Genomic DNA, 94,854 nt, shown 5'->3' with positions numbered 1-94,854 from the left:
ATAGCCAGAGGTTGAATTTTTTCATTAATTAGAATATCCTATTAATTCTTCTTTTTTTGAATTATAAATTCTGTATTCTAAATATTTAAAAGAGTCTCTTGGGACAACGGTTACCCATTTTTTGTATTTCATGAACCATTTCATCTGAATACTGTTGACACCTTTGGTAAGATATGCTTCAACAAACGGATGTACATGAAGGTAAAGCTTCCCTTTTTCCTTTTGCATAATGGTTCTGAGGGCGTCACCCATTCTTTCCACGATAACGATAGGAGCGACGATTTCTCCGTCTTTATTAGGGTTTTCTTCTTTGGTATCGATCTGTTTTTCCGGACGGTTTCTTTGTCTGGTGATCTGTATCAGCCCGAATTTGCTTGGAGGAAGTATTTTGTGACGAGCTTTGTCACGTTTCATTTCTTCTTTCAGATGTTCGTACAGATCTCTTCTGTGTTCGGGATTTGTCATGTCGATAAAATCGATTACAATGATCCCACCCATATCACGGAGACGCAACTGCCTTGCGATCTCTGTTGCTGCCATCTTATTTACATTTAAGGCATGTTCTTTATTTACGGCAGCTCCTGTTGTGATATTATTACCGGAGTTTACGTCGACTACGTGCAGCGCTTCGGTATGTTCTATGACAAGATAGGCGCCTTTTGAGCTTGGAATATTGACGTGTTTTCCAAAGCTTTGCTTGAGCTGTTTTTCAACGTTATAATATTCCAGAAGAGGAATATGAGCATTGTGAAAATGAACAATATTTTTTCTTTCCGGAGCAATTACTTCCAGGTAGTTTTTCATTTCATCAACCATTTGTTCATCATCACAGGTGATGCTTACAAAATCCTGGTTGAAATTGTCTCTCAAAATAGCTGAAGCTTTATCGTCTTCACTTAATACTCTGGACGGAACTTTATTTTTCTGAAGATTTTTAAATGTGGTTTCCCATTTCTGAATCAGCTGATTCATATCGTTGTGAAGATCTGCAACTTTTTTTCCTTCTGCTACAGTTCTTATAATGACTCCGAAACCTTCCGGTTTAATACTTTCTATGAGTGTTCTCAACCTTTCTTTTTCTTCAAAGCTTTTCACTTTTTTTTGAAACTGACACTTTATTGTCGAAAGGTATAAGCACCAGAAAGCGGCCTGTAAGCGAAATCTGAGTAGATATTCGCGGTCCTTTTGTAGAAATGGGCTCTTTGGTAATCTGCAGTAAAATGACGTCATCTTTTGCGATGACTTTGTCTACGGTTCCGTTTTTATCTATTTCGCGCTGTATTTCGAAATTTTTTAAGCTTGAAGTGCTTTGTGCTTTGGAAATAGTATCCTTCAAAAATTTTCTGTAGGTAAGATATTGTGGCCCAAGATCCTGATAATGGAGAAAGGCATCTTTTTCATAGCCAATATTTACAAATGCGGCATTCAGATTGGGAGCCAGCTTTTTTTACTTTTCCGATAAACAGATCTCCAACTATAAAGTCACTTTTGTCCTCTTGCTCATGAAGTTCACATAGTCTTCCGTCTTCCAGCAGTGCAATCTTTGTAAGATCATCCTCATGCGAAACTATTAGTTCTTTCTTCATTTTGATGTAAGATAAAAATTGTTAAGAAGGTAGAAAACAGATATATATATCATCATATAAATTTATCCTTAAGTTAAGAATTAGTACTGAATGAATAACAATTTTTTTGATAAAATATAAAATCCTTTCATTGCCATCTTAATAGTTACAAAACAAAATATAGTCGGTGAATTTTTAAAAATTTAAAATCACCAACTATATTGTATATTATAAATCTCAGGAATGAGATTATTTTTTCTTATGTCTGTTTGCTCTTCTTCTTTTCTTTCTTTTGTGAGTTGCAACCTTGTGTCTTTTTCTTTTCTTTCCGCTTGGCATAATTATAATTTTTTAGTAACTAGTTAATATTCAGTTATTATTTCGTTTTAACTTTTGTTTTTACTTTCTCCACAAAAGATTTTGATGGTTTGAAAGCAGGAATGTTGTGAGCAGGGATTACAATTGCAGTGTTCTTAGAGATGTTTCTTCCCGTTTTAGCCGCCCTTGTTTTAATGATAAAAGATCCAAAACCTCTCAAATAAACATTATCTCCATTATACATAGAAGTTCTGATTTCCTGCATAAAAGCTTCTACAACTTTCTGTGTTTCATTCTTTTCGGTTCCCAACTTATTTGAGATGGTGTTTACCAATTCTGCCTTTGTCATTTCCTTTTTAAATTTTAAATTTTAGGTGTGCAAATTTAGTTAAAAAAATTGAATATTAGCAAATTAGTGGCAAAATATTTTTCGTTAAGAGATTGAAAATTGAATGTTTAGTCTGTATTATGGAGTTATTAAATCAACATTACATACTGGAATTGTAATATCCGTTCTCTACGCAAAAGCGTATCAGGTGAAGTTTTGTTTTCAATCCGAGCTTTTCCGTGAGGCGATTGATGTAGGTATCTATGGTTCTTGTACTGAGATTCAGCTTTTCACCGATTTCCTTGTTGCTGAAGCCTTCGTAGCAGAATTTCATGAGCTGGATTTCCGTTGGAGAAAGTTCTTCCTGGCTTTTTTTCTGTCTGTCCATGTACTCCATTACCGCGAGCGGCTGCTGTTCCCATTGTTTTGTATAATTGCTGTAATCGAAAGTATCGGATGTGATTTTTCCTTTGATAATATCTTTGATGACGTTACTCTTTTTCTGACAGTAATAAACATTCGGTATTTTGGAAAGGATCTCTGCCATATCCTCCTGATAGGTCCCGGAATAGGTAATGATGGGGGTTTCAGTATTGCTTTTCCGTATGTATTTTATGGCTTCAAGCCCGCTAAGTACCGGCATGAATAGCTCTACAATAAAAACATCTTCCTGCCTTCTGTAATTTCTGCTGATCAGCTCATGACCATTGTTGCAGTCATTAAGAAGCATATAGAATGGGTTTTCGGTAAGCATTTTGATTAATATTTTTTTAAAATAAAAATCACTGTCTGCAATGGAAAACCGCACAGTATTGGTCAATAATTTGCTCACTTTAATATCGATTTGGTGTGTGATGATTAAAAAATCAGATCACTAAATTATGAAAATAAGATGAAAGTGAAAATTAATCTTAATTTAATTGAAAAAATAATATTACATCAACATAATATTTAAATTTTGTGAATAAATTATTTTTTTATAATTTCACATTCCAAACAAATCACATTATATGTCTTCGAACCGGGAGAAAAAACTAAACAAGGCAGACGTCAGGATAGGCATTTGGAAATTTGTTCTATCGTTCATCGTTTTATCAGGTGTTTCTTTCATCTGTGTATTTTTCTTTTTTAAAAGCTACGACATCCAAAGAGAAGGGATAAAGAATGAAGCGGACAAGTACCGGGATCTGCTTAGAAGAAGCACTGTCCTGAAAGATCATATCGAAAGTATATTTTACCGTATGGATCAGCTTGACATCAACAGGGTGCAAAATGATATTTTCCTGAGAAATGCAATCATGGAAGATGTCAGGAACGCGAGAGGGGCCATGGGGACAGACAGTGCGAATAATTTTAAGCACTATTCCATCCTGATGAAGCATATTGAGCCGATGCTGGCCTTAAAAAAACAGATCATTGACGTTTCTTATAAGGAGCAGGTAGCGCTGAGAAATCTCAACGAATGCAAAGGGAAAATAGGAATTATCAATAGTGAACTTAAGGTAGATCCTACCAGGAAATTTTCAGGAATGCGAAGAAGAAGATAAAACGAACACTATGCAAGCACAAGTTACCTTATCAAAAAAAGAAAGGCGTTACCAGTTTTTATATTTAATTCTGATGCTCTTTACGGCCCTTATTTTTATGGGAATCATTTTCTTAAGAGGTTTTCAGTCTCCTTTTTCGGATAACGATATCGTATCAGTCCAGATGCTGGAGGAAAAGGCGAAATTTGACCAGAAGCAAAAATTGTCTTATAAAGTACTGGACAGTACTTTTTCAATGATCAATAAGCTTACCGACGAAGCTCCGCAGCCTTTTGTGGAAAACAACATTATGTATGGGATCAATGATGTAGCCGGCTATTACCAGAACGGTGAAAATATCAATGACATCAGAAAAGAGGCATATCCGCAGATCGCGGAATTTTATAAAATGTATTTCAACGACAAAAAAATTATTTCAAGTAAAACTGAGAATATCAAAAACTTTGAAAAACAATTTGAAGAATGCTCAATCGGTTTTAAGGAAAAGAAAAGTCAGCTTTTCCAGCGCGAAACAGCTTTGAATTCAAGGTCTCAGTAAGCTTTTTACACTAAGGAAAATTATTACACAAACACAATACACACATCACACAATCATTAACTATGAATTACTTTCAGAAAAACAAGAAGAACATTATTATCGGTGTTATTGCAACATTGTTAATAGCGGCATTGGTTGCATTATGGCTGCAGAAGAAAGTGATACACTCTTCCGACGATATTGTCGGACTCGTCTATCCGTCTACCCTGAAAGAGGGAGATACGCTTTCATTCGAAGACAAAACACAGTTTGCCAAAACCAAAAGATGGAATTTCGGAGACGGAACCACCAGCGATAAAAGCAAGGGCATTCACTTTTACAACAAACCGGGATATTATCAGGTAACATTGATTATCGATAATAAATATTCCAAATCTTTTCCCATCATTGTTTCTTCAAGAACAGTTCCGAAAAAGGACAGTGTAAAAACGGTAACACTCATTGACGCCCCTTCTCAGGCCATGCAGTTCGAAAATGTGCAGTTCCGTGCCATTTCAGACGGTAAACAGTTTACCTGGAAATTCGGGGAAACCGGGAGAATTGATTCTAAAGACAAACTGGCGATCTATTCTTATCAGAAGCCCGGTGATTATGTGGTAAGTCTTATCACCGATGAAACAGCAGAACCGGTTCTTCACCAGATCAAAATTCTTCCTTACTATGATGCATTGGAAGATGAAGTAAGTGTAGAAGACACTTATGCCAAAATTGATAATGATTTTAAATATCATCTTCAGCAGATTGCCTACGGAAACAACTTCAACATGCATTACAATTATCTGTTGAGAACGTATCTCTGCAACAACGAAAATACAGTAGTGAAAGTAAACGACAGCAAAGTAAATAACTTTTACATGTATTGCGCAGGACTGCAGTTTGATAAGAATAATGTCATTCAGACCGTTAAAGTAAATTTTGATGATGCACAAAACTGCGTTACCAAAGTAGATATCAACCAAAGCAAATAATATCCGTCTCATTTCGGGATTCACACTCACACTATCATAAAATATTAATAAGGATGAAAAATAAACTTCCTCTAGCAGCATATTATATCGGAATTTCGGTATTGCTGACAGCCTGTCAGGTAAAATTACCGTCTAAAAGAACGCCCGAGCCGGCACATTACGGACAAGTTGATAATTCACCTGTCGTTAATGGTTTTCCGAAAAAAGCAGTTCCATGGATTGCTATTTCAGACCGATCCAGAAATACGGCCTATCTGGATAAAAGTGATGAAAAATCTTATAAAGAAGTTAAGTTTCTGGAACCGTTGATGGTTTTAAAGCACCGCGACGGTATGGTAAAGGTAGCAGAATACATTCCTGATGCTTTAATGAAAAAAAGTTTCATCTAAACAGGTGAAAACCTATGGTTGGATTCCGGAATCTGACCTCCTTTTGTGGAGCAACTCACTTAAAAGCGAAAAAACAGGTTTTCCGGTGAGAGTTGCCGTAGTACCAAGCAACAGCGAAGTCATCAGAAACTCCGAAAGATATTATAAAAATGATTCCATTATGGTGTTCAATTCACCGAGTCTTATCGAGCAGGCGAATGTGAAAATCCCGAACGGCCAGATGGTTTACGTTTACAAACAGGCAGAAAACAACAAAAGATTTCTCGTAGGGAAAAATCCGACTATTGATATCGACAGTATAGGAACAAGTCTTTACGGGTGGGTAAGTTCCAATGTTATTTCCAGCTGGGGTGAACGTTCTGCCGTCAAAATGAAAAATACTACAGGAATCACGGATACCACTTTAGGCATTCATGAAGGTGCTCCCGGAGGAAATGACTCTGAAAACAAAACGGCCATTTTGCTGACGGATGTTAACAAAAGAACACCACTCGAAAATATTTTCCCGGTGACTTTACCTTTAAATGAAACACCAGCTCCGGATTCTAAAACCAAATATTTTACGAATATTCTGGATTACAGCAAAAATTATGTTTTCAATGTTTTAGGTGAACCTATTGACTTTGAAAGATATAGAGAAATAACAGATAAGGATAAGAAAATAAACATTGTATTTACACTGGATATCAGCGCTCCGAATGCGCCGTATGCTCCCATTGTAAAATCCCTTTTGCAGGATTTACAGCTAAGGTTTGAAAAGCCTTCCTATTTTAATCAGGTGAAATATGGCGTAGTTTTGTATAAAAATAATCCGTGCGGTGATAATGTGGCGGTTTCTCCTCTGAATTCTGATTACAGCAAGATCACAACATTCATCGATCAGAAAACCAATGAGATGAACTGTGCAAGCAACAGCGGATATCAGCCGGTAAACGAAGGCCTGATGGCAGCAGGAAATCTGTTGTCTAATTTTCCGGACGAAACAAACATTGTGGTTACCGTAGGAACATCAGCAGCCCAGAATGGAAATATGTATGGGGTGATCAATTCTCTTACTCAGGCCCAGGCAAGAGTGATTATGTTCCAGACAAGCGCAAGATCATCAGATACATACAATGATTTTGTTTTGATGGCTGAAAACGTAGTAACGAATACGGCTAAAAATATTGCAGAGCTTAAAAAACAGAAAATCATCAATCAGAATGATGTTTTAACGAAAAATAATTTTAATCTTGTAGAAGGTGACGAAGGCTTTTTCTCATTGGATTATCCGAAGCAGAGTATGTCTCAGGGATTCGTTATTTTCCCTAAAAAAAGGAGACATTGCAACCCCGGGATATCTTAAAAAATCTGTAGACAGCCTGATATCGCAGGTTACCCTGGATAATATGACTTTAGATAAATCTTTAAACGATTATTTCCATTCATCGGTGGGAGCCGGAAGAACGGATGTTGATCTGAAATACAAATATATGTATCCGGGACTTACCAATCCTGTTCCTGCGGGCATTGCGGCGCAGCTCATCAATTATGGAAACCCGTTTTTGGTAAAAGGATATATTCCGAAAGATCTTAAAGATTATAAGCCCGGACTTGAAAAAGGAATTTTAATTTCTGAAACCGAATATGATAATTTAAAATTATTCTATACTGAAGTTTACCAGAAAACCGGTGCTGAGAGATCAGATTTCAGCCAGGCGAGGGCGGTAAGAGAATTTGTGAAACTTTTAAAAAAATACAATCCGACGCTACAGTTCCTGGATAAAGGTGAGCTATACAAAAAGCCGATGTCTTATGCGGTAGGAGTAAGCACAGGTTTTGATAATTCTGAAGAAGAGATGATGTCAAAATATATGCTGAAAGGCTGGAAAAAATCTAAAATTGTAACCAATGAAACGGCAAGAACTTACTTCCGTCACTACAAAGATTTAGCTGAGAGAATGCTTTCTCACAGAAATGATCCGGCGGTAAAAATTCAGCAGAACGGGCAGACTTTCTATTGGCTGAATGAATACTTTATGCCGACAATGCTACCCACCGAACAACCGGAATATACTAAACATTAACAACTTAATCATACGAAAAGCGGAATTAATTTCCGCTTTTTTTATTTTTTTAATGTAAATTTTTTATCTTTGATAGTATCCAAACCAAAATATTATGTCACAGCAATCATCTCCCCATGACGGCAAACACTTTGTCGTACAGAAAGGTAAAGCCCAGTGCAACCAGGGTGATCAGTTCCCTCAGTATAAAGTTACCTCTCATCAGCATCACTTCTGGAATGATTCAGACGGAAACGCAGATTTTCTGGCCGTTACCGAAGACGATCTTCAGTTCAATCCTTCCGGGCCCAGTTTTGGAAAGTGTAAATTAAAACCTTCTTCAGGCGGAAATTTACCCTGCTCTTATGCACCTTCCGGAAAATGGCAGAAAACCTATGAAAAGGTGAAAATATTAGGTAAAAAGATCGTTACAGAGGCCTCTGAGCTACAATGTACGGTAGGAGGAAAAATTACCATTAAAGATCACGGACAACGCGGACAAATGAGTAAACAAAATGTGAAAAGTGCTGATAGTAAAACATTGCGGCACATCAATCCGCTGGTAAATATACAGAACTACAAAGAAACTGTTCTGGAAAGTGAAATTGATGCGTACTAATTAATCTTAAAAACACTTTCTATGTCTAAAAAAGGAGTTTCAAAAATTTCAGGAAATCCTACCCCTACAGTAGGTGAAAAGACCACCTATATGGTTACAGACTGGTATCCTGCAACGCCGGCGGACGAAAGAAATCCTGCTGAAGTAATCTGGGAGCTTTTTAAGAAACGTGACAATGGAAGCTTTACAACGACTAATATCAAAAAGAAAGGTGACGGAAGTTTTACATTTGGTGAAGTGGCAGCTAAAAATACCTATCGCCTGGAAGCTTATCTTCATGAGCCTGAAGGGCAGGGGCCCACAACGCTTGATATTACACCACAACCTGCAGGAGTTCCACAGATCACGAAAGTTGATCTGAGGTATGTCGATGATTCTCCCGGAACTGTTTTCAGCTATACCGAAAAACTTGTAGCTAAAGCCCAATGTGTGAATCTTACGGGAAAGAAGTTGCTGTTTACCCTTTGGGAAGATGATGCTCCCGGCGAAGGACATAATGCCAACAATCAGTTTGTTGAAAGTCGTGAAGCTATAGTAGACAGAACGGGAACGGCTACTGCGGAATTTGTTTTAACGAAAGCTTTAATGCAGAAGGCTTCCCAGGGAGAAAGAGATCCGAAGGAATTAGAATTCTATGTGACGGTAGAATATTATAAAGATAAAAAACATGCTTCAGAAAACCGGGAAGTAAAAAATCCTGATTACAAACCGCCTGTGCCACAGTCAGACCCAAGTACGCCAAAGACGAAAACTCCAGCTGCTACTTCTACAGCTCCGCCAAAAGCAGCCGGTTCTCCTGCCGCCCAAAAACCTCAGTCTAAAAAGGAGGAAAAAGGGATCATGGATAAAGCGGCAGAATGGTGGGATGAGCTTTGGGACTGGGCAGAATCAAAAGGTACGGTAAAACCGGATAAGAAACCTACACCACAAAAACCGGAAGGAAAAACGACAAGCGTTGTAAAAAATGAAGATGCACAAAGTACCGATTGCGGCGAAAAATACTGCATCAAAAAAGGGGATAAAAATGAGGTTATCAGAGAGATCAATATCCGGTTGGCAGGATTCGGAGGAAATGTACCTACAGATGAGTTTACAGACCGCACCGAGAAAATGATAAAACAGTTTCAGAGAGACTATATGAAAGTTCCCGAAACCGGTAAAGTATGTGGAAATGTTTTAAGAGCAATCGACGAATTTTCTACAAATTTTGATCTGTCTGCTACTGTCTGGAACCAGCTTAGTTGTTCCTGTACGACCAAAGGCAAGGAAGTGACAAGTAAACTGAGAGGTATAAAAGAACTTAATAAATGTGATAAGTTCGGAGATAAAACAGGAGATAATACCGAACCTGAAAAGTCAAACCGTTATGAATATCCGGGGATTCACAGATCGCTTTTGTTTGGACTTAAGGCTGTTAAGTTTTATTTAAGCAAACAGGCAACATATAGTTTGGGGAAAATAAGCTCAGGCTACAGATGTCGGTTCAAAAATTTCAGAACGACCAATCATCAGGGGAAGGCAATTGATATTCAGTTTGATAAGGGAACATGGCAGATTCGTGGGCAGCTCTATAAAAATATTGCTGAGCTTAAAAAAATAAGAGAGGATATTTTTTATAAATATCTTAATGCAAAAACCAGCTGGACAGAAAAGAATAACTTTAGTTTAGAGCCTATTGGATTGAATACCGATAATTCATTGGTTGATTCCAATCATACTTATAGCTGGATACATATGGATGTAAGGGAGTTTGATAAGAAGTATCTTGATGATAAATATTTTGCCAAAAACTCATCCTCTCTGAATGGCAAAAGCATTATGCAGCTTGCTCTTGAAGCAGGATTTAGCAATACATGCAAATGTATTAAGAAATTTGAATCTCAGCAGAAAGATACAACTACATCGCCTGCTGCGGATTGCGATACGAAATTTAAGAAAGTAGCACCAATTATTCTTGCTCACGAAGGAGGATTTGTAGATCACCCTTCAGACAAAGGCGGAGCAACTAATAAAGGCATTACATTTGCTACATGGAAAAAATATGCAAAGGAAGACGTAGATGTAGAACCAACGCTGGAAAATTTAAAGACAATAACCGACGAACAGGCTACTACAATTTACCGCAAAAGATATTGGGAACCAAAAGGATTCTGTAAAGTGGAAGATGAAAGAGTAGGACTGATGGTGTATGACTGGACGATTACTTCAGGTGGTGCCGGAAAACAGGTACAGAGGCTGCTGAAGAATGAATTTGAACAGGATATTAAAGACGACGGAACAATAGGCTCCAAAACCATTGAAGCGATCAATAACGTTCATGATCAGGACAAGCTGCTCACAAGGATAGCCGAAATAAGAAAGCAATATTATACAGATCTCACTTTTACAAATGGTAAAAAGAACGATCAGGATGTTTTCCTTAAAGGCTGGCTGAACAGAGTAGATGATTGTCTGAATTTTAAACCTTAAGTAAGCATATGAGATTTTTAATATTAATTTTTTTACTGATTGTAAGTTGTAAAGAAAATAAGGCTAAAGCAACCGATACAAAATCTGTCATCAGTTCCCCTGCAGAAAACAACAATAATGCATCAGCACACAATTGGTCAGGCGAATGGATCTATCAGAAAAAACAGGCTAATGCAGATGTTCCCGAAGAGCAGTTTACCCTTACCATTATTCAGGAAGGAAATAGTATCAAAGCACAGTATTGTGCCATTGCCAACAGCGGTGGGAAAATAGACTGCGAAAGTGAGCAGAAATATAACGTAATAGGAAACATTAAAGATGATAAAATCGTCGGTGAGTTCTTCAGCTTTTTTGGCGCTCCATCAGACAAAGGCGAATTTGAAATCTCTTTAATTGATGATAAAATTCATTGGAAAGTAATCAAGGCTCCCAAAGGAACGTTTTATGCCCCGGATGACTGTGTACTTACCAAAAAAGAACATAATTACACCGCTACAAAACCTGTCAGCTCTTCCGGTAACGAAGCTGTAGATCTTTTGCCAGTAGACTATAAAGATCTTGAAAATCAGAATAAAATAAAATTCACAGATCATCCTGAAGACTGGCTAAAGAAGGCTTTTATGGATAAGTTTGATCTTACTGCCGATGCAAGTGCGAAAATCCTCTCAAAAGACGGCTATGATCTTTATATTGTAAATAATGTGGGCGGAGACAGCGAACTGATCTATTTAGTTTCTGCAAAAGGGAATGCAATGTTAAACGGAATAAATGTAGCAGACAGCAATGGCGACAGTGAAACAACAAAAACATTTTCTATAGATGCAAAGAATACGATTAATATCTTCAGCGAAACCGGAGGCAGGAGAAGCTTGATTGAAAAATATGCCTATAATCTTGGTAAATTTGAGAAAAAATAAAGTTTAAAACTATTTTAGAACTTTAAAGAGATTGTGCTGATGCATGGCTTTTTTAAATTTTATTATAATTAAAAATAAAAATATTTTTTGATAGAAATTTATGGTATTTTTGATTAATCAATCACATAAGAAGTAAACTTTTATGATTAAACAAAACTTTATCGGCCTATGCCTTTTCACAGGACTCACTGTCATTTCATGTAAGAAAAATGAGGCTAAACAGGAAAAGAATATTCAGGATTCATCAGCTGTTTCCGGCGTGATAAAACAGGATTCAAATCCGGCTTCGGAACAACAAAAGGCAATAATAGATTCTGCAGACACAGGCATCAATGATAATGATAAAGTAAACTCGGCAGTTTCTAAAAAAATAGTTGAAGGAACCTTTGTCGCTAATAACTGTGACGGTGGCAGGTTTTCAATTGAATTTAAAAATAACGACGGGAAGCCAACTTTTAAAATCTTTGATAAGAAGAAAATTATTGCTGCCGGCAATGTCTCTTCTGAAACCGATGAAAAAACGGGCGAAATAACAGGTCTTGTCATGGGGGAAATCGGCGGATTGTTTGATGGAGATAAAATTACCATTCAGAACTATGGAAATTCCATGAATGAATTTGATCATTTTACACAATGCGGCGATAAGTATTTGGAATTTACAAAAGAAAAATAATTTTCAAGACGCATTTTTCGCCTTCTTAAAATACCTTTATAAACATTTTTGTAAAATAATTTTTTACACTACATTAGGGTAAGTCAAAAATCGGAATATATGATCGTTCATTTTATACTTTCCGGAGAAACGCTGGAAAGCATATCTGAAGAAATTCAACTCGAAAATCCGGAATATCTTAAAGAATTTCACAATAAGCATTGTGCAAGAGAAGATTTTATTTACGATAATCTTATTCCACGGAAAAAACTACTGATTCCTGATATTGATAAAATTAGTGAGTACAACAGCCGGAACGATGCTTATTTCAAAAATCCCAGACTTAATCCTGTATTGCCTTTCAGGCCAGAAAATTTCAGCAAAATTTATGCTGTTACCAATAAAGAAATTGAAGAAAATCTGTTGGATAGGCAGCAAAATACTCTTACATACACCGTCTCTGTAAAATGGATCAGAAATGAAGATGACTCTCATATTTTTCACCTTTTTAAAAATAATTTTTCAGACGAACAGGGAAGCATGATGGCAGATCTGGCCTCAGAATCCGTCCGCTCGCTTAACCCCTTGGAGATAAAAACAGATCGTAAAGGGAATATCATCAATGTGAGCCTTACTCAGCATACAATGGATCAATTTAAAAAGATAAAAGAGCGCCTGAACGATCTTTTTCCTGATCAATACGCGAAAATTTATCTCGATGAATTTGAATTCGCCATTCTTAACAAAGAAATTTTTGCTGAAAGAATGAGGGAAGATGTCTTTATTAAAAACTATTTTGCTTCTTTACGGAATACATTTATCAATGGAAAATCGTATTTGCAGCAATCAATAGGAGAGGAAAATACACCTGTTGATCTCCAGCAGAAAATAGCAAATGCTGATTATGATGAAGAAATTATTCTGCTTCAAACTCCGATATCATCTGGCAGTGAGATGAGTTTTTCCGGAAAATACACCCTGAATACTCATACCGGAATGGTTAAAAATATCGATATTCAACACAGTATTTTCCAGTTCGGAGTTAAAAATTTCAGTTTTTTTACTCTTGCAGAATTGGTGTAAATCCTCATTAATAAAGGATTTTATAGTTTAAATATATTCAATGTCGTAAAACTACTACACGAAATCGTAGTATTACTACAAAAAGTCACATTTGCGTGTAAAAGTTTTTCTAAGAAATTTGTTGCCTATATCTTTGTAACACAATCACCGAATCACAAAATATTATTAACGATTAAAATTTACCATCATGGCAGCAAATTCAAGAGGAATTCTTAAATTCAATGGAGGCGAAGGTCAAAAATTATTAAAGCTGAACTACAGCGTGTCAAGATCTACTGACGTATCGGGCAGAGTAGCTTCAGATCCTTCCAACGCAATCATCAAAGTAACCGTAGAAGCAACTGAAAAATCAGATATTCTGGAAAGCTTACTGAACGGAAAATACAAACCTACAACAGGTGAAATCACTTTCAATAAATCTCACGAAGAAGGTACATTAATTACATTGAACTGGGAAAACGGTTATGTAATCCAGCACGAAGTAGACTTCGATGCCGTAGACGAAAACAGCATGCTGATCAGCTTTATCATCAGTGCTGAAACTATTGATTACGGTAATTCCAAGTTTCAAGGACTTTGGCCTTCAAGCTAGAAAAACTGAACGTAATTTAATATTCATAGGAAAAGACTGTCATCACGAGGCGGTCTTTTTTTACCATTATAACAACAAAATTTGCTATGCTTTAGATAATATTATTGAATGCTTAGCGAATTGATATTTTATCCTCTCAAAAAAAACGGATATATTAGTAAAAGGTAAAAGATTCAGATCATTATGGATTAATTTTTGCTGCACTTCAGCAAAACATAATTGGTGAGAATCTCACACCACAATAGAATATAAATTTGAAAAATACACAATGGGAGTACTAGTAACCAACGAAACCGTAAAACAGCTATTTCATATTGCTCAGTCTATCGCGCGAGAAAATTATAACGCAACTTTTGGCGGGCCACACATTCTTCAGGCATTAATGCATAAAGATATCGGTCTTTCAGATTTTCTGAAAAGCATTGATAAAGATCCGGGATATTTCTACGAGTGGGCAGACGTGCGAATTGAAGATTATCCCAAAACCACCCATCTTCCCGATGAGGTAAAAGAAGATGAATCGGTAGATACTATCGTTGAGGAGGCCGATGATATCCGTTTAAAGCTTGGTTTGGACGAAATCACGCCAATCTGCATCCTTACGGCTATTGTAAAGCCTCAGGTAGCTTTTTCGCTTCAGCAGCTGAAATCTCTACCTTTAAGAGAACATGAAATTTTCAATCTTTACAGAAAAGATACGCCTTACGAAAGCTTAGGAAACCAGGAATTTTCTTCCATTTTTTCAAACGGATCAGATTATTCCGATAATTCCTTTCCTTCCATTAAAAATTATTGTGTAGACCGAACGGCGCAGGCCAGAAAAGGCGAGTTGGAAAATATCATCGGTAGAGATAAAGAACTGAGAATGCTTGTGGAAATACTTTGCAGAAGAAGTAAGCCCAATGTGATTATCATCGGTGAACCGGGTGTAGGAAAAACAGCAATGGTAGAAGGCTTTGCTATTGAAATCACCAAAGGAAATGTTCCCGAAATGCTTAAAAACGGAACATTACTCGAACTGGACACAGGCGCTTTATTAGCCGGAACTTCTTACAAAGGCGAAATTGAAGATCGTCTTAAAAAAGTGATCAATGAATGCAAAAAAATAGAAAAAGCTATTCTTTTTATTGATGAAATTCATACGCTCTTAGATCCGAAAGGCAGTATCGGAAATGTTGCCAATTTATTGAAACCTGAGCTGGCAAGAGGCGAAATTACCGTAATCGGAGCAACCACACAGGAAGAATACAGAAAAATTATCGAGCCTGAACAGGCTTTCAACAGACGTTTTGAAGTACTTACCGTCAATGAACCGGACGAAAAAACCTGTGTTAAAATGATCGATGTTTTGCTCGAAGGTTACAAAAAGCATCACGGAATTGAAGTAGAAAAAACAGCACTTCCCGAATGTGTACGTCTCGCAAAAAGATATTCTAAAGGCAAAAAATTACCGGATGCGGCGATCGATTTATTAGACAGGACGATGGCAGCTATTAAAATGCTTGATGAGCTTTCAGAAAAAGAACTGGAAAGCTGGAAAAACAGATATGATGAAATTCTTAAAGAAGAATTTTTTGATGATAAAGATAAAGCTGATGAATTGATCTGGACCTACAATTTGCTTAGAGACAAGATAAGCCCGATTTTATGGGGATCTCTGAGCGAACAACCTCAGATTGACAATTCAATGCCAGTGGAGCAGATTCAGAAAACAATTGAAGATACTTATGCTGAACTTTTGGAGCATGCGGCGAAGAAAAGAGAAAAGGTTGACCGTCTGGAACTGGCGGCAGTAATGGCTGCTAAAACAAATATCCCGATAGGAAAAATTCAGGCGCAGGAAAAAGAAAAGCTTCTTAATATGGAATCTCTTCTAATGAACAGAGTTGTCGGGCAGGATCATGCGTTGAAAATTCTTTCTGATGCTATTGTTGAAAACCGAAGCGGACTGAATAAACCGGGACAGCCAATCGGGTCTTTCTTCCTTTTGGGACCAACCGGAACCGGAAAAACAGAGTTGGCAAAATCAATGGCGGAGCTTCTTTTCAATGATGAAAAAGCAATGGTTCGTTTCGATATGTCGGAATTTAAAGAAGAACATTCTGCAGCGCTTCTGTATGGCGCTCCTCCGGGATATGTCGGTTATGAAGAAGGAGGAATGCTGGTCAATAAAATCAGACAGCAGCCTTACACGGTGGTTTTATTTGATGAAATTGAAAAAGCACACCATTCGGTTTTTGATGTGTTTTTACAGATCATGGATGAAGGAAAAGTGCATGATAAACTTGGAAAAGAAGGAGATTTCAGCAATGCTTTGATATTATTTACGTCAAACATCGGAAGTGAAGAAATCGTAAAACAATTTGAAGAAGGTAAAATTCCGGAATCATCATCTTTAATGCAAATTATGTCGAATTCCGGAAGATTCAGACCGGAATTCCTGGCGAGAATTACAGAGATTATTCCTTTTGCTCCGATCACCGAATCTATTGCAGAAAGAATTTTTAATATTCAGTTAAAATCGCTTCACACATCACTGACAAGACTCGGAATTGCGCTTAAAATTTCTGATGAAGCGGTGAAAAACCTTGCATTAGGCGGCTTCAGCAGTAAATATGGAGCAAGACAGATCTCAGGAGTCATCAGATCTCAGCTCGCAAGGCCAATCTCCAAAATGATTGTTCGCGAGGAAGTAAAATCCGGGCAGACCATTCATGTAGACTGGAATACAGAAGAGGAAAAATTAAATTGGAAAGTGGAATAAATAAAACGATATACGTTAAATTTTTAATTTACGTTAATAATATATGAAACCAAATCTCAAAAATATTGTCCTGACAGGAATGTTGCTGTTGTGTTCACATTTGATGAATGCGCAGTTTCTTGCGGCTTCTGATACGTCAGAAAGCAGTGTGAGACGATATAAGAGTATTATCAGCGCCAATAAGGATATTGTTGATTTCATCGAATATTCTCTTGCAGAAAAAGGTTTGCCCAAACACCTCAGAAACCTGGCCTTAATTGAATCTCATTTTAACAGAAATATTACTTCGGGAGCAGGAGCGGTAGGTGTATGGCAGTTTATGACTTCACATGCCAATCAGTACGGACTCACCCAACAAAACCGGACCGATCTTTATAAAAGCACCAAAACAGCAGTAATCTCTCTGGCTAATTTATATAAAAAATACAATAACTGGGTGACGGTAGTAGCTGCCTACAATTGTGGCGAGGGAAATATTGCCAAAGCCATGGCGGCTGCCAATTCTTCTCAATACCATGTATTTTATAAATTTTTACCGGAAGAAACCATCAACCATGTCAAAAAATATCTGAATGCGTGCTATGCTACCGGAGAACTTCAAAATGTTTTAAGCAACTACAATTCTTCCAGAATGAATACCGTATTTTTCGTGAATGGGGGAAGCGGTAAAAATAATGAGTCACTCGCGGAAACGGATATCAATGCAGGATTTAATTTAAATGTCATTGCCGATGAGCTTGATGTAGATGTTGCCAAACTTCTATCCTGGAACCCTGGAATTTCACAGGAGCTTCAGGATAAAGGAGAAGGAATCCTGTATCTTCCGAAAGATCTTATGCCGGATTTTTTATTAAGGAAAAACAAAATTCTTTCAAGATCAATAAAAGAAAGTAATACGATTAACACCAAACAGTAAAGAACTTAGCGATAATGTTTAACCTATCCAAATCACAGGTCATATGAAAACAGAATCACCAAACATACCGAAAACCCCTTCATTCCGTCCTTCTCAGAATGCCGACGGAATTTCGGAAAATCATCATGCGGGAATCAACAGATTAGTAAAGCTTTCCCTCGTTATTGAAGGAAAAGTAATAAAATACTACAAGCATTTTAAGCTGACTCAAAGCGCGAGAAAACACCACGAATTCAGCGTAACGTTAGCACATGATGCATTGGGTGACCGCCAGACCCATACTCTCGAAGAAGCCAATAAGTTTTTGGGAAAACGTCTTACTGTTGTCATTTCTTACAAAGACATCGACAACAGCCCTGAAAGAACTTTTGTAGGAGTCATCACCGGGGTTGGGTTTAGTCAGGAAAGAATGAGCCTTGGCAATATTGTTTTAACGGGCTACAGTCCGACCATTTTATTGGATGGCGCGCCTCATATTCAGAGCTTTGGCGGAACATCACCTGTGAATATGGGAATTATTGCCAATGAAGTGATTAAACAGGGCATCGATACCGGTCGTTTTGATGTAAGGGTTGATACCAATGATTATTCACAAATTATTTACAGCAGCCAATACGACGAAACGCATTATAATTATCTTGCAAGAATGGCTGAAGCCTATGGCGAGCAGTTTTACTATGACGGAGAAGTTCTTCATTTCGGTAAACTGCCTCCTCAGAATAAACCCATTAAATTAACATACGGAAGCAGCGCAAACAATATTAAAGTTGAATTAAAAGCTGTTCATACAAAACCTCAGTTTTATGGTTATAACAGCAGTAAAAATGAGAAGTTAACTTCAGGAGACACACCAATCCAGCATGTGGGAGATTTAGCCAAAACGGCTTATGCACACAACGAAAAAATTTATAAAACTCCTGCGCTTCAGATTGCCCCGATTAAAGCAACCACCCATCTTGATGTAGAATATTCGCAGAAAAGTACATCGGGAAGTCAGGCTGTCAATGTATTTTCTTTATCAGGTAATACTACGGTGCCGTTTTTACATCCAGGCTGTGTAGTTGACGTTCAGATGCGTAAAATTGATACTAACGAATCTTCTTATTTCACCAGAATTATGGTGACGGAAGTTTCACATGAGGTCGATACCATAGGACATTATACAGGAAGCTTTGAAGGAATTGCTTCCGATACGGGATTTTTGCCTAAACCGGAGTTTACAACCCCAAAGGCAGAACCACAAATCGCTACCGTCATCTCCAATACAGATCCGGAAGGACAGGGAAGAGTGCAGGTAAGGTTTGACTGGCAAACGAACGATACTACTCATTTTATAAGAATGATGAGTCCTGATGCCGGAGGAACCGACCAAATTACTCAAAACAGAGGATATGTGGCCATTCCGGAAGTAGGCGATCAGGTGATGGTGAATTTCGTTCACAGCCATCCCGACAGGCCATTCGTCATGGGAGGAATGTTCCATGGAGGGATAGGACTTGGCGGAGGTGTGGATAACAGGGTGAAATCTATCCAGACCAGGAGCGGTCACAGAATTGTTTTTACGGAAGATGAAAGCATTATTATTACCGATAAATCAGGGAACGAAATTCATTTGGATACAACGGGAAGCAATATTACCATCACCGCTCCGGAAACGATGACGCTCAACTGTAAGAATATGAACATCAATGTTGGTGAAAATATGAATACCAATGTCGGAATGAATATTTCTGAAATTGCCGGAATGAACAGGAACAGCAGCATCGGAATGCTTAATATGATGAGCGTTGGAACTGATTTCATTACCAATGTGACGGGAGAAATGATAGAATATATTCAGGGGAATAAAGAATCGCATACCGACAAAGACAGGGTAAGCACGAGCAACGGAAAAATTACTACGCAAAGTGTAGGAAACCACGAACAGCATTCTGATAAAGAAGTACAAAACAATTCCGGAGAGAAATCTAAAAACTATTAATGCGCTATGAAACAGACATTCGTAGGAGGAAATATTTTGGAAACAACCGGAGGAAACAATCTTTCCTACGCCAAAGATGTTATTGAAAATGTCGGCAGTCAGGTTATACAGAAAGGTCAGGAAAATGGTGTAAGCTATGGTAAACAGGGCGCCCCGCCAAAAAATGAAAAAATTTATGATGTGGTCATGTTTGTGGCAGGAACAACAGATCCTGTCAACACAACAGGACTAAAACATCAAGCCAATACAGATTACTGGCAAAGCAGCAAAGACAACTTTTGGAACAAAATAAAAGCATTAAAACCACAATTTCTGAATCTTCATATCGAAGGAAGTTTTTTCAGCTGGTCCGGTGATAACGATACCAAAGAAAGAAATCTGGCAGCAAACAGACTGTTGGATCTGTTTTTAAGGGTTTATAAATTCTGGAAAAATCAGGAAGTTCATCTGCATCTTATCGGGCATTCGCATGGCGGAAATGTCATCAACCAGTTTACCGAGCTTATTGCGACAGATCCGAAATTTCCCAAAGCCTGGAAGGTAAAAAGCATCACTTATTTATCAACGCCATTTTTTCAGCACAAGCACCAGCTCAATCATTCTAAATTGCATAAGCAGTGTCAGATTATTAATGTACACAATGAATATGATTTAACACAACAATTGATTGCAGATTTCAGCCTAGTGAATCTGGAAGGACTCATCAAGCAGTTCCAGATGGAAAAGTTTGACAACGGAATCACAACGCTGAAAAGTGTAAATAAGGAAGCAATTACAAAATACCTTAAAGGATTTCCAACCAGGAAAACGGCAACTGCTGCATGGGCAGAAATGGCAAAAGGATTTTTAGGTATCGGGATGATTACGACAGAATTTATTGCCTATATTAATTCATTAAAACTCGAAAATTCTAATCTTACCGCAGAAAAAAATACATTCGTCACCCTTCTGAATAATTTCCTGCAATGGACCAATGATGTTCGCAGAAACTATGAAAACGGCGGAAGCTACGATAAAATAACCTGGGCGAAAAACCTGAACCTTACTCAGGGAATGAGAGTTTTAAATATCCTTTTCGACATAAGAAGCGGAGTGAATGACAGCTACATTTTGAATTTACTGGCAAAATTATTCAGAGCACAGGCAGGCATCACAGATACTATTGAAGTAACCTCCTGGAATCCATCAAAGCAAACCAAAAGTTTACCGCTGACACATGTTCCGATCTATGATAAAGATCCTTATCACAGCAGAAACAAAAGAAACCAGTGCAAAAACTTCATTGCAGGCGCTTCTGCTGCGGTACACAATAATAATCTGGAAGAAGTTTTAATGAGGCTGCTCAGCCAGTTTATAAAACCGGATCAACTGGCAGATTATATTGACTATATCAATTACGCTGAATTTGTTTTTACCGGAAATCTCGACAGAGAATTAAAAATATTAAAAGGGAATTTTGAGAGATATCATACATTGGTAGAAAGATACTATGCAGATTTGGTGGCTCATAAAGATGAAGCAGAAATAAAAGATATGATGCACAGGCCGGGAACCGTTCCTTATCTGGCAATGGCATCTCATAGTCTCAGCCATACACAATTCTGGCCGGAAGTAGAAGCGGGTCTGAAAAAATCTTTCAGCTCAGGCAGAAATCCGGGATATATGAAAAAGTAAAATATGAAAAACCAAAAAAAGCTGGCGCTGTTCAGTTTTATTATATTTATTATATCTACGGCAGCCGCGTCGTACTGGTATATTTTATTGCATTATTACAGAGAACATGATCTTGAGAACATTTCTACCATAATTACTCAGGTAGGGCTGGTAGCAGGAGCAATTACGACGTTCATATTCTTTCTTATTAATCTGTGTATAAAGAAAATAAAAGATAAAGGATTACGGTCTTTTCTGGTCGTTATCTTAGTTATATTTTTTATCGTTTTTGTATATCATCTCACGTTAAATATGGTTTTTTACCATACGGACAGTCCTCAGTCTTTTATAGAATCCTTAATGGAATTTTGATGAGGTTTTCTGTTAATCAAGTAGCATTATGAAAAAAACAGCTTTTTTATTCTTCATCAGTTTATCTTTATCGGCTTTCGGGCAGTCTGTTCAGGAAATGGTAAAAGATCTGGACGGAGATTCCGTAAAAGATACGGTTCGTATTGACAGCGATTCCCGAATAATAGTATGCATGTTGTCCACACAGAAATTTAAAAAAATAAAAAGCGGAAAAATTCAGAAACTCAACTTTGGAAATACACTTGTTGCGACGAAAAAAGGATTTGAATTCTGGAATGATTTTGACAGATCCGGATTCAGATGTGTTTTTGAATATGATCCGAAGGCAAAAAAAATGCAGCTCGTACAGATGAGAAGAATTGATGATATTTTAAGTTATGATTACGGTGAAAAAGCTAAAGGAAAATCAAGTATTAATCTTCTTACCAACCAGTATGTTGGTGATTTCTATAAAGTCAATCATGGAAAACTACAGAAAATTCCAACGATTAAAGCAAAAATGACATTTCCAAAAACTTACCTGGAAACATTTACGGATTCTGTTTGTTTTGATTATGAAGCAAAATGCCTGGCTTTGTATAAAAAGTTTGAAATTTGATAAGTTGTTTTTTTATATAGAAATCCGATAAGTTATTTTTCCTTGTCGGATTTTTTTAGGTTAAAATTTAAAAAAAGAGATAGGTTAAAATAAGTTTAATTCTACCTTAAATTAATCTTACTATTTCCCTTGTCTGTGTAATTATAGATTAAAATTACAGAGTCTATTTTCATTTTAAAGTGCTGTATTGTAGATGTTTGATGTAAGTTGTATTTCTTTTGTCGTAGAATTACGACATGAAATCGTAGAATTACGACAAAAAATAAAATTAATATTCCAAAGCTTTTAAAATAAAAATTTGTGATCTATCTTTGATTCAACAAATCAGACAAACCAACCAAATCACAAAATATTATTAACGATTAAAATTTACGAATCATGGCAACAAATTCAAGAGGAATTTTAAAATTCAACGGAGGCGAAGGTCAAAAATTATTAAAGCTTAACTACAGCGTTTCAAGATCCACTGACGTATCTGGTAGAGTAGCTTCAGACCCTTCAAACGCATTGATTAAAGTTACAGTGGAAGCTACTGAAAAATCAGACATTCTTGAAAGCTTACTCAACGGAAAGTACAAGCCTACAACAGGTGAAATCACTTTCAACAAATCTCACGAAGAAGGAACTCTAATCACGCTTAACTGGGAAAACGGTTATGTGATCCAGCATGAAGTAGATTTTGATGCCGTAGATGAAAACAGCATGCTGATCAGCTTTGTGGTAAGCGCTGAAACCATCGACTACGGAAATTCCAAATACGAAGGTCTGTGGCCGAGTAGCGGTAACTAATACCTACAATCATCTTAGTAAAATAAAATTGGTTACAGAATAGCTCAGCTCACCCGAGTCGCTATTCTGTTTTTTGTTTTTTTGGAATGAAATTAACCTGAATTCAGTTTAATGGTTAATTACTTATCAGCATTATATCAATCTGATAATGAATTTATTCGATTTTTGTATTGGATAAATTTCAGCATTTTTAAAATTAATATACACCATCAATCAAAATTGTAAGGCTATGTTTCAAGATGATAAAACACCGAAAGTATCTTCTGCAGGAGTACCTTCCAAGGTAGAACCTATGGGAGAAATCAGAAAAATGGCGGAAGATCAGGCGGTAAATAAAGCTACGGAAAAACTTCAGCAAAAAACAGACGGGACCGTTCAGAAAACGACACAAAAACTGGCGCAGGCACAAGCTTACACCGGAGTTGTCGCAGGAGCTTCCGGAATGCTGATGAATCAAAAATTACAGCCGAATACGCCGTCTTTAGTTGAAGATAAAGTCTGGTCCCAGCAGCCTACTTCAAAAATACATAATGCGCAGGCAATTCCTGAAAGCCAGATTTTGGGCATCAATCGTGTCGTAAAGCTGGATATTGTGGTGGAAGGAAAATCGGTAAAACATTTTAAACATTTCCAGCTGAAACAAAGTGCAACCAGACATCATGAATTCAGCTTAATGCTGGCTCACGATTCTTTGGGAAATGCAGAAAATCATAATCTTGAAGAAGCTCAAAGTTTTTTAGGAAAAAGAATCACGGTTATTTTTAAATATAAAGATGTTGAAGAGGGTCCTGAAAGAAGTTTCGTAGGCGTTATCACAGAAGTAGGCTTCAGTCAGGAAAAAGGCAGTCTGGGAAATATTGTACTTACCGGTTACAGTCCCACAGTGCTCCTTGACGCCGCTCCACACATTCAGAGTTTTGGCGGTGCTCAGGAAATAAGCCTTAACAGTATTGCAGATCAGGTTATTAAAGAAGGCCTTGGAAATGGGAAATTTGATTTCAGGGTAGATGCCCGGCATGGAAATGTGTCTTACAGTTCTCAATATGAAGAAACTCATTACAATTATCTTGCAAGGATAGCAGAAGCGTATGGCGAACAGTTCTATTATGACGGCGAAGTCCTCCATTTCGGGAAACTTCCGCCTCAGGAAAAACCGGTGAAGCTCACCTATGGAAGCAGCGTAAATGATGTTAAAATCAAAATGAAAGCTCAGCATGTCAATCCAAGTTTTTACGGATACAACAGCAGCAAAAATGAAAAATTAACCACAGGAAACTCCAAAATTACCCATACCTCAGATATTGCTAAACGCGCTTACGAAATTTCAGAAAAAACATTTACAACTCCTTCACTCAGAGTAGCACCCATTAAAGCTGCCTCCTTCATGGATGTGGAAACTTCACAGAAAGGAACGGCCGGCAGCAAGGCATCAGATGTATTTGTAACCTCGGGCAATACTACGGTTCCGTTTTTATACCCAGGCTGCATTGCAGACATCGAAATGCGTAAAACCGACAGCAACGAAACTTCTTTCTTTACCAAATTAATGATTACCGAAGTGCGTCATGAAGTGGATGCGCGAGGATATTATACAGGAACCTTCGATGCGATTGCTTCCGATACAGGTTTTATTCCTCGTCCTGAATTTCAGTTTCCAAAAGCAGATGCCCAGTTTGCCAAAGTAATTTCCAATACAGATCCTTTAAATCAGGGAAGATTACAGGTGCAGTTTGACTGGCAGAACGGATCAACAACTACAGAATATATCCGCGTGATGACTCCAGACGGTGGTGGCAGCGAAAAGGTAAGTAAAAACCGTGGATTTGTAGCCATTCCCGAAGTCGGGGATCAGGTGGTGGTTAATTTCGCCCATCAGCATCCGGACAGACCTTTCGTCATGGGCGGAATGTTCCATGGTGGAGTCGGCGGCGGCGGCGGCGCAGGAAATAATGTTAAAAGCCTAAGCAGTAAAAGCGGGCATATCATCAGTCTTGACGACGGTGGCGGAATGACCGTGAGAGACAAAGATCAGAATTCGGTTTTTCTTGATGGTGCGGGGAATATCAGTGTTGACAGCAAAGAAACGATTACTTTAAAATGTGGAGAAAGCTCCATTTTTATGGATAAAGCAGGAAATATTATCATTAAAGGAAAAGAAATCATGGTTCAGGGTGATAATATCGGTGTCGGTGGAACATCCAGTATAGGAATCGGAGTCGGACAGGAAGGCGGAAGCCCCACATCCGGAATCGGTATTGAAGCAACAACATTGGATGTCGGAACTACAACTCTTTCTATGGGTGCAAAAACCGAAGCAAACCTGAGCAGTAAAAAAATCAACATCGGTGGTGGAGATGAAACCAATATCGTAAGCGGAACGGTAAAACTGAATTAATCACAGACAGAACAACTGAAATATTTGTGTTTTTCACTGAAAATAAATAGTAAACTAAAGCTAATGAATCCGGTAGATTTGGAACTGGTAAAATTAAAGAGACAATGGCAGAATATCGTTAAAAATAACGTAGAAAAACCCATGCTCATTGCTTTAGGTGAAAAACATGAAACTGATCTTTTTGACGGATTTATAAAATCCAGGTTATCCGAAGATTACGATGGTGAAGATGTTTTTTTACCACATTATCAGGAGTTTAACGGAATGAGTTCTTTCGGGGAAATTTTGTTTCAGGAATGGAAAGAATATTATGAAATGCTTGAGAAAAGCGAAGAAAATATTCCGGAATGGAAACTTGCGATTTCTGAAAATCATTTCAAAACCGATGCTTATAAAGCATTTTTTCCTTTACTGGAATTAAAGAAAAAATTTTCCAATATTAAAAATTCAAAGATCTTTCTCTACATCGCTCCGGTCAGGATCAGTGAGATCGGTGAATTGTCGATATGGGTGAAAGAATGGTGTGAAATCTGCAAAAAATCAGGAAATCAAGATATTAAGCTGGTTTGGGCAGAGCATCATTTACATAAGACTTTACCGGAAAATTCTTCTGCACACAGTTTCAGGGTTGAGGTTGATATTCACCAGCTGATGCAGAATACCGCAGCGCATACCAACAGAACGAAAAACAGTCCGGATACGGATTTTCAGCAACAGATTCTCACGGCAAGCAATCATCTAAGCAAAGGAAGATGTAAAGAAGCTGAATTTGCATTAAAAAATGCCGTAAAACTGGCGAAAGAGCAAAAGAATAAATCAGGAGAAATCTCAGCCTATTTCATGCTGACACAGGCTTATATGGCAGATAAGAAAAAGGAAAAGGCAGAAGATACTTATCAAAAAATATTTGAAGAAGTGGAATCAGATTCTCCTTTGGAAGTGCAAATGTATATGAATTACGGAACTCATTTGCTGGGTAATTCCAAAAAGTCGAAAGCAGAAACAGCCTTTGAAAAGGCTGCAGAAACAGCAAAGAGAATAGGAGAATATGCGATGGCTATTGAGTGTTACAGAATTATCGGAACACTGAATGATACGGCTCTTACCAGAGATAAGATGATCCGCCATTTCGAAAAATGTCTGGAAATCGCAAAATCGATGGAGCCTTCGGCAAGAGAGTCAAGCAGTCTCAAATTTGTAGCATCCATGCTGATGATAAAATATGAAAATGACACAGAAAAGAAAGATGCTTTAGATAAAGAAATGAAAAATTATTTTGGGGAAGACTGGAAAGTAAGTGTGGAAAAACCAAAATATGATTAAAATATTTTAACAGGTAAGGTCTAAAATTTTAGATCAACCAAAAACAAAATCACAAATTACAATATCATGGCAGATCAAAATAAAATTAAAAAGATTAAGGTTGCAAAGCCAGATATGAATCCGGACCGGTCATGGAAAGTGAATGCGGATGTTACTTCATTCAGCAAAGAAAAAACCACACAAGGCTGGAAAAACGGGATGAAAAATAATTTCGATTCACTGAATCCTGTTTCTATGGTGAAATCTGTAGCCGGTAAAGACAGCGGGCAGTCACAATCATCAGGAAGTGGTGGCGGAGAAACCTCCGTAACGGCAAAAAATGCAGCACCACAAAGCAAGGTGAAATTAATTAAAGTTAATACACCTGCTATTACTCCAACTGCAGTTCAGCATACGAGCAAACATTTTGATATTGTTCTGGCGATTGATATTCACTGGACTTTAATTCCGCCTCCGCCGTCATTCATGCTGATACCTTTGCCTTTGCCGCATCCGTTTGTAGGAATTGTTTTCGATGTGATGGATTATCTTACATTCACGATTCCGATACCACAGTTTATTCGAAATATAAAGCCTGATTTGCCGGAAGGAATTCCAATGGGAGGATCAATATTCGTTCACGGAAGACATAAGGCAACTACAACAACCAGTGTGATGGGCGTTTTGATTCCTTTCAGGCATATTACTTCGCTGATTCCTGTTTATATGATTCCTTTTCTTCAGGAGGCCCCACACGAAGGCGAAGTGTATTATGGTGCGCAAACCGTTTTGGGACAGGGAAGTAAAATGAGCGGAAACCAGCCCCAGCAGGTTCTTACCTGTATGGGGCTGCCTTTTTGGGATGACGATGCTTCCCGCAATGCCGGACAAGCCTAAAAAAAATCCGCTTGCCTATTTTGCATTTTATAATAATTTTTCGAGCTTATATATTCAGATTAATACAGGTAATCCTGTTCTTGTGGGAGGCGCTTTTGTTCCGCATGTTTATACACCGGGTGAAATGCTGATGCGTTTTGCAGGCATGGCTTTGATGAGAGGTTTAACGAAAAGTTTAGGAAAAGGTGTTACGAAATTCAATCATTTTTTGCAGGGTAAATTCGGGAAAACCAATCCTATTTCGAAAGCTTTGTGTAAAGTTGGTTTAGAGCCTGTCAATTTTGCATCAGGAGCGATGTTGTTTGAATGGGATGATTTTGAAATCGAAGCAGGGACATCCTTAACATGGACAAATGTTTGGTACAGCGACAGACCTTACACCAAAGGAATGCTTGGAAACGGAATTTTTAATTCTCATGATCTTTATATTGTTCCTGACGAAGAAGATGATATTGCTGCATGGGTTCATCCCGAAGAACTGCAACCGATGCCGATTCCTGTTCCGGCGGTTGGAGAAGAATTAATATATTACAGAAGTCAGAAAATCTGGCAGTATCGTCCGAACGAAAACACCTGGATCATCAGAAAAGGAACAGATGTTTATACTTACAAACGTTTCTCTCATGTCACGGAAGGGAGTATTTTTAAAGTAATTTATATCGAATATGGTGACGGAACGGTCAGAGAATACGAATATGAAGGAAAAAATATTGTTTTAAAAAGTATTAAAGATGTTAAAAGCGATTTTATCATAGAAACAACAATTCATCCTGAACTCAACAAAATTACCGAAGTTTATTATTGTTTTAAAAATAAAAGAAATCTTCAGGTTCGTTATACGTACGATGAACATGGAAATCTCACGCATGTCTGGGATATTCATAAGAAGGCGATCGTTTTTGAGTTTGATGATCAGAACAGAGTAATCAGGAGAACCAACAGGAACGGGATGAGCTACCACTGGGAATATGATAAAAAAGGCAGGGTGGTTCATACAAAAGGTTCGGAAGGTTTTATGGAAGGTTTTTTAAACTATAATGAAGAGGAAGGCTGCACAGAAGTAATTTATCCAAGACAGCATAATAAAACCGAAAAATATTATTACGATGAAGATTTCTTAATATACAAGCAAGTTGACGGTGAAGGTGGAGAAACCTGGTACGACTACACTTCCCACAACGAATTAAAAATGACCGGAACGCCGGAAGGAAGAGTTTATGGCTATACCTATGATGAGTTTGGAAATATTAAAATTTTCCACACGCCAGACGGAGAAGAGTATCATTACCAGTACAATGAATACGGAGATATTACCGCCCGTTTTTCACCTTCAGGAACTTCAGAAATATGGAATTATGATGAAGAAGGCAGACTTGTAAGCTACACCGATCCTACAGAAGAAACAGTGAGCTACCAATATGAAAATGACGAAAAACTTCCTGAAAGCAGCAAAAAACAAAATATTGAAACGTATTACGAATATAATGACAGAAACCAGATCATAAGGCTTACGAACAATATTGGCTCCGAACAATACTGGAAATACGATGATTATGGAAGACTTTTAGTTTTCAGTCCGAAACCTTTGAACAGAACCGTCTGGAACCGTGATAAAATGGGACGTGTTGTCGAGGTCAAAGAACCCGGCCAATTACCGCTGAGACTTCGCTACGATGCTTACGATCTTCCGGTTTACGCTACAGACGGAAAAGCGGAATGGCTCATGAGTTACACGCCAATGGGAAGCCTGAAACGGCAGGTTCGAAGAAATACTTTAACCTTTAAAAAAGAAGAAACTTTAATTTTCGGCTACAATGCTTATGAAAATTTAATGAACATCACCAATGAAAAAGGAGAAATATACCATTTTGAAAGGAACAACAATGATGAGATCATCGGGGAAACCGGTTTCGACGGACAACAGAAATTCTTCGTAAGAGATAAGGACGGACTGGTAACTCAAACCCAAAATCCGCACGGAAAAAATATATTTTATGAATACGATTTAGGAGGAAGATTAACACAGGCACACTATCCCGACGGAACCTGGGAAGCTTATCAGTACGATACTTCGGGGCTTTTGGCCAGAGCCGACAACGAAAACAGCAATGTCGTTTTTCAGCGGAACAAATTAGGATTGGTCACCAGTGAAAAACAGGGTGAGCATTCAATTAATTACGAGTATGATGATCAGGGAAATCTGATAAGCTTAAAAAGTAGCCTGGGCGCTGAAATAGACTATGCTTACAACGACATAGGTCAGCTTAAAAAAGTAATGGCGGGTGCAAAAGATGTTCATCAGCCCTGGCAAATGAATTTAAGCATCGGTCGGGATGGTCAGTCATTCTCCCGGGAAATGACAGGAGGTGTAGAAAGTATGTTCGAGTTCGACCATACCGGAATGCCGGTAAGCCAGAAAGTAATGGTCAATAAAACCCAAATGGCTTTTCATAAAGAGTATCAGTGGGGATCAGGTAGTCGTTTGATGCAGGTTTTGGATCGCGTAACAGGAGGCAGAACAAGATTCGATTATGATGCTTTCGGAAGTCTGGTGGCCGCAGAATATCCGAATGGAGAAATTCAGTACAAAAATCCGGATGCAACGGGCTGTTTATACGAAAGCGCCAAACGAACCGACCGTATTTACGATAAAGGCGGAAAGTTGATGCGCGACAAAAACTGGTTTTATCATTATGATGATGAAGGAAATTTATTGCTAAAAAGTAAAAGACCCGTTAATAATGTAAGATCAGATGAGGAGGACAAAGAAGAAAATGTACATCCTTATTATAAATCCATAGCAGAAGATTGGCTTAATAAGCCTAAGCACAACGAAAATAATTTACCGGACGTTCGTGAAAATTCTCCGGAACAAATTCAAAATCCTGAATGGGAATCAGGAGACTGGGCTTATTTCTGGAACGCGAACGGAATGCTTGCAAAGGTAAAACGACCAAATGGTAAAGAAATAAGTTTTGAATATGATGCACTGGGAAGAAGAATTTCAAAAATTGGAAACAAGAAAATAACTCGGTATATTTGGGATGGTAACGTTCTTTTACATGAATGGAATTACGATGTAGATGATAAACCGAAAACTTCAGTCGATGATGATGGCAATGTTATTTTTGAACAGGAGAAGGTTGAAAATATGGCGATTTGGGTGTATGAAAAAGGAAGCCATGTGCCGTGTGCTAAAATTATTAATGGAGAAAAATTTAGCATAATCGTTGATTATATCGGGAGACCAATACAGTCATACAATGAAGAAGGAAACTTGATTTGGAGTACAGATTACAATATATTTGGACAAGTTAAAATTTTAAAAGGAGAGAAAAATTTTATTCCTTTCAGGCAGTTAGGTCAATATGAAGATGAAGAATTAAATGGTCTTTATTACAATAGATTCAGATATTACGACAGTGAACAGGGAAATTATATTTCTAAAGATCCAATAGGGTTAAACGGTGGAAACCCAACGTTATATGGTTATGTTTGGGATAATTTAAGCCAATATGATCTTTACGGACTTGATACTTTTGCTCAAAGATTAGGTAATTTTGGTGAAGATAAGGTAATATCAGGTTTGAAGGATAGTGGTAAGTATGTTGACGGTGGTATTTTTCAGGTGCAGAATGCTTCCAATCATGGTATTGATATTGTGGGGCTGAGACATGATGGTAAATTCGATGTATTTGAAGTAAAAACTAATATTAGTGGTAATGCAGGAAAACTTTCCGATAGGCAAGCCAATCCATCAGCCTTCATAAATGATGTCTTGAGTGATCAAAAAGCCGGGGCAGGAACTTATGGAATATCACCTCAAATGGCAGAGAGAATAAGATCTAATATTGGCGACAAATTTTTGGTAGATGTTTATGTAGGAAGAGGAGAAAAAGGAAGATGGTTTGTTGAGAAAACAAGAATGTCCGATTGGGACGAAATAGGAAAATTATATCAGTAATAAGCTAAAATATATGAACTACAAAAAATATTTAAACATTCAAATAAAAAAAACAGAAGCAAATCTTAATAGTAGAATAAAAAATAATGATTTTGAGTTTTTTTATAATTGCATTAACGAATTTATCGAGAATGATGAAGAACAGTTCAGCCAGACTTTTACAGAACTTGGGATGCAATTTGAGAATAAATATAATATTTCAGGCATCATTCAAAAAGTATTTTATCTGCGATCAGAAAGTGAAATAGTTAATTTTAATAAAGAAAATAATATAGAAGATTTTCAAAAATTGCTAGATGCATATTATTGGCTCAATTTAGCTTTCATAAAAGCTGATCAGGAAAATCATGAATTAAAAGGAGAATTCTTCCAAGATATTGTATTAGCTTCTTTATTAGCATATTGCTTCTATCCAAAAGCATTAGAAAAAACTTTGCATTATTTGCAAACTGAATATAATGAATCTTTAAAAGAGGAAAAAGAAAAGATTGCTCCAGAGAAAAGGAAATACGATAAATATTATGGTTATGCGGATGTGTTCCAATTGCTTAAAGAACTACTTTCGTATGAACAAAATGATACATTTAAAGACATGGTCGATGTTGCCATTGAAAATAATTATCAGTTTGTTATTAATCATTATTTGAGTGAAGATTCAAATATTGTAAATGAAGTATTAGAGAAATTGGCAGAGTTTCATTTCAATAATAAAGGAGAATCATACCTTGATACTTTCAATCATGATTGTTGGAAAAATTTTCCAATCGAAATGATAAGTATTTTAATTAGCAGAAAACGAAAAGGACTATCAAATGAAGGAATCAATCATCCGTTAATCTCAGCTTTCTTACCATTTATTTTTGAAACAATATCTCTTCCTAATGATGAACTAACTAAAAAATTGGAAAATAAAATTGTATGATCTTATCTAAATCTACTGAAAAAGTTAATAAATGTTATAAAATACCATCCAACCCTAAAATTTATTATCTTTAATATCATTTAAAAATAATAAAGTATGGAAGCGTACAATTTTGAAACGGCGATTAAACCCTTTTTTTGGGTGGCCTCAGAAAAGACTTTTTCAGTATGTTTAAATGCAGGAACCTACAAACCCGAAATTTTCGAATGGCGGAAAGATGAAGGCTTCGAAGGCAATGGATACGATTGGGCGTCACTCGCGAAAATTTTCGTGGAAGAAAAAAGACCCGACCTGGCAGATGAGATCAAATTCGATCCGGAAGCAGATATGTTCTGCGCCTATTCCGAGAATCCTGAACACCTAAAGGACTTCATTACCGAATTCAAAAAAACCTGTGAAGACGAAATTCAGATCCAGGATCTCTTCCTCAAAGCAGAAATAGATTAACCATAAAAGGCCTCGATGAGGTCTTTTTTTGAGTTACACCAAATTAATATTCAGGAATTAAATTTTAGCAGAGAATGACAATATTTAACAAGTCAGAAACTTAGTTTACGCTTATAAATAATCTCCTTTCAATCATCAAAATTATTTGCATACATCCCGAATAAATTCAATAAGTTTGCAACAGCTTTTCCCAAAAATACGACCATGTCCGGAAACATTCTCATCATCGATGACGAGATCAAACTCCTGAAACTCTTAGGAATGATCCTCTCCCAGGAAAATTTTACTGTAAAAGAAGCGTCTACCGCAAGATCAGCGATGAATATGCTTGAGCAGTACGAATTCGATGTCGTGTTAAGCGATGTCAGGCTTCCGGATGCCTTCGGTGTCGATCTGGTAAAGACGATCAAGACTAAATATCCCCATCTGGAAATTATTCTCATGACTGCCTTCGGGAACATTACGGATGCCGTTCAGGCTATGAAAAATGGGGCGTATGATTATCTGGTTAAAGGGGACGATAATGAGAAAATTATCCCGCTCGTGTACAAAGCATTGGAAAAAGCCAAAGATAATGCAACAAGGAAAGCCCAGAAAAATACAGTTCAGAAAGGTTTTGAAGCTATTATCGGAACTTCACCGCTTATTCTTCAGGCCAAAAAACTTGCAGAAAAGGTGGCCATTACCGATGCTACAGTTCTGCTGACGGGCGAAACAGGAACCGGGAAAGAAGTTTTTGCCAACGCCATTCATCACAGCAGTGACCGTAAAAAGAATAATTTTATTGCGATCAACTGCTCGGCATTCAGCAAAGAAATACTGGAAAGCGAACTTTTCGGGTATAAAGCAGGGGCATTTACGGGAGCGGCAAAAGATAAAAAAGGATTGATAGAAGAAGCCAATAACGGTACTTTGTTCCTGGATGAAATTGGTGAAATGCCGATTGAGCTTCAGGCCAAGTTACTCAGAGTTCTTGAAACCAAAGAATTCATCAAAATGGGTGAAACAAAAATTTCAAAATCAGATTTCCGACTGATTGCCGCAACCAACCGCGACCTTGAAGAAGAAATCAGACAGGGAAATTTCCGTGAAGATCTTTATTTTAGGCTGAATATTTTTGAAATCAGGCTTCCTGCGCTTCGTGAAAGAAAAGAAGACCTGAAGGCTTTGGCTAAAAATTTTATTGCCGTTTTCTCCCAAAAACTACATATTTCCGATATTCAGGTGGCTCCGGATTATTTTAAAGCTTTAGAAAAAAACGACTGGAAAGGAAACATCCGCGAACTGCGAAATACGGTGGAACGAAGCCTGATCCTGATGAATGACCATATCCTTGATGCAGAAATTCTGCCTCATTATAGCGAAAAAAATTCGTCAGAAAAAGATTCTTTAAGTATAAAATCCCTTGAAAAAGAACACATTCAAAAAGTTCTACAATACACGAAAGGCAACAAAGCAGAGGCCGCAAGATTGCTTGAAATCGGCATCGCAACATTATACCGTAAGCTTGAGGAATACAGCTTAAGATAAATTTCACATATTATTTCAAAAAGATTCGGCATTGAGGTAAAAAGGCTGAATGACGAGTGTAAAAGGTTCAACGGTGAGCCTAAAAGCTTCAACGACCAGGCAAAAAGGCTCGAAAACGAGTATAAAAGGTTCAACGACGAGTATAAAAGATTCAAAAACCAACCTAAAAGGGTGAAAATTCAGGCAAAAAGGTTCAAATTTGAGACAAAAAGACTGGTTTAATAATAATCAGTGTCAAAATCAAATCCATTACCGGTAGTCAATATCTCCGGTTAATCCACTTTTTTATTTCAACATAAAAAGAACACTTTTTCTTATATTTGTTCCTTATGGATACTATGGACGCAACACAGGATAAAAGATTATTTCTCATCGATGCTTATGCAATGATTTTCAGAGGCTATTACGCACTGATCAGGAATCCCAGGCTTACCAGTAAAGGCCTGGATACTTCTGCTATTTTCGGATTTACCAATTCCCTGATCGAACTGATCAGAAGGGAAAAACCGACTCATCTGGCAGTGGTTTTTGATGTGGGCGAAGCGAGCATAAGAACGGGAGATTTTTCAGAATATAAAGCCAACAGAAGCGAAACGCCTGAAGCGATCAAGAATGCAATCCCGTACATTCACAGAATTCTGCAGGCCATGCATATTCCTATTTTAGGCGTTCCGGGTTACGAAGCAGATGACGTTATCGGAACAATTGCCTGCAAAGCTGAAAAAGAAGGTTATACTACGTTCATGGTAACTCCGGATAAAGATTTTGCACAACTCGTTACCGATAAAATTAAAATCTATAAACCCGGTCTGAAAGGTGGAGATATTGAAATTTTAGGCGTAGAAGAAGTTAAGGCCAAATATGAAATTGAAGATCCCAAGCAGGTCATTGATTTCCTGGCGATGATGGGTGATTCTGTCGACAATATTCCCGGGCTTGAAGGGGTGGGTGAAAAAACAGCCATGAAATTCCTGAAAGAATTCGGAAATATTGAAACTCTCTTGGCCAACACAGACAAACTGAAAGGTAAACTAAAAGAAAAAGTGGAAGCTTCAGCGGAACGGGGAATTTTGTCTAAAAAGCTGGCAACCATTATTTGTGATGCGCCGGTCGAATTCCACCAGGAGCAATACGATCTTGAGACACCCGATTTTGAAAAAGTAAAGGAGGTTTTTGACGAAATAGAATTCAGAAGACTCTATGAAAATCTTTACCGTGCGTTTGCTCCTTCAACTACTGGAGCTGTTGTGGTTGCCGAAGTGGATATCACCATTGCCGAAACCCCACAGCAGAAAGTCGCGCAGGCAGTAGGACAGCTTGATCTTTTTGCTACGTATGAAGAGCTGGATCAGGCCACTTCCACCAAATCGACCATCGAACAGAACGATCATCTGTATCAGTTTATTGATAACCCTAAAGCCCAAAAGATCCTTGTCCAAAATCTTCTGAAGCAGAAAGTCGTGTGTTTCGATACCGAAACCACTTCTCTGAACGAACTGGAAGCTGAGCTTGTCGGGATGAGCTTCAGCTATAAAAAAGGACTTGCCTATTACATTCCTCTATCGGAAGATCAGGGTGAAGTGCTTCAGACCCTGGAAATTTTCAGGCCGTTCTTCGAAAAAGAAGACCTTGTGAAAGTAGCGCATAATTTAAAATTTGATTATAAAATTCTTAAAAAATATAATATCACCGTAAAAGGCGCCATGTTCGATACGATGATCGCCCATTATCTTTTAAACCCAGACGGTAGACACGGCATGGATTATCTTTCTGAAATGTATCTGGGGTATAAGCCCGTTTCCATCGAAACCATTATCGGAAAAAAAGGTAAAAACCAGGGTAATTTCAGGGATGCTGATCTCAGAACTCAAACGGATTATGCTGCGGAAGATGCTGATGTTACCTTTCAGTTGTATGAACTTTTTGCGCCACAGTTAAAAAAAGAAAACTTAGAAGATTTGTTCTTCAGTATAGAAATGCCTCTCATGGAAGTATTGGCTAAAATGGAACTGGCCGGAATTTCTCTTGATGAAAAATGGCTTGCCCAGGAAAGTATTGATCTGGAAAACGATCTGAAACAACTGGAAGCCAAAATTTTCGAACTTTCTGGAGAGGAATTTAACGTCAATTCACCCAAGCAGCTTGGAGATATTCTTTTTGAAAAACTTCAGCTTGATCCGAAAGCCAAGAAAACAAAAACAGGACAGTACGCCACTTCGGAAGATATTCTCCAAAAGCTGGCTTCCAAACATGAGATCATCAAACATATTCTTGAATACAGAACGTATCAGAAATTAAAATCAACCTATGTGGATGCATTGCCATCACAGATTGAAAAAACGGATAATCGTGTTCATACCAATTTCTCACAGACAACTGCCGCAACCGGACGTTTGGCAAGTGTAAATCCAAATCTTCAGAACATTCCGATCCGAACGTTGAGAGGTCAGCAGATCCGTGGAGCATTTGTCTCCGGAGAAGGTAAAAAGATTATTTCTGCCGATTATTCACAGATTGAGCTGCGCCTGATCGCTGAAATTTCCGGGGAAGATAATATGATTAAGGCTTTCCAGAATGGAGAAGATATTCACGCCTCTACAGCGGCGAGACTATTTGATATTCCGCTTGAAGAGGTTTCGAAAATCCAGCGAAGCCAGGCTAAAACCGTAAACTTCGGAATTTTATACGGACAGGGAGCATTTGCCCTTGCAGAGCAGACCGGATTATCCAGAAGCGAGGCCAAACAGATGATCGATGCCTATTATGCTACCTATCCGAAACTGAAGGAATATATGGCAGAGCAGGTCAAAAGAGCTCGTGAAATCGGTTATGTGGAAACCATTTTGGGAAGGAAACGTCATTTAAAGGATATCAATTCCAATAATTTCGTAGTTCGCGGTCACGCTGAAAGAAATGCCGTGAATGCCCCGATTCAGGGAAGTGCCGCCGATGTGGTGAAAATGGCGATGATTAAAATTCAAAAAGAATTGGAAAAGGAAAAGCTACACACCAGAATGCTGTTGCAGGTACATGACGAATTGGTTTTTGAATCGCCGATCGATGAAGTCGAAGTTGCGACCAACATTATTAAAACCGAAATGGAAAATGCCATTGAAACAGAAGTTCCGTTATTGGTAGAAGTAGGGGTTGGTAATAACTGGCTGGAAGCGCATTAAATATTTTAAATCATACGGATGCTTCGACAAGCTCAGCATGACATCGTTACAAATTCACTGTTAAAATTATTGCAGTTGGTATTAGGGTTGTCATGCTGAGCCTGTCGAAGCATTTTTATTTATCTCTAGTTGATAGTAGATCTTTTTATTTTATTGCGTTATTGATTTCCCTATTCATTTTTTCTTCCCAGCCTTTTCCGTTTCTTTTTTCGAGGTAAGGTTTTACGGTTTCTTCATATTTTTGTTGTCCTTCAATATCAATGAGATCGACGTAGCCTGTACATTTAGAAACCATAATTTTAAACTTAAGATAAAGCTAAGGTAAAAAATGCGGCAAACATTATTCCGCTGATCAGCAAAATAAAAATCGCAAATTTTTTAATGTCTTCCAGATCTCTGCCCTCTTTTAGAATAAGTTTTCTGAATCCACCGGAAACGAGCGTCATCAAAGCCATCAGGAAAAGTAAACCTAACGCGCTGCAAACTCCGAATCCAAATGGTCTACCGGAATCTTTCTGTAAGAAAAAAGGAACAAAATCATATAAAAGAAGACCGTTCCAAAGCAAAATAAAGACAACTGGCAGAAAAGGCTTCAATGGAAATCCGCCCTGTCTTTGCTGACGGATGATCTCCTGATCTTTCTCAGTTAAAGGAAAGTTGGCTTTTTCCAAAAATCCGGTCTGTTTAATCTCGCTGATCACAAACTGAGGATCTTTCATTGTCCAGAAAATCACATTCTGTTTGTAATTGTCTACTCTGTGTAAAATTTTAATCCCTTGCCCGATAAGAGGAATGGAAGAGTAAGGTTTAATCATAATAATATCCTGTGGCTGAAAAATAAGACTGCCGACAAGCGAAGCATTTATTTTCAGGATATTTTCATCTACGTAAAGATCTGCAAAAGGATAGGTAGCGTTGGCTCTTCCGATTCTCGCGCCACCAGTGAGCTTGAATTGTTTCATGGTTAGTTGTTACTTTGTAATTCTAATAATAGCCAATTATCAGTAGGTTTTTCCATAATGATATTATAGTCTTTTAACTGCTGCAAATGAAGTAATTCCGCCTGTTGCTATAGAAACGTATTCAATTTAAATGTTTTAAAATTAATTTATGCAGAATACTCAATCTCACCCACATACGTCAGCGAAAAAAAGTCATTTTCCACGGAAACCGGTTTCGGAACCTGACCTTTATTCAGGAAAATAATGGCATTGACTTCAAACTTAAGATTGATCTCATTGAGCCTGTTGACCAGAATCGGAAGCCATTGTTCGGCAAAAGAATATTCCGCAAACTTTTCATAGATTGTTCTGTTTCCGCCTTCAAAACCGTATTCTACAAAATCGTGATCGAGCCAAACTGTATCCTGTGATTCCGCGAATTTTGAAATATGGATGTCATCAGATTCTTCAAGGAGATAATAGTTTTCGTCTTCCTCTACAAAATCATAAAAATCCTCTTCACTGTTGAAATTTCCTACCCAAAAATCTAATATATCTGTGTTCATTATTAACTTTTTTTAAAGCCAAAGGTAAAATAATATTGTCAAGTATCAGAATGCGGGTAGTCTTTTTTCCAACCTCGATAGATCTTCTCACGCCGTCAATCCAACCGAAGCATAAAGCCTGATCCACCGATTCCGGTCAGGTCATGAACGGTTTTCCGGATCCGACTTTGTAAAACCTACCAGCAGTTCTTTTTCTGTCTGATGGTTTTCTTCAAGCCATTGGCGGAATTCCTGTGGTATAGGGAAGAAGGTTGGTTTCATTTTTCTACAATATTAGTATTACTATTTTTCAAATATGAATTTAGGATTATGATTAATTTTTTAGTTTTAACATTTAATAGATTAGATTGTATTGCATATTGTACATTTCCGAATTGTGGAAAAATAGTCTTGCTCATTCTAGTTTTGCTCAACTTTTCGTCTTTCATTACGATATTTATTTGATGTGAAGTTTTAATTCCTCTGTAAGAACTTGAACTTATAAAGAAACTTTCTATATCCTCAAGAGGTATCAATACTTTATTTCTGAGAGGATCGAAAATAATAATTTCATTATCATTAATAGTAAGCAATGGTTTTCTACGAAAAAAAAGGATTATAGAATATATAATACTAAAAGAAAAAATTATAAATACAAAATGACTCATCATTATTATAAAATAACTTTTATACGTAAGTTCTTCATAGGAATAAATAAAAAAGTAAACAAAAACAAAGGATATAATGAGTAGAATTATACTTTTTATTTTGCTTGAATAGAAATGGATTTCATTCATGATATTTTAATGCAAACAGTATTTTGACCTCAAAAATATAGAAATAATCTAAACCAACGGCAGCAAAAAATAAAAAGTACTCCCTTGATTCAGTGAGCTTTTTACGCCGATTTCACCATGTTGTTTTTCAATGAAATTCTTGGAAATGGCCAGTCCGAGTCCTGTGCCGTTTTGATGTTCGCCCGGAACCTGAAAATAGCGGTCGAATATCTGGCGGTGATACTTTTCATCGATTCCTTTTCCGCTATCGGTAATGCTGAATTTTATTGATGTTTCGTATTTTTCAACCTGTACGGAAATGCTTTCATCCTGAAAAGAATGCTTTATGGCGTTGCTTAGGAAGTTATTCATCACCCAGACCGTTTTGTCAAAATCAGCGGCTACAAGATCCGAATCTTCAACTTCAAACTGGGTTTTAATCGAAATATTCTTCTGCTCCGCCAATTTTTCAACATTTTTAATAGCAGTCTGAACCATCTCTTTCGGAGAGCAATGTTCGATATTTAATCTGATGTTTCCTGTTTCAACCTGTGATAGATTCAAAAGTTCTCCGGTAATATCCAGAAGTCGCTGTCCGTCTTCATTAATCCCTTTCACAAGTTCTTTCTGCTGGTCATTTAGTTCACCGAATTTTTGATTTTCCAATAATTGTACACCCATTTTAATAGCCGAAATGGGTGTTTTGAGTTCATGGGAAATGGTAGCAATAAAATTGGTTTTGGCGAAATCAAGCTCTTTAAAAGGCGTGATATTTCTCAAAAGAATAACTCTTCCGATGTATTTTTTCTCCTTTTCTCCGGTTTTTACAATATTGATCGGAATAACATCCTGCTCAAAATAATTTTCTTTATGATCGGAAACGATTTTGATCGGATCTTTTTGAGGGTGATCCATATTTTTCAACAGTTCCCTGACCAGATCGTTGTTTACTGCCACTTCATGCACGGTTTTCCCGATAATTTCTTCTTTATTTAAATTCGTAATTTTTAAAGCTTCATCGTTAATCATGTAGATAAAATGGTTTTCATCCAGACCAATAACTGCATCGTGCATATTATTGACAAGAGTTTCGATGCGCTTTTTATCCATCAGCTGTTTAGAAAGCGTACTGCTTTCATATTCCTGAAGCTTTTCAGCCATAACGTTGAAGGATTGTGCCAGGTCATTAAATTCTTCACTTCCTTTAAAATGAACTCTTTCGTTGTAATTTTTATTCGCAATCTGCCGGATACTGAAAGTAAGCTGACTGATAGGCTCCGCAATCGTCTGTGGAAGGTTAAAAAGCAACACAAAAGCAATCAGGAAACAGACGGTTCCTAGGCTGACGATCCAGAATGTTGCGTTTTCTGCAGTGATGATCGCTATATCACTTTTCCGCTCAATCCCTTTCATATTAAGGGTCATGATCTTAACAAGATCTTCACGGATTAGTTTCTGCTTTTCATTATCAGGATACTTCAGGTAGCTGTTGAAATGTAAGTTAAGGCTTTGGGTGGCTTCTTTTTCCCCGAATTCCGTGAGGTTTTTTTCCTGGAGCTGGTTGTTTTTCTTAAAAGTCTGTATAGCCACAGCGCTGTCGGTTCCGATCCTGTCCAGCGCCAGAAGCATATTCTTGGAAAATTCAATACTGTTGTAATTGGCATTAAGAATTTTTTCGGTATCTGATTTCAGCTTATTGATATAAACGGAACCCATGACTGAAAGCAGGACAATCAGTAAAAAGAGGAGACCGACACCTAAGGTAAGTTTTGTTTTTAGTTTCATCGATTTCAGGATAAAATAATAATATCGATCTGCCGTTCATTCAGACGGTTCATCAGGGTGTAGATCCAGCTGTACCCGAAAATCCTCTGCCATAATCTTGCGTGCGGTTTTCCCATGCATACCGTGGTGATATTATGCTCCACAACATATTCCAGAATGCCTTTGTGTAAACTGTTGTTTTTCATACGAATCACTTTGGCACCCAATTCCTGTGCTAAATTAAAATTATTAATTAAATAACGCTGTTTATCCAGTGCAATTTTTTCAAGGCTTTCTGATGGTCTCTGAATATAAAGAACCGTCCACGGACTGTTGTAATAACTTGCAAGTCTTGCTGTCTTCCGGATGATATTTTTGGCCACCTTTCCGTTGCTGCTGATGCAGGCGAGAAATTTTACAGGCTTAAAATTTTCAGTTCTGATTTCGGTTTCCACCTTTTTTTCAACGTGGGTAGCAACTTCCTTTAATGCAAGCTCACGAAGCTGAAGGATATGGCCGCTCTGAAAGAAATTCTGTAATGCGGTCTGAATTTTTTCTTTTTTATAAATTTTACCCTCTTTTAAACGGGTTAAAAGCTCATCTGCCGTAAGGTCGATGTTCACCAATTCATCTGCAAGGCCTAAAATTTTGTCGGGAATACGTTCTGAAACTTCAATTCCGGTGATCTTTCTTATTTCTTCATTTAAACTTTCAATATGCTGGATATTCACAGCACTGATCACGTTGATGCCATTATCCAGAATTTCCAGCACATCCTGCCATCTTTTTTTATTCTTAGAACCTTCAATATTGGAATGCGCCAGCTCGTCTACAAGAATGACTTCGGGATGACTGTTAATGATGGACTGAAGATCCATTTCTTCCAGATTTTTACCTTTATAAAATGACGATCTTCTCGGAATTTCGGGAATACCTTCCACTAGCGCTTGGGTTTCTTCCCTTCCGTGAGTTTCTATGTATCCTATCTTTACATCAATTCCGTTTCGCAAGAGCGCATGTGCTTCCTGGAGCATCCGAAACGTTTTTCCTACACCCGCACTCATTCCGATGTAAATTTTAAATTTCCCTCTCTTGGATTTTCGGATTAGCTCTAAAAAATGTTCTGCTTCTTTTTTTTCGGGATCCATTTGATTTAAATGTTGAGATCATAAAGATTTTAACAACTAATGTAAGTCCAGTACAATAAACTTATCGTCGATTCGAGTAAAAATTATTTAAAGAATAATTTTGTATCGAGAATTCTTTTTTTGTAACAAAAGTTCTCGATACGATTTTTCTCCATTTCATTGCGAAAAACCTACTCGAACTGACGGTGTTTAATAAAATCCTTTGCTAAAATTAAGTTAGTTTTTGTTTCCAAGTATTGAATAAAAGTTTACTTCACATGGATTTTTCCTTACTTCACATGGATGAAGGCTTACTTTACGTGGATAAAGGTTTACTTCACCTGGATAAAGTTGATTTTTCATCAATTATTCCTTACTTCACTTGGATGAAGGCTTACTTTACGTGGATGAAAGCTTACTTCACCTGGAGAATGTCGATTTTTCAGCAATTATACTTATTTAACATGGATGAAGGCTTTATTTCTTTCATTTAACTAGGTTCATTAATTTATCTAATTATAATCTAAACATCACTGCCAAAGTTACTCTGCTGTCAGATTTTCTTAAATCCGGTCTCCAGTTATCAACCGGCGTATCGATCCATCCGTCCGGACTTGTAGTTCCCCCAGGCCCTGCAAAATACGGGATATTGCTTTTTCTGAATCCATATTCCAATCTGAAAGTTACGAATTGATTCGGCATAATGTCAACTGTTGCTGTTCCTTGGAACATCTTCAGCTTTTCACCGCGGGCAATGGCATCATTAAAATCATTATTAGCCACTGGGGACGGACTGAACGCCAGATAAGCTCCGGGATTGGAAACGGCATCTGCTCTCAAGGTTAAAGCAATTTTATTATTGTAAAACCAAAGCCTGTTGGCTATCGAACTCCCGATCATGTAATTGTCTTTTGCTTTCAAACCACCTCCCGATTGAAATCCGTAATGGTTGTTGATGCTGAAAGCTGCCTGTGACAATCCTTTGCTCTCCTTATTTTTGTAATACCGGGCCACTATACTGTGATCATGGTGAAAACGTCTTACATCCGGATTATTTCGCGTGTCTTTTCCATTTAAGTAGAAATTGGCGACCAGCTGAAGGTTTTCATTCGGACGGTAATAATTAGATACGCCGAGTCCAAGCCCTTTATTCCATGAATTGTAGGTTTGCCATCCGTTCATCACCCAAAGTTCGACCTTGTATTTTTTTGAAGGATAAGCCTGAAATCTCGCTCCCTGAAAATAGAATGGCGTAAAATCGCAGACCAAGCTTCTTTGATAATTCCAGTTTTCGCCCAAAACATAACTTTCCAAGCCGATGTAGCTCATGAAAATTCCCGCTTCAACATTAAGACCATGCATTACATTAAAATGATAACCTGCTGCAGCTTCCCGGATGTTTTTTAGGTTATTGACACTTGTATTCTTCCCATGATTTACACTTCCGTCCAGATCCTGAACGATAGATCCCATTTGTCCATACTGAAGCCATAAACGACCAATCATATTTTTATAATTGGTTTCCAAGCCGATACTTGCCATATTGATCGTAAATTCGTTGGAACGTCCGATGGCAGAAGAAATCGTATGCGTGTTATCTTTCGGATTACGGAAATCGTAATTGTAATAGGTATCTACATACGTTACTCCTGTCAGAATTGTTTCTCCATCTTTATCTTTTAAAGTTAAAGGGAAATCCGTCTGTCTGTTTTGTCCGTTGATCCACGTGAGATCATATCCGTCAAATGGGATTTTTGAATCTTTTTGAATTAAAGAATCTTTAGCCGGTAAAGCAGCAGAATCCTGTTTGATTTCCTGTGCGTTAAGGGAATTTAAAGCTGAAAGTCCCAATAAAAAAATAGCCTGAATAGTTGTTGATTTCATTTTATTAAGTATTGATAACAATGTGTTATTTTAAATTTATTTCAGTTGATTTAAGGCAATATTCAGTTTCAGAACATTTACTTTAGACGGCCCGAAAAGTGATTTTTCTGTTTGATTGTTAATAAGATTTTTAATTTTTTCAATTGAAATATTTCTTTCTTTGGCAATTCTTTTTGCCTGATAAAAAGCACCTTCGGGAGAAATGTCAGGATCCAGTCCGCTTCCGCTGGCAGTTACAAGCTCTACGGGAACTTTTACATTCTGCATTTCGGGATTCTGCATTTTTAAAGTGTCGATTCTTCTCTGAACCATTTGCAGATACTCTTCATTGCTCGGGCCTTTATTGCTTCCGGCGCTTCCGGCCGCATTATAGTTTACCGCAGACGGGCGGCCGTGGAAATATTTCGGAGATTTAAATTCCTGCCCGATATTGGCGTAAAATTTCTGCCCTTTATAATGGATGATTTCCGCATTTCCCTGAGTCGGTAAAACTTTGGAACCTGCGTAAACGATGCCTAAATAAATTCCGACAATCACAAGCATGACAAGAGTCAGTCTTAATGCGGATATAATATGATTTTTCATTTTGATTTAAATTTTTGAATTAATTGTTTGAAGATGGAAGAGGGATGATGGAAGTTAAAACGGAATTGTATTCACTTCCAGCCTCCTGCTTCAGGCTTCCTGCCTAAAAGAAAAGACTGATTCCTAAATCGATGAGCTTGATCCCTATGAACGGTGCGATAATTCCTCCCAGTCCATAGATTAAAAGATTTCTTCTTAATAAAGCACTTGCCCCAATCGGTTTATAAGCCACCCCTTTTAAAGCCAACGGAATAAGGATCGGAATGATGATCGCATTAAAAATAATGGCCGATAAAATCGCTGATTCAGGGCTGTGGAGGTTCATAACATTCAGCTTCTGAAGAGCCGGAATGAAAGTGATAAATAACGCAGGAATAATCGCAAAGTATTTGGCAACATCATTCGCAATGCTGAAGGTTGTAAGCGTTCCTCTGGTCATCAATAATTGTTTTCCAATTTCCACAATTTCGATTAGTTTCGTGGGATCGTTATCGAGGTCTACCATATTCCCGGCTTCTTTGGCTGCCTGTGTTCCACTGTTCATCGCAACACCTACGTCGGCCTGAGCGAGGGCGGGTGCGTCATTCGTTCCGTCTCCCATCATGGCGACCAGCTTTCCTTCCTGTTGTTCTTTTTTAATGTAGTTCATCTTATCTTCCGGTTTTGCCTCGGCAATAAAATCATCAACGCCGGCTTTTTCAGCAATAAACTTCGCGGTTAAAGGATTATCTCCTGTTACCATTACGGTTTTTACACCCATTTTTCTCAACCGTTGGAAACGTTCCTGAATTCCTGTTTTGATGATGTCCTGAAGTTCAATCACTCCCCATACTTTTTCATTGACTGAAACTACCAGAGGCGTTCCTCCGTTTTCAGAAATTTTGGTCACGGCTTCCTGAGTTTCCTGCGGGAAATTATTTCCTGCTTTTTCAGTGATCTTTTTAATGGTATCGTAAGCACCTTTACGGATTCTTGTGTTTTCAAAATCAATTCCTGACGTTCTTGTTTCTGCTGTGAAATCGATGTACACAGGATTCGGAACAAGGAGTTCTTCAGGCTTCAGCTGACTTAATTCAATGATCGATTTCCCTTCAGGCGTTTCATCAGCTACCGAGCTTAATGCAGAAGCTTTGATAAATTCATTCAACTCGATATTATTTGAAGGATGAAATTGTGTTGCCTTACGGTTACCGATAGTGATCGTTCCGGTTTTATCTAAAAGGAGAACATCAATATCTCCGGCAGTTTCCACGGCTTTTCCGCTTTTGGTGATGACGTTGGCTCTTAAGGCCCTGTCCATTCCCGCAATACCGATAGCAGACAGCAGACCGCCGATCGTTGTAGGAATCAGGCAAACGAAAAGTGAAATAAATGCCGCAATCGTGATCGGCGTCTGCGCATAATCTGCAAAAGGTTTCAGGGTAACGGTAACGATGATGAAGGTCAGCGTAAACCCGGCCAATAATATAGTGAGTGCGATTTCGTTCGGTGTTTTCTGTCTTGAAGCGCCTTCTACCAGGGCAATCATTTTATCAAGAAAAGATTCTCCCGGTTTGGTGGTTACTTTTACTTTGATCCTGTCGGAAAGTACTTTCGTTCCGCCTGTTACTGAACTTTTATCTCCTCCTGCCTCGCGGATTACAGGAGCACTTTCCCCGGTAATAGCCGATTCGTCGATGGTAGCAAGTCCTTCAATAATCTCTCCGTCCATCGGGATTTGGTCGCCGGATTCGCATAGGAAAATATCTCCCAGTTTCATCTCGGCTGATTTTTTAAGGACAGTTTCTACCTGGAATCCCTGTTTATTATTTATGACCACTTTGGCAGGGGTTTCTTCACGGGTTTTTCTTAAAGTATCTGCCTGGGCTTTTCCCCTTGCTTCGGCAATGGCTTCAGCAAAGTTGGCAAACAGGACGGTGAAAAATAAGATGATAAACACTAAGAAATTATAACTGAAACTGCCTTGCGACCGATCACCGGTTAAGCTGAACAAGCTTACGATGAGCATCACCACTGTTCCTATTTCCACCAGGAACATGACAGGATTTTTTACCATGATTTTCGGATTCAGCTTAACGAAAGACTGTTGGATGGCTTCGTTAACCAGATCTTTCTGAAATAATGTCTGTGACTGATTTTTCATTGCTTTTGAATGATTTTATTTTTTATTTGAACCATTAAGATTTATTAAGGAGTTAAGCTTAAGAAATATTCAAAGAATATTTTAAAGCTTAATGAGTTATGAACTTACTATTCTTATAAGATCTTAATGGTTGAATTAATTATTTAGAAAAATATTGTAACTGTTCTGCGATGGGTCCCAAAGTCAATGCCGGGAAGAAAGATAATGCTGCAATCAGCAAGATAACGGCTAAGGTCATGAATCCGAAGGTAGCGGTATCTGTTTTCAGGGTTCCGGCACTCTCAGGAATGTATTTCTTCTGAGCAAGGAGTCCTGCAATAGCAATAGGACCGATGATCGGGATAAATCTTGACAGGAGCAAAACGATTCCTGTAGAAATATTCCACCATGGCGTATTGTCGCCCAGTCCTTCAAATCCGGATCCGTTGTTTGCGGAAGAGGAAGTAAATTCATACAGCATTTCACTAAAGCCATGAAATCCCGGATTGTTCAGTGTTTTTGCTCCGAATTCCGGCAGATAGGCGGTTAGAGCTGTTCCCACTAAAATTAAAAACGGATGAAATAAAGCGACAATCATGGCAATTTTCATTTCTTTGGCTTCGATTTTCTTTCCTAAAAATTCCGGGGTTCTTCCTACCATCAGTCCGCTGATAAATACGGCAAGAATGATGAAAATAAAGTAGTTCAGAATCCCTACGCCGCAGCCTCCGTAGAAGCAATTGATCATCATGGCCAGCAGCTCATTCATTCCCGATAAAGGCATGGTGCTGTCGTGCATGGCATTGACGGAGCCTGTGGAAATGACCGTTGTCGCAATACTCCAGTAGGCCGAAGACGCACTTCCAAAACGGATTTCCTTACCTTCCATGGCCCCGAGATGAGGATCGGTTCCCATTTGGGTAATCAGAGGATTTCCGTTGGTTTCGTTTATAATGTTCGGAATGGTTAAGGCCAGAAAACCGATCGTCATTACGGTAAAAATAGTCCATGACAGTTTTCTTTTATTTAGATAAAAACCTAATGCAAAGACCAAAGCGAAAGGAATAATCATTTGTACAATCATTTCAGTCATATTGGTAAGGTAATTAGGATTCTCAAGTGGATGTGCGGAGTTGGCCCCGAAAAATCCACCACCGTTGGTTCCCAAATGTTTTATGGCGATAAATGCTGCTGCCGGACCTCTGGAAACCTCAGCTTTCTGACCTTCCAGCGTAGTGATATGGTCTTTTCCTTCGAAGGTCATCGGACTTCCGTTAGCAGATAGGATGAACGCTACAACAATACTTAGCGGAATTAAAATCCGGATGACTGATCTTGTAAAAAAAGTCATAGAAATTACCTAATTCTGTAGTCGTTTTGTCTTTAAAAGCTTTGAATAGAACAGCCATGGCAGCCATTCCTGTTGCTGCCGTTACAAACTGCAGGAACATTAAATATAACTGACTTAAATAACTGACCCCGGTTTCTCCGGAATAATGCTGAAGATTGCAGTTGACCAAAAAGGATATGGCGGTATTGAAAGAAAGATCGGGAGACATATCCGGGTTTCCGTCGGGATTCAGAGGAAGCCAGGACTGATTCAGCAAAATAAAAAATCCGATAACGAACCAAACTGCATTAATGGTGAGCATGGCAAACATATTCTGTTTCCAGGTCATCTGCTTATTTGGATTGATGCCTGAAATTTTATAGATCACATTTTCAACGGGCTGAAAGATTTTATCTAAGAAAGTTTTTTTATAGCCATAGACATCAGCAATATATTTTCCTAAAAAAATACCGATAACTAATGTAATGGCAAACATGACAATAATGCCTAAGATTTCTGTATTCATTGTTTCAGATTAAAATTTTTCAGGTTTCATTAAGACATAGCAGATGTACCCGAAGGCAAGGATGGAAAGGAAAAATAAACTCCACATAATTTATATTTTATCAAAAAATTCAACGGTACGGTACAAGATCCAGAAGAGGACCACACACAGGATGATTAAACTGATCAGCATCATAGCGCAACAATAAGGGTTAGAAGGGTGAATACTGCATACGAAACGATCAGCAGACTCAGTGCCGAATGCTCTCGTTCTTTTACGATTTTTCTTGAAATTGACATTGTTTAGTATTTTATTCTTTATTCTTAATGCCAAAAGAAATTCCATTTAAGAAATAATGAATTCAAGTAACTGAAAGGTAATGTGTTATTGTATTTAAAGCCAATGCCGAAAAAGAGGGAAACCTATCAAAATGATAGGCTCATTATTAAAATGATAAATTACGGCGCATAGATTTTTAGTGTAGTTATGGATATCTTTAGTTCAGTTATGAAGATCTTCAGTTCAGTTACAAGGATTTTAGTGAGTTACAAAGGTTTTCGGTCTGATGTAAAAGAATTTTATGCTGGTTAGGATAAATCTATTTGTGAAGATCAGGATAAAACCGACTAAAGTCTGCTGGCTGATTTTTAAAATAAATAATGAAATGTAAAACCATGATTTTTAAGAACCATTGCTAATATGGATAAAACACGCAGAGTTCCTTTTCTATTGCTTACATTTGTATAGCATTCTGGTTTTTTAGAATGAAAATGATTTTATATGACAGATAAAGAATACAGCGAAACAATTTATAAAGATAAAAATTACGAATACTTTACAGTTCCCAATGACGAAAACAAGGTAAGGATTTACACCTTGAAAAACGGTTTAAAGGTTTTTCTTGCCCAGAATTTTGATGCTCCCAGGATCCAGACGTATATTCCGGTAAGAACGGGTAGCAATAATGATCCTTCTGACAATACAGGCCTTGCTCATTATCTTGAACACATGATGTTTAAAGGAACTTCAAAGCTCGGTACCTGGAATTGGGAAAAAGAAAGCGTGTTACTGGATAAAATCTCGGATTTGTACGAAGAACACAAAGCGGAACCTGATCCGGAGAAAAAGAAAGTTATTTACCGGAAAATAGATGAGCTTTCTCAGGAAGCAAGTCGGTATGCCATTGCTAATGAGTACGACAAAGCTATTTCTTCATTAGGAGCAACGGGTACCAATGCCCACACATGGTTTGATGAAACGGTGTACAAAAACAATATTCCGAATAATGAGCTGGAGAAATGGCTTAAAATTGAAAAGGAAAGATTTTCAGAGTTGGTTTTACGACTTTTCCATACAGAGCTGGAGTCGGTGTATGAAGAATTCAACAGGGCGCAGGATAATGATTCCAGGCTGGTTCAGTATGAATTGATGGATGCTCTTTTCCCGACACACCCCAACGGTCAGCAAACCACTTTAGGAAAGGCGGAGCATCTTAGAAATCCTTCCATGAAAACGATTCATACTTATTTTGATGAATATTACGTACCCAATAATTATGCAATAGTAATGGTCGGTGATCTTGATTTTGATAAAACGATCCGGCTTATTGATCAGTATTTTGGAACAATTCCTTACAAAGAGCTGCCGAAAAAGACTCCTGTTATTGAGCAACCTATTACCGGAATTATTGAAAGAACCGTCAAAAGTCCGACGACTCCAAGAGTTCAGCTGGCCTGGAGAACGGAAAGCTACGGAACCAATGAGGTTATGCTTGCTGATATCGTAGCCAATATTTTAAGCAACAGGGGAGAAGCGGGATTATTGGATTTAAATATCAATCAGACTCAGAAATTGCTTTGGGCGCAGGCTTATTCCATAGGTTTAAAACAATATGGCTACTTTTCTATTGTTGCCGTTCCGAAGGAAACACAGACTTTAGAGGAAGCAAAAAATCTTGTGTTGCAGCAGCTTGAGCTGGTAAAGAAAGGAGAATTTCCTGACTGGATGCTGACGGCAATCATTAATGATTTTAAAGTTCAGAGAATGAAAGCCCTGGAAACGGCTGATGGGTTGGCCACCAACCTTTACGAAGCTTACATCAAAGACAGAACCTGGGAGCAGGAGCTAAACGAAATGGATGAATATGCGAAATTTACAAAGGAAGATGTTGTGAATTTTGCCAACGAATTTTTTAAAGAAAACTATGTGATCATTAATAAGGAAAAAGGAATTAATGATAAACTGATCCACGTTGAAAATCCAGGAATTACGCCGGTGAAGATTAACCGTGAGGCACAATCTGAATTTCTACGGGAGATTTTGGCGGAAAAGACAGCAGATATTCAGCCGGAATTTATTGATTATGACAAAGAGATTCTTACAGATGTCATTAAAGATAAAAAACTGAGTTTCGTAAAAAACAGATACAATGATATTGCTCAGGTACATTTTATTTTTCCTTTCGGAAGCGACCATGACCGTGATCTCGGGATGTCTACGCAGATTCTTCAATATTTGGGAACTGAAAAATTTTCGCCGGATGATCTTAAAAAAGAGTTTTTTAAAATCGGAATTACCAATGATTTTAAAACAACGAACGATCAGCTTACGATCTCACTGAACGGTCTTGAAGAAAATATCCCGAAAGGGATTGAACTTTTGCAGCACTGGATGAAGGAAGTAAAACCTGATCAGGATATCTACAACCAGTTTGTGGAAACAGTGCTTGAAAACCGTGCGGCAGTAAAGAAAGACAGGGCCCGCATTATGACGGCCTTAACGAATTATACAAAGCTGGGTGAGTTTTCCAGATACACGGATATTATATCAAAAGAAGAGCTTGAAAGCAGTGATGTTGAGATTTTCACGGAAAGAATGAAGAAATTGTTCAGTTTTCCGTACCAGATATTCTTTTATGGAAGGGATCTTGAAGCTTTTAAAGGCTATATCGGGAAATATATTGAAACCGAAAGTATGATTATTCCTGAACCTAAAAATTACCCTGAACCGGAAACCAGCGGAAACGTTTATTTCACAAGTTATGACATGGTTCAGATGGAAATGAGCAGAGTAGGAAGGGGACAAATGGTAAATACTGAAAATTTCGGGAAGATTAATGTGTTCAACGAATATTTCGGAAGAGGATTGTCATCGATTGTTTTCCAGGAAATCCGCGAGAGTAAGAGTCTTGCTTATTCTGCATACGTTTCCTATGCGGCCAATTCGGAACTGAATCATCCTGATTATATCACCACTTATATCGGTACGCAGCCGGATAAATTACAGATTGCAGTAGATACAATGACTGAATTGATGGCTGATCTTCCTGAAGTTCCGGCACAGTTTGAAAACGCGAGAAATGCAGCTTTAAAGCAGATTGCTTCTACAAGAATTACCAGAACGAATATTTTCTTTAATACCTTAAGGCTTAAAAAACTGAATATTCATTATGATTTCAGGAAAGATATTTATCAGCAGATCGAAAGCCTGAAGTTTGAGGATCTGAAAGACTTTTATAACAATTATATCAAATCAGTTCATTTTAATACAGCTATTATCGGTAAAAAAGAAAATCTCAATATGGAGGCTGTGAATCAGATGGGGAATTTTAAAGAAGTAAGTTTGAAAGATATTTTCGGACATTAATTTAAATGATATTAAATGCTTCGCCAGGTTCAGCACGACACCGCTACAATTGACTTTTAAATAAAATTTAAACAAATAGTATAGAGAAATGTCATGCTGAGCTTGCCGAAGCATCTCTAAAAATAAACCCCGAAAGTTCTTCTTTCGGGGTTTATTATTGTTTTGGTTAAAACTATTTTACAATTTTCATTTCATTAATAAGCCATTTGGAATCGGCAAATTTATCAATGATAAAAAGGATATATTTAGTATCCACCATAATATTTCTGCTGAAACGCGGATCATAATTAATATCACTCATGGTTCCTTCCCACTGTCTGTCGAAGTTTAATCCGACAAGATTTCCGTTAGCGTCCAGAGCAGGACTTCCTGAGTTTCCCCCTGTCGTATGGTTGGTGGCTGTAAATCCTACCGGAACGTCACCTGTTTTGTCCTTATATTGACCGAAATCTTTTTTGCTGTAAAGGTCGATCAGTTTTTTAGGAACATCAAATTCATAATCTCCGGGAACGTACTTTTCCATTACCCCGGCAAGATGCGTCTGATAATTGTAGGAAACGGCATCTCTTGGTGAGGAGCCTTTCACTTTTCCGTACGTAACGCGCATTGTCGAGTTGGCATCCGGGAAGAATTTTCTGTCTTTATCCGTAGCCATTTGCTGAGCCATGTAAGTTTTTTGCAAGGCATCAATTTTCGTTTGCAGAGAAGTAAACTGAGGGTCAGCTTTCGTCATATAAGCATCCCTCATAGCCGTATAGATCTGAAAAACAGGATCCTTTTTCAGGGTCTTAATTAATTTATCCTGATTAGAAAATGCTTTTTCAATGTCTTTGCTTAAAAAAGCACCGTTCACATCACTTCTTCCCGTAATGATCGAATTTTTAGAGGCATCCTCAATCGTCTGGATGTTTTGAGCTTCATTTTTGTACTTTTCAAATCCTGCAGGCAGGAATTGAGCGTCTGTTTTATTGGCGTACAATGCCAGTAATTTGGCTGTTACTTTTGCATCAAGTTCTGCATTGTAATCTTTGTAGAAAGAAGTCAGTCTGTTTTTTAATGCTGCTGTACTTTTTTCATCCATTCTTCCAGCTTCTACCGAGGTGATAAAATTGTAATAAAGACTGGCTAGCATCAGTGTTTCTGCATTTCTGATCGTTTCAGAATAATAGGCATTATTTAAGGCATACGGAGCCTGATCGTTGTAAAGCTTGTTTAATTGATCTAATGTCGTTTTGATCTCGTGATTTTTAGCAACAAGAGAACCTTCGTACATTACTTTTTTCTCTACAGCATTCGATTTTTTCAGTCCTTCGACTTCGCCGATCCATTTTTTCCAGTAATTGGCTACTGAAGCATATTTAGAAGCATACTGAATACGCGTGGCATCATCGGTACGCATTTTTTCGTCCAGTGTTTTTAATGCCACATCTCTCACTGCGATTCTTGCAGGATCGATTTCTTTCATGATTTTTTCAACCGCAATGGCAGGAAGATATTCCGTGGTTCTTCCCGGAAATCCGAAAACGAATGTGAAATCATTTTCATTTTTGTCCTTAATGGAAACCGGAAGGAAATGCTTTGGAACGTAAGGAACGTTTTCTTTTGAATATTCTGCAGGTTTGTTGTTTTTATCAGCATAAATCCTGAACATGGAGAAATCCCCGGTGTGTCTTGGCCAAACCCAATTGTCAGTATCAGAACCGAATTTACCGATACTTTGCGGTGGAGCTCCTACCAGACGGATATCTTTGTAAGTTTCGATGGTGTAGGCGTAAAATTTATTTCCATAATACATCGATTTTACGGAAATTGACTGATACGGCTCAGTTTTCTGAGAGTTTTTGTAAATCTCAATGTTTTTGGCAATCTGTTTGGAAAGTTCGGGCTCTGTAAGATTGTCCGTTCCCTGAAGAATCTGATTGGTCACTTCTTTAATGTCAACAATAAAATCAACAGTCACGCCGGGATTCGGAAGTTCGCCTTCTGTATTTTTGGCCCAGAAACCATTCGATAAAAGGTCATTCTGAACAGTTGAATGTGCCTGAATCTGCCCATAGCCACAATGATGATTGGTCAGCAAAAGACCTTTTGGGGAAATGATTTCCGCAGTACATCCACCGTTGAACTGTACTACCGCATCTTTAATGCTTGCTTTCTGAGGATTGAAGATGTCTTTGGCAGAGATTTTCATTCCCAGATCTTTCATTTCCTTTTCATTCAGCTCCGTCGGTATCCACATTCCTCCGTATTGCTGTGCAAATGTCATTACAGCCGGCAAAAGAAATACGGATAAGAGTATCTTTTTTGTCATAATCAAAATTTTGCTCCAATTTACGAAGAAATTGTGAGTTTGGCATTTTTGAGAGACGGCTTTGTTTTGACTTTGAAAATGAGATTGTTAAATGAATTGGAATATTTTTGATTTAAATAATTCCATATCGACGGTTAAATATTTTCGTTAAATAAGTTTAATTCAAGAAAAAAATAAACTGAGTTTTGTCTAAAACTGATAGGCAATAATACGTTCGTCTTCCATCAGGCTTTTCATCAAAGCTTCATGATTGATATTTTTTCCTGTGATGATCCATGAAGTAGCAAGATTTCCCTGTGTATATTGCTGTTTTGATATTGCAAATTTCAAATGGTGTGTTCTGAAAAGTTCTTCACAATAAGGAACATCGTGATAGTTGACTACAGCAATTTTATATTCCCTGATTTTGTGTTCTCTGTCGATAAGCTTTTCAAATTGATTTAAAGAACTTAATATCAACAATACCAAAACGGTACCCATGAAAGCAAGGTAAACATATCCGGAACCGACTGCCATTCCAATTGAGGCTGTTGCCCATATGGTGGTTGCGGTAGTGATTCCGTCTATTTTATTATCCCCTTTAAAAATAACGCCGGCTCCCAGAAAACCGATTCCTGTGATGATATTGGCAGCAATGCGGTCGGGATCATCTACCCCGATTTTTATGGAAAGAATCGTGAAAAGACTGGAACCGAAGCATATCAGGATGAAGGTTCGTAAACCAGCCGATTTGTTTCGGTATTCGCGTTCCGCACCGATCAGTAATCCCAGGATAACCGAAATGAAAATCAGCAGTAATTCATTTTGAATAGAGTGATCTTTTAGAAATTCCATTTTTTATACTTTAGGCACAATAAAGTTACAATAAAAAAGAAATGATAATTATGATCCCAGTTATAGTCATAAAAAAAAGACTGCCTGGAAGACAGTCTTACTTATTTATTTGTAATTTAATTAGTTTTTGATGAGTTTCTGAGTGAAGGTTTTATATTTTGTAAATAATTTGATGATATAATTTCCTTTTGGAAGCTCAGAAACATTGATTGAATTTCCTTTCACCGAAGCTGAGATTAAAATTCTTCCCGCTGCATCGTAAATTTCTGCTTTTACAATTTCATTTTTCGACTGAATATTTAAAACATCTTTTACAGGGTTCGGATAAATTGAAACAGTATTGTTTTCTTTGTTGATTTCTGAAGCAGCCAAGGTGTTCTGAACTGTTGTGGTAAAGTTGTTGGTAATAATCGGAGCATTATAATCAAAGTAGATTCCCGCTTTGTTGCTGAAGCTGTCACCGATATTCAGTGTAGATTTTGTTTTAATTTTAAATGAAACATATCCGTCATTATTGGCATCATCAAAAGGAAGCTGAATATTTTCAAAGATAAATTCTACCGTGTTTCCTGTGATTCTTGTTACGAAATTGTGGCTTCCGTTTATGGCAACTAAGCTGGATATATCGTATTTCAAAATATCTATATCATCTTTCACGACAATATTCTGTGCATTTGCCGTTCCTGTATTTTCAAAACGGATGAGGTAATGCACATAATTTCCCACTTTTGCCTGGGTAATTGTTGTTCCCTCTAAACATGTTTTATCATTAGGGTCGAAAGAGTTTACGACAGTTTGGTTTAAAGTAAATATATTATCCAAAGGAGTTTCGTCTGTTCCGGCATTTACCTGAGCTGTATAATGAAGGATGTCTCCTGCAGTTAATGGTGGTGTCTGGGTAGGTGTATTCAAGGTGAACGATACCGTTATCTCCTTTAGTTCCAAAGGGGCAAGATTCGTGAAATTCCAGTTCAGAACTCCTGTTGACTGAGATGCAGGAATCACTGATGCGGTAAGATAGTTCATCAAATTATCATTATAATTAAATGATAAACTTCCAGACTGTGTGGTTGTTCCTTTATTTTTGTAAATGATCTTGTATCTTGCATCAAAACCAGGTCTTGCTGCAGTAATTGGGATAATGACAACTTCCAGATCATTGTGCGCTCCGTTTGCAGACAGGCAAAAGTTTTGGGTAAGAGGGCTTGTCTGTGCAGGAAAACTTGCAGTTACACTTGTAGGCGAAACCGTGAAGTATGTCGGATTTTCCAGTACAGGTGTAATGACATGATTACCAGCCTGAACAGGAATTGAGTAATTTCCTGAAGCGTTCGTTATAATATTACCGGAATTAGCGGAATTTGTTATTAAGAATTTTTGAAATGCTTTTGCAGGATCATTAGCGTCACAACCATTGTTATTGATATCATACTTTGTGTTTCCCTGAATCGTGTAAAAATTTCCTCCGGGAGTGAAGGAGCAGTATGCGTTTATTACAACATTAGGTTGATTGTACCAGTTTATCAGCGCACCGATCATTGCCTTTTCAAAATCATCAGCACAGATATAGCTTAAGCTTGGTGTATTTGAAAACATCGGAGTAGCTCCTTGTGCATAATTATCTTTTCCGTTCTTAATATTAAAGCTGATAAGATTAGGATTGTTGGAAAAATCGAAATTGTTTAGTCCTGTCAGCTGTCCGGCGTCAATTGTAGTAAAAAGATTATTTTTAAGATACAGATTACTCAGGTTAGGAGCTTCCTCAAAAGCAACAGTTGTAAGCTTATTATTTGCTGCTTGGATGTTTAATAAACTATTATTGTTGTTTAAAATTATTGTTGTTAATAAATTATTGTTGCATTCTAAGGTTACCAAATTTGGGAGTCCGGAAATATCGATTGATTCCAGTTGATTATTTACGACATCCAAAGTATGTATACTGTTTAAATTACTGAGAGAGAGGTCTGTAAGGCTATTGTTACGCACGCTTAAAGACTGGAGATAAGATAATCCTGTAATTTGCAGATTGGTTAAAGCATTAGAAGAAGCATTTAAAAGTACAAGATTAGTAAACTCATTAATTCCTGTAAGATCGGTGATCATGTTGCCTGGCTGCCCGGAAACATTTAATCTGGATACATTCAACGCTTCTGAAACCTGAATTTCAAGATCTCCGTTGGTGTCAATTACCATATTTTGGTTACTGCTGTTCGTTGCGATGCCGTTGCTTGTATTTGCTGACAGAAGTTTTGCCTTAAAATTTGCATCAGGAATATTCACAATCTGTGCCTGAAACACAGCAAACATAATCAGAGAGATGATCAGGTAAATTTTTCTCATGGTTATTATAATTATCAATTTTAAATTTCGGGCAAAAATAAACCATTAAGAAAGAATCTCAATGGCTTATTATGTTAAATATTTTAGAATATCATTGCTTTTCTATCAAATCCAAAAACTGCTGTTCATCAAGGATACCGATCGTTCCGATATCCTGAGCCTTTTTCAGTTTGCTACCCGCTTTTTCACCGACAACCAGATAATTTAGGTTCTTGGAAACTGCGGAAATATTTTTACCGCCGTGCTTTTCTACCATTTCCTCCGCTGCTTCTCTCGTAAACAACGATAGTTTTCCGGTGAAAAGAAAGGTTTTTCCTTCTAAAACGTTCGATAGAACTTCATTGGTACTTTCGCCTTTTTCCAACTGAACACCATAAGATTTTAATCGTTCCAGCATCAGAACATTTTCCGGATTGGCAAAAAATTCTACGATGCTTACGGCGATTTTAGCTCCGATATCTTCTACCTGGCAAAGTTCTTCTACCGTAGCATTTTTAAGTTCTTCTATGGTTGGGAAATTTTTGACTAATTTCTTGGCAACCGTTTCTCCAACATGCTTTATACCGATTCCGTACAATACTTTTTCAAATGGAATTTCTTTAGATTTTTCAATTCCGGAGATGATATTCTGGGCAGATTTTTCGGCCATTCTTTCCAAAGGGAGAAGTTGTTCTTTAGTTAAAACATAAAAATCGGCGGGATTTTCAATCAGTCGTTCCCTGTATAGCTGCTCGATGGTTTCGCTTCCCAGATTATCAATATTTAAAGCCTTTCTGGATACATAATGAATCATTCTTCCGACAACCTGTGGCGGACAGTGCAAATCATTCGGGCAAAAATGGATCGCCTGATCTTCGATTTTTACCAGTTCGGTTCCGCATTCAGGACAATTTTTGATGTATTCTATTTCTTTGCTTTCGGAAGTTCTTTTTTCTGTATTTACACCAACGATTTTAGGAATAATTTCGCCGCCTTTTTCTACAAACACAAAATCATGTTCGTGAAGATCAAGCTTTTTAATAATATCTTCATTGTGCAGGGATGCTCTTTTAACAATCGTTCCGGCTAGTAAAACGGGTTTTAAATTGGCCACCGGCGTGATGGCTCCCGTTCTTCCCACCTGATAAGAAACACTTTGTAACTGAGTCTCAACTTTTTCAGCTTTAAATTTATAAGCCATTGCCCAACGTGGAGATTTTGCGGTATAGCCAAGCTGTCGCTGCTGCTTTAATGAGTTGACTTTTAATACGATGCCGTCTATTTCAAAAGGAAGATTATGTCTTTCAATATCCCAGTAGTTAATGAATTCCTTCACCTCATCCAAAGTAGTACACAATTTTGCCTGTTGAGACGTTTTGAAACCCCAGGATTTTGCTTTTTCAAGCAGTTCCCAATGTGATTCAGCAGGGATTTCTTCTGAAATAAACTGGTACAGAACCGATGAAAGTCCGCGCTTTCTTACTTCGCCGCTGTCCTGCATTTTCAGGCTTCCGCTTGCTGTATTTCTTGGATTCATAAACGGATCGAGGCCATCTTCTTCACGCTGTTTATTGATTTTATCGAAATTTTTCCGGGTTAAATAAATTTCACCGCGCATAAAAAAATGTTCAGGAAAATCGCCTTTCAGCTTTAAAGGAATATCGGAAATGGTACGTACATTAGATATGATTTCATCGCCCTGAAAACCATCGCCCCGTGTTACTGCCTGAGCAAGTTTTCCTTTTTCATACAGAATAGAAATGGAAGCACCGTCGTATTTTAATTCAGCAACAAATTCTACAGGATCATCAATGGTTTTAATGATTCTTTTTTCCCAGTCTTCAAGATCCTCAAAATCATAAGAATTGTCCAGAGAATACATTCTGAATTTATGCTGAACGGTAGGGAAGACCTTTGTAATTCCGCCACCGACTCTCATTGACGGAGAGTTCTCGTCATAGAATTCCGGGTATTTCGCTTCCAGATCCTGAAGCTCTTCCAACAGCATATCAAAATCAAAATCTGAAATTGCAGGAGTATCAAGAAGGTAATAATTTTCGTTGTGCTGATGAAGTTCTTTGCGGAGATCTTCTATTTTCTGTTGAATGTTTTCGATATTGTCGGGCATTTTATTTTCTGTCTTTCAGCAAAAATAGTAAGTATTGCGGAGATTTTGATGATTAGATTTAATATAAAATTAAACAATTTTTATATTCATTTTAAAGCATTATCAGAAATGTCTTTCTAAATTTGTTCATTATTTTGCCGCAATTTCCTGCGGATTATAAATTTCACAGATATTCAATAAAGAATTATTATCTATATTATGAAAAAACTTATCTTAGGGTTAGCAGTAACAAGCACAGTTTTCATGAAGGCACAAACCCAGATTATTGCCCACAGAGGGTATTGGCAGACACAACCACCGACGACGGAAAATTCCCTGAAGTCTTTGGAAAATGCTCAAAATTTGAAAATTTACGGATCTGAATTCGATGTAAGAATGACCAAAGATGGCGTTTTGGTCGTAAACCACGACGAGCATCACGACAAAATGGAAATTTCCGAAACCGATTTTAAAGAACTTGAAAAAGTAAAATTATCCAACGGTGAAAATTTTCCAACCCTGAAAGATTATTTAAAACAGGGAAAAAAAGATAAGGCTCTCAAACTTATTGTTGAAATAAAGCCTGATAAAACCAAAGAAAAAGAAGATGAACTGACGGCGAAAACCATTAAAATGATTAAAGACATGAAGTTGGGAGCTCAATGTGAGTTTATTTCTTTCAGTTTGAATATCTGTAAAGAAATTAAAAAACTGGAACCTACATTCAAAGTACAGTATTTAAGAGGGGAGCTTTCTCCGCAGCAGATCAAAGATGAAGGGTTAGACGGAATTGATTACCATTACAGTGTTTTCCAGAAAAACCCAACCTGGATTGCTGAAGCCAAAACTTTAGGATTAATCACGAATGCCTGGACGGTAAATGATGTTGCTGTTTCAGACGAATTGAAAAAACAGGGAATCGGATTTATTACGACCAATATTCCGGATCAGCTTAAGGATAAATAATCTTCAGAAAATAATGAAATGAAGTCTGTCTTTTTGAGGCAGACTTTTTATTTTGTTACCTATAATGATAATTTTATTACTATTTATTATATATGGTAGGCGTGTGGTATGTATTATTGTCTCCGGAAAAGACATTAAAGATACGCAAATAATGGAGGTAATTTATATTAAAAATCCTTAATTGTTTTAACCTCTTGCTGCTCAAACGTCTATAAGATATTGTTAAAAATAAGTTAATATAGTGTTTAATAATTCTTTAATAAATGTTAAAATCAAGTTAAAATCTTAACCATAATGTCGGATTAATTTTGCGCAAACAAATAAGGATATGCGTAAAGAGACACAAAAACTGATAATATTATCATTATTAGGACTGGTCAGTGTGAACTTGGCGGCTCAGCAAAAGGTAAAAAGAGACACCATTAAAAACATTGACGAAGTTGTAGTAACGGCTTTAGGGATCAAAAGACAAAACAAGGCTCTTGGGTATTCTACGGAAACCGTCAATTCAGACCAGCTTTTAAGGACACAGAATAATCACTGGACGAGTGCTCTGGAAGGTAAAGTAGCAGGACTTAAAATTCAGACTGCCGGTGCAGGGCCTTTGGCAACACCGAGAATTACCTTAAGAGGCGATGTTTCTATGAGCAGCATGGGTGATAATCAGGCACTCATTGTTTTGGATGGTGTTCCGCTAAATTCAAGAACGGTAGGAACTGGAACTCCTGCTTACGGTGCGGGCGCAGGAGGTGATATCCCGATCGATTACGGAAATGACCTCAGCAGCATTAACCCTGATGATATCGAAAGCATCACGGTTCTGAAAGGGCCAAGTGCATCTGCTTTATATGGCTCAAGAGGAGCACTTGGAGCCATTATGATTACAACGAAATCCGGAAAAACTAAAAATGGTAAAATCCAGGTATCTCTAAACTCTTATACCAGTTTTGAATCTGTTTTAAAATGGCCGGATTATCAGTATGAATATGGCCAGGGAACAATGCAGAAAGATAAAAACGGAAATTACTACTACTCATACGGATTGTCACCGGACGGGGTAAATACAGGATCTACCAGTAGTGCATTCGGACCAAAGTTTGACGGACAGTCTTTTTTTCAGTATGACCCGAACGAACAGGGACAAAGCAAAGAAAGACAGCTTTGGAGACCCTACAAGAATAATATAAAAGATTTCTGGGAAGTAGGAACTACATTTTCAAACAATCTTGCGATAGAAAGTTCCAATGACAAGACGGCATTCAGAGCATCGCTTTCTTATCTGAAAAATGAATGGATGATGCCAAACACAGGCCTCGAAAAATGGGGAGCGGCTATATCTGTCGATCATAAAATTAATGAAAGGTTTAAAGCCAATATCAAGTTGTCTTACAATCAGATGAAGAGTGATAATCTTCCTGCAACGGGATACAATAACCAGTCGATTTCCTATTTCATGATCTTCCAGAATCCAAACGTTGACCTCGCATGGTACAAACCCATCTGGAAAGCAGGGCAGGATCAGGTTGATCAGATCCATCCTTTCAGCTCGTACATTGACAATCCTTATCTGATTGCCTATGAAATGACCAATAGCTTAGATAAAAAAAATATCGTGGGAAATGTGAGTTTAAGCTATCAGATCGATAAACATTTTGATGTCCTGTTACGATCAGGAATGGCAATAAATGACGAACTCCGTACCCAGAAAAGACCGTGGAGCTCTGCCAACTTCCTGCAGGGATATTACCGGGAGCAATATGTAAACGGATTTAATTTTAATAATGACTTAATGGTAAATTATAAAAATACATTCGGAGCATTCAACTTTTCGGCAACAGGAGGTGGATCTACACAGTATTTTGAGCAGCTTACCAAAGATTACTATGCTTTAGGATTAAAAAAAGCAGGAGTGTATAGTCTTACCAATGCGGTAGCACAGCGTTTTGATCTTCCGCAGCCTTATGATAAAATGGTAAGCAGTGTGTATGGCTTGGCATCATTTAGCTATAAAGACAAAATCTTTTTGGATATCACGGCCAGAAATGACTGGAGCAGCACCCTGCCAAAGGCAAACCGCTCTTATTTTTACCCATCGGTTTCCTCTTCATTTATTCTTTCCGATATTTTCGGGTTGAAGGGTAAGAAATTTAATTTCTGGAAACTAAGAGCTTCCTGGTCACAGACCGGAAACGATACAGAGCCTTATCAGCTGTTGAATTATTATAATCCTAGCCTCTCATTTCCGGGATCCGTTGAGGTATCTAACCGATATCTTAATCCGAATCTGAGACCTGAAATGATTACCAACATCGAAGGGGGAATGGATTTCAGTCTATTCAATAACAGATTAACGTATAATATTACGGCTTATCAGAGTAATTCTGTGGATCAGATTATCAGAAACGTGCCAGTTTTATGGGAAACGGGATATACACAAAGGGTAATCAATTCCGGAGAGATCAGAAACAGAGGAATTGAAATGATGATGAATGCATATCCTGTGAAAAATAAAAACTTCTCATGGAATGTATCGGCAAACTGGTCTATGAACAGAAATAAAATCTTATCGCTTCCTGAAGAATTTAAAGGTGAACCCTATACGTATGCAAGCGTTGGCGGAGCAGTTTACTATAATGCAGTTGTGGGAGGATCACTTGGAGATCTTTATGGGTACGGACTCGTATATTCGCCGGACGGACAGGTTGTATTTGGAAGTGACGGACTGACTGCCAAACCTGCCCAGATGAAAAAGATCGGAAATGCGTATCCGAAATGGAGAGCCGGAATCCAGAATGAGTTCAGGTATAAGAATATTTCCATCAGCTTCTCGTTCGACGGACAGTACAAAGGAATGGCTTACTCACAGTCTCACCATAAAATGACTGAGCAAGGCAAGCTTGGCCACACTCTGGAAGGAAGAGATAATCCCGGCGGCCTGATCGTTGGCCAGGGTGTCGTACAGAATGCGGACGGTTCTTATTCTGCCAATACAAAAGGAATTCTGGTATCTGCCTACTACGCCGATTACTACAGGAGAGCTAATGTAGAAACCAATACATTTGATACTTCCTTTATTAAGCTTAGAGATGCAAGAATCGCTTATTCTTTCCCCAAATCGGTTACAGCTCCTTTAAAAATAACAGATCTTACCCTTGCGCTTTTCGGAAAAAATCTCTGGATGTGGACCAAGTTTCCGCTGTTTGATCCTGAAGCGGCTACTTTGGATAATGCAACCATTACTCCCGGTGTTGAAATGGGTCAATTGCCTGCTTCACGCACGATCGGTTTTCAGCTAAATGTAAAATTTTAAATCTTAAAACATGAGAAAAACAATATTTAAATATATCTTATTGGCGGGGCTTGCATTTACGGTGGCTTCCTGCGACAGAAGTTTTGATGAAATAAATGTAGATGACAGTAAAATCTACGAACCTGAAGTGTCCAGTTTTTTAGCGCCTCTTCAATACAATCTTGCTTCTGTAGGATATTTAAGGGCCAATGATTTCACGTTTGATATCATGCAGGTTTCTCTGGATTTTCCGAATGAGGGAAATACGTTGAGCCGTTATAACATCACTGAAAATACAGGAGCCGGCTATTGGAACAACAGCTACAAATGGATCAAGCAGATCTATGAAATGAAAAAAGCGGCGGTAAGCAGCAATGATAAAAACTACGAAGCGATTGCTCTTGTTCTGAATGCCTGGGCGTATTCCAATCTTACTGATACGTATGGAGATGTTCCTTTTACGGAAGCTTCAAGGCTGGATGAAGGAATCAGTCAGCCAAAGTTTGATCAGCAAAAAAATATTTATATCCAGATGCTGGATGATCTGAAGAGGGCGAATTCTCTTTTTGTAACCACTAAAACATTGACAGGAACAGATCTTTTCTATAATGCAAACAATGACGTAAACGGAATAACCAGCTGGAAAAAGTTCTGTAACTCACTTTCTTTAAGACTTTTGACGAGAATTTTAAAGAGAAACGATGAGGTGAATGTCTACGAAAGAATTCAGGAAATTGTCAATAATCCGACTATTTATCCTATTTTCCAAAGCAATTCAGAAACGGTAAAACTGAATGTTACTGGCGTAGCTCCATTGATGCCGCCTATTGCAAGACCTCAGGATTTTACCACAGGACGTGCTGCTTCAGCGTTCTTCGTTGAAACATTAAAAGGAAATAATGATCCTAGAATGTCTATGTTTTTCAGTCAGGCAAAAAATCTTTCAGGAACAAACATCGGATATAAAGGAGCGCCTTCAGGGTATGCTTACGGAACAGTTTTCGATTATCAGCCTTCCAATATGAACCAGAATCTGGCGAAAGCACCCTTAAATATGCTGGTGTATCCCTATGCCGAATTGCAGTTTATCTTATCAGAACTTGCTTTTAAAGGAATTATTTCAGGTAATGCACAGACCTTCTATGAAAATGGGGTAAAAGCTACGATCGAGCAATGGGGGGCAACACTGCCGGCTAATTACTTTTCCAATCCTAAAGTAGCTTACAACGGAACTCTGGAAAGGATTATGCTTCAGAAATATGTGGCTTTATTCTTCGTAGATCAGCAACAGTGGTTTGAAAAAAGAAGAACAGGCTTTCCTGTACTTCCCAATAATGGAGGTCTTTTGAATAATGCAGAAATGCCGTCAAGACTAATGTATCCGCCAAACCCAAGAGTTTTGAATACCAACAACTACCAGACTGCCGTACAGCAGATGGGCGGAGACAACATCAACGTAAAAATGTGGTGGAATAAGCCTTAGAATTTATCAGTAGGATCGGGCTTTAGCCCGATTCTTAGAAAAAATAGACAAATTGGCTTCAGCCAAAACTTAAATTTAAATATCAATACAATGAATATAAAACTTTTAATGCCATGCATGCTCATTTCAGCAATGGCGTTCTCACAGGCTTCTGTTTCGGGATATGTATATGAAGATCTCAATAAAAATCAAAAAAAAGAGAATAGGGAAAAAGGAATTGAAGGAGTAGCTGTTTCCAATGGAGCTCAGGTGGTTCTTACCGATAAAAGTGGGAGATACAGCCTGCCAATCATGGAAGGGCAGTCGATTTTTGTAATCAAGCCTTCAGGATATATGACCCCGGTAAACGCAAATAATTTACCGCAGTACTACTATCAGTACAAACCGAAAGGTTCACCCGCAGATTTTAAATACAAAGGTTCTGCACCGACAGGCGAGCTTCCCAAAGAGATCAATTTTGCTTTAAATAAACAGAATGAAAGCAAAAACTTCGATATTCTCGTGTTCGGAGATCCTCAGCCTTATACAGAAAAGCAGCTGGATTATTTTAAAAGAGCTATCGTGAATGAAGTAAAAAACACCAGGAAAAATGCCGTACTGGGAATCAGTCTTGGAGATCTGGTGGGAGATAATTTGAGCCTTCAAAAGCCTTATGCAGATGTAATGAAAGAGATCGGATTGCCTTGGTACAACGTAATGGGAAACCACGACATGAACTATGATGCAAAAGAAGATATGCTTTCCGACGAGACTTTTGAGTCCAATTTCGGTCCGGCCAACTATTCCTTTAATTATGGAAATGTTCACTTCGTTGTGCTGGATGATATTCTGTATCCGGATCCAAGGGACGGAAAAGGATATTGGGGAGGTTTCCGTGAAGATCAGCTCAAATTTATCGAGAATGACCTGAAGCTGGTGGATAAAAATAAACTGATTGTTGTTTCTTTCCACATTCCGCTGGAACATAAGAATGAAGATAATTTCAGGAATTCTGACCGTCAGAAGCTATTTGACTTTTTAACGCCTTTCAAAAATGCTTTGGTTTTATCGGCTCACACGCATATTCAGCAACAGCTTTTCTATGGAAAAGAAGCGGGTTGGAATGGCTCAAAAGATCTTCACGAATACAATGTCGGAACAACTTGTGGCGACTGGTGGTCCGGAACATCGGATGATCTGGGATTGCCTACCTCAACCATGAGAGACGGTACTGCCAAAGGATACTCTTTTATCAGTTTTAATGATAATGAATATAAAGTTAAATATAAAACAGCAGGAAAACCGGAAGATTACCAGATCAATTTATACGTTCCGAAAGTGATTCCGTTCCCTTCAAAAACATCGGCAAAAGTGTTGACCAATTTCTTTATGGGAAGCAAGAAAGACAAAGTAGAATACAGAATAGACGATGACAAATGGGAAGAAATGCAGTACGACGAAACCGTAGATCCGAGTTTTGCCATGTCGGTTTTCAAATGGGATACAACGAAGAATCTTTTCCCGGGAAGAAGGCCTTCAAACCCTGAAATATCAAAACATATCTGGACGGGAGATTTTTCCAAAAAACTCTCTCTGGGAAAGCATAAGGTTGAGGTGCGGGCAGTAGACATGTATGGAAACAAGTTTTCAGCATCAGAAGAATTTGAAGTTCAAAATCAGATCCTTATACCTTAATTTTTCATTTATTACTATACTTTCAAAGAAACCGGCTTCCTGTGAAGTCGGTTTTATTTTATACAAACGTTTCTGTTATTTTTAATGTCTATGCTTACAATATCATTATTCATCAATGCTATGCAAATCATGTTTCGTAAATTTGTATCAATAATAAAATAATTACAATGAACATCAACGGAAAAAATGCCATCATCACTGGTGGAGGAAGAGGTTTGGGTAAAGCGGTTGCCCTCGCATTGGCCAATGAAGGCGTGAATATCGGAATCACGGGAAGAAATGAAGAGAACCTGAAAATGACAGTTGACGAAATCCAGAAGCTTGGGGTAAAGGCGGCATATGCGGTTTTTAGCGTTGATAATGAAATACATGTAAAAGCCGGAATTGAACATTTGGCAGAACAGTTAGGAGGAATTGATATTCTTATTAACAATGCAGGAATTGGTGATTTCGGGTCTATTGAAGAAATGCCTTCCGAAATATGGGAACAGGTGATTAAGACCAATCTTTTCGGTGTGTATTATGCTGCAAAAGCGGTTTATCCTTATATGAAGTCTAAAGGAGAGGGCGATATTATTAACGTGGCATCAACTGCCGGTTTAAAAGGCGGTCCGAATATGTCAGCGTATGCGGCCTCGAAAGCAGCGGTTGTTTCCCTTTCACAATCCATGATGGCAGAATGGAGAAAGCAGAATATCCGTGTGATTACGCTCACCCCAAGCACTATTGCCTCGGATATGTCTATTCAGGGAGGTCTTACGGACGGAAATCCGGATAAAGTTCTTCAGCCGGAAGATTTTGCAGAATGGGTGAGAGATATTCTCAAAATGAACCGAAGAGCATTGATTGCCAACGGATCGATTTTTTCTACAAATCCATAATAGAGAAGTTAGAAACTAGATATTAGAAATTAGTTTTTTACTTGTTGTTATATATAAAGCGGACTTCGGTTCGCTTTTTTGATATATAATTTATCTTTGTTCACTACTTTTTGCTGAGTGAAACGCCTTTGCCTCAATTTTATGATTGATTCATTGGAATCGGCGAAACTTCGTTTTGCGAACGAAGGATATTCTCAATAATTTCAAAAAACTTAGCCACTTTGCGCTAAAACACTTCTACATCGCTCAGTGTGACATCTCTAATACTAACAGCCAAGATTCTAATGTTAATTCTTTATTTTTGCAACAAATTATTGACATGCAAAATTATTTAGAATTCAATTTCAAGATTTCTCCGCTTCAGCCATGGAACGAAATATTGATGGCAGAACTTATTGAGATCGGTTTCGACAGCTTTACGGAAGAAATTGACGGTATTTTAGGATATATTCAGAAAGATTTATTGAATGAAGAAGATTTAAAAACACTTCCGCTTTTTCAGAATGAGGAGGTTAAGATCGATTATACTTTCCAGGAAATGCCCAATATCAACTGGAATGAAGAGTGGGAAAAGAATTTTGAACCGATTAACATTGATGATAAAGTGCTTATCCGTGCAGAATTTCACGAATCAGTTCCGGGAATGCATGAAATTGTTATTCAGCCGAAAATGTCATTCGGAACGGGGCATCACCCAACCACCCATCTGATGATCCAGCAGATGAGGGATATGGATTTTAAAGGGAAAAAAGTTCTGGATATGGGTTGTGGAACTTCTGTGTTGGCTATTTATGCAAAACAAATTGGCGCCGGAGACACAAAAGCAATTGATATCGACGAATGGTCGGTAGAAAATTCAAAAGAAAACGCAGCAAGAAATAATGTTGAACTGGATATTGAGCTGGGAACAGCAGAAAATCTTGGAAAAGAAAACTTTGATATTATCCTGGCAAATATCAACAGAAATATTCTGATCTCAGATATCCCAACCTATGTGTCAGTATTGAATAACGGCGGACAGTTACTGCTTTCGGGATTGTGTTTCTTTGACGTAGATGATATTCTGGAAGTATGCAAAGAAAATGGTCTGCAGCTTAAAAAACAGCTTCAGCGGGAAGAATGGGTAAGTCTTCTGCTTGAGAAATAAGTAATTTAAGTTCGAATCCTCTTATTAGTTTTATTAAGCTTTCGGACTCTTTCGGATAATCAAAACACGTATTTTTTAGATTGGAGTCGATAATAAATCAACTCCAATTTAGTTTATAAAAAAGAATGTGTTTGAAATATTTCATAATTAGCCATCTTTGGCTATACTAGTCTGCCGGAAGGTTTTCCTCACTCCCCTTAAAAGACAATTCAATATAACATTTGATGTTTCTTCTTCACCCTTTCCCTATTTGGATCGATACACTTAACTATTAAACCGGCAGATTTGTAATCCGTATTCACAAATCTTATGAAGATTATAGCATTATCAATCGTCGATTTAAACCTTGGGCGACATCATCATACCACTCTCAATCTATATAGTCATGTTTCAATGTATTTCTCTCTTGAAAAATTTAAGCACAAATTTCTTTATTTAAATCTGGATTTGTGAAGTTCATGGCTATGTGTGATAGGTGTAAGTATTTTTGATTGGTTTGTAAGGTTTTGATTTCTAGTAGGATGTACCTTTACACTATTGAAACAATGAAGTTTCGAGTAAATCACTACAAAATGAAAACAAATGCACAATTACAAAAAGATGTTCAGGATGCTATAAAATGGGAGCCCCTATTACATTCAGCGGAAATTGGTGTTACGGCTAAAGATGGCGTTGTTTCTTTAACAGGTGTTGTGGACAGCTTTTCAAAAAAAGCCGAGGCTGAAGCAGCTGCTAAAAGCATAAAAGGAGTAAAAGCCATTGTTGAAAATATTGAAGTAAACTTTCCCAATTCATATACGAAAAGTGATTTGGAAATTGCCAATGAGGTTTTGTCAGCATTAAAAACAAATTATTCTGTTCCCGATGATAAAGTGAGTGTTAAAGTTGAAAACGGGCGGGTTACATTAGATGGGGAAGTCCATTGGAATTATGAAAAAGAAGCGGCGAAAAATGCTGTACACCTTCTTCCCGGCGTAAAAGCTATCATCAATAATATTAAAGTAAAGTCAGAATTCCATGACCGCATTGAGCAGACCGATATTGAGAATGCTTTAAGAAGGAGCGTTATTGATGATGAAGATATTGAGGTATCGGTTGCAGGAACAGTTGTTATCTTAACCGGAACGGTCAATTCATGGTATGCTAAAGAAGAAGCTGCGCGTATCGCATGGAAAACACCTGGCATCTGGGAAGTGAAAAATGAGCTTACCGTTGATTATGAATATGCTTTTTGATCAAAAATAAAGTAAACTTAAAAGCATAGGTGGAAAGTGCTTGTAAGTTTTATTTCAAAAAAAATTTAATAATTAAAAAAATTCATTACCGCTACTACGCAGGTGATTGATGGTGGAATGTGTTTCCAACCATTAACGATTGATCTGCTTTTGTAGGATTCAGACGAAAATTTTAAAGACGATAAGAAATAGGCTTTCGATTAATAAACTATTATACAATTACTATTATCATCGTTGAGACTATTCTGCCTCAACATAATTTAGAAAAAATGAAAAATAAAACAGTAAGATTATTTGCAATAGCGGTCATGTCTATTGCATGTACAGGAAGTGTCTTTGGGCAGAGGCATACAAGCCTTCCACAGAGAGCAGAAAATGAAAACGGAGCCCAATCAAGGATTCCGAATTTAGTAAGTCAGAATTTTGTTAATGAATATCCAAAGGTAACAGATGCCGTGTGGCGTGGTTATCCTCAGCAAAATTTCATTACAGAATGGTATGATGATAATCCTTCAGCACAATCCTCACAGCCTGCTGAATACTATACAGCAAGATTTACAAGCGGTAAATCTCACCTTAAAGCAATATATACCAAAGACGGAGAGAAAATTTCAGTTCGTCAAATGATCACTTCAGAGCTTCCAAAGCCTGTTTTATACGCTATAACAAATGGTGATTACAGCGACTGGAAAATTGCGAATGAAAAAGAAGTTATATTTAAAAATAATCCTGGAGACGCGATGAAAGTCTATAAGATTAAGGTAGAAAAAGGGCCGTCCAAACATGATTTGTTCTATTCTTCGGAAGGAGTTTTGCTAAAAGATAAAACCATTCGATAATATTCATTTGAATTCCATTACGAATATAAACCTTTGCCCTAATTATTGAAGGAAAAGCAGACCGGATTATCTGGAAGACCTGATGAATGTCCTTAAAAAGAAATAAACTATTTAGTTGGAAAAATTCTTGATATTACAGATCATTTAAAGCCGATTGAGGTTTGCTGTTCAATAATTACTACTAAAATCGGTATTCAGATAACGTCGTAATCATTCATAGTTGTTGCAAAATAATGCTCAATTGTATGCTTGGTATTTTGACACATCGCTAACAGATCGTCTCCGGTCTTATCCTCAAAAATAAAATCATCGTGAACTTCAATGATGAACTCAGTTACTTTTTCCGTATTCATCAAATCAAAAGTCATTAAATCGTTTAAACTGTCTAATCTATGCTCCTTCTTAAAAAAGGGGATCTTCCTTAAAATGGAATTCTTGAACTGAAAAAGGTGTATTGTTTTCATGACTTTCTGGGTTGGTTAATACTAAGAGAAAACTGATAAATAAAGAACACGCGCTTCTTTAATTAAACTTCTGAGAAAGATCTGGTATTTTACAGGACTTTAGTCATTTCCAAGTATAAATTCCCGATTTTATAATACAAATATGACCGTTTCAGTATATACTAAGCTATATATATCCAAAATAATCTTACATATATCATACCTTTTATAAATCTTCCAGATTTCCAAGGCGTTTTTGTTTCAACTGCTTATAAAATGAAGGCGAAAGCCCTGTGATCTTTTTAAACTGGTTGGAGAGATGAGCTACACTGCTGTAATTTAGTTTATAAGAGATCTCTGTAAGATTCAGCTCATCATACAACAGCAATTCTTTTACCTTTTCTACTTTATTGATAATAATAAAATGCTGGAGCGTCATTCCTTTCACTTCTGAAAATGTATTCGCCAGGTAGGTGTAATCATATCCTAATTTTTTACTGATATAATCTGAGAAATTTTCTGTGGGAAGATCATCTGAATAATGAATCATTTCTGTGACTATATTTTTTATTTTTTCGATCAGGATACTTTTTTTATCATCCAGTACTTCAAGTCCCGTTTTAAGTAAGTTTTCTTTCAGAGCCTGTCTTTGTCCGGCGCTGATATCATCCATTAACTCTACAGTACCCAAATCTACCACAGCATTTTTAATACCCAATCTTTCCAGTTCCTGATGGACAACCATTTTGCAGCGCAAACTTACCATATATTTTACATACAACTTCATTGTCCTTACTGTTTTTAACTATCAATTGTTTCATTAACAGTTATTTATCCAAAGTTAGTGTATTAAATCGGAAATATCTATGATTTATACAACAAATCGAAAGACAATTGCAAAGCTTTCGTTTTTTAATAATTGAAATTTACAGTTAACAAAAAAAAATTCACAATGTCAAAAGAAAAGGACGTAAAAAAGAAAATCAGACAAAACTCCTGCCGCAAAATCAGCAAAAGAAAAGCGGGAAGATAAGATGAACAAACGAAAAAGCAGGGAAGACGAAGCCCGAAATACCGGTAACTAAATGATACCTGTTAAAAAAGAAGGAATTTTACTTAGAAAAACTGCATTATCCTTTGAAAGCGAGGGCGTTTTAAATCCTGCAGTCATTAAGGACAACGGAAAGATACATTTATTTTACAGGGCTGTTGCAAAGAATAATTTATCCAGTATCGGATATTGTATGCTATCAGATTATAAGACTATTGAAACCAGATTAAGCAGTCCGGTTATCATACCCGAGTCTGAATATGAAAAGCAAGGCGTTGAAGATCCAAGAATCGTAAAAATTGATCATTTATTTTACCTTACATATACCAGTTATGACGGAATCAATGCAGTGGGGGCTCTTGCAACATCCAGTGATCTTAAATCATGGGAAAAACGGGGAATCATTGTTCCGAAAATTCCTTATGAAAAGTTTAAAGTCTTATCAGAAGCAGAAGGTTTAATCCCGGAAAAATATAAAAGATATAACGAATTTCAGGTGAGTCATACAGACAGCGGTCCTGTTTTTTTATGGAACAAAAATCTGATATTCTTTCCAAGAAAAATCAACGGTAAATTTTATTTCCTGTATAGAATAAAGCCTGATATTCAGATTGTAAGCGTAGAAAATATTGAAGATTTAAACGCGGAGTTCTGGGATGATTATTTTTTTCATTTTAAAAATCATATCGTTTTATCTCCGAAATATGATCATGAATCCAGCTATATCGGAGGCGGTTGCCCTCCTATAGAAACAGAATACGGTTGGCTGATGATCTATCACGGTGTTCACGATACCGTTAACGGATATATTTACAGTGCCTGTGTGGCTTTACTGGATATTAAAAATCCCGGAAAAGAAATTTCCAGACTTCCTTACCCGCTTTTTAAACCGGAAGAAGAATGGGAATTGAAAGGCGAAGTTAATAATGTCTGCTTCCCAACCGGAGCTATAGTAGAAAATGATAAGCTGTATATTTATTATGGAGCCGCAGACGAAAGAATTGCTGTTGCATCACTAAGCATTTCAAAGTTACTGAAAGAACTGATGATTTATTCTGTATAATACAATCATTCAATACGAATAATCAGTTTAAAAACGGAATATATATATGAGTAAATATACTAAATCAGACGTGGAGAAAAAGATAGAAAAGCGATCTGCCCAAAATGAAAGAGACAGTACTAATGATAAACCTGAAATTATCTTTATAAGTAGTTTTCCTCCAAAGGTCTGTGGAATTGCCACTTATACGCAGGATCTTATTAAATCGCTTCGGTCAAAATTCGGGGGTTCATTCAATGTCCTCATCTGCCCGATGGAAACGGAAGAGGAGAATTATGAGTATGAAGAGCAAATTCAGTACAAATTAAATATCTCGGATTCCTTTTCCTATCTGGAGCTGGCTTCAGAAATCAATTTGAATGATAGTGTACGTCTTGTGATGATCCAGCACGAGTTTGGTTTTTTTAATGAAACAAAGAATGGTTTATATCTTCTCCTCAAAAACTTAAAAAAGGAAATCATTGTAACCTTCCATACAGTTTTGCCTGGTCCTGATAAAGAGCTAAAGCGAAAGGTAAAAGAAATTGCGGATTTTGCGAAATCAATTATTGTAATGACAGGTATATCAGCAGAAATTTTAGCAAATGAGTATGATATCGCTTACGACAAAATTACGATCATTCCGCATGGTACGCATCTTCTGCCTTTCACAGACATTCTTGCTTTGAAAGAAAAATATGGACTTAAAGATAAAAAGGTCTTGTCTACGTTCGGGTTGTTAGGTTCGGGAAAAAATATTGAAACTACCTTAAAAGCGTTGCCAAATATCATTAAACTGAATCCGGATGTCATTTTCCTTATCCTTGGTAAGACACATCCTGCAATCGTGAGGAGTGAAGGTGAAAAATATCGCGAATTTCTGGAAGATCTTGTGTGGAAGCTCCATCTGGAAGATAATGTCCGTTTTATTAATGAATATTTACCATTACCGGAATTACTTGAATATCTTCAGCTCAGTGATATTTATCTTTTTACTTCAAAGGACAGGAATCAGGCAGTGAGCGGGACTTTTTCCTACGCCATCAGCAGTGGATGTGCGATCGTTTCAACACCTATTCCGCACGCTGTGGAAGTTCTGAAAGAAGAGACAGGGATTATTATTGATTTTGAAGCCCCTGAACAATTGGCTTCTGCTGTTAATAATTTACTTAGCAGTGAAAAAAGCAGAAAACTTCTGCATGTAAAATCATTGGAAAAGATGGCTCCGACAGCTTGGGAAAATTCGGCCATTTTGCACGCCTTATTATTTCAGCAATACAACAGAGATAAAATGATATTACTTTATACTTTACCCAAAATTAATCTTAGCCATATTAAAAATATGACGACAGATTTTGGAATGATTCAGTTTTCAAAAATCAATAAGCCTGATATAGATTCCGGATATACTTTGGATGATAATGCCCGGGCTATGATTGTAGCCTGCAGACATTATGAACTTAGCAGAGATGAATCTGATCTTGCACTCATTTCAACGTACCTTAGTGTAATCAAGTTTTGCCAACAATCAGACGGAAGCTTTCTCAATTATGTCAATCGTCGAAAGGAATTCGCGCAACAGAATTATGAGACCAATCTTGAAGATTCCAACGGGAGAGCTATCTGGGCATTAGGATATTTACTTTCAATAAAAGAGATCTTACCTCAGCACTATTGTAATAAAGCAGAATCAATCATTGAAAAAAGTCTTTCCTCTATAGAAAAAATTCACTCTACCAGAGCTATGGCTTTTATTATAAAGGGCTTGCATTATCAAAATTCCGAAAACAATATTCCATTACTGGAAAAACTGGCCAATCGGCTGGTAAAAATGTATCAGCATGAAAAACATGGCGAATGGCATTGGTTTGAAAGCTATCTTACCTATGGAAACAGCCTGCTGCCTGAAGCTTTATTGTGTGCATGGATCACCACCAAAGTCGAAATCTATAAGCAAATTGCCGATGAATCTTTCAGGTTTCTGCTTTCTAAAATATTTATTGAGGGAAACATCAAAGTAATATCGAACAAGGGATGGCTGCAAAAAGAGATTATTAAAAATACTACATCAATTGGTGGTGAACAGCCCATTGATGTAGCTTATACAATTCTCGCATTATCTACATTTTACAAGGTTTTTAAGGATGAAAAATACTTACATATGATGCAGAATGCTTTTAATTGGTTTTTTAGGGAAGAACCATTTGCATCAAATAATTTATAACCCTGCAACAGGTGGCTGTTATGACGGACTTGAAGAAGAAAATGTTAATCTCAATCAGGGAGCGGAATCCACCGTCAGCTATCTTATGGCAAGGCTTTGCTTTCCTAAATAACAAACCTTTTTACATATTTTATCTATGAATTCCCCAAGGTATGTCTTAAGGGATTTATATATTTAAAAACATAATAATTTAAGGTACTATGGTAATGAAAAGGTAAATTAAAAATATAGCGATAAGTACAATTCCCTGCATGATATTGGTTCTGCCTGTTGCCAGTGAAACGGTAATAATAAAAAGTGATAATCCCAAAAGTATAGTCGATTTAATATCTATTCCTAATGTCATTCTTATACCAGTTATTACAGATATAATGGCTATGGCAGGAATGCTGAGTCCGAGACTTGCCAAAGCAGAACCAAAAGCCAGGTTTAACGAGGTTTGAATCTCATCACTTTTTGCAGCTCTGAATGCAGTCAGTCCTTCGGGAAGAAGAACAATACCGGCAATAATGATACCTACAAGAGACTTGGGAGCACCTACTGAAACCACTATATGCTCTACATCCTTTGAAAGAAGTTTGGCCAGTAAAACGACTATTCCCAGGGATGAAATTAATAATATACAACTGATATACAATTGTTTTTGGGAAATTATTTCATTGTCATCCTGTAAAGGCTGGTTGCCGGATAGTTTGTTTTGTGGAGAAATGAAAAAACTCCGGTGTCTAATCGTCTGAATCATGGTGAATCCCAGGTAAAGTCCTAAAGAAATTAAAGCGATAAAAAGGAGCTGAAAGGAAGTGTACTCACCCCCCCAGATGACTTATCGTATAATTGGGTAGGATAAGTACAAAAATAATAACAGATGTAAGGGTAATCAGTGCAGTGCTTACTCCCTGCAGTGTAAAGCTTTGTTCTCTGTATCTTAAAGATCCGATCACAATACAACTGCCAATGATTCCTGTAAGGATTATCATGACTGCGGCAAAGACAGTATCTCTGGCAAGAGTGACGGTTTCTAAACCTTTAGCTCCCATCATAATGGAAATAATCAACCCTACTTCTATTACAGTAATGGCAAATGCCAGCAGTAGTGTTCCAAATGGCTCGCCTAAGCGATGGGCAATAACCTCAGAGTGATAGACCGCGGCCAAAATGCTTCCCATTAAAAAGAAAGCGAGAAGAACAGAGTAATATCCGGAAGAAAAAACAAAACTTCCCATATAAGAGAGCCACGCAAGAATGGGAACCGAAAACGCCCACATCCCTAAATATTTTTTTATATTCATAACTTATTAATAATTTGGTGATTATATATCATTTAATATTGTTTTACGAAGCTTATTACATTCAGATGATGCAGCAAAATAAAACAGGTGAAAATGTATATATTCACTTATTTTTGTATAATTGAATTGGTCTCTGGAGAAAATCAGCAGATTAATATTCCTTCTTTCAATATATTTTATAGAAATAATTATAAGCATACTGATAATGCCATACCGGAAATAGTAATGATGAATGGAAGTAAAAACTATAGGAATCCAGAGCCTCGCCGGCCAGTTCAATTTGGTTACTGAGCAAGATACAAATAATCAATTACTTATATTGTAATTATATAAAATTATTTAATATAAGTAGAGGATACGGATGAAAATTGATAAAACTATATTTATCAATTAATAGAATTGTACTGTAGCCCTTATCATAAGACTTAATAAATTCCCATCTCCAGTTCCAAACCTAAAATACAGGCTGCGAGACGTTTAATGATAATTATATCTTAAATAGAAAAGAACCCGAAATTATTGTAAAGTGTGATATCTGCAACATTAAAAAAACAATCTGTAATGCAATAGATTATAAAATATCCACCTTTGTACTGTAACAATTACGTTACGCTAAAATTCACCTTATGGACATAAATCACAACAAAGGCGACAAATCTTTCAAAATTCCGGAAAATTGGGATGAACAATCAAAACAATTGAAAGAAAAATTTTCAATATTAACGGATCATGACCTGAAACTTCAAGAAGGTAAAGAAAAGGAAATGCTTGAAAGAATAGGAAACAGGCTAAGAAAAAACCGTGAAGAGGTTCTCAATATTATCAAAGAAATTAATCTTTCATAAATTGTTTTCAGGGACAGTTAAAACCATGAAAATAATATTTATCAAAGTTGTAACTGAAAAAAGGGATGGAATTTTATACAGTTCTGTCCCTTTTATTCAAAATAACTCGTAAGCTATATTAACAACCAGATTGTAATATCCAGATGCAGAATCTGTTATATGCAAAAAAAATCGAAAACTAGCTGTATAGCAAAAATATTTTGCAAATTATAATAAAACTTTAATGAAAAAACTTAATAAACATCAGAACAGGCTAAAAATCAGAGATGAAAAAAATATTTTAAGAAAAACCTATTACTCTCAGTTTGTTGCTTTGTTCTATATCAGGAGTACCAATATCAAGATGGAAAAGGATGTGACAGAAGTTCTTAGAATGTTAAAAGAATTACAGCAGCTTACTAACGGGTCAAGATTAGTATTTAGCACTCACTGCAGCTTAAGTAAACGTAATTTGTGGCAGCCTGTTTTGGGAGATTTGATTGATAATATAAAATATCTTAGAATTCAGTTTGAATATATAAGAGAAAATTCTACTAAAAAAAATAGAATCAATTCACTGATGTTCTGGCAACAGAACGAGATCTATGTTCATCAACTTGAAGAAATTTATAAAAAGCTCATTCAATTGGCTTTTCAGATTCTGCCCAAAGAAGAAAGGTTATCATGGAAAACAACTATTTGTAACTTTTATGATGAAATTTTTTCTTTACTTATTCCACTTACCGTTATATGCAGGCTCGAATCAGACTTTCTCGAAAAATATTCGCCTAAAATCTTTGACAAAGCTGTCCTGGATATTATTAAACGTATTCCTGAAGATTATACATTACAGGAAGCAAGGGAATACGAACATGAATATTTAAAATTAACAAAATACAGCCAAGAATCTGGTAAAAAAAATAATTTTTGGGACAGCTTATTGTATATACTTTCAGGCGGTTTGTCCCCGTTACCACCAAAACTTGGCCCTTCCAAAAGATCGATCAGTAGAAAAATGAAAGATAAGTTGACCCAATGAATTCCAAACTGAAATTTTCATGTTATTACATATTCTTTTCCGGTATCAGACTGGTTATCGGCTTGGATGAGATAACCAAATTTTCTTTTATGGCTTCTAACATCAAAAAATAAGATATTTGTTTTTTAAAGAAGAAATTCTGTTTTAGAAAAAAAGAAAACAAAGAAAAGAATGAAAAATACTTTAAATAGGCTGAATAGGAAGTATTTATAAATAAAATGACACCATTGGCCTAAATTGTCCTAATGGTGTCATTAAGTGAACCTCACAGGATTATCTTCGAACTATTTTATTGAAGATTTAAATAAATTATCATATTTAAGTATTTAATAAATCCTTGTTAATGATTTAGGTTTAACCTATCAAAATTTCAAATCAGGTTAACATTATGGCTGCCGATCGTACCTCACAAACAAGTTGTCGATAGCCTTAGTTAAAATGCTTCATCTTCTAACATTTCCAATAGCAGGTTCGCTTCTTCAATAATCCATTCATCACGCTGAATCAAACCATTTAGAATGATTTTTTGAGTATCAGCTAGCAGCAAGTCAATGTTCTTATCTCCAATATTTTCCCATCTACTAAGATGTTCTGTCTCTTTAATTGTTTTTGGGGCGGCGTTAGGAGTTAGCAGTGTAATACTTGGTATTTTCTCTTTTACCAAAGGATAAATAATAAATAGCCCATCATAATCCCAGTCACACGAATAATAAATGGGCAAGCCTCTGGTATCTGCGTAATCCAGTTTGGTAATATTTTTACCACCGGCATACCACAGTTCGATATGATTTGCCCGGGCCAAAGTCGGGCGCTTTAAAAAATCAATATTTTCACACAATACGATGCATTTTGGATGGTAACATTCCAGTACATACTTGTATTGCAAATCTTTATCATCAGCTAACTCTTGAATGTTTAAAATTATTTTTACAGTATTGATTAAAGCGTCTTTTCCTAATAAATACTTTTCATTTTTGAAAAACATAAGCGATACAATTCTCACAGTAGCTTCATTTTTTATAATCTGTTCGCGCAAGGGTTCGAGATTACCATTATCCATATCCTCTTTTATGCTTATAAGTATTTGAATGTCTTTTTCGTCAAAGCGGATCCAAGGCTTTAGAAGATTATTTTCAGTTAGGAAAGTTATATATTGATTATATTTTTCCAGATAATCTTTTTCGTATATTTTATCAAAGTCTTCTAAAACGAAAAGGGTTGTATGTGACCGGTCAAGCACGCTTAATGAATTGATCAAATAATTGATTTCACCACTTTGTTTTAAAGTTTCATTCAATTTTACTTCACCAGTCTTATATAAACTATTTAATGCTCTTAATTCAATCCAATTCATCTCTCTCTAATTGGTTTATGTAAATATTCAGATCTTCGTTATTATCATTGGTTTTAAAATATGAAGCCGAAGGATAATGATTGATGTTATCATCTTTATTTCCTTTAATTAGGTGATGCGCATACCATTCGTCAGACAGTCCTATATTGAAGGTATGGGGGGCCATCGTAATAATTTGGTACTGAAATTCTTTTGCGATCGCAGGAAAAGTATTGAAATTAGTATTATCCAGACTTCCCAATTCTTCTAAAATAATAAATCGTAAGCCATCACGTTTTTCCTTTTGTACAGCTGATAGCCTTGCGATACCCAGGAGTGCAATAGCAGAGTAGGTTTCTCCTGTACTTCCTGGCACTTCTGTTCCAAACTGATCGGTAAGTTTGGCAGAAAGTTCAAAATACGTTTTGGGATTTAGCAGTTTATCAATTGGCACTGAATTTTTAATTTTCGCCTGCTTTTTGAAAAATTCCTCTATAAAATCAACAATAGATTGTCCAAATTGTAACTCTCCCTTCGTCGCGGTATTTCTCACTTCATACGCCATTTGCCGGATGTAATCGATCTTTATTTCTTTATTCGGCTCAAATTTAAGATTGAAATAAAATTTATTGCTGATTTTACGATCAACAAAAAATGTATTGATTCTTTTGACCTGGCTTTCATATTTTTCATACCGTTCGGTGGTTTTACTGAATATTTTGAACATGTTATCTCTAATACCATTAGCGATAGTATTCCGAGTTTGATTGGCTTCATTCAAAGCGGTGGCAATATCATCCGTAGATTTAATCCTATTTCCTAATAATGCTTCTTCCAAAACCCTGAATGAAAAACTCTGGTCTTTAATAGTTAATTGTACTGCTGGATTCTTCTGATTACTCGTTTCCTCAAATGAATTAGAAATGACGATAAATGCTGTTTTATATTCTTCCCACAACTCATTATGAACCTGCTCTAGTTCTTCTGCGTTCTGAAATACCAGTGGAAAGACGTCTATGTTTTCTTGGAAATGATTATAATAAATACTAGTAAGCGTATTAAATGTCGTTTGCTTATTTGTTAAATTACCGATGATTATTTGTAAATCCTGTTTATCACGTTGTATATTACTTTCCAGAGTTCTGAGCTTTGTTTGTTTAACCCCTTTTTGTTCATAAAACATATCTTTCCTATCGCTCCATTCTTTACGAACCTTCAACAACTCCTTTTTTTACGACTTCAGGCTCATCATATTTAACCTTAAACTGGCTTTTGATTTCCAATAGTTCTTCTTCCTCTCTTTTTTTTAGCGATTGCAATTGTGAGGTCTTTTCATCAATCTGTAAGATACAGGCTACTGCATTTTTCATTTTTTCAATATTGCTAAAAACAGCAATAGAGATATCAAAGGAATAGTCAAATAGATTTACATCGTAAATCCTTCCATCGGAAATATTCTGTAATGCTTCTAGCTTGATATTTATTGAACTGATTTCAGTGCTCAACTTTTGAATTAGTTGCCTTAAAGATTTTTCCAGATTTGTCTTGTCTTCTAACAGCATTACATCTGGATTAAATTGTATAAATTGATATAGTGCACCCAGTTTTACCCAAAAACCTTCTTCAGATAGGGTTGCTTTAAAATTATTAATCAGCTCATCAGGGTTGATATATTGAGATGAATTGTTAGGATTAGACATTTCAGAAATCGGTTTGGTTGCATAATACAAAACCGTCTGTAATTGTTCATGACCAAACTGGGGTAGATTCTTAATGTACCAGTTTAAAAGTCCATTCTCATCGTTGTCTTGCAATAGCCCTAATAGTCTTTCTTTGGTTGTTTTATCATTTTTTAATGATGATTTCAATTCATCCAAAATCTCCAATTGCTCTTTTCTGATTCGGATAATATTTTCAAATGTTTTATACTTTTCCAGATAAGGTTTCGCAAAAGTAATTTCTCTTTTAATATCTTCATTGTTTCTGCTTAAAACATCAATTCTCTGTATCTCATTTAACCAGCTGTCATCTACTTCAGGGTGAATAAACATTTTAAGTTCGTCGATATCTTTACTCAACTTTTCTATACTGTTGGAGAGGTCTTGATAGCGGCTGAACATATTAAAGTTTGTATCGGCTTCATCGTAACTTTTTTGTATTACTTCTTCTTCTGCCGGAAGATTTTCAACAACTGCTTTTAGGTCATTAAATTCAGCTTCTTGGATCTTTAGTAGTGTCTTTCCTTCTGATTCTCTTTTTTCTAATTGCTTTAGTTCTATATAGGTGTTTTGTAATTCAGCTTGTTTAAAAGATTTAAATTTTACTTTGTGAGATTGTTCCAACTCCCGTAAGCTGGTTAACATTTTTTTGCTTGTTGGACAAATTTTCAATGTCTTTATTTAAGCTTTCATATTCACGCAATATCTTCTCAAGTTCAGCCTGTTCTTTTTGAAAGTTTGCCAAAATATCTTCATCTGATTCTTCAAAGAGAAACTCCTTTAGGTTTTTAGACGCCTGATTACCACTTAGATTGAGTGTCTTTGCTTTGGAAAAAGACTGGATTACCTTAGCAAAGGCTTTTAAGTTTTTATCCTGGCTAAGGTTGAGCGGCAGTATCTTTTTGTCATAAAGAAATTTGTAATACTTGCTGACCTCTTCATTATTACTGAAATAATTTAATCGAAGCTGATGCTTTTCATGAAGAAATATGGCCAAATCCTTTAAGTCTAGTATTTCTTCATTCTTTTCATATACTTTTAATAAATTTTTCGCAAAAAGTAAATCTTGTTTCTTAAGGGTCAGCTCGCTTATATCTACGCTAATATCTGCCTGCTTGGTTATTACAAATGGAATAATACGCCTTCCTTTCTGGCTGTTGATTTGTATTCCAATAGTGATGAACTGACCAGGATCGACTTCAATATTCAAAAAGCAATAGGCCCATTTTGTTTGATAGGGAAGTGTGTTAATCTGCCGATCTTCGGTTTTTATCCCATCTGTGCCGAATTTTATCAGGTCTTTGTCATATACAAAAATCATCTGAAGTAGATCTGCTATGATGGATTTTCCAACACCGTTCGAGCCAATAAAATCAGTTCTTATAGGATGAAAAACATAATCATGTTTGAAATGCTTAAGGATACCAACTGTTGATAAGGAATAAATTCTCGGATAATTCATAGCGAATCGTCGTTTCTAAGTTGCTGACTAAAGGCCTCAAAATTCTGGAGTTCCTGATTATACAATTTGGCTAAACGGTGAATGGCCGGACGGATTTCGAAAACCAGTTCTTCACTTTTACCTGATTGTTTTTCGACCCAACCCATTTTATCAAAATTATCTATCGTTTTGCTGAATTTTCCGTGAACCTCGTTCCACTCTTTTTCATCATAAGATTCCCGAATGTCATTAAGTAAAATCCTTTTATATGCTTCCTGGTGATCGCTTTCTAATATTTGTATTTTGATATCGTTCCAGTGTATAATCTTTTCTTCATCGAAATACCTTTGATAATACATATCCAGAAGCGTTAATCCAACCAGTGTTTGCAATGGAGTAAGTTCTCTATTGCGGCTTGAATAGTTTAATTTTCCCTTCTCATTTTCTGTAAAATCCAGATAATAATATCGGCTTCGATCAAAAATATCAGCCACGAGGTTGAGCCTGTACAAGTTCCTGTAAAAATTTTTCCATTGTGCTTCATAACTTTCCAGTACTGTATAGGCTACATAATACTTTTGATCAATATGCTTGCCCGACAACAATAATATGTTGATGTCCGCAAAATGTTTTTCAATTGATTCTTCAGCCAAGAAAGAATAATCGCTTATTTCATAATTTTCGTTTTCCATAGGGATAGATTTTGTTGAGGTAAGGAAATGATTTTTTGTTCTATATCTATGCTTGCCTTATTATTTTCAGATACGTAAGCGATCATGCGGGAAGCCACCAGGTAGGCGACAGATAAATCCTTTTCAGTATGCAAAACCATATTCATCAGCTCATCTACCGCCAGTTGCCCTCTGTCTTCAAGCATATTTTTGGCTTTTTCTACCCACTGATTAATGATTTGCTGCCGGCTGATTTCTTTTTCTATCTTATCCTTCTCAATACGCTCATACCTCTCATCTGCCTCAACGCTTATAATGTAATTGGGTTGTGGCTGCTCAAATTCGTAATACCTTGCGTAAAACATTCGCACAGGTTCATGCACCAGCTGTTTGAGCGGAAAATTATTACTAAACTTATTACTAAACCGAACACCATCCGAAGTGTATTCAGATATTTCCAGCATGGTACGGTGTAATTTTTTGAGTTGCAGCCTAAAGAAGGCACGGGCAGAAAACTGCTCCTGCAATTCAGTTAATTTTTCACTGGCATGGTTAATCTGCCTGCGTATAATGTGTACTTTGAGGTCTACCGAATTGAAAAAATTTCTGATATCTGTATAAATGTCCTGCGCTTTTTCCCAATCAGCTCTGCTTTTTTGAATATCGTTAGGACTAAACTTTCCATCGTCTTCCAGTTTTCTGTAAAAATAGTCAACTACCGAAAGTAAACTGCTAAGAAATTGGTCTTTAAAAATGATCGCTTCCGTAATATCCTCTGCTCTTTGTCCAAATTTTTTAAAAATAATAGTAAAATTTTGGACTAAAGAAGTAGCACTCTGCTCGTCTTCCTTCCTAAGAATATCGTTTAACGCTTTGTAAGCCTCCCGCAATTCATCTTCTAAGGCTTCGAGATGATCAATTATAATTTTTTTTGAACCCTGAATAAATATCCTTCCGAATTTTCTTTCCAGTTCGTCAATAGTTTCGGTTTCTCCATATCGTATGGTAAAAGAGTCTTGGATACTTTTTTTGAGCGGAAGGTCTTTGTGAGAATTTTCTAATTTGCCTATCATCAAACCTACTACATCTTTTGCATACTCCGTTAGATAATACTTCCATGGCTCATCAGGGATGTTACGCAGGAAATAGTGAAAGAGCTGATCTTTAATATTGTTCCATGGACGAATGTTTTCCAGGTTGAATTCAGATTTGATATCTGAAAGGATGTCGTTAATTTCTTTTTGGGTGAAGTATTCCTCAATTTCACGGTTTTTAATTTTTTCGTAAAGAACAATAACCAAATAGCCCCCATCAAGTTTTGGAGGAAGAAGGAGATCATATTTGTTGTATAGTTCTTTATTGCTCATTAATGTCAGTTTTTGTTTATTAGTGCTACATAATAACTATTCGCTATTAAAGTTTAGACTCAGCAATAACATTTTCAAAGCTTGAATCAAATATTGTTTTTGGATTCTGATGCTTTCCAAGTTCATTCATTGCATATTCGGATACATTGGTCGAAAGATAATCGCTAAGTAATCTATCCGTAATATATCTATTAGCTTTAATTACTTCAGGGATATTACCACTTATAGCTTCCGAGAGATGATACGTCCATATGCCATTTCTTAGATTGTCACTTGAATATGAGCTTTGCCCTGATTGACATGATAAAAACGTAGCATAATGCGGGAAATCATTAGAAAGTAACAATAGTTCTTCTTCGTTAATATTAGAAATTTGGTTTCTTTCATTTTCATCTTGAAAACTTTGTGCGCAGGCGTCTATAAAAATAAGTGCATTTTTACATTTAGATTTTTGTAGTGGATCTAATAAAATTCTTCTTAATGAAACTGCCGTTTCAGGTATGTTACTTTTAAGCATATCGTAGGTTGACAAATAATTAGTTATACCATTATGAAAGCCGTGTCCTACATAGTAAAAAATTAATCGATCAGTTTCGGTTAAGTAATGAAAGAGTTGTTTTAACTCATATTCTATTGAACTTTTCAGAGCCTCTTCATTTATAAACGTGTAGATTTCATCTTCTTTTACGTCTAAATTATTTATTAGTATATCCTTAAACCTTTGGCAATCAGAATTTGCATACTTAACAGGTGATATATTATTTTTTGGAAAATAGTCTTCAATCCCAATTATAATTGCAATTGTTTTATTAAAGCTTGGAACATGTAATGTTATTCCAGATTCGGCTGATGTTTCTTCTACAAATGATTTAGATTCCTTTCTTATGTATTTTTTGTTGTCAAGTAAAATATCAGTTTCTGATTTAGTAGTCTTGATCATAAAAATAGATTTATCTGCTATCTGTACCCAGTCATATTCTATATGTGGAATAGGTTGAAGTAATGAAATCGCTTTTTTTAGTGATTTCATCAATTCTGAAATCATTACTTAGACCTACCATCTCATTGTTATTCAGATTTATCTCCTTAATTCCAAAAATCAATGATCCCCCATTAGAATTTGCAAATGATGAAATAATTTGAGCTATCTTTTGTGGAACAAATGGAACTGCATTAAATTCTAATTCTTCATTCTTGGGAGTAGTTAGTAGTGCATCAAGTTCTGAGTAAGAAACATGAATATTCTTCACTGGAATTTTATTAATACCGGTTTTTTTTAGTAACTGACCCAATGTTACTTGTTTAGGTGCGTGTAAACCGTCTTCACACCATAATTCAGCATCGACATATTCAAGAACATCAAACTCCGAAGTATAGTATAACAAGATGAAATCATCATCGGATGGTCTTGCTACAACTGTTATTTCATTTCCATTTTTTTTAATGCCTCCAATTACACTTTCTGCAATTATATAATGTTCATTACAATCATATTCTGAAAGGGTTTGAAGATATTTAATAACATTCTTTAAAGCTCTATCTATAATACTTTTGGCATAATTTAATGAGTCAAAATCGGACTTTGATAAATGATAGAAATCGGAAGGTATAATAGATTTATCAGCTGTTTTTTTTACTTGATAAAAGTCATCGTGATTATTTTCAATATTACGTGTAATATCTGTACCACTAACTTTTTCAGGGATGTCAATATTTTCTTGAGTAAAATGTTGCTGTATTTCGCTTTCGCTTGATCTTAGCAAAAAGTCCAATTTCTTGTCGTGACCCAACAGATAAAAATATCGGCATAGGATTTCAGGTAATTTCAATAAAACACTATTGCTATTCCACGGATTTGTGACAAAAAGGTTTAAGTTATTAAAATGAACATTTACATTCTTTATAAAATCAACATCGGCATATTTAATTTTGAGCTCATCAGCTTGAAAAACATTGAGCAGATTAATATTATACTCAAGATTTTCTAATGAATCTCTAGTATTGTGATCGTTTGATTGATTCTCAATCCATGCTTTGAAGTATGGAGCAATTGACTTCAATTTATCAATCAAATTGGAACAAATTTCTTCTTTGGAATGAATCAATTCGAAATCACCTTCTCTCAATATTTTTATTTTAAGACACTCTAAGAAAAATTCTAAAGACGAAGACTGCTTGTTTTCAGCGTTAACAGCTAAAAAAGGAAATTGATCTTGAAAAATTGATTCATTGCCATCTACGAAAAATTTAAGCTGGCGACATTCAACAAAAACATTTTTAGTGCTTAGTAGATAGCCATTAGCTACCCATTCCTCAACTATTAAAATATCTTCGTGACTCCAATTAGTGCATTGATCTAATAGAATTTTATATATGGATTGAATGCGAGTGACATTCTCTGTCTTTACTTTACCATCTTTGTTAGTATCAGAAGCTATCTTCGTTAATATTTCTAAGTAATCTTCTAATAATAATTTTGTTTTGAAATTAAAAAAGGCTTTCCAATCTTGAGTTAGCTCGTCTTCAAAAAATATTGGTAAATAGCTTCCTGCTACACTAAGAATATCTTCAGCGTTAATATATACCGCACTTGCTTTCTTACGTGAATTCATCAGAGTGGGAATACAATCATTATTTTGGATATACCACTTTAAATAGTTTTCAACTTCATTACCTTCAGTTCTTCCTCGCTTCCCTTGTTGCCCCCAATATGCTATTGCTGGAGTATTAAAATCTTCAATACTTATATTTTTAATAACATCTGACCAAAATATTTTTAAAAACTTGATGTGGTTGGATTTGGCAAGAAAAAGTAAAGTTGTTAATCCTGAATATTCATCTGCTCTAAATGTCGATAGAAAAGGTGTAAAACATTTATCTTCTTCTTCGAAATAATCATTTAAAAATTGATATTGTTGAGTTAACTCTAACTTGCTCGTTTTAGGATATGATATAGCTGTGATACCATCTTTCACACCGATCATTTTAAAGAAGCGTCTCCACTCATCTTTTTCAGCATTATCAGACAAATAGCTTTCACTGATAAAAATATCATCCTGGAGCTCCTTTTGTAATTTAAGCCTTGGATTATAGGTGTCGGAAAAATAGCAACGTCTTGCTGGTAGTAGACTGCCTTTACTGGTAAGTAGTTTGAGTTCAGATAGTTTTTCAAGCTCATCTTTGCCAATTTCATTTTTACTATAGAGACTAAAAATAGTCGATATAGTTCCCAATGTATTTTCGAGATTACTATACACAGATGCATTAGCAATGATAGTTTTTCTGAGATAAGAAAGATCTGTTTTTTCAATTACACCTATCTTTTCTAACCAATTCCGTGTTTCAGGATTTTGTAGTAAAAATTTTTGAACATCGGCATGCAAAAACGAAATTTCACTATCGGTGTCATCCCAATTTTCATCGTCAGGTGTAGGGAAATAAATATTGGATGGAGGAAGAATATTCTCTTTATGATCGAGAATAAAAGGCCAATTCTTAATTCTACTTTCAATAATATTCTTTGGATTCTCTATTTCGCATTGTTGTTTAAAAAATTGAATTAGCTGAATATTATTAATAGTAGAATGACTTTTTAGGAAAGTTTTTGATGCTAACAATTTTGGCACATCTTCCCAATCAAAAATAATAACACCACTGTTTTTCAAAATTTTAACATATTCGGTGTACGGTAGAAAAGGATTTGTATGAATTGTTTGACTGTTATTTTTATCAATGACAAATTCTCTTGTAGCACTTTCAGTAATAAAAGTTTTTTTTGAAATTGAAGTAATGTCAATTATTGCTTGATTAACTTTAATTAATTCATTTTTATTTGAAAGAATAAAAGGAATTGAGTTGAAAGCACTTGATAAACCATCTTGATAAGACGAAGCTAAAATATTACTGATAGATAGTTTTATTGGTATCAATTCATAAGCACTCTGTCCAAATTTTCCACATACCAATTCTGAGATCCAATTTAATAATTCAGAAGGAATACTTTTAAAAAGCCATTTATTCCATTTTGAGTCTTCATGTAATGTCTCTCTATTTGCACTCATCACAAAGCTACTATTAACTAAGACAGGAAAAGCATATTTTGTTTCTTCAGTAGGAAGATATGAATAAAGTAATCTTTCGTCACTGCTAAGCTTTTGGATAGTATCTTGATCTATTTTTGCTGCAAATGTTAACTCCGTTTCGGTCGCATTCAAAAGTTTATCCGGAATATTCTTTTCTTCTTCTAACTTTAATCTTATTTCTTTTGGAACTTTTACTTTAACAGATTTAATTATCCATGAAAACTTAGTACTTCCATTCTGTTTTATTTCAACAGTTGCTGAGCCTTGTTCTCTATTTAAAGTAATAACATTTGGAGTTCTTAAATTAAAGTCTAATTCTTGTATGTTTTTAAGAAATAAAAACATATTGACATTTGATGATAATTCTTCAACTGCTTTTTTAACTTCATGTTTGCCTTTTGATAATAAAATAATTGTTGCTACTGTATACCCTCCATGATTTATAAAGGTGTTGATTCTTTCATCAACCTCTTCTGGTTCGGTATATATTGGTATAATTTGCCAGGGATAATAAAATAATCTATCATTATCTTTTTCCCAATTTTGCTGACTATCTCCCCATTTAGTATTCCATTCGAAAGGATAATTTGAATCAAATCTAAAATAATCTCCATTTGAATAAATAACTACATTATCTGATTGCCCAAATACAGCTTTAAAACCTATACCTTTATAACCTGTTTTTTCAATTGACTTTTTTTTAGTTCCATCACTAACACCGCAGATGCCTCTTAAATCTCTTTTGTCAAAAGGTTTGCCAGTATGTGCTACAACTAGAAAATCATCAAAAAGCCTTATTCCTACCTTTACTGACACTCCTGGTATTACTGAGTCATCAGCATTTTGTAGTAATTCATAAACAAACCTTTTTGAATCAGTATAAAGATCAACAGATAAAGATTTTAATGATTCAGCCTGATTTATTGCATGTTCAGGTTCAGCATAACCTGTATTTTTTCTAAAAATTTCTTCGATATCACTTTTTAAACTCATATTAATTTTTGTTTCTCGTTAGATGGTTTTCTTGCATATACGGAGGATGGACTCTACAAATTTCTAGTTTAATACAAATATCTTTTTTTAGATAGATTGGAGCTGTTGAAGATATCGCCACTAATCAGCAGTACCTCGATTTTTTCGGCTATAAATTTTTCTACCGGCCAATTCAGAAATTGCTGATGTTCGTAGCTGCGGTCATATTAGTGAAACAGCTGACTAATATGCCAGTCTGCAGTGTCTAGAAATTTCATAATATGATTTTATGAAAATAAATATTGCCTCAAACAGCGGACTAGGCAAAAAAGAGTTGCCTATAATGACCAAGAAATTAAGTAAAGCTTTTGCTCAAATTAAATGGAGATTGTCTATTTGGTTTATTCATGATGAGTCGTTATTAGTTGTTGCAATTTAATAATTAATTCGTAACCGCAGATGAATTTAAAAGTAATTTATGAACTTTAATAGAATATTATGTTTCAAAATACCCTTTCAAAAGTAGCGATATAATAAAATGGTGACTTACGGAAAACAGTAAGAGCATAATTTTTTTTTATATATTTAAACTATACCTTAGGAATTCAAATATATTAGAAAATATAAATGTATAATCTTCTACCTCTTCATTTTGCTCTATCTTGGAAACTGTTCTGCTGGCTTACGCCAGGTTCGCTAACAAGATAATTCTGCGTGATTCCACATAATATTCTACATTACTGACAGGATCGACTATTATCTTTATTAACATACGCCTGCGATTTACTCATTTGTATAATATTAGACTTTTAATTATACAAGAAGTACAGATTCTCATATTCAAACACTAAAATGCTTTTCTTATCTTTACATTTCAATAAAAACACTATTTTGATATATTTTGTAAATTAAATAAGTCTAAAAACTATTAACTAAATTAATGGCAAATAAATCTCATCTTAAATTCTTAAGCGAAAAACAACTATCTGAAATCAAAGATTTCAAATATAATTATGGCTTTGATAGTAATAAAGAGGATGAAGACGCTGCACCTAAAAACTATTTTAGGCTGGCTACATCTTTAAGAGTGGATATTACGAGATTTACTGCAGATGTAGAAGAAAAAAAGAATCTGAAAGATACTACTCTAGAAATTCCGTATAATATAGATTATGTAAAGATTGCTTTTCAAGACCAATTTGTTATCAATAAATATTTTCAGGATTATTATAATGATTTCGGTTTGGAAGCAACAGCCTTTTATGATTTTGCTAAAAAAGGATTATTTGCAGTAGTTGACCGTGACAAGTTTCAAACCTTTATCACAAATGTCAATAATTTTATTTTGCATGCATTAGATAACAATCAAAATGTGAAATACTCTAATTATGTTAAATATATTTCAGGATTTAAATTGCTAAAAGCAAATGACATACTGAAAGTTAGATTAGAAAATATTGGAGAATTTGTTTACTTATCCTTAATAGATTTACCATTAGACGAAGCGGTAAAACAAGAGCTCGTACAGTCATTAATTGCGTATATTGAAAGCTCAGGTATAGTGTATAAGCACGATGTCGAAAATGATAGAATTGAATTGCAAAATCCAATACCCGAACAAATTCAAAAGATTATTCAAAACTTTGATATAATTGAAAGTGTTACAAGTTCTGCATTTACTACAATTAGACCAAGCGAGTTTAATACAGTTCAACGCCAATTTGGTTTCGATATTCAAAATGTTGGCGATGATTTACCAATTGTTGGGATTGTTGATACCGGTATTGCTCATCAAACTGCTTTAGCTCCATTAATTATCGACGACACAACTTTCACACTTGCAGGAAGCCCATTAATAGACCAGGCAGGTAGAAATAGATTAGGTCACGGAACAGCCGTAGCTGGATTAGTGGCTTTAGGAAGACTTAATCATAGAAATAATTTTGAAAATGAGGTACGGCAGATGCAAAGTTGCTTTCTATAAAAATAAGCGATAACGGAAGTGGTTATATTTCGGAGATTGATTTAGTGAATATGCTATATGATGCCAAAGATAAATATCCTCAAATCAGATTGTTTACCTTAACAACTTGCTACAGTAGCTTTATGTATAAGAATGAAACATTTTCTGACTATACCTATTCATTAGATAAATTTGCCTACGAAACAAACAGCTTGATTTTTATTTGTACAGGTAACAATGAAAATTGTATTAATGAAAATACGAGTTATGATTTGTCTTATTTCCACGGAGACCATACCAATCTATCAACACCTGCGGATAGCATGAACAATGTTACGGTTGGTGCAGCAGCTGATAATTTAAAGGATGGCGCATTTTTAGGCATCGCATCAGGCCGAGAATTTCCAACACTCTACACCAGAAAAGGTCATATAGATTTGTCAGTGATTTACAATCCTAAAAAAACAAATAAAAACTACTTCAAACCAGATGTAATTGAAAGTGGTGGCGATATGGGTTATTACAATGCCAATACTTTAGACTGGATGGATGAACCTGCGTTAACATTATTATCGGCTCGTCCAGAAATAGGAATTATGCAGGAAGTGGGTACAAGTTTCGCTGCTCCATTAACAGCTAATCTTGCAGCAAAAATTATAAAAAATTATCCTTCTTTATCCAATGAAAGTGTAAAAGCGCTTATCATTAATGGCGCATCATTGAACTTAGTACCTTTTGGAATAGACGTATCAAAGTTGAGAAATAGAGTAATTGGCAACGGCTTAGTAGATGATTTGAAAAGTTTATATTCTGATGAGAATTCAGCGACAATGATATTGGAAGATGTTATTGGCAATGGCAAGATTAGAATTTATCCTATCAATTTTCCTGAATATTTGGTTAATGATGATTTAGGAAAAAAACGAGGCATTTTGAAAGTTACAGCTACATTGTGTTTCAAATTTTTGCCGATTAAAAATAATCAGCTGTCTTATAATCCTATTCATATGGCTTTCAGTATTTTCAAAAATCATTCTGCAGAAGATATAATGAAAGCTGATGAAAAAGCTTCATCAAAGCTTAAAACAACATTATCCTGGTCGGAAAATGGTAGATATGTATCAAAGCCATTACCGTATTCTAATACTCAAAAAATATTTCTAAATGTAAATGTAGATGATTTGAATAGTGAAGGAAATACTTTCAAGCTGGCTGTTCACGCTAAATTATCTGAACAGGTGGTGGGTGGTTTACCAGAAGATTATCCTACAGAATTTCCTTTCTCAATAGTTTTATCTATTGAGGAAACAATCAAAAATAATTCAGGAAAATTGTACGATGAAATTCAGT

The 94,854-nt window shown here is 36.5% G+C and carries 72 protein-coding genes and 3 pseudogenes (2 of these 75 only partly in view); 45 read left to right on the top strand and 30 right to left on the bottom strand.

The annotated features are described in order from the left end of the window. Positions 1–24: 24 nt before the first annotated feature. The 3 genes and pseudogenes from AAHI02_RS08555 to AAHI02_RS08545 all read right to left on the bottom strand — a co-directional run bounded on the left by AAHI02_RS08555 (position 25) and on the right by AAHI02_RS08545 (position 3,043). Positions 25–1,586 (bottom strand): annotated as a pseudogene (locus AAHI02_RS08555) (Rne/Rng family ribonuclease). A 355-nt stretch (positions 1,587–1,941) separates the two neighbouring features. Beyond that, positions 1,942–2,232, bottom strand: coding sequence for an HU family DNA-binding protein (locus AAHI02_RS08550; protein WP_042720843.1), 291 nt, complete (start codon positions 2,230–2,232; stop codon positions 1,942–1,944). A 139-nt stretch (positions 2,233–2,371) separates the two neighbouring features. After that, on the bottom strand, positions 2,372–3,043 hold the full coding sequence (locus tag AAHI02_RS08545) for a response regulator transcription factor (RefSeq protein ID WP_346986278.1): 672 nt from the start codon (positions 3,041–3,043) through the stop codon (positions 2,372–2,374). A gap of 178 nt (positions 3,044–3,221) precedes the next feature. Here AAHI02_RS08545 and tssO point away from each other — a divergent pair, with 178 nt between their 5' ends. The 27 genes from tssO to polA all read left to right on the top strand — a co-directional run bounded on the left by tssO (position 3,222) and on the right by polA (position 37,736). Then, the gene (gene tssO / locus AAHI02_RS08540) at positions 3,222–3,758 is read left to right on the top strand and encodes a type VI secretion system TssO (protein WP_346986277.1); all 537 of its coding nucleotides are present in this window, start codon (positions 3,222–3,224) and stop codon (positions 3,756–3,758) included. 10 nt (positions 3,759–3,768) lie between these two features. Continuing rightward, positions 3,769–4,296, top strand: a complete 528-nt coding sequence (locus tag AAHI02_RS08535; RefSeq protein WP_346986276.1) for a type VI secretion system transmembrane protein TssO — start codon at positions 3,769–3,771, stop codon at positions 4,294–4,296. A 62-nt stretch (positions 4,297–4,358) separates the two neighbouring features. Continuing rightward, positions 4,359–5,264, top strand: coding sequence for a PKD domain-containing protein (locus AAHI02_RS08530; protein ID WP_346986275.1), 906 nt, complete (start codon positions 4,359–4,361; stop codon positions 5,262–5,264). A gap of 53 nt (positions 5,265–5,317) precedes the next feature. After that, positions 5,318–5,653 (top strand): type VI secretion system protein TssR domain-containing protein, encoded by a 336-nt coding sequence (gene tssR, locus AAHI02_RS08525; RefSeq protein WP_346986274.1) that lies wholly within the window; start codon positions 5,318–5,320, stop codon positions 5,651–5,653. A 4-nt stretch (positions 5,654–5,657) separates the two neighbouring features. After that, a complete protein-coding gene (locus tag AAHI02_RS08520; protein ID WP_346986273.1) occupies positions 5,658–6,998 on the top strand; it encodes a hypothetical protein in 1,341 nt (446 codons plus the stop codon). Next, positions 6,895–7,719, top strand: a complete 825-nt coding sequence (locus AAHI02_RS08515; RefSeq protein WP_346986272.1) for a hypothetical protein — start codon at positions 6,895–6,897, stop codon at positions 7,717–7,719. The genes AAHI02_RS08520 and AAHI02_RS08515 overlap by 104 nt, the downstream gene beginning before the upstream one ends. Before the next feature lie 94 nt (positions 7,720–7,813). Next, complete coding sequence (locus AAHI02_RS08510; RefSeq protein WP_346986271.1) at positions 7,814–8,317, top strand: DUF4280 domain-containing protein; 504 nt, start codon at positions 7,814–7,816, stop codon at positions 8,315–8,317. 21 nt (positions 8,318–8,338) lie between these two features. After that, on the top strand, positions 8,339–10,786 hold the full coding sequence (locus AAHI02_RS08505) for a glycosyl hydrolase 108 family protein (protein WP_346986270.1): 2,448 nt from the start codon (positions 8,339–8,341) through the stop codon (positions 10,784–10,786). Positions 10,787–10,794: 8 nt separating this feature from the next. After that, on the top strand, positions 10,795–11,703 hold the full coding sequence (locus tag AAHI02_RS08500; RefSeq protein WP_346986269.1) for a hypothetical protein: 909 nt from the start codon (positions 10,795–10,797) through the stop codon (positions 11,701–11,703). Between the two features lie 142 nt (positions 11,704–11,845). Then, positions 11,846–12,376, top strand: a complete 531-nt coding sequence (locus tag AAHI02_RS08495; RefSeq protein WP_346986268.1) for a hypothetical protein — start codon at positions 11,846–11,848, stop codon at positions 12,374–12,376. A 99-nt stretch (positions 12,377–12,475) separates the two neighbouring features. Beyond that, positions 12,476–13,438 (top strand): hypothetical protein, encoded by a 963-nt coding sequence (locus AAHI02_RS08490; protein WP_346986267.1) that lies wholly within the window; start codon positions 12,476–12,478, stop codon positions 13,436–13,438. A 187-nt stretch (positions 13,439–13,625) separates the two neighbouring features. Beyond that, positions 13,626–14,030 (top strand): type VI secretion system tube protein TssD, encoded by a 405-nt coding sequence (gene tssD / locus AAHI02_RS08485; protein ID WP_346986266.1) that lies wholly within the window; start codon positions 13,626–13,628, stop codon positions 14,028–14,030. Positions 14,031–14,298: 268 nt separating this feature from the next. Further along, positions 14,299–16,794, top strand: a complete 2,496-nt coding sequence (locus AAHI02_RS08480) for an ATP-dependent Clp protease ATP-binding subunit (RefSeq protein ID WP_346986265.1) — start codon at positions 14,299–14,301, stop codon at positions 16,792–16,794. Between the two features lie 43 nt (positions 16,795–16,837). Continuing rightward, positions 16,838–17,710 carry a lytic transglycosylase domain-containing protein gene (locus AAHI02_RS08475; RefSeq protein ID WP_346986264.1) on the top strand — a complete coding sequence of 291 codons (873 nt, stop codon included), beginning with the start codon at positions 16,838–16,840 and terminating at the stop codon, positions 17,708–17,710. 43 nt (positions 17,711–17,753) lie between these two features. Further along, positions 17,754–19,691 (top strand): phage baseplate assembly protein V, encoded by a 1,938-nt coding sequence (locus tag AAHI02_RS08470; RefSeq protein ID WP_346986263.1) that lies wholly within the window; start codon positions 17,754–17,756, stop codon positions 19,689–19,691. A 6-nt stretch (positions 19,692–19,697) separates the two neighbouring features. Further along, positions 19,698–21,365, top strand: a complete 1,668-nt coding sequence (locus AAHI02_RS08465) for a hypothetical protein (protein ID WP_346986262.1) — start codon at positions 19,698–19,700, stop codon at positions 21,363–21,365. A 3-nt stretch (positions 21,366–21,368) separates the two neighbouring features. Then, complete coding sequence (locus AAHI02_RS08460; protein WP_346986261.1) at positions 21,369–21,716, top strand: hypothetical protein; 348 nt, start codon at positions 21,369–21,371, stop codon at positions 21,714–21,716. A gap of 28 nt (positions 21,717–21,744) precedes the next feature. Further along, the gene (locus AAHI02_RS08455) at positions 21,745–22,314 is read left to right on the top strand and encodes a hypothetical protein (RefSeq protein ID WP_346986260.1); all 570 of its coding nucleotides are present in this window, start codon (positions 21,745–21,747) and stop codon (positions 22,312–22,314) included. A 378-nt stretch (positions 22,315–22,692) separates the two neighbouring features. Further along, on the top strand, positions 22,693–23,103 hold the full coding sequence (tssD, locus tag AAHI02_RS08450) for a type VI secretion system tube protein TssD (protein WP_029296847.1): 411 nt from the start codon (positions 22,693–22,695) through the stop codon (positions 23,101–23,103). A 229-nt stretch (positions 23,104–23,332) separates the two neighbouring features. Further along, positions 23,333–25,498 carry a phage baseplate assembly protein V gene (locus tag AAHI02_RS08445; RefSeq protein ID WP_346986259.1) on the top strand — a complete coding sequence of 722 codons (2,166 nt, stop codon included), beginning with the start codon at positions 23,333–23,335 and terminating at the stop codon, positions 25,496–25,498. A gap of 63 nt (positions 25,499–25,561) precedes the next feature. Then, on the top strand, positions 25,562–26,821 hold the full coding sequence (locus tag AAHI02_RS08440; protein ID WP_346986258.1) for a hypothetical protein: 1,260 nt from the start codon (positions 25,562–25,564) through the stop codon (positions 26,819–26,821). A 66-nt stretch (positions 26,822–26,887) separates the two neighbouring features. Beyond that, positions 26,888–27,697 carry a hypothetical protein gene (locus tag AAHI02_RS08435; protein WP_346986257.1) on the top strand — a complete coding sequence of 270 codons (810 nt, stop codon included), beginning with the start codon at positions 26,888–26,890 and terminating at the stop codon, positions 27,695–27,697. After that, entirely contained in the window at positions 27,663–31,661 is a 3,999-nt protein-coding gene (locus tag AAHI02_RS08430; protein ID WP_346986256.1) for an RHS repeat-associated core domain-containing protein, read from the top strand. The genes AAHI02_RS08435 and AAHI02_RS08430 overlap by 35 nt, the downstream gene beginning before the upstream one ends. Positions 31,662–31,674: 13 nt before the next feature. Beyond that, entirely contained in the window at positions 31,675–32,583 is a 909-nt protein-coding gene (locus AAHI02_RS08425; protein WP_346986255.1) for a hypothetical protein, read from the top strand. A gap of 96 nt (positions 32,584–32,679) precedes the next feature. Continuing rightward, positions 32,680–33,030, top strand: coding sequence for an immunity 51 family protein (locus AAHI02_RS08420; RefSeq protein ID WP_346986254.1), 351 nt, complete (start codon positions 32,680–32,682; stop codon positions 33,028–33,030). Positions 33,031–33,234: 204 nt separating this feature from the next. Next, positions 33,235–34,560 (top strand): sigma-54 dependent transcriptional regulator, encoded by a 1,326-nt coding sequence (locus tag AAHI02_RS08415; protein ID WP_346986253.1) that lies wholly within the window; start codon positions 33,235–33,237, stop codon positions 34,558–34,560. Positions 34,561–34,898: 338 nt separating this feature from the next. Then, on the top strand, positions 34,899–37,736 hold the full coding sequence (gene polA, locus AAHI02_RS08410; RefSeq protein WP_346986601.1) for a DNA polymerase I: 2,838 nt from the start codon (positions 34,899–34,901) through the stop codon (positions 37,734–37,736). 145 nt (positions 37,737–37,881) lie between these two features. Here polA and AAHI02_RS08405 read toward each other — a convergent pair whose 3' ends face one another. The 6 genes and pseudogenes from AAHI02_RS08405 to AAHI02_RS08380 form a co-directional block, all read right to left on the bottom strand. After that, on the bottom strand, positions 37,882–38,031 hold the full coding sequence (locus AAHI02_RS08405) for a hypothetical protein (protein WP_346986252.1): 150 nt from the start codon (positions 38,029–38,031) through the stop codon (positions 37,882–37,884). 10 nt (positions 38,032–38,041) lie between these two features. Further along, entirely contained in the window at positions 38,042–38,698 is a 657-nt protein-coding gene (locus AAHI02_RS08400) for a hypothetical protein (RefSeq protein WP_346986251.1), read from the bottom strand. Positions 38,699–38,844: 146 nt separating this feature from the next. Continuing rightward, positions 38,845–39,243 carry an immunity 22 family protein gene (locus AAHI02_RS08395; protein WP_346986250.1) on the bottom strand — a complete coding sequence of 133 codons (399 nt, stop codon included), beginning with the start codon at positions 39,241–39,243 and terminating at the stop codon, positions 38,845–38,847. A 73-nt stretch (positions 39,244–39,316) separates the two neighbouring features. Continuing rightward, positions 39,317–39,504 (bottom strand): annotated as a pseudogene (locus AAHI02_RS08390) (bacteriocin-protection protein); the annotation flags it as partial. 563 nt (positions 39,505–40,067) lie between these two features. Beyond that, a complete protein-coding gene (locus AAHI02_RS08385; RefSeq protein ID WP_346986249.1) occupies positions 40,068–41,783 on the bottom strand; it encodes an ATP-binding protein in 1,716 nt (571 codons plus the stop codon). 5 nt (positions 41,784–41,788) lie between these two features. After that, a complete protein-coding gene (locus tag AAHI02_RS08380) occupies positions 41,789–42,910 on the bottom strand; it encodes a sensor protein KdpD (protein WP_346986248.1) in 1,122 nt (373 codons plus the stop codon). Positions 42,911–43,167: 257 nt separating this feature from the next. On the opposite strand from AAHI02_RS08380, the gene AAHI02_RS08375 reads away from it, so the two are divergent. Beyond that, positions 43,168–43,383: a hypothetical protein gene (locus AAHI02_RS08375; protein ID WP_346986247.1), complete on the top strand. Its 216-nt coding sequence runs from the start codon at positions 43,168–43,170 to the stop codon at positions 43,381–43,383. Between the two features lie 22 nt (positions 43,384–43,405). On the opposite strand, the gene AAHI02_RS08370 is transcribed toward AAHI02_RS08375, so the two are convergent. From AAHI02_RS08370 to kdpA, 4 genes and pseudogenes are all read right to left on the bottom strand, one after another. Continuing rightward, positions 43,406–44,773, bottom strand: coding sequence for an outer membrane beta-barrel protein (locus AAHI02_RS08370; protein WP_346986246.1), 1,368 nt, complete (start codon positions 44,771–44,773; stop codon positions 43,406–43,408). Between the two features lie 36 nt (positions 44,774–44,809). Further along, positions 44,810–45,358: a K(+)-transporting ATPase subunit C gene (kdpC, locus tag AAHI02_RS08365; RefSeq protein WP_346986245.1), complete on the bottom strand. Its 549-nt coding sequence runs from the start codon at positions 45,356–45,358 to the stop codon at positions 44,810–44,812. A 103-nt stretch (positions 45,359–45,461) separates the two neighbouring features. After that, positions 45,462–47,501 (bottom strand): potassium-transporting ATPase subunit KdpB, encoded by a 2,040-nt coding sequence (gene kdpB, locus AAHI02_RS08360; protein WP_346986244.1) that lies wholly within the window; start codon positions 47,499–47,501, stop codon positions 45,462–45,464. Positions 47,502–47,640: 139 nt separating this feature from the next. Further along, positions 47,641–49,336 (bottom strand): annotated as a pseudogene (gene kdpA, locus AAHI02_RS08355) (potassium-transporting ATPase subunit KdpA). A gap of 759 nt (positions 49,337–50,095) precedes the next feature. Between kdpA and AAHI02_RS08350 the strand changes: the two are divergent. Beyond that, a complete protein-coding gene (locus tag AAHI02_RS08350; RefSeq protein ID WP_346986243.1) occupies positions 50,096–52,960 on the top strand; it encodes an insulinase family protein in 2,865 nt (954 codons plus the stop codon). 172 nt (positions 52,961–53,132) lie between these two features. On the opposite strand, the gene AAHI02_RS08345 is transcribed toward AAHI02_RS08350, so the two are convergent. From AAHI02_RS08345 to ligA, 4 genes are all read right to left on the bottom strand, one after another. Next, the gene (locus AAHI02_RS08345; protein WP_346986242.1) at positions 53,133–55,271 is read right to left on the bottom strand and encodes a S46 family peptidase; all 2,139 of its coding nucleotides are present in this window, start codon (positions 55,269–55,271) and stop codon (positions 53,133–53,135) included. A 189-nt stretch (positions 55,272–55,460) separates the two neighbouring features. Further along, complete coding sequence (locus AAHI02_RS08340; protein ID WP_346986241.1) at positions 55,461–56,105, bottom strand: MgtC/SapB family protein; 645 nt, start codon at positions 56,103–56,105, stop codon at positions 55,461–55,463. A 120-nt stretch (positions 56,106–56,225) separates the two neighbouring features. Continuing rightward, positions 56,226–58,445 (bottom strand): T9SS type A sorting domain-containing protein, encoded by a 2,220-nt coding sequence (locus AAHI02_RS08335; RefSeq protein WP_346986240.1) that lies wholly within the window; start codon positions 58,443–58,445, stop codon positions 56,226–56,228. A gap of 91 nt (positions 58,446–58,536) precedes the next feature. After that, the gene (ligA, locus tag AAHI02_RS08330; protein ID WP_346986239.1) at positions 58,537–60,552 is read right to left on the bottom strand and encodes an NAD-dependent DNA ligase LigA; all 2,016 of its coding nucleotides are present in this window, start codon (positions 60,550–60,552) and stop codon (positions 58,537–58,539) included. A 198-nt stretch (positions 60,553–60,750) separates the two neighbouring features. On the opposite strand from ligA, the gene AAHI02_RS08325 reads away from it, so the two are divergent. From AAHI02_RS08325 to AAHI02_RS08290, 8 genes are all read left to right on the top strand, one after another. Beyond that, the gene (locus AAHI02_RS08325; RefSeq protein ID WP_346986238.1) at positions 60,751–61,497 is read left to right on the top strand and encodes a glycerophosphodiester phosphodiesterase family protein; all 747 of its coding nucleotides are present in this window, start codon (positions 60,751–60,753) and stop codon (positions 61,495–61,497) included. Positions 61,498–61,825: 328 nt separating this feature from the next. Continuing rightward, positions 61,826–64,807, top strand: a complete 2,982-nt coding sequence (locus tag AAHI02_RS08320) for a SusC/RagA family TonB-linked outer membrane protein (RefSeq protein WP_346986237.1) — start codon at positions 61,826–61,828, stop codon at positions 64,805–64,807. Between the two features lie 10 nt (positions 64,808–64,817). Beyond that, positions 64,818–66,269, top strand: a complete 1,452-nt coding sequence (locus AAHI02_RS08315; RefSeq protein WP_346986236.1) for a SusD/RagB family nutrient-binding outer membrane lipoprotein — start codon at positions 64,818–64,820, stop codon at positions 66,267–66,269. Between the two features lie 90 nt (positions 66,270–66,359). After that, entirely contained in the window at positions 66,360–67,943 is a 1,584-nt protein-coding gene (locus AAHI02_RS08310; protein ID WP_346986235.1) for a calcineurin-like phosphoesterase C-terminal domain-containing protein, read from the top strand. Positions 67,944–68,110: 167 nt separating this feature from the next. Then, positions 68,111–68,824 (top strand): 3-ketoacyl-ACP reductase, encoded by a 714-nt coding sequence (locus AAHI02_RS08305; RefSeq protein ID WP_346986234.1) that lies wholly within the window; start codon positions 68,111–68,113, stop codon positions 68,822–68,824. A 319-nt stretch (positions 68,825–69,143) separates the two neighbouring features. Continuing rightward, complete coding sequence (gene prmA, locus AAHI02_RS08300) at positions 69,144–69,971, top strand: 50S ribosomal protein L11 methyltransferase (RefSeq protein WP_346986233.1); 828 nt, start codon at positions 69,144–69,146, stop codon at positions 69,969–69,971. A gap of 572 nt (positions 69,972–70,543) precedes the next feature. Next, complete coding sequence (locus tag AAHI02_RS08295; protein WP_346986232.1) at positions 70,544–71,206, top strand: BON domain-containing protein; 663 nt, start codon at positions 70,544–70,546, stop codon at positions 71,204–71,206. Between the two features lie 269 nt (positions 71,207–71,475). Further along, positions 71,476–72,045 carry a hypothetical protein gene (locus AAHI02_RS08290; protein WP_346986231.1) on the top strand — a complete coding sequence of 190 codons (570 nt, stop codon included), beginning with the start codon at positions 71,476–71,478 and terminating at the stop codon, positions 72,043–72,045. A 194-nt stretch (positions 72,046–72,239) separates the two neighbouring features. On the opposite strand, the gene AAHI02_RS08285 is transcribed toward AAHI02_RS08290, so the two are convergent. Both AAHI02_RS08285 and AAHI02_RS08280 read right to left on the bottom strand, forming a co-directional pair. Further along, entirely contained in the window at positions 72,240–72,509 is a 270-nt protein-coding gene (locus tag AAHI02_RS08285; RefSeq protein ID WP_346986230.1) for a heme oxygenase, read from the bottom strand. A gap of 205 nt (positions 72,510–72,714) precedes the next feature. Next, complete coding sequence (locus AAHI02_RS08280) at positions 72,715–73,275, bottom strand: AraC family transcriptional regulator (protein WP_346986229.1); 561 nt, start codon at positions 73,273–73,275, stop codon at positions 72,715–72,717. A gap of 298 nt (positions 73,276–73,573) precedes the next feature. On the opposite strand from AAHI02_RS08280, the gene AAHI02_RS08275 reads away from it, so the two are divergent. The 3 genes from AAHI02_RS08275 to AAHI02_RS08265 are packed head-to-tail and all read left to right on the top strand — an operon-like array spanning position 73,574 to position 76,917. After that, positions 73,574–74,602, top strand: a complete 1,029-nt coding sequence (locus tag AAHI02_RS08275; RefSeq protein ID WP_346986228.1) for a pesticidal protein Cry7Aa — start codon at positions 73,574–73,576, stop codon at positions 74,600–74,602. A 46-nt stretch (positions 74,603–74,648) separates the two neighbouring features. Continuing rightward, positions 74,649–76,805 (top strand): glycosyltransferase, encoded by a 2,157-nt coding sequence (locus tag AAHI02_RS08270; RefSeq protein WP_346986227.1) that lies wholly within the window; start codon positions 74,649–74,651, stop codon positions 76,803–76,805. Beyond that, the gene (locus AAHI02_RS08265) at positions 76,786–76,917 is read left to right on the top strand and encodes a hypothetical protein (protein ID WP_346986226.1); all 132 of its coding nucleotides are present in this window, start codon (positions 76,786–76,788) and stop codon (positions 76,915–76,917) included. The genes AAHI02_RS08270 and AAHI02_RS08265 overlap by 20 nt, the downstream gene beginning before the upstream one ends. Before the next feature lie 78 nt (positions 76,918–76,995). On the opposite strand, the gene AAHI02_RS08260 is transcribed toward AAHI02_RS08265, so the two are convergent. Both AAHI02_RS08260 and AAHI02_RS08255 read right to left on the bottom strand, forming a co-directional pair. After that, positions 76,996–77,547 (bottom strand): hypothetical protein, encoded by a 552-nt coding sequence (locus AAHI02_RS08260; protein WP_346986225.1) that lies wholly within the window; start codon positions 77,545–77,547, stop codon positions 76,996–76,998. Positions 77,548–77,611: 64 nt separating this feature from the next. Further along, positions 77,612–78,094 (bottom strand): hypothetical protein, encoded by a 483-nt coding sequence (locus AAHI02_RS08255; RefSeq protein ID WP_346986224.1) that lies wholly within the window; start codon positions 78,092–78,094, stop codon positions 77,612–77,614. A gap of 626 nt (positions 78,095–78,720) precedes the next feature. Here AAHI02_RS08255 and AAHI02_RS08250 point away from each other — a divergent pair. Both AAHI02_RS08250 and AAHI02_RS08245 read left to right on the top strand, forming a co-directional pair. Further along, positions 78,721–78,939, top strand: a complete 219-nt coding sequence (locus AAHI02_RS08250) for a hypothetical protein (RefSeq protein WP_346986223.1) — start codon at positions 78,721–78,723, stop codon at positions 78,937–78,939. A gap of 223 nt (positions 78,940–79,162) precedes the next feature. Continuing rightward, positions 79,163–79,957: a hypothetical protein gene (locus AAHI02_RS08245; RefSeq protein ID WP_346986222.1), complete on the top strand. Its 795-nt coding sequence runs from the start codon at positions 79,163–79,165 to the stop codon at positions 79,955–79,957. Positions 79,958–80,390: 433 nt separating this feature from the next. Here the strand turns inward: AAHI02_RS08245 and AAHI02_RS08240 are convergent, their stop codons facing one another. The 8 genes from AAHI02_RS08240 to AAHI02_RS08205 are packed head-to-tail and all read right to left on the bottom strand — an operon-like array spanning position 80,391 to position 91,562. After that, on the bottom strand, positions 80,391–81,311 hold the full coding sequence (locus AAHI02_RS08240; RefSeq protein WP_346986221.1) for a hypothetical protein: 921 nt from the start codon (positions 81,309–81,311) through the stop codon (positions 80,391–80,393). Next, entirely contained in the window at positions 81,298–82,509 is a 1,212-nt protein-coding gene (locus AAHI02_RS08235) for a hypothetical protein (RefSeq protein ID WP_346986220.1), read from the bottom strand. The genes AAHI02_RS08240 and AAHI02_RS08235 overlap by 14 nt, the downstream gene beginning before the upstream one ends. Then, the gene (locus AAHI02_RS08230; RefSeq protein ID WP_346986219.1) at positions 82,496–83,653 is read right to left on the bottom strand and encodes a hypothetical protein; all 1,158 of its coding nucleotides are present in this window, start codon (positions 83,651–83,653) and stop codon (positions 82,496–82,498) included. The genes AAHI02_RS08235 and AAHI02_RS08230 overlap by 14 nt, the downstream gene beginning before the upstream one ends. Next, positions 83,604–84,470, bottom strand: coding sequence for a hypothetical protein (locus AAHI02_RS08225; RefSeq protein ID WP_346986218.1), 867 nt, complete (start codon positions 84,468–84,470; stop codon positions 83,604–83,606). The genes AAHI02_RS08230 and AAHI02_RS08225 overlap by 50 nt, the downstream gene beginning before the upstream one ends. Next, positions 84,467–85,141 carry a hypothetical protein gene (locus tag AAHI02_RS08220; RefSeq protein ID WP_346986217.1) on the bottom strand — a complete coding sequence of 225 codons (675 nt, stop codon included), beginning with the start codon at positions 85,139–85,141 and terminating at the stop codon, positions 84,467–84,469. The genes AAHI02_RS08225 and AAHI02_RS08220 overlap by 4 nt, the downstream gene beginning before the upstream one ends. Continuing rightward, positions 85,117–86,487, bottom strand: coding sequence for a hypothetical protein (locus AAHI02_RS08215; RefSeq protein ID WP_346986216.1), 1,371 nt, complete (start codon positions 86,485–86,487; stop codon positions 85,117–85,119). The genes AAHI02_RS08220 and AAHI02_RS08215 overlap by 25 nt, the downstream gene beginning before the upstream one ends. 46 nt (positions 86,488–86,533) lie before the next feature. After that, positions 86,534–87,517, bottom strand: a complete 984-nt coding sequence (locus tag AAHI02_RS08210; RefSeq protein ID WP_346986215.1) for a caspase family protein — start codon at positions 87,515–87,517, stop codon at positions 86,534–86,536. Beyond that, on the bottom strand, positions 87,459–91,562 hold the full coding sequence (locus AAHI02_RS08205) for an RNA-binding domain-containing protein (protein WP_346986214.1): 4,104 nt from the start codon (positions 91,560–91,562) through the stop codon (positions 87,459–87,461). Before AAHI02_RS08205 ends, AAHI02_RS08210 begins: the two co-directional genes overlap by 59 nt. Before the next feature lie 268 nt (positions 91,563–91,830). Here AAHI02_RS08205 and AAHI02_RS08200 point away from each other — a divergent pair, with 268 nt between their 5' ends. The 3 genes from AAHI02_RS08200 to AAHI02_RS08190 all read left to right on the top strand — a co-directional run. Continuing rightward, complete coding sequence (locus tag AAHI02_RS08200; protein WP_346986213.1) at positions 91,831–91,980, top strand: hypothetical protein; 150 nt, start codon at positions 91,831–91,833, stop codon at positions 91,978–91,980. A 501-nt stretch (positions 91,981–92,481) separates the two neighbouring features. Then, complete coding sequence (locus AAHI02_RS08195; protein ID WP_346986212.1) at positions 92,482–93,525, top strand: hypothetical protein; 1,044 nt, start codon at positions 92,482–92,484, stop codon at positions 93,523–93,525. Then, positions 93,513–94,854 carry the 5' portion of a S8 family serine peptidase gene (locus tag AAHI02_RS08190; RefSeq protein WP_346986211.1) on the top strand. 74 nt of this gene lie beyond the right edge of the window, so 1,342 of the gene's 1,416 nt are visible here — the first part of the coding sequence; its start codon is at positions 93,513–93,515; the stop codon falls past the right edge of the window. The genes AAHI02_RS08195 and AAHI02_RS08190 overlap by 13 nt, the downstream gene beginning before the upstream one ends. Then, positions 94,816–94,854, bottom strand: the end of a protein-coding gene (locus tag AAHI02_RS08185; protein WP_346986210.1) for an ATP-binding protein. It continues 1,089 nt past the right edge of the window; the window shows 39 of its 1,128 coding nt (coding positions 1,090–1,128); its start codon lies beyond the right edge, outside the window — the gene reads right to left on this strand; the stop codon is at positions 94,816–94,818. The two genes, AAHI02_RS08190 and AAHI02_RS08185, sit on opposite strands and share 113 nt — an antisense overlap.

It is taken from the genome of Chryseobacterium sp. POE27, assembly GCF_039727685.1.
Taxonomy (GTDB): domain Bacteria; phylum Bacteroidota; class Bacteroidia; order Flavobacteriales; family Weeksellaceae; genus Chryseobacterium.
Note: the sequence above shows the minus strand (reverse complement) of the source record. Positions and strands in the feature narration are given on the sequence as shown.

Coding starts and splice junctions, on each gene's coding strand:
- AAHI02_RS08550 (WP_042720843.1), bottom strand. CDS start 2,232: ATGACAAAGGCAGAATTGGTAAACACCATCTCAAATAAGTTGGGAACC.
- tssO (WP_346986277.1), top strand. CDS start 3,222: ATGTCTTCGAACCGGGAGAAAAAACTAAACAAGGCAGACGTCAGGATA.
- AAHI02_RS08535 (WP_346986276.1), top strand. CDS start 3,769: ATGCAAGCACAAGTTACCTTATCAAAAAAAGAAAGGCGTTACCAGTTT.
- AAHI02_RS08530 (WP_346986275.1), top strand. CDS start 4,359: ATGAATTACTTTCAGAAAAACAAGAAGAACATTATTATCGGTGTTATT.
- tssR (WP_346986274.1), top strand. CDS start 5,318: ATGAAAAATAAACTTCCTCTAGCAGCATATTATATCGGAATTTCGGTA.
- AAHI02_RS08510 (WP_346986271.1), top strand. CDS start 7,814: ATGTCACAGCAATCATCTCCCCATGACGGCAAACACTTTGTCGTACAG.
- AAHI02_RS08505 (WP_346986270.1), top strand. CDS start 8,339: ATGTCTAAAAAAGGAGTTTCAAAAATTTCAGGAAATCCTACCCCTACA.
- AAHI02_RS08500 (WP_346986269.1), top strand. CDS start 10,795: ATGAGATTTTTAATATTAATTTTTTTACTGATTGTAAGTTGTAAAGAA.
- AAHI02_RS08495 (WP_346986268.1), top strand. CDS start 11,846: ATGATTAAACAAAACTTTATCGGCCTATGCCTTTTCACAGGACTCACT.
- AAHI02_RS08490 (WP_346986267.1), top strand. CDS start 12,476: ATGATCGTTCATTTTATACTTTCCGGAGAAACGCTGGAAAGCATATCT.
- tssD (WP_346986266.1), top strand. CDS start 13,626: ATGGCAGCAAATTCAAGAGGAATTCTTAAATTCAATGGAGGCGAAGGT.
- AAHI02_RS08480 (WP_346986265.1), top strand. CDS start 14,299: ATGGGAGTACTAGTAACCAACGAAACCGTAAAACAGCTATTTCATATT.
- AAHI02_RS08475 (WP_346986264.1), top strand. CDS start 16,838: ATGAAACCAAATCTCAAAAATATTGTCCTGACAGGAATGTTGCTGTTG.
- AAHI02_RS08470 (WP_346986263.1), top strand. CDS start 17,754: ATGAAAACAGAATCACCAAACATACCGAAAACCCCTTCATTCCGTCCT.
- AAHI02_RS08465 (WP_346986262.1), top strand. CDS start 19,698: ATGAAACAGACATTCGTAGGAGGAAATATTTTGGAAACAACCGGAGGA.
- AAHI02_RS08460 (WP_346986261.1), top strand. CDS start 21,369: ATGAAAAACCAAAAAAAGCTGGCGCTGTTCAGTTTTATTATATTTATT.
- AAHI02_RS08455 (WP_346986260.1), top strand. CDS start 21,745: ATGAAAAAAACAGCTTTTTTATTCTTCATCAGTTTATCTTTATCGGCT.
- tssD (WP_029296847.1), top strand. CDS start 22,693: ATGGCAACAAATTCAAGAGGAATTTTAAAATTCAACGGAGGCGAAGGT.
- AAHI02_RS08445 (WP_346986259.1), top strand. CDS start 23,333: ATGTTTCAAGATGATAAAACACCGAAAGTATCTTCTGCAGGAGTACCT.
- AAHI02_RS08440 (WP_346986258.1), top strand. CDS start 25,562: ATGAATCCGGTAGATTTGGAACTGGTAAAATTAAAGAGACAATGGCAG.
- AAHI02_RS08435 (WP_346986257.1), top strand. CDS start 26,888: ATGGCAGATCAAAATAAAATTAAAAAGATTAAGGTTGCAAAGCCAGAT.
- AAHI02_RS08430 (WP_346986256.1), top strand. CDS start 27,663: ATGACGATGCTTCCCGCAATGCCGGACAAGCCTAAAAAAAATCCGCTT.
- AAHI02_RS08425 (WP_346986255.1), top strand. CDS start 31,675: ATGAACTACAAAAAATATTTAAACATTCAAATAAAAAAAACAGAAGCA.
- AAHI02_RS08420 (WP_346986254.1), top strand. CDS start 32,680: ATGGAAGCGTACAATTTTGAAACGGCGATTAAACCCTTTTTTTGGGTG.
- AAHI02_RS08415 (WP_346986253.1), top strand. CDS start 33,235: ATGTCCGGAAACATTCTCATCATCGATGACGAGATCAAACTCCTGAAA.
- polA (WP_346986601.1), top strand. CDS start 34,899: ATGGACGCAACACAGGATAAAAGATTATTTCTCATCGATGCTTATGCA.
- AAHI02_RS08405 (WP_346986252.1), bottom strand. CDS start 38,031: ATGGTTTCTAAATGTACAGGCTACGTCGATCTCATTGATATTGAAGGA.
- AAHI02_RS08400 (WP_346986251.1), bottom strand. CDS start 38,698: ATGAAACAATTCAAGCTCACTGGTGGCGCGAGAATCGGAAGAGCCAAC.
- AAHI02_RS08395 (WP_346986250.1), bottom strand. CDS start 39,243: ATGAACACAGATATATTAGATTTTTGGGTAGGAAATTTCAACAGTGAA.
- AAHI02_RS08385 (WP_346986249.1), bottom strand. CDS start 41,783: ATGAAACTAAAAACAAAACTTACCTTAGGTGTCGGTCTCCTCTTTTTA.
- AAHI02_RS08380 (WP_346986248.1), bottom strand. CDS start 42,910: ATGGATCCCGAAAAAAAAGAAGCAGAACATTTTTTAGAGCTAATCCGA.
- AAHI02_RS08375 (WP_346986247.1), top strand. CDS start 43,168: ATGGATTTTTCCTTACTTCACATGGATGAAGGCTTACTTTACGTGGAT.
- AAHI02_RS08370 (WP_346986246.1), bottom strand. CDS start 44,773: ATGAAATCAACAACTATTCAGGCTATTTTTTTATTGGGACTTTCAGCT.
- kdpC (WP_346986245.1), bottom strand. CDS start 45,358: ATGAAAAATCATATTATATCCGCATTAAGACTGACTCTTGTCATGCTT.
- kdpB (WP_346986244.1), bottom strand. CDS start 47,501: ATGAAAAATCAGTCACAGACATTATTTCAGAAAGATCTGGTTAACGAA.
- AAHI02_RS08350 (WP_346986243.1), top strand. CDS start 50,096: ATGACAGATAAAGAATACAGCGAAACAATTTATAAAGATAAAAATTAC.
- AAHI02_RS08345 (WP_346986242.1), bottom strand. CDS start 55,271: ATGACAAAAAAGATACTCTTATCCGTATTTCTTTTGCCGGCTGTAATG.
- AAHI02_RS08340 (WP_346986241.1), bottom strand. CDS start 56,105: ATGGAATTTCTAAAAGATCACTCTATTCAAAATGAATTACTGCTGATT.
- AAHI02_RS08335 (WP_346986240.1), bottom strand. CDS start 58,445: ATGAGAAAAATTTACCTGATCATCTCTCTGATTATGTTTGCTGTGTTT.
- ligA (WP_346986239.1), bottom strand. CDS start 60,552: ATGCCCGACAATATCGAAAACATTCAACAGAAAATAGAAGATCTCCGC.
- AAHI02_RS08325 (WP_346986238.1), top strand. CDS start 60,751: ATGAAAAAACTTATCTTAGGGTTAGCAGTAACAAGCACAGTTTTCATG.
- AAHI02_RS08320 (WP_346986237.1), top strand. CDS start 61,826: ATGCGTAAAGAGACACAAAAACTGATAATATTATCATTATTAGGACTG.
- AAHI02_RS08315 (WP_346986236.1), top strand. CDS start 64,818: ATGAGAAAAACAATATTTAAATATATCTTATTGGCGGGGCTTGCATTT.
- AAHI02_RS08310 (WP_346986235.1), top strand. CDS start 66,360: ATGAATATAAAACTTTTAATGCCATGCATGCTCATTTCAGCAATGGCG.
- AAHI02_RS08305 (WP_346986234.1), top strand. CDS start 68,111: ATGAACATCAACGGAAAAAATGCCATCATCACTGGTGGAGGAAGAGGT.
- prmA (WP_346986233.1), top strand. CDS start 69,144: ATGCAAAATTATTTAGAATTCAATTTCAAGATTTCTCCGCTTCAGCCA.
- AAHI02_RS08295 (WP_346986232.1), top strand. CDS start 70,544: ATGAAAACAAATGCACAATTACAAAAAGATGTTCAGGATGCTATAAAA.
- AAHI02_RS08290 (WP_346986231.1), top strand. CDS start 71,476: ATGAAAAATAAAACAGTAAGATTATTTGCAATAGCGGTCATGTCTATT.
- AAHI02_RS08285 (WP_346986230.1), bottom strand. CDS start 72,509: ATGAAAACAATACACCTTTTTCAGTTCAAGAATTCCATTTTAAGGAAG.
- AAHI02_RS08280 (WP_346986229.1), bottom strand. CDS start 73,275: ATGAAGTTGTATGTAAAATATATGGTAAGTTTGCGCTGCAAAATGGTT.
- AAHI02_RS08275 (WP_346986228.1), top strand. CDS start 73,574: ATGATACCTGTTAAAAAAGAAGGAATTTTACTTAGAAAAACTGCATTA.
- AAHI02_RS08270 (WP_346986227.1), top strand. CDS start 74,649: ATGAGTAAATATACTAAATCAGACGTGGAGAAAAAGATAGAAAAGCGA.
- AAHI02_RS08260 (WP_346986225.1), bottom strand. CDS start 77,547: ATGATTCAGACGATTAGACACCGGAGTTTTTTCATTTCTCCACAAAAC.
- AAHI02_RS08255 (WP_346986224.1), bottom strand. CDS start 78,094: ATGAATATAAAAAAATATTTAGGGATGTGGGCGTTTTCGGTTCCCATT.
- AAHI02_RS08250 (WP_346986223.1), top strand. CDS start 78,721: ATGGACATAAATCACAACAAAGGCGACAAATCTTTCAAAATTCCGGAA.
- AAHI02_RS08245 (WP_346986222.1), top strand. CDS start 79,163: ATGAAAAAACTTAATAAACATCAGAACAGGCTAAAAATCAGAGATGAA.
- AAHI02_RS08240 (WP_346986221.1), bottom strand. CDS start 81,311: ATGAATTGGATTGAATTAAGAGCATTAAATAGTTTATATAAGACTGGT.
- AAHI02_RS08230 (WP_346986219.1), bottom strand. CDS start 83,653: ATGTTAACCAGCTTACGGGAGTTGGAACAATCTCACAAAGTAAAATTT.
- AAHI02_RS08225 (WP_346986218.1), bottom strand. CDS start 84,470: ATGAATTATCCGAGAATTTATTCCTTATCAACAGTTGGTATCCTTAAG.
- AAHI02_RS08220 (WP_346986217.1), bottom strand. CDS start 85,141: ATGGAAAACGAAAATTATGAAATAAGCGATTATTCTTTCTTGGCTGAA.
- AAHI02_RS08215 (WP_346986216.1), bottom strand. CDS start 86,487: ATGAGCAATAAAGAACTATACAACAAATATGATCTCCTTCTTCCTCCA.
- AAHI02_RS08210 (WP_346986215.1), bottom strand. CDS start 87,517: ATGAAATCACTAAAAAAAGCGATTTCATTACTTCAACCTATTCCACAT.
- AAHI02_RS08205 (WP_346986214.1), bottom strand. CDS start 91,562: ATGAGTTTAAAAAGTGATATCGAAGAAATTTTTAGAAAAAATACAGGT.
- AAHI02_RS08200 (WP_346986213.1), top strand. CDS start 91,831: ATGAAAATAAATATTGCCTCAAACAGCGGACTAGGCAAAAAAGAGTTG.
- AAHI02_RS08195 (WP_346986212.1), top strand. CDS start 92,482: ATGGCAAATAAATCTCATCTTAAATTCTTAAGCGAAAAACAACTATCT.